The 114,823-nt window shown below is 61.2% G+C and carries 103 protein-coding genes and 2 tRNA genes (1 of these 105 cut by a window edge); 65 read left to right on the forward strand and 40 right to left on the reverse strand.

The window, feature by feature from the left end; genetic code table 11:
* Nucleotides 1-62 precede the first annotated feature (62 nt).
* Genes ACKFRT_RS00005 through modA form a run of 4 tightly spaced genes read right to left on the reverse strand, consistent with a single transcriptional unit; the run spans nt 63 to nt 3,249 of the window.
* Nucleotides 63-578 (reverse strand): MogA/MoaB family molybdenum cofactor biosynthesis protein, encoded by a 516-nt coding sequence (locus ACKFRT_RS00005; protein ID WP_005293785.1) that lies wholly within the window; start codon nt 576-578, stop codon nt 63-65.
* Between the two features lie 43 nt (nt 579-621).
* Entirely contained in the window at nt 622-1,695 is a 1,074-nt protein-coding gene (locus tag ACKFRT_RS00010) for a sulfate/molybdate ABC transporter ATP-binding protein (RefSeq protein WP_011273989.1), read from the reverse strand.
* Nucleotides 1,692-2,519 carry an ABC transporter permease gene (locus ACKFRT_RS00015; RefSeq protein ID WP_049780517.1) on the reverse strand — a complete coding sequence of 276 codons (828 nt, stop codon included), beginning with the start codon at nt 2,517-2,519 and terminating at the stop codon, nt 1,692-1,694. Before ACKFRT_RS00015 ends, ACKFRT_RS00010 begins: the two co-directional genes overlap by 4 nt.
* Nucleotides 2,488-3,249 (reverse strand): molybdate ABC transporter substrate-binding protein, encoded by a 762-nt coding sequence (gene modA / locus ACKFRT_RS00020; RefSeq protein WP_034986063.1) that lies wholly within the window; start codon nt 3,247-3,249, stop codon nt 2,488-2,490. The genes ACKFRT_RS00015 and modA overlap by 32 nt, the downstream gene beginning before the upstream one ends.
* A gap of 369 nt (nt 3,250-3,618) precedes the next feature.
* On the opposite strand from modA, the gene ACKFRT_RS00025 reads away from it, so the two are divergent.
* From ACKFRT_RS00025 to ACKFRT_RS00040, 4 genes are all read left to right on the forward strand, one after another.
* Entirely contained in the window at nt 3,619-3,909 is a 291-nt protein-coding gene (locus tag ACKFRT_RS00025; protein ID WP_272944883.1) for a BCCT family transporter, read from the forward strand.
* Nucleotides 3,910-4,299: 390 nt separating this feature from the next.
* The gene (locus ACKFRT_RS00030) at nt 4,300-4,503 is read left to right on the forward strand and encodes a hypothetical protein (RefSeq protein ID WP_408925297.1); all 204 of its coding nucleotides are present in this window, start codon (nt 4,300-4,302) and stop codon (nt 4,501-4,503) included.
* Nucleotides 4,504-4,943: 440 nt separating this feature from the next.
* Entirely contained in the window at nt 4,944-5,633 is a 690-nt protein-coding gene (locus tag ACKFRT_RS00035; RefSeq protein WP_011273981.1) for a pyridoxamine 5'-phosphate oxidase family protein, read from the forward strand.
* An 863-nt stretch (nt 5,634-6,496) separates the two neighbouring features.
* Nucleotides 6,497-7,453 (forward strand): DUF1963 domain-containing protein, encoded by a 957-nt coding sequence (locus tag ACKFRT_RS00040; RefSeq protein ID WP_231913385.1) that lies wholly within the window; start codon nt 6,497-6,499, stop codon nt 7,451-7,453.
* 47 nt (nt 7,454-7,500) lie between these two features.
* Here ACKFRT_RS00040 and ACKFRT_RS00045 read toward each other — a convergent pair whose 3' ends face one another.
* The 3 genes from ACKFRT_RS00045 to ACKFRT_RS00055 form a co-directional block, all read right to left on the reverse strand.
* Complete coding sequence (locus ACKFRT_RS00045; RefSeq protein WP_408925298.1) at nt 7,501-7,944, reverse strand: DUF1990 family protein; 444 nt, start codon at nt 7,942-7,944, stop codon at nt 7,501-7,503.
* Nucleotides 7,945-7,957: 13 nt separating this feature from the next.
* Nucleotides 7,958-9,079: a M48 family metalloprotease gene (locus ACKFRT_RS00050; RefSeq protein ID WP_408925299.1), complete on the reverse strand. Its 1,122-nt coding sequence runs from the start codon at nt 9,077-9,079 to the stop codon at nt 7,958-7,960.
* A 108-nt stretch (nt 9,080-9,187) separates the two neighbouring features.
* Nucleotides 9,188-9,748, reverse strand: coding sequence for a LemA family protein (locus tag ACKFRT_RS00055; RefSeq protein WP_408925300.1), 561 nt, complete (start codon nt 9,746-9,748; stop codon nt 9,188-9,190).
* Nucleotides 9,749-9,945: 197 nt separating this feature from the next.
* Between ACKFRT_RS00055 and ACKFRT_RS00060 the strand changes: the two genes are divergently transcribed.
* The 3 genes from ACKFRT_RS00060 (at nt 9,946) to ACKFRT_RS00070 (ending at nt 13,186) form a co-directional block, all read left to right on the forward strand.
* On the forward strand, nt 9,946-10,701 hold the full coding sequence (locus ACKFRT_RS00060; protein WP_408925301.1) for an NADPH-dependent oxidoreductase: 756 nt from the start codon (nt 9,946-9,948) through the stop codon (nt 10,699-10,701).
* A gap of 193 nt (nt 10,702-10,894) precedes the next feature.
* Nucleotides 10,895-12,154, forward strand: a complete 1,260-nt coding sequence (locus tag ACKFRT_RS00065) for an acid phosphatase (protein ID WP_408925302.1) — start codon at nt 10,895-10,897, stop codon at nt 12,152-12,154.
* A gap of 159 nt (nt 12,155-12,313) precedes the next feature.
* Nucleotides 12,314-13,186, forward strand: coding sequence for a S1 family peptidase (locus ACKFRT_RS00070; protein WP_408925303.1), 873 nt, complete (start codon nt 12,314-12,316; stop codon nt 13,184-13,186).
* Nucleotides 13,187-13,192: 6 nt separating this feature from the next.
* On the opposite strand, the gene ACKFRT_RS00075 is transcribed toward ACKFRT_RS00070, so the two are convergent.
* Nucleotides 13,193-13,540: a chorismate mutase gene (locus tag ACKFRT_RS00075; RefSeq protein WP_296214241.1), complete on the reverse strand. Its 348-nt coding sequence runs from the start codon at nt 13,538-13,540 to the stop codon at nt 13,193-13,195.
* Nucleotides 13,541-13,623: 83 nt separating this feature from the next.
* On the opposite strand from ACKFRT_RS00075, the gene ACKFRT_RS00080 reads away from it, so the two are divergent.
* On the forward strand, nt 13,624-16,335 hold the full coding sequence (locus ACKFRT_RS00080; RefSeq protein ID WP_408925304.1) for an ATP-dependent helicase: 2,712 nt from the start codon (nt 13,624-13,626) through the stop codon (nt 16,333-16,335).
* Nucleotides 16,336-16,407: 72 nt separating this feature from the next.
* Here the strand turns inward: ACKFRT_RS00080 and ACKFRT_RS00085 are convergent, their stop codons facing one another.
* Nucleotides 16,408-17,172, reverse strand: coding sequence for a M23 family metallopeptidase (locus ACKFRT_RS00085; protein WP_408925305.1), 765 nt, complete (start codon nt 17,170-17,172; stop codon nt 16,408-16,410).
* 446 nt (nt 17,173-17,618) lie between these two features.
* On the opposite strand from ACKFRT_RS00085, the gene ACKFRT_RS00090 reads away from it, so the two are divergent.
* The 17 genes from ACKFRT_RS00090 (at nt 17,619) to ACKFRT_RS00170 (ending at nt 36,354) form a co-directional block, all read left to right on the forward strand.
* Nucleotides 17,619-19,364: a DUF6350 family protein gene (locus ACKFRT_RS00090; protein WP_408925306.1), complete on the forward strand. Its 1,746-nt coding sequence runs from the start codon at nt 17,619-17,621 to the stop codon at nt 19,362-19,364.
* Entirely contained in the window at nt 19,309-19,875 is a 567-nt protein-coding gene (purN, locus tag ACKFRT_RS00095; RefSeq protein ID WP_408925307.1) for a phosphoribosylglycinamide formyltransferase, read from the forward strand. The genes ACKFRT_RS00090 and purN overlap by 56 nt, the downstream gene beginning before the upstream one ends.
* A 25-nt stretch (nt 19,876-19,900) precedes the next feature.
* Nucleotides 19,901-21,553 (forward strand): bifunctional phosphoribosylaminoimidazolecarboxamide formyltransferase/IMP cyclohydrolase, encoded by a 1,653-nt coding sequence (purH, locus tag ACKFRT_RS00100; RefSeq protein WP_408925308.1) that lies wholly within the window; start codon nt 19,901-19,903, stop codon nt 21,551-21,553.
* Nucleotides 21,554-21,668: 115 nt separating this feature from the next.
* Nucleotides 21,669-22,550 carry a hypothetical protein gene (locus tag ACKFRT_RS00105; protein WP_408925309.1) on the forward strand — a complete coding sequence of 294 codons (882 nt, stop codon included), beginning with the start codon at nt 21,669-21,671 and terminating at the stop codon, nt 22,548-22,550.
* Nucleotides 22,528-23,433, forward strand: coding sequence for a hypothetical protein (locus ACKFRT_RS00110; RefSeq protein WP_408925310.1), 906 nt, complete (start codon nt 22,528-22,530; stop codon nt 23,431-23,433). The genes ACKFRT_RS00105 and ACKFRT_RS00110 overlap by 23 nt, the downstream gene beginning before the upstream one ends.
* Nucleotides 23,434-23,491: 58 nt before the next feature.
* Entirely contained in the window at nt 23,492-24,106 is a 615-nt protein-coding gene (locus ACKFRT_RS00115; RefSeq protein WP_408925311.1) for a TetR/AcrR family transcriptional regulator, read from the forward strand.
* Between the two features lie 218 nt (nt 24,107-24,324).
* Nucleotides 24,325-25,896: a carboxyl transferase domain-containing protein gene (locus ACKFRT_RS00120; RefSeq protein ID WP_408926107.1), complete on the forward strand. Its 1,572-nt coding sequence runs from the start codon at nt 24,325-24,327 to the stop codon at nt 25,894-25,896.
* 48 nt (nt 25,897-25,944) lie between these two features.
* A complete protein-coding gene (locus ACKFRT_RS00125) occupies nt 25,945-28,044 on the forward strand; it encodes an acetyl-CoA carboxylase biotin carboxylase subunit (protein WP_408925312.1) in 2,100 nt (699 codons plus the stop codon).
* A 101-nt stretch (nt 28,045-28,145) separates the two neighbouring features.
* Nucleotides 28,146-29,315 (forward strand): acyl-CoA dehydrogenase family protein, encoded by a 1,170-nt coding sequence (locus ACKFRT_RS00130; protein WP_408925313.1) that lies wholly within the window; start codon nt 28,146-28,148, stop codon nt 29,313-29,315.
* 83 nt (nt 29,316-29,398) lie between these two features.
* Complete coding sequence (locus tag ACKFRT_RS00135) at nt 29,399-29,899, forward strand: MaoC family dehydratase (protein ID WP_296214261.1); 501 nt, start codon at nt 29,399-29,401, stop codon at nt 29,897-29,899.
* Nucleotides 29,892-30,773, forward strand: a complete 882-nt coding sequence (locus ACKFRT_RS00140) for a CoA ester lyase (RefSeq protein ID WP_296214263.1) — start codon at nt 29,892-29,894, stop codon at nt 30,771-30,773. The genes ACKFRT_RS00135 and ACKFRT_RS00140 overlap by 8 nt, the downstream gene beginning before the upstream one ends.
* Nucleotides 30,774-30,873: 100 nt before the next feature.
* Nucleotides 30,874-32,568 carry an AMP-binding protein gene (locus tag ACKFRT_RS00145; RefSeq protein WP_408925314.1) on the forward strand — a complete coding sequence of 565 codons (1,695 nt, stop codon included), beginning with the start codon at nt 30,874-30,876 and terminating at the stop codon, nt 32,566-32,568.
* Nucleotides 32,569-32,597: 29 nt separating this feature from the next.
* Nucleotides 32,598-33,374, forward strand: coding sequence for a CoA transferase subunit A (locus ACKFRT_RS00150; protein WP_408925315.1), 777 nt, complete (start codon nt 32,598-32,600; stop codon nt 33,372-33,374).
* Nucleotides 33,371-34,012, forward strand: a complete 642-nt coding sequence (locus tag ACKFRT_RS00155) for a CoA transferase subunit B (protein WP_408925316.1) — start codon at nt 33,371-33,373, stop codon at nt 34,010-34,012. Before ACKFRT_RS00150 ends, ACKFRT_RS00155 begins: the two co-directional genes overlap by 4 nt.
* 106 nt (nt 34,013-34,118) lie before the next feature.
* A complete protein-coding gene (locus ACKFRT_RS00160) occupies nt 34,119-35,312 on the forward strand; it encodes an acetyl-CoA C-acetyltransferase (protein WP_408925317.1) in 1,194 nt (397 codons plus the stop codon).
* A complete protein-coding gene (locus tag ACKFRT_RS00165; RefSeq protein ID WP_296214273.1) occupies nt 35,303-35,761 on the forward strand; it encodes a DUF2752 domain-containing protein in 459 nt (152 codons plus the stop codon). Before ACKFRT_RS00160 ends, ACKFRT_RS00165 begins: the two co-directional genes overlap by 10 nt.
* Before the next feature lie 107 nt (nt 35,762-35,868).
* A complete protein-coding gene (locus ACKFRT_RS00170; RefSeq protein WP_408925318.1) occupies nt 35,869-36,354 on the forward strand; it encodes a CD225/dispanin family protein in 486 nt (161 codons plus the stop codon).
* Here the strand turns inward: ACKFRT_RS00170 and ACKFRT_RS00175 are convergent.
* From ACKFRT_RS00175 to rpmB, 6 genes are all read right to left on the reverse strand, one after another.
* Nucleotides 36,343-37,287, reverse strand: coding sequence for an AEC family transporter (locus ACKFRT_RS00175; RefSeq protein ID WP_408925319.1), 945 nt, complete (start codon nt 37,285-37,287; stop codon nt 36,343-36,345). The genes ACKFRT_RS00170 and ACKFRT_RS00175 overlap by 12 nt on opposite strands.
* A gap of 45 nt (nt 37,288-37,332) precedes the next feature.
* Nucleotides 37,333-38,130: an RDD family protein gene (locus ACKFRT_RS00180; protein ID WP_408925320.1), complete on the reverse strand. Its 798-nt coding sequence runs from the start codon at nt 38,128-38,130 to the stop codon at nt 37,333-37,335.
* Between the two features lie 275 nt (nt 38,131-38,405).
* Nucleotides 38,406-38,654 carry a 30S ribosomal protein S18 gene (rpsR, locus tag ACKFRT_RS00185; protein WP_005293672.1) on the reverse strand — a complete coding sequence of 83 codons (249 nt, stop codon included), beginning with the start codon at nt 38,652-38,654 and terminating at the stop codon, nt 38,406-38,408.
* 15 nt (nt 38,655-38,669) lie between these two features.
* Nucleotides 38,670-38,975, reverse strand: a complete 306-nt coding sequence (gene rpsN / locus ACKFRT_RS00190) for a 30S ribosomal protein S14 (RefSeq protein ID WP_005293669.1) — start codon at nt 38,973-38,975, stop codon at nt 38,670-38,672.
* A 3-nt stretch (nt 38,976-38,978) separates the two neighbouring features.
* A complete protein-coding gene (rpmG, locus tag ACKFRT_RS00195; RefSeq protein ID WP_005279910.1) occupies nt 38,979-39,143 on the reverse strand; it encodes a 50S ribosomal protein L33 in 165 nt (54 codons plus the stop codon).
* Nucleotides 39,144-39,145: 2 nt separating this feature from the next.
* Complete coding sequence (rpmB, locus tag ACKFRT_RS00200; protein ID WP_005293665.1) at nt 39,146-39,382, reverse strand: 50S ribosomal protein L28; 237 nt, start codon at nt 39,380-39,382, stop codon at nt 39,146-39,148.
* 463 nt (nt 39,383-39,845) lie between these two features.
* Here rpmB and ACKFRT_RS00205 point away from each other — a divergent pair, with 463 nt between their 5' ends.
* The 7 genes from ACKFRT_RS00205 (at nt 39,846) to ACKFRT_RS00235 (ending at nt 45,570) form a co-directional block, all read left to right on the forward strand.
* On the forward strand, nt 39,846-40,109 hold the full coding sequence (locus ACKFRT_RS00205) for a type B 50S ribosomal protein L31 (RefSeq protein ID WP_005293662.1): 264 nt from the start codon (nt 39,846-39,848) through the stop codon (nt 40,107-40,109).
* Between the two features lie 66 nt (nt 40,110-40,175).
* Nucleotides 40,176-40,343 (forward strand): 50S ribosomal protein L32, encoded by a 168-nt coding sequence (rpmF, locus tag ACKFRT_RS00210; protein WP_011273951.1) that lies wholly within the window; start codon nt 40,176-40,178, stop codon nt 40,341-40,343.
* 204 nt (nt 40,344-40,547) lie between these two features.
* On the forward strand, nt 40,548-41,243 hold the full coding sequence (locus ACKFRT_RS00215; RefSeq protein WP_296214281.1) for a response regulator transcription factor: 696 nt from the start codon (nt 40,548-40,550) through the stop codon (nt 41,241-41,243).
* Between the two features lie 125 nt (nt 41,244-41,368).
* Nucleotides 41,369-42,787 (forward strand): sensor histidine kinase, encoded by a 1,419-nt coding sequence (locus tag ACKFRT_RS00220; RefSeq protein WP_408925321.1) that lies wholly within the window; start codon nt 41,369-41,371, stop codon nt 42,785-42,787.
* A gap of 166 nt (nt 42,788-42,953) precedes the next feature.
* Nucleotides 42,954-44,612: a trypsin-like peptidase domain-containing protein gene (locus ACKFRT_RS00225; RefSeq protein ID WP_408925322.1), complete on the forward strand. Its 1,659-nt coding sequence runs from the start codon at nt 42,954-42,956 to the stop codon at nt 44,610-44,612.
* A gap of 159 nt (nt 44,613-44,771) precedes the next feature.
* Complete coding sequence (locus tag ACKFRT_RS00230) at nt 44,772-45,359, forward strand: molybdenum cofactor biosynthesis protein B (protein ID WP_296214430.1); 588 nt, start codon at nt 44,772-44,774, stop codon at nt 45,357-45,359.
* Between the two features lies 1 nt (nt 45,360).
* Nucleotides 45,361-45,570 carry a hypothetical protein gene (locus tag ACKFRT_RS00235; protein ID WP_408925323.1) on the forward strand — a complete coding sequence of 70 codons (210 nt, stop codon included), beginning with the start codon at nt 45,361-45,363 and terminating at the stop codon, nt 45,568-45,570.
* A gap of 19 nt (nt 45,571-45,589) precedes the next feature.
* Here the strand turns inward: ACKFRT_RS00235 and mscL are convergent, their stop codons facing one another.
* Nucleotides 45,590-46,021, reverse strand: a complete 432-nt coding sequence (gene mscL / locus ACKFRT_RS00240) for a large conductance mechanosensitive channel protein MscL (protein ID WP_408925324.1) — start codon at nt 46,019-46,021, stop codon at nt 45,590-45,592.
* 52 nt (nt 46,022-46,073) lie between these two features.
* The gene (locus ACKFRT_RS00245; RefSeq protein ID WP_408925325.1) at nt 46,074-46,670 is read right to left on the reverse strand and encodes a 5-formyltetrahydrofolate cyclo-ligase; all 597 of its coding nucleotides are present in this window, start codon (nt 46,668-46,670) and stop codon (nt 46,074-46,076) included.
* 135 nt (nt 46,671-46,805) lie between these two features.
* Here ACKFRT_RS00245 and ACKFRT_RS00250 point away from each other — a divergent pair, with 135 nt between their 5' ends.
* The 6 genes from ACKFRT_RS00250 to ACKFRT_RS00275 all read left to right on the forward strand — a co-directional run bounded on the left by ACKFRT_RS00250 (nt 46,806) and on the right by ACKFRT_RS00275 (nt 52,552).
* Nucleotides 46,806-47,723 carry a UTP--glucose-1-phosphate uridylyltransferase gene (locus ACKFRT_RS00250; protein ID WP_296214291.1) on the forward strand — a complete coding sequence of 306 codons (918 nt, stop codon included), beginning with the start codon at nt 46,806-46,808 and terminating at the stop codon, nt 47,721-47,723.
* 30 nt (nt 47,724-47,753) lie between these two features.
* Nucleotides 47,754-49,049 carry a gephyrin-like molybdotransferase Glp gene (gene glp, locus ACKFRT_RS00255; RefSeq protein ID WP_296214293.1) on the forward strand — a complete coding sequence of 432 codons (1,296 nt, stop codon included), beginning with the start codon at nt 47,754-47,756 and terminating at the stop codon, nt 49,047-49,049.
* Between the two features lie 7 nt (nt 49,050-49,056).
* Nucleotides 49,057-49,767 carry a GNAT family N-acetyltransferase gene (locus ACKFRT_RS00260; protein WP_408925326.1) on the forward strand — a complete coding sequence of 237 codons (711 nt, stop codon included), beginning with the start codon at nt 49,057-49,059 and terminating at the stop codon, nt 49,765-49,767.
* 99 nt (nt 49,768-49,866) lie between these two features.
* Nucleotides 49,867-51,297 carry a gephyrin-like molybdotransferase receptor GlpR gene (gene glpR / locus ACKFRT_RS00265; protein ID WP_408925327.1) on the forward strand — a complete coding sequence of 477 codons (1,431 nt, stop codon included), beginning with the start codon at nt 49,867-49,869 and terminating at the stop codon, nt 51,295-51,297.
* A gap of 15 nt (nt 51,298-51,312) precedes the next feature.
* Nucleotides 51,313-51,735 (forward strand): DoxX family protein, encoded by a 423-nt coding sequence (locus ACKFRT_RS00270; protein WP_296214298.1) that lies wholly within the window; start codon nt 51,313-51,315, stop codon nt 51,733-51,735.
* A gap of 34 nt (nt 51,736-51,769) precedes the next feature.
* Nucleotides 51,770-52,552: a zf-HC2 domain-containing protein gene (locus ACKFRT_RS00275; RefSeq protein WP_408925328.1), complete on the forward strand. Its 783-nt coding sequence runs from the start codon at nt 51,770-51,772 to the stop codon at nt 52,550-52,552.
* A gap of 35 nt (nt 52,553-52,587) precedes the next feature.
* Here the strand turns inward: ACKFRT_RS00275 and ACKFRT_RS00280 are convergent, their stop codons facing one another.
* Entirely contained in the window at nt 52,588-54,276 is a 1,689-nt protein-coding gene (locus ACKFRT_RS00280) for a dolichyl-phosphate-mannose--protein mannosyltransferase (protein WP_408925329.1), read from the reverse strand.
* 10 nt (nt 54,277-54,286) lie between these two features.
* On the opposite strand from ACKFRT_RS00280, the gene rsmI reads away from it, so the two are divergent.
* Entirely contained in the window at nt 54,287-55,198 is a 912-nt protein-coding gene (rsmI, locus tag ACKFRT_RS00285; RefSeq protein ID WP_408925330.1) for a 16S rRNA (cytidine(1402)-2'-O)-methyltransferase, read from the forward strand.
* 198 nt (nt 55,199-55,396) lie between these two features.
* Nucleotides 55,397-57,082: a BCCT family transporter gene (locus tag ACKFRT_RS00290; protein WP_408925331.1), complete on the forward strand. Its 1,686-nt coding sequence runs from the start codon at nt 55,397-55,399 to the stop codon at nt 57,080-57,082.
* Between the two features lie 58 nt (nt 57,083-57,140).
* Here ACKFRT_RS00290 and ACKFRT_RS00295 read toward each other — a convergent pair whose 3' ends face one another.
* Nucleotides 57,141-57,605 carry an RrF2 family transcriptional regulator gene (locus ACKFRT_RS00295; RefSeq protein WP_408925332.1) on the reverse strand — a complete coding sequence of 155 codons (465 nt, stop codon included), beginning with the start codon at nt 57,603-57,605 and terminating at the stop codon, nt 57,141-57,143.
* Between the two features lie 191 nt (nt 57,606-57,796).
* Here ACKFRT_RS00295 and metG point away from each other — a divergent pair, with 191 nt between their 5' ends.
* Complete coding sequence (gene metG, locus ACKFRT_RS00300; protein WP_408925333.1) at nt 57,797-59,635, forward strand: methionine--tRNA ligase; 1,839 nt, start codon at nt 57,797-57,799, stop codon at nt 59,633-59,635.
* A gap of 12 nt (nt 59,636-59,647) precedes the next feature.
* Here metG and ACKFRT_RS00305 read toward each other — a convergent pair whose 3' ends face one another.
* Entirely contained in the window at nt 59,648-60,328 is a 681-nt protein-coding gene (locus ACKFRT_RS00305) for an HAD family hydrolase (protein ID WP_296214312.1), read from the reverse strand.
* Between the two features lie 141 nt (nt 60,329-60,469).
* On the opposite strand from ACKFRT_RS00305, the gene ACKFRT_RS00310 reads away from it, so the two are divergent.
* The 9 genes from ACKFRT_RS00310 to ACKFRT_RS00350 all read left to right on the forward strand — a co-directional run bounded on the left by ACKFRT_RS00310 (nt 60,470) and on the right by ACKFRT_RS00350 (nt 71,879).
* Nucleotides 60,470-61,744 carry a CynX/NimT family MFS transporter gene (locus ACKFRT_RS00310; RefSeq protein ID WP_408925334.1) on the forward strand — a complete coding sequence of 425 codons (1,275 nt, stop codon included), beginning with the start codon at nt 60,470-60,472 and terminating at the stop codon, nt 61,742-61,744.
* 39 nt (nt 61,745-61,783) lie between these two features.
* Nucleotides 61,784-62,707 (forward strand): TatD family hydrolase, encoded by a 924-nt coding sequence (locus ACKFRT_RS00315; RefSeq protein WP_408925335.1) that lies wholly within the window; start codon nt 61,784-61,786, stop codon nt 62,705-62,707.
* Between the two features lie 298 nt (nt 62,708-63,005).
* Nucleotides 63,006-64,193, forward strand: a complete 1,188-nt coding sequence (locus ACKFRT_RS00320) for a transglycosylase family protein (protein WP_408925336.1) — start codon at nt 63,006-63,008, stop codon at nt 64,191-64,193.
* A 72-nt stretch (nt 64,194-64,265) separates the two neighbouring features.
* Nucleotides 64,266-65,228 (forward strand): 16S rRNA (adenine(1518)-N(6)/adenine(1519)-N(6))-dimethyltransferase RsmA, encoded by a 963-nt coding sequence (rsmA, locus tag ACKFRT_RS00325; protein WP_408925337.1) that lies wholly within the window; start codon nt 64,266-64,268, stop codon nt 65,226-65,228.
* Nucleotides 65,225-66,244 (forward strand): 4-(cytidine 5'-diphospho)-2-C-methyl-D-erythritol kinase, encoded by a 1,020-nt coding sequence (locus ACKFRT_RS00330; RefSeq protein ID WP_296214321.1) that lies wholly within the window; start codon nt 65,225-65,227, stop codon nt 66,242-66,244. The genes rsmA and ACKFRT_RS00330 overlap by 4 nt, the downstream gene beginning before the upstream one ends.
* Nucleotides 66,237-68,069 (forward strand): ABC-F family ATP-binding cassette domain-containing protein, encoded by a 1,833-nt coding sequence (locus ACKFRT_RS00335; protein ID WP_408925338.1) that lies wholly within the window; start codon nt 66,237-66,239, stop codon nt 68,067-68,069. Before ACKFRT_RS00330 ends, ACKFRT_RS00335 begins: the two co-directional genes overlap by 8 nt.
* Nucleotides 68,056-69,921, forward strand: coding sequence for an alpha/beta hydrolase (locus ACKFRT_RS00340; RefSeq protein WP_408925339.1), 1,866 nt, complete (start codon nt 68,056-68,058; stop codon nt 69,919-69,921). Before ACKFRT_RS00335 ends, ACKFRT_RS00340 begins: the two co-directional genes overlap by 14 nt.
* Nucleotides 69,922-70,030: 109 nt before the next feature.
* Nucleotides 70,031-70,360 (forward strand): putative quinol monooxygenase, encoded by a 330-nt coding sequence (locus ACKFRT_RS00345; protein WP_296214328.1) that lies wholly within the window; start codon nt 70,031-70,033, stop codon nt 70,358-70,360.
* 13 nt (nt 70,361-70,373) lie between these two features.
* A complete protein-coding gene (locus tag ACKFRT_RS00350; protein WP_408925340.1) occupies nt 70,374-71,879 on the forward strand; it encodes an L-serine ammonia-lyase in 1,506 nt (501 codons plus the stop codon).
* A 29-nt stretch (nt 71,880-71,908) separates the two neighbouring features.
* On the opposite strand, the gene ACKFRT_RS00355 is transcribed toward ACKFRT_RS00350, so the two are convergent.
* Entirely contained in the window at nt 71,909-73,216 is a 1,308-nt protein-coding gene (locus ACKFRT_RS00355; protein ID WP_408925341.1) for a glycosyltransferase 87 family protein, read from the reverse strand.
* Between the two features lie 109 nt (nt 73,217-73,325).
* Between ACKFRT_RS00355 and ppk2 the strand changes: the two genes are divergently transcribed.
* Both ppk2 and ACKFRT_RS00365 read left to right on the forward strand, forming a co-directional pair.
* A complete protein-coding gene (gene ppk2, locus ACKFRT_RS00360; RefSeq protein ID WP_408925342.1) occupies nt 73,326-74,270 on the forward strand; it encodes a polyphosphate kinase 2 in 945 nt (314 codons plus the stop codon).
* A gap of 95 nt (nt 74,271-74,365) precedes the next feature.
* On the forward strand, nt 74,366-75,448 hold the full coding sequence (locus tag ACKFRT_RS00365) for a 3-hydroxyisobutyryl-CoA hydrolase (RefSeq protein WP_408925343.1): 1,083 nt from the start codon (nt 74,366-74,368) through the stop codon (nt 75,446-75,448).
* Nucleotides 75,449-75,456: 8 nt separating this feature from the next.
* On the opposite strand, the gene ACKFRT_RS00370 is transcribed toward ACKFRT_RS00365, so the two are convergent.
* From ACKFRT_RS00370 to ACKFRT_RS00430, 13 genes are all read right to left on the reverse strand, one after another.
* Nucleotides 75,457-76,197 (reverse strand): nicotinamide riboside transporter PnuC, encoded by a 741-nt coding sequence (locus ACKFRT_RS00370; protein ID WP_408926108.1) that lies wholly within the window; start codon nt 76,195-76,197, stop codon nt 75,457-75,459.
* Between the two features lie 55 nt (nt 76,198-76,252).
* Nucleotides 76,253-76,954: a TetR/AcrR family transcriptional regulator gene (locus ACKFRT_RS00375; protein WP_408925344.1), complete on the reverse strand. Its 702-nt coding sequence runs from the start codon at nt 76,952-76,954 to the stop codon at nt 76,253-76,255.
* Nucleotides 76,955-77,337: 383 nt separating this feature from the next.
* Nucleotides 77,338-77,787: a TetR/AcrR family transcriptional regulator gene (locus ACKFRT_RS00380; RefSeq protein ID WP_408925345.1), complete on the reverse strand. Its 450-nt coding sequence runs from the start codon at nt 77,785-77,787 to the stop codon at nt 77,338-77,340.
* A gap of 9 nt (nt 77,788-77,796) precedes the next feature.
* On the reverse strand, nt 77,797-80,214 hold the full coding sequence (locus ACKFRT_RS00385) for an MMPL family transporter (protein ID WP_296214341.1): 2,418 nt from the start codon (nt 80,212-80,214) through the stop codon (nt 77,797-77,799).
* 100 nt (nt 80,215-80,314) lie between these two features.
* Entirely contained in the window at nt 80,315-81,961 is a 1,647-nt protein-coding gene (locus tag ACKFRT_RS00390) for a peptide chain release factor 3 (RefSeq protein ID WP_296214343.1), read from the reverse strand.
* A 27-nt stretch (nt 81,962-81,988) separates the two neighbouring features.
* Nucleotides 81,989-84,916 carry an acyltransferase family protein gene (locus ACKFRT_RS00395; protein WP_408925346.1) on the reverse strand — a complete coding sequence of 976 codons (2,928 nt, stop codon included), beginning with the start codon at nt 84,914-84,916 and terminating at the stop codon, nt 81,989-81,991.
* A gap of 114 nt (nt 84,917-85,030) precedes the next feature.
* Nucleotides 85,031-85,783 carry an aminoacyl-tRNA hydrolase gene (gene pth / locus ACKFRT_RS00400; RefSeq protein WP_408925347.1) on the reverse strand — a complete coding sequence of 251 codons (753 nt, stop codon included), beginning with the start codon at nt 85,781-85,783 and terminating at the stop codon, nt 85,031-85,033.
* Nucleotides 85,783-86,364 (reverse strand): aminoacyl-tRNA hydrolase, encoded by a 582-nt coding sequence (pth, locus tag ACKFRT_RS00405; RefSeq protein WP_408925348.1) that lies wholly within the window; start codon nt 86,362-86,364, stop codon nt 85,783-85,785. Before pth (ACKFRT_RS00405) ends, pth (ACKFRT_RS00400) begins: the two co-directional genes overlap by 1 nt.
* Nucleotides 86,365-86,535: 171 nt before the next feature.
* A complete protein-coding gene (locus ACKFRT_RS00410) occupies nt 86,536-87,189 on the reverse strand; it encodes a 50S ribosomal protein L25/general stress protein Ctc (RefSeq protein WP_408925349.1) in 654 nt (217 codons plus the stop codon).
* Nucleotides 87,190-87,486: 297 nt separating this feature from the next.
* Nucleotides 87,487-88,458, reverse strand: a complete 972-nt coding sequence (locus ACKFRT_RS00415) for a ribose-phosphate diphosphokinase (protein WP_408925350.1) — start codon at nt 88,456-88,458, stop codon at nt 87,487-87,489.
* A 112-nt stretch (nt 88,459-88,570) separates the two neighbouring features.
* Nucleotides 88,571-90,088, reverse strand: coding sequence for a bifunctional UDP-N-acetylglucosamine diphosphorylase/glucosamine-1-phosphate N-acetyltransferase GlmU (glmU, locus tag ACKFRT_RS00420; protein ID WP_408925351.1), 1,518 nt, complete (start codon nt 90,086-90,088; stop codon nt 88,571-88,573).
* A 90-nt stretch (nt 90,089-90,178) separates the two neighbouring features.
* On the reverse strand, nt 90,179-91,561 hold the full coding sequence (locus ACKFRT_RS00425) for an MFS transporter (protein WP_408925352.1): 1,383 nt from the start codon (nt 91,559-91,561) through the stop codon (nt 90,179-90,181).
* A 29-nt stretch (nt 91,562-91,590) separates the two neighbouring features.
* Nucleotides 91,591-91,662 (reverse strand) — tRNA-Gln (locus ACKFRT_RS00430).
* A 90-nt stretch (nt 91,663-91,752) separates the two neighbouring features.
* On the opposite strand from ACKFRT_RS00430, the gene mfd reads away from it, so the two are divergent.
* Nucleotides 91,753-95,466, forward strand: coding sequence for a transcription-repair coupling factor (mfd, locus tag ACKFRT_RS00435; protein ID WP_408925353.1), 3,714 nt, complete (start codon nt 91,753-91,755; stop codon nt 95,464-95,466).
* Between the two features lie 55 nt (nt 95,467-95,521).
* On the forward strand, nt 95,522-96,865 hold the full coding sequence (locus ACKFRT_RS00440) for a MazG nucleotide pyrophosphohydrolase domain-containing protein (RefSeq protein ID WP_408925354.1): 1,344 nt from the start codon (nt 95,522-95,524) through the stop codon (nt 96,863-96,865).
* Here the strand turns inward: ACKFRT_RS00440 and ACKFRT_RS00445 are convergent.
* Genes ACKFRT_RS00445 through ACKFRT_RS00455 form a run of 3 tightly spaced genes read right to left on the reverse strand, consistent with a single transcriptional unit; the run spans nt 96,862 to nt 99,443 of the window.
* A complete protein-coding gene (locus ACKFRT_RS00445; protein ID WP_408925355.1) occupies nt 96,862-97,719 on the reverse strand; it encodes a metal ABC transporter permease in 858 nt (285 codons plus the stop codon). The genes ACKFRT_RS00440 and ACKFRT_RS00445 overlap by 4 nt on opposite strands.
* Nucleotides 97,719-98,528, reverse strand: a complete 810-nt coding sequence (locus tag ACKFRT_RS00450) for a metal ABC transporter ATP-binding protein (protein ID WP_408925356.1) — start codon at nt 98,526-98,528, stop codon at nt 97,719-97,721. Before ACKFRT_RS00450 ends, ACKFRT_RS00445 begins: the two co-directional genes overlap by 1 nt.
* Nucleotides 98,529-98,531: 3 nt before the next feature.
* A complete protein-coding gene (locus ACKFRT_RS00455) occupies nt 98,532-99,443 on the reverse strand; it encodes a metal ABC transporter solute-binding protein, Zn/Mn family (RefSeq protein WP_408925357.1) in 912 nt (303 codons plus the stop codon).
* 123 nt (nt 99,444-99,566) lie between these two features.
* Here ACKFRT_RS00455 and ACKFRT_RS00460 point away from each other — a divergent pair, with 123 nt between their 5' ends.
* The 8 genes from ACKFRT_RS00460 to ACKFRT_RS00495 all read left to right on the forward strand — a co-directional run bounded on the left by ACKFRT_RS00460 (nt 99,567) and on the right by ACKFRT_RS00495 (nt 106,637).
* On the forward strand, nt 99,567-100,289 hold the full coding sequence (locus ACKFRT_RS00460; protein ID WP_408925358.1) for a metal-dependent transcriptional regulator: 723 nt from the start codon (nt 99,567-99,569) through the stop codon (nt 100,287-100,289).
* Nucleotides 100,290-100,388: 99 nt separating this feature from the next.
* Nucleotides 100,389-101,261: a lytic transglycosylase domain-containing protein gene (locus ACKFRT_RS00465; RefSeq protein ID WP_408925359.1), complete on the forward strand. Its 873-nt coding sequence runs from the start codon at nt 100,389-100,391 to the stop codon at nt 101,259-101,261.
* 213 nt (nt 101,262-101,474) lie between these two features.
* Nucleotides 101,475-102,752: a phosphopyruvate hydratase gene (eno, locus tag ACKFRT_RS00470; RefSeq protein WP_296214368.1), complete on the forward strand. Its 1,278-nt coding sequence runs from the start codon at nt 101,475-101,477 to the stop codon at nt 102,750-102,752.
* Nucleotides 102,753-102,857: 105 nt separating this feature from the next.
* Nucleotides 102,858-103,595, forward strand: coding sequence for an FtsB family cell division protein (locus tag ACKFRT_RS00475; protein ID WP_408925360.1), 738 nt, complete (start codon nt 102,858-102,860; stop codon nt 103,593-103,595).
* A gap of 67 nt (nt 103,596-103,662) precedes the next feature.
* On the forward strand, nt 103,663-104,229 hold the full coding sequence (locus ACKFRT_RS00480; RefSeq protein ID WP_296214372.1) for a DUF501 domain-containing protein: 567 nt from the start codon (nt 103,663-103,665) through the stop codon (nt 104,227-104,229).
* 31 nt (nt 104,230-104,260) lie between these two features.
* A complete protein-coding gene (locus tag ACKFRT_RS00485; RefSeq protein ID WP_296214374.1) occupies nt 104,261-105,268 on the forward strand; it encodes a Ppx/GppA phosphatase family protein in 1,008 nt (335 codons plus the stop codon).
* Nucleotides 105,259-105,332: transfer RNA gene (locus ACKFRT_RS00490), tRNA-Leu, on the forward strand. The genes ACKFRT_RS00485 and ACKFRT_RS00490 overlap by 10 nt, the downstream gene beginning before the upstream one ends.
* 141 nt (nt 105,333-105,473) lie before the next feature.
* On the forward strand, nt 105,474-106,637 hold the full coding sequence (locus ACKFRT_RS00495) for an acyl-CoA dehydrogenase family protein (RefSeq protein WP_408925361.1): 1,164 nt from the start codon (nt 105,474-105,476) through the stop codon (nt 106,635-106,637).
* Nucleotides 106,638-106,653: 16 nt separating this feature from the next.
* Here ACKFRT_RS00495 and ACKFRT_RS00500 read toward each other — a convergent pair whose 3' ends face one another.
* Entirely contained in the window at nt 106,654-107,829 is a 1,176-nt protein-coding gene (locus ACKFRT_RS00500) for a hypothetical protein (protein WP_408925362.1), read from the reverse strand.
* Between the two features lie 139 nt (nt 107,830-107,968).
* The gene (locus ACKFRT_RS00505; protein WP_408925363.1) at nt 107,969-110,080 is read right to left on the reverse strand and encodes an acyltransferase family protein; all 2,112 of its coding nucleotides are present in this window, start codon (nt 110,078-110,080) and stop codon (nt 107,969-107,971) included.
* Between the two features lie 200 nt (nt 110,081-110,280).
* Here ACKFRT_RS00505 and ACKFRT_RS00510 point away from each other — a divergent pair, with 200 nt between their 5' ends.
* The 3 genes from ACKFRT_RS00510 (at nt 110,281) to ACKFRT_RS00520 (ending at nt 113,748) form a co-directional block, all read left to right on the forward strand.
* On the forward strand, nt 110,281-111,939 hold the full coding sequence (locus tag ACKFRT_RS00510) for a bifunctional ADP-dependent NAD(P)H-hydrate dehydratase/NAD(P)H-hydrate epimerase (RefSeq protein ID WP_408925364.1): 1,659 nt from the start codon (nt 110,281-110,283) through the stop codon (nt 111,937-111,939).
* Nucleotides 111,940-112,002: 63 nt separating this feature from the next.
* On the forward strand, nt 112,003-112,701 hold the full coding sequence (locus ACKFRT_RS00515) for an SDR family oxidoreductase (RefSeq protein ID WP_408925365.1): 699 nt from the start codon (nt 112,003-112,005) through the stop codon (nt 112,699-112,701).
* Nucleotides 112,702-112,707: 6 nt separating this feature from the next.
* Nucleotides 112,708-113,748: an NAD(P)-binding domain-containing protein gene (locus ACKFRT_RS00520; RefSeq protein WP_408925366.1), complete on the forward strand. Its 1,041-nt coding sequence runs from the start codon at nt 112,708-112,710 to the stop codon at nt 113,746-113,748.
* A gap of 140 nt (nt 113,749-113,888) precedes the next feature.
* Here ACKFRT_RS00520 and ACKFRT_RS00525 read toward each other — a convergent pair whose 3' ends face one another.
* Nucleotides 113,889-114,823: the 3' portion of a succinic semialdehyde dehydrogenase gene (locus ACKFRT_RS00525; RefSeq protein ID WP_408925367.1), read on the reverse strand. Its footprint extends 667 nt past the window's final position; 935 of the gene's 1,602 nt are visible here — the last part of the coding sequence; its start codon lies beyond the right edge, outside the window; it ends in the stop codon at nt 113,889-113,891.

Here is a 114,823-nt window from a genome sequence, read left to right on the forward strand (position 1 = left end):
GAAGATGAAGTCATTTGGATGGACTCCACAAATACGAGACGATTCATTATGCTCGTATTCCCCTAGTGCTTGCCCCCGGCAAGCTGGCTAAAGATATGGCCGCAAAGTGGTGTTATGACGTCGAGTGTGTCAGTAACGCCACCAGTAGAGCCTGGAGCATTAATGATGAGTGCTGCTTTACTGCTGCGGTCGCTGAGCCCTATGACGGGTCGGGACAACCCAGCTGTGGGGGTGGAAGACAGACCGTGGTGAAGAATCTGGTTCTCGATGCCAGGGATGCGAGTTGCAATAACGGTGGCAGTAGCTTCGGGGGTTAAATCCCGAGGTCCGATGCCAGTGCCGCCGGTTGTCACAATCAACCTGTAGCCGTCTGCAATAGCTTGCTTTAGTGCATCTCGTACTGATTCTATGCCGTCCGGTATGACACGCACCTGTGGTCGAGTGAATCCCGCCTTGATCAGTGTTTCGACGGCTCTAGGCCCAGACTTGTCCTCTTGACGGCCTGCGAATGAGCGGTCGGAGACAGTGATGATAATTGCCGAGATGTCTGCCAGCGGGTAGTCGGGGTTGTGTGCCATGGCAACGACATTAGTACAGCGATTATCCTGTAGCGTCTTTCCCCTAATGTGCTGGGTAAAGTTCTATCTCTTGTGCTTTGACTGCGACGATGATGGCATTGCCAGTAACGAGTGAAAGTTGCGCTGCGGATGCAGGACTTATTTCTGCCCGGATGGAATCTCCCTTCACATCGCAGATGACGGTGATTGTTCCAGCTCCCTGTTCGAGCCCTTTTATTGTTGCTGGCCATTGATTTCTCATGTTTTCATCCGTGTGGTCCGTGAGGATACTCACTGCGGTAGGGCGGAAGCTAGCGATTGCTCGTTGTCCAGCGGGAATTTTGTGGCCAGGCTTTCCTGTGACGAGTATTTCCCCGGATCCACTGCGAAGTGTTTCGTTTCCGATGCTTCGTCCTTTGATGATGTTGGTACCAGAGAATCGAGCTGTGAATTTGTCGAGGGGTTTCTCAATGACGTCGTCGGTAGTTCCAAGTCGCACGAGGCGTCCGTGTTCAATGACTGCTACATCATCTGCGAGGTACATGATATCGAGGACATCATGGGTAATCAGGAGAACTGTCATTTTGTGCAACAGCGGGTAGAGAAGGGCACGCATATCTGCAGCGACGGTGATATCTAATGCGCGGAAGGGCTCGTCTAGGCACAGTATGTCCGGCGAGCCGGCGAAAGCTCGACCGAGGGCGACTCGCTGTGCCTGACCGCCGGAAAGTTCGTGTGGTTTGCGGTGGGATAGGGGCTCGAGTTCGAGTTTTCTCAGCCAATGCTCGGCGACTTTTTGAGCGTCCGGGCTCCCTTGGCTTTTAGGGGCGAAAGTCAGGTTGTCTATGACTGATAGGTGCGGGAACAGCAGTGGGTCCTGTGCTAGTAGTCCGACTTTTCTTTGGTGTATTGGAACGTATGTTCCGGTGGCGGTATCGGTCAAGACTCTATCTCGGACACTGATGCGACCGCTGGTCGGGACGACAGTGCCTGCTAGTGCTCCAGCTATGGTGGACTTGCCAGCTCCATTGGGGCCGATGATTCCAAGTACTCGCCCCATTGGAAGCTCAAAGGCGATGTCGAACTTTCTTGAGGGGATCGATACATCGAACTCTAACAACTCTGTTGCCTCTGTCATTTGCGCACCCTCCCGTATACCGCTCCGACGATGACAATGGAAGATATGATAAGCAGCAGGGATAGAGCAATTGCCGAGTCGGGATCAATTTCTCGTTGAAGGTAGATCTCAACGGGTAAGGTTCGGGTTACACCTTGGCGGGAACCTGCAAAGATGCTGGTTGCGCCAAATTCTCCCAAGCTTCGGGCGAATGCAAGTATGCCTCCCGACATAATTGCAGGAGTCATCATCGGCACGCTCACGCGCCATAAGGTTCGGGTTGGGGAAGCACCGAGGCTCATTGCCACGGTTTGGTAGCTTCTCCCTGCTGTATTTAGTGCCCCTTCGAGTGTCACCACCATGAATGGGAGCGAAATAAAAACCTGGGATATGACCACCGCAACTGTAGTAAAAGCGATTTCTATTCCAAAGGCTTCAAATTGGGAGCCAATGAGGCCACGCCGTCCAAAAGCCTGAAGGAGTGCAATACCGCTCACTACTGGTGGCAGCACAAGAGGTAAGAGCAGGAGCGCGCGTAGGAGCTTCTTGCCCGGGAAATCGGTCCAAGCCAGAATCATGCTCAGTGGAATGCCGATGGCAACAACAATTGCGGTGGCGGTTGCAGAGGTGCGGATTGATAACCGGAGAGCATCGATAGCAGTGTCGGCGAAGATCAGGGCTGGAAAATTACTCCAAGAGATTTGGGATATCAGTCCGATAATGGGGAGGAGTAAAAAGATTATTCCTAACCCCGCTGGTACGAATAGCCAGCGGGGGACAATTCGTGGTGTTCTAGGGGACACTGTGATGGCCCTATGATTTTTCCGCCGGTTGGAAGCCTGCATCCGAGAGAATTTCCTGTGCATCCGCGGTGGACATGAATTCGATGAACCGCTTGGCATCCCGAGATCTCGGGGTGCCAGTGACGGTATTGATGAAGTAGCTATTGACTGCTCGGTTTGCTTCTGGGAAATCTACTGCCTCCACCGCGCCATTCGCGGTGGCAATATCTGTGCGGTACACTAGGCCAGCGTCCGCTTGTCCTGAGGAAACCTTTCCAAGTACGTCAGTAACCTTCTGTTCCTCAGAGACTGGTCTCAGAATCACTCCGGCGGCTTCTGTAGCTGTTTCGGTAGCGTTACCGCACGGCACTCCCTTGGCGCAGACAACGACTGCGACGTCGGGATTTGTTAAAGATACGAGCTCCGAGATATCAAGTGGGTTACCTGGCTCGACCGCGATAGTCAGTATGTTTTCAGCGAAAGGGATTGGTCTGCCGCTCACAACACCACCATCCACAGCGCGATCCATGGTAATGGCATCTGCAGTTGCTAATAAATCAGCATCCGCACCGTTTACTAACTGCTCCACTAGGGTTTGTGATCCAGCAAACTCAAATTGGAGGTCAACTCCTGGGTTAGCAGCCTCGAATTCCTTTCCTATTGCTCCGTAGACCTCAGCCAGGGATGCTGCGGCGAAGACCGTCAGTGTAGTTGTCTGAGCCTTATCAAAGCTCGAGGTACATCCTGAAAGTAGAAGCGTTCCGACACTCAGAATCGCGGAAGCTGACCTCATTACCTTCCTTCGAACCATGCACGTAGTATATCTAATCAATGCTTCCTTATATCTCTGGCGCTGTGACTTCTGAAGGTAAGAAGCTGGGGTAGCAGCTTCGACGAGTCTGCCACGGGGCACAGGCGTTTGACCTTTAGCGTGATGCCTCATTTGAAGTTTGTGATTCGTAGGCACAAACTTTAGGGTGGTGATGTTCTCACCAGTTTCTACCTGCCTAGGGGCTCGACGTTGCCGCAGTTGCCCTAAATCGTCGACACGGCTGGTATGAGCATGGATACGCTGACGAGGATTATGTTCTGCACCGACGGCTACGATGTCAGTCCGAATTGGGAAGGGGGCTGCGTGTACGGTGCTCTACTAGGGTGAACCATTTGCTGGTCGCCGTTCGCGGGCATGTTTGTGGTGCCCATTTCTCGCGTTCGGAAAGTCCACGAATTCATCGGAGGCGTCATCGCCTTACCGAGAATTGTGCCGATTATCTGGTTCTCTGTTATGGATTGTGCGGGCTTCGAGTTCGAGGCCTCGCAGCCGGGCTTCTTGACCGGAGCCGTCGTGGAGAGCGCCAATCCCTCATCCGCGCTGTTCGTCTCGCTGGAGCAGTTCCTGGTGGTCGTTGCAAAGAGCGTATTTGCGCTATGTCACTCCGGTACTCTTAGTTAACTCCATTGAATCGGCAATGATGAAATTGTCAGTATCGCGATTGTTGAGGAAAGCCAGGGTGATGACGTCCTATCGTGTCCTGGGGAGGGAAGAAAGATAGGTGCCATCGGGACAGCTGTCTTGCTGATTGTCGGTGAGGGGCGCTGGGGGCGTTGCGGCTCTACATGTGGATTATCGGCACCGTTTTCTTCATTCATTTTGTGGTGATGTATTTACTGTTTAAGGGCATGAGCGTAGTTTGTGTAGCTGCGCGCAACCCGGTGACCCGACAGTGAAGTTTTACGGATACGTCGGACAAACTGAAGGTCCACGAGGCCACGCTCACGCGGGGAATGCGAGGCTGAGAGCAAAAGTTTGCTCGCCAGATACTAGCAGTACAACGAGGGGGTGGTGATTAAGCCCGACGGTGATATGGGCGAAGCAGATGAGTCGGATCTTGATGAGGAATATAGCAAAACGGGGGGGGGGCTGGGGATGGCGAAGGCGCGAGTCGAACCACGTACTATGAAATTATTGATTTTTGCCTTTGGTACTCTCGCGCTAGCTGAGATATTGGCACACGGTCCCTTTGAAAAGAGACAACCAACAATCTAACGCCGCATTCAACGTGCGGCCATTTGCCTCGCTTTGAAGCGATTCCGCTAGGTATCGATACAATCGACTATTTCCGCGTGCGGTGTTCGACCGCCACTGCGAAAAAGCCAACACAATCTCAAGGAATTCATCTACCCCGCTTCGCTACTTGTCTTCCAACATATCCGTCGAAGTCCGTCAGTCGAGAACTCCTTGTGCTCAGACGGTGCAGTAATGCATGCAACCGGAGTTAGTGTGGGCGACAATCCTCAAGCTCCGCTTGGTCTACTCGACAGTTGGCCACCATGAGTAACCTTCAAGCTCCTTGCCCTCCTCGGCTAAGGGGCACGCCTAGGCGGCGAGATTAGGGCAAAAGTTTTACGATAGTTTCCTATCCTTCCCTGGATGCGAACGGGACCAAACTCAGTACGCTTCACCCGTTACCCGCTAGTATGAAAGACATGGATGCTAAGGAAGCGGAATCTAACGAAGGGGCTACGCATGAGGGGGCAGACGCAGTCACTTATGAACAACTCGCCTACGATTCGTTTGTTCGCCGACGTCAAGGCTCCGTAGGAACAACACTTCCGGAGCGAGTAGGGAGATTTGAGTTTGAACCCGCAGACCGGAAGTTGATACAGCAGGCTGACTCTTTCTTCCTGTCTACGGTAACTGGTGCAGGTTGGCCTTATGTCCAGCATAGAGGTGGTCCAAAGGGCTTTGTGCACGTTCTGGATGACAGGACTATAGGGTGGTTAGAGTTTATGGGGAACAACCAGTATGTGAGTACAGGCAACATCGACCGAGATGGGCGAGTAGCATTATTCTTCATTAACTACCCACTTCGAACACGATTAAAGGTGTTCGGATATGCGCGGGTAATTGAGCTTTGTGATGACCCAAAAATTGCTAAACAATTACGTAATCTAGGCGATAAAGAAATCCGGTCTAAGTCTGAGAGGGCAATGATAGTTGATATTGTAGCTTCGGATAAAAACTGTACTAAACATATTAAGCCCCGATGGGACAAGGAGCAGGTCGACGAGAGGATTGCCTTGTATCGGGCCGACATAGACGAGTTGCGTAACGAAATTTCTGAGCTAAAAGAGAGGAATAATTTATTAAATGAGAAACTAGATTCTTTGGGCTAATGCCAGTTTTTTCTTACAATATTCTGCCGTGGTAGGTTTTCATTTTGTCGAACCTGCGCTAGGCTTTACAAGAAAAATTATCGAGTTTGTGGCATGGTGGCCCGGTCGATAAAGTAGTGTTGATAGGTTTAAATCGCTACTCGGCGAGCGTGTGATGGGGAGGCCGGTTAGTGACGCTCCTTAGTTTTGAATATGACTTAGGTGACGTCGTACCGGCACTTTGTTAGGTGCATGATGGTCGTATTGTGACGATTGTCTTTTGCTTGTTAACCTTTGTAGTAGCTTCGGGATTTCTTGTGGCTGATGGTCGATGTAAAACGATTAGTGGAAAAGGGGATTTATCAGTCGCTTGCTTCCCTCCCTGGGGAGAAAAGAAGCGGTTTGCTTGGCCTATTAGGGATAGGTGCGCTCAAGCGACTGCCTGCAGTTGTCGAGTCTTCGTTCAAGGGTTGCTCCACCTGAAATGAGATTGCGGTGAAACGCTTTTCGGACGCCTTGGGGAGATATTGTGAACCATCGCCGATGTAGCGAATTGGAGATCTGTCACGAATTACGGTACTTAATTGGATTGAAACGTACTTGCGATCGTGATGATTTCTAAAATGGGTTGGTGGCCGGTATATACCTTTATATTGGGTTAATTGTTTCTGGAGGGGGTGGGTACTTCACTCAGGGGTCTGCTGCAGTGGCGAACTGTATTGTTGCCAGAGATAGTTTCAAGTAGTGCGCACTTAATACAGAGAACCCAGAGGTCGTAGGTTCGAATCCTGCCCCCGCTACAAATTGATCCCCTCGCTGGTTTAGATACCGGCGAGATGATTTTGCGCATGTGGGATTGTGGCCGGACGCCTAAGGTTGTTGACATGTTTGAATCGACCAGTCTGGATGATCTGAAATACTCTTTCGACAGCATTCCCACCCGTCCTGCTCTTGCGCTTAAGGAGAGCACGCGGCCTGATTCACCGACCACTTCGAAGGTATGTGGCACTCCCTACCTGCCGGAACACGCGCCCTACCCGTATTACGATGGTCGGCCCATGTTCTTCATTGCCCAGTTTAATTTCTCCGAGCTAGAGCCCCTTCCAGGGTTCCCGACGACTGGGCTACTTCAGCTTTTCGTACCTGACATAGAATTCTGGGGCGATCCCTGGATAGCGACGGACAAGCCGGATCAATGCGCAGGACCCATTCCGTTCGCCCGATACTTCGAGGATTTCTCAGCGCCGCATGTCGGCGAGATGCCCGAGGAAGAGATCATGGATTCCGGTGAGCACCCTGCATCTGAGCCATTCGATCCCGTCACTATCGACGGAGTTCGATTCGATCAAGAAGTGAATTACAGCACCCACGAGTACGGTCGTTTCATTTTTGATCTGAAGGGTCCCCGCGCCTTTTTAAGGAGGGGGCGGGATTTCGTAGATATTCACACTTATCGAGGAAACTTAGTTTCACGCTGGGTAATTGATGGGCAAACGACATTTGAGCAGCCCCACCTTGACTTCGGGAAAACGACAAAGGATGCGTTTGATGCGGCCGTCGCCCGTGCAGAAAAAGAGGGCTTCACCGTTTACCCTCACGCCGATGAATTTTTGGAGCCAATTGGCTATCCACAAGCAAACGGATCCTCGCTCGGTGGCTACACAGTTCTTGTGAACGAAGGCCGGTTTTCGCCGTCTGACCCTCGGATCGTGCTGGCGACGATTGATCAAGATGGCCCATGTGAGTGGGGCGATAGTGGAGTCGGAAATTTCTTCATCCACCCCGACGACCTGGCAGCATGCAACTTTGATCGGGTCATCTTCGGCTGGGATTGCTTATAGAGTTGCGCGCGGTCTGTGGCCGCCGCTATCTGCCGTTAGTCTTCTGCTCAATCGTCCAAAGCGCGCAGGTAGAAGCGACGAATAAGGGCACGCCTCGGCAGGTCGATGACTGGGCGCAGCGCGGGGAAACGGGCGGGTTGGGACTTGGCGTCAACAAGAAAAAGAACCCTACCGTCCTGCAACCGCTCGAGGGTGAAGGTCTCCTCGCCCCGCTCGGCGTGGCCGGGGAGAGTGCCATAAGTAAAGCCGCAGCGGCCGGGCGTGGAGAAAGTATCGACAACCCGGCAGTGGAACGTCCACGGCCCGAGGCTGAGAGCGACCTCGGCGCCAATCTCCACAACCTCGTGGGTGGGGCGCACGCGGAAGAGGCCACTGCGCTGCACACCCCAGCGGAAAAGCCTGGCCGCGGCGGTCTCGAAGTCCGCACTGATGACCCGCGACATGTGCAGTTCCGGGAAGCCGTCAGTCGAGGTATAGGAGAGGGGAGTCATAGAAAGTCCCAGGCTACTTGATGTGTCCGGCAATCTGCGCGTGCTCCGGCACATACGGGACGAAACCCTGCACATAGGCGCCCATGGCGATCAGTGCGTTGACTCTTTCCCAGATCGGCGGGTGGGTAGCGGAAAAGTTTCGCTTCTTCGTCATGGCGCGCTTGAAGACGGACCCCTTCTTGCCTGCGTCGGAATTGTGGAAGCCCTGGATGATGTCCTGCTCCGGTGCGTACAAAGCCAGGGAGCCGGGCGTGCCGTACATGGAGTTCTGCACGGTTGAAGGGTTCGCCTGGTGGAACGCGCGGATAGTAATCAGGGCTTGCGCCAGTGCGGTGGGGTTACGACACAGGGAGACCCCGTGGCTATCGGCCTGTTGCTCGCGGTGGCGAGACATGTAGGCCCTGGCGATATTGGCCAGCGCTGGGGCGGCGAGGATAACGCAGAAGGAGATCAGCAAGATCACGATGGCAGCTACGGCATTGCCGCCGCCGTTCGAGTTGGAGCTAGAGCGGCCTCGGTTGTTGTTGCTGAAGCTGCCGTAGATAAACACCGACTGCAGGATGGAAATGACGGACGCGATGGCCACCAGCTGCGTCATCACGCGATTATCGTCGGCGGTCAGGTGGCTCATCTCGTGGGCGATGACCGCCTGCATCTGCTCGCGGTTCAGCAGGTACCCAAGCTCTTCGGTGACGACGATGGTGCCGGTATGGGGCTTGTTGCGCTTGCCGCCCAGAGCGTAGGCATTGGGCACTCCGGTGCCGATGAGCACATAGACCTTTGGCGGGGAGGGCATGCCGGCGGCGATCGACATCTCTTCCACAATGTTGTAGACCATGCCTTTTTCCACCTTGCGTTTTTCGCCACCGATGGCGGAAATCACGGTCTTGGTGGAAAAGAAATACGAGTACAGCAGGATCAGTGCGGCAACCGGGATGGCGACCCCGGCGGAGATCAGAATGACCTTGCCCAGAGTGTTGTAGTCAATGTCGCTTCCCTGGATGCCCACGTAGGCCGCGCAGGCACACGCAACGATGGAAAGCTGCAGAACAAACACGTTCGCGATCCACGCGACAGCGATGCCTTTGCGTAGCTGCGAAAGCGATTCGTCGAAGGTTCTTGGCTGGTTGGCCATTGTCCGTTATCCGTCCTTTCAGCACTTTCAGTACTCACGAGTCTTGCCCGCTAGATGTGATGCTTAAGAAGCGGAAGTGGCCTTTAGGGGGCGGGCAGGACAAGAAGGCTAGAAAGAAACGTCCGGAGCCTGGCGCTTGGACTCTTCCACCTGGAAGAACGCGAAAGGCTGGAAGCCGTGCACAGAAGCGACGATGTTGGTCGGCACGGACTGGATGGCGGTGTTGTAGGTGTTCGTGGAGGCGTTGTAGTACTGGCGGGCGAAGCCCACCTTGTTCTCGGTGGAGGCGAGCTCTTCCTGCAGCTGCTGGAAGTTGCGGGAGGCCTGCAGCTCCGGGTACGCCTCGGCAGTTGCGCGCAGAGTTGCCATAGTGCGACCGAACGCTGCGTCTGCCTGGGAGGCATCCTGCACGTCGCCGGTGGCGCGGGCTCGGTCGGTGGCGCTGCGCAGCTCGGCGATGTCGTGGAATACCTTGGCTTCGTGGTTGGCGTACCCCTTGACAGTGGCTACCAGGTTCGGGATGAGGTCGCCGCGGCGCTGTAGCTGGGTATCGATCTGCGCGTAGGCTTCGTTGACCGTGTTGCGTTTCTTGACGAGCCCGTTGTACATGGCAAACCAGATGATGGCGAGGACTACGAGGACGGCGATGATAATGGCGGCAATGATCATGTCAGCAGTACCTTCCTAGGGAACACTTGGATGAGGTTTTACGGGAAAGCGATGGCTAGAAGAGGTCTGAGAGGCAACCTCGCACAGGCCAACATTGCTGAAATGCATTATCGCTAATATTTGTTCCCGGCGCAGGCGAGAATTGTAAAAATTATTGCGCACATCCTGCTCGCACGCCTGCTAGTAGCCTGGATCGTATGGCGAAAATTTCGAATCCCATGGTTGATCGCCAGCTTTCCCACCGCACAATTAGGGAGTTTACCGACCAACCGGTGAGTGATCAGACCCTGGAAACGATCTATGACGTGGCCATGCGCACCGCCTCTTCTCGTGGGATGCAGCAGGCCAGCATCGTGCGCGTCACGGATGCACACCTGCGGGAGCGCCTCGCGGAGATCGGTAACCAGGAGTACGTTCGCCGCGCGCCCGTGTACCTGCTGTTTTTGGCAGATACGGCACGGAATGCGCAGATTCTGCAGGAAAACGGTGGAGACCTGCGGGCGGCGGGCCGCACGGAGGCTTTCGTGGAGGCCTTCACCGATGCTTGCCTGATGGCGCAGAACGTGGTGAACGCCGCGGAGTCCTTCGGCCTGGGCGCCAACTTCCTGGGCAATATTCACAATGACACAGCCGGGGTGATCGACCTGCTGGGGCTGCCGCGCTTCACCTTCCCCGTCGTTGGCCTCACCCTTGGCTGGCCGAACCAGGATCCGCAGCTAAAGCCCCGCATGCCACGTGAGTTTCGCGTGATGGAGAATGGCTACCAGACCAGGGAGAGCCTGACCGCCGACCTAGCGGATTACGACGCAGAGATGCGAACTTACTACGATCTGCGCAACGCTAATCAGCGCGTGGATAGCTTCACCAACCAGGTGCTAAAGAACTTCCCCTTCACCCGGGACAGCAACGATGATTCGCTGCAAGCTGCGCGCTGGCAAGGCTTTATTATTTAGCGTTATTATTTAGCGTTTTTCTTTGTGACGCCCTCACGCGTCATCTGTATCTAACCTCAAATTAACCTGCAGTTCAGATCCTTGGGATAGTCTGCCGAGCAGTTTATAAAACTATGTCAATTGGCGCCGGGCGGGCTTCGGAGGCTTGGCGTCATAAAAATTCGCAGGACGAGACCTCAAGGATGAGAGAAAAGTGACGAACAAGAAGGGCCTAAAGATTACGGCGGCAGCCATGATGGCTACGACCATGTCGCTTTCCGCAGTAAATGTGGCACCGGCAGAAGCGGCACTGAGCATGCCGGCGATCGCTGGTTCCCAGGGGCTGCCGAGCTACCCGCACCCGGTACAGCACAAGGGTGCCCCGAACCCGCAGCCGTTCGGCCCGGAGTACCTGGCTGGCTACATCTCTGATGTCAGCTCCTACAGCTGGGGCGTGTATCTGGATGTTGTCGACGGCTTTAACGACGTGCGTGCCAACCACCCGGCAGTGATGAAGCAGAACCTGGATAAGGTTGTGCGGATCAACAACGGTGTGGCCAAGGACAAGGCTGCCATCAAGCGTGCCCAGGACGATGCACGTGCGGACCAGGATGGCGTGCTCATGGCGTTCTCTGACTCTCTGGGTGCAGAGCTGGGTGGCCACTTCCGCGACGCACTGCGCGAGAACCGCCTGCCGAAGACCCAGTTCCTGCTGGGTGGCGGCTACCTGGCGCGCGCGGGCGGACTGGCATCCTCCACTTTCGTGGAGAAGATGGTTTACGGCTACGACCGCCCGTTCGTAGTCGCCCCGGATCGCATCAACAAGTACCAAGAGGGTCCGCGTAACTTCTACGGCACGTCGAAGTCCTACCCGTCCGGCCACACCAACCAGGCCGTGTGGTCCACCACCCTGCTGGCGCTGGCACTGCCGGAGTTGGCTCCGCAGATCCTGACCCGTGGTTCTGAGGCCGGCTACAACCGCGTGGTGATGGGCGTGCACTACCCGCTTGACGTCATCGGTGGCCGCATGTCCGGTACTGCTGCTGCGGCGGACCGCTGGAACGACCCGAAGATGCGCGACGCGCTGCAGCAGGCTGGCAAGGAGCTGCGTGCAGAGCTGGAGTGGCGCGCTGGGCGCCCGATCGCCGAGGTAGTGAAGGGTGACAAGGCCTACCGCAGCACTGACCAGGCTGTGCGTGAGTACACCGATCGCATGACCTACGGCTTCCCGAAAATCTACCGCAAGGATGCGCCGATGATCGTGCCGCAGGCCGCCCCGGATCTGCTGCTGACGAAGTACCCGAAGCTGAGCTACAGCCAGCGCGCCTCCATCCTGCGTCAGACCGCCATCCCGGCAGGCTCTCCGCTGGATGACCAGAGCCGACGGGGTTCCTGGCAGCGCCTGAACATGGCAGCTGCTTTCGCTGCAAAGGTGAAGGTCAACAGCAACGGAACTGTTACCGTTCTGCGCTAGGTGTTGCAGCCCCGGGAGCAGGGGTAACCTTTTCCAAAATGTTACCTCTGTGACTCATGTGAATCCGATTTTCTGCGCTAGGGTTAGTTCCATCGCCCAACAGAAATGAAGGAAAGAATGCGCTCCCGGTTCCTGTCAGCTTCACCTGTTCCTACTCGCATGGCGTCTCGCCAGGCTGTTCCCTCTCCCTCGCACGAGGGCGCGCCGGCCGGGCGAGTACTGCGTAGCTCCGCCCGCCGCCGGCTCGGCGCGCTGATGGCGGGAGTGGCGCTTGCCGCCTCCGCCGCATTCGGATCGGCCGTCACCGCACCGGAAGCCACCGCCGCTCCGGCAGGCTCCGCCGACGCATTCTTGAACGCCACTGGCCAGCCGGGACCCCACCGCGTTCCGGGCCACTACTTCACCTCTCCGGGTATCCCACAGGCTCAGCGGGCCGCTGCGCCGAATGTGCTGGCTGGCCCCTCCATGCCGATTTACGTCGGCAACAACATCTGCACCCTGGGTGTGGTTGGCTACGACAAGGCAGGTAACAAGGTGGGCATCACCGCCGGGCACTGTGGCGGCCCCGGCGCCCCGGTCATCTCCATGGACAGCGAGCGCGCTGGCCAGATCGGCACCGTTGTGCGCAACGGCTACCCGGACTATGCAGTGATCAAGTTCAACAACAAGGTGCGCCTGACCCGCGGCTACAACAACGTGCACCTTGGCGCCCTCGGCGGCTCCACCCCAGCCAGCCTGCAGCAGATGTGCAAGACCGGTGTGGCAACAGGGGTATCCTGCGGCCCCATGCTGGCGATCTCCGGCCCCTTCCTGGTTTCGCATCTATGCGGTTCCGAGGGTGACTCGGGCGCCCCGATCTACGTCGGCAACCGTCTGGTGGGCATCGTCAATGGCGGCGCAGGCAACCTGCCGTCGTGCACCACTCCGCTGCAGGGGCCGTTCCACGCGCCGACTGCCGGTGCGGCGTGGAACGTGATCGCCGCGGATCTGAATGCCGCCGGCGGGGTTGGTGCAGGATTCCGGCTGGCCTAGTTTTACTTAGCCCAAGCGCCCTCTGCCTAGCTGCAGCAGGGCCTTCGCTATATCTACTCCCTCCGCGCCGAACTCCGCGCGGAACTGATTGATGATCGCGACTTCGCGGGTATAGACCAACTTCGTGCCACCCGAGCCCAGGCGGGTTTTGCCAATGGCCTTAGAGACTTCGCTGCGGCGGTGAATCGCGTCGATGATGGCGCGGTCGAGGCGATTGATCTCCTCGCGGTAGGATTGAATTTCTGAATCCGACAAGGGATCGTCCGTGCCCGAGGGCATGCGGACGGTGAACTCATTGGACTTCGAGAGGCTGTTCGAAGAATCCGAGGATGCCGCAGAATCGTAGTCGTTCATGCGCTGTATTCTACCGCTAGTCAGCCTGCCGAGTTTTAAGAAGAGTTCCGGTAAGAAGTTTTTGAGGGAGCACAGAGGGAAACATGAACAACCAGCACGATCCGTTCGCCGACCTGCCGCTGCCCGAAGAGCCGACACTTTTCGATGACGAAGTTCCGCCGCCGGAGGAAGACCTGCCACCGGAGGGCTACGAAAGTGTTCTGCAGCACCTTCGCGCCAGCGCGCCGGAACCCACACCCGCCCCTGCCCAAAGCCCTGCCGTCGCAGCGGCACAGAGGGTGCAGCCCGCACAGAATCAACGCGGGGCTGAAACGGGCGCGGGGGAGAATGGGCGTTACAAAGAAAAGCTCCTCGAAGGCCTCAACCCGCAGCAGCGGCAGGCAGTAGAGCACATGGGCAGCCCGTTGTTGATCGTGGCGGGCGCAGGCTCCGGCAAGACGAGTGTGCTGACGCGCCGCATTGCATACTTGCTGGCCGGGGGAGTGGCGCCGTGGCAGATCCTGGCGATCACCTTCACCAACAAGGCCGCGGCGGAGATGCGCGAACGCGTGATGGATATGGTGGGTCCGCAGGCCGAGCGAATGTGGGTGTCTACATTCCACTCCTTCTGTGTGCGCGTACTGCGTGCCAATGCACACCTCGCGCCAGGGCTGAACACGAACTTCAGCATTTACGACTCGGACGATTCGAAGCGACTGATGACGATGATCATCAAGGATGCTTCGTTGGATCTGAAGGAGTTCTCGCCGCGCGGAGTGCTGAACGTGATCTCTAATTGGAAGAACGAGCTGGTCGGCCCTATCGGCGCGTTGGACGAGGCGCAGCGAGATTCCAACCCGCACACCGCCCAGATCGCCGCACTGTATAAGACGTATCAGAACCGCCTGCGGGCAGCGAACGCGGTGGATTTCGACGACCTGATTGGTGAGGTCGTGGCGATCCTGAACAACAATCCGGACGTCCGCGACCACTACCGGCGCCGCTTCCGCCACATCATGGTAGACGAGTACCAGGATACGAACCATGCCCAATACGAACTGGTTGCGGCGCTTGCGGGCAAGGGTAAGGCCGAGTCCGAGTTGTGTGTGGTGGGCGATGCCGACCAGTCGATTTATGCTTTCCGCGGCGCGACGATCCGCAACATCGAGGAATTCGAGCGCGACTACCCGGATGCCCACACGATCCTGCTGGAGCAGAACTACCGCTCCACCCAGAAGATCCTGTCCGCAGCCAACGCGGTGATCGACCGGAACCAGGGGCGCCGCCCGAAGAAGCTGTGGACGGATCTGGGTGATGGTGAGCTGATCGGCGGCTACGTTGCGGACAACGAGCACGACGAGGCGAACTTCATCGTCGAGCAGATCGACGACATGGTGGACAACGAGGGCTACTCCTACGGCGACATTTCGATCATGTACCGCACCAACAACGCCTCCCGCGCGATTGAGGACGTGCTGGTGCGCTCCGGTATGCCGTACAAGGTCGTCGGCGGTACGCGCTTCTACGAGCGCCGCGAGATCCGCGACATTGTGGCTTATCTCAAGGTGTTGGACAACGCGGACGACACGGTGGCGCTGCGGCGCATCATCAACACCCCGCGCCGCGGTATCGGGGATAAGGCCATTGCGCAGGTCACTGTTTACGCGGAAGGCCAGGGGATTGGTTTTTCGGCTGCTCTTGGTGACGCCGCCGCGGGGAAGGTCGCCGGCCTTTCCGCACGCGGCCGCAATTCCATTGGCAAGTTCCTGGAAATGATGGACGCGCTGCGGGCGGAGACAGAGTCGATGGAGATGACGGCCTCGGATGGGTCCGGCCTGGGACTGCCCGACCTGGGCCGGGTGATCTCTGCGGTGCTGGACATGACCGGCTACAAGGAGCTGCTGGAGAAGTCCAACGACCCACAGGATGGGGCGCGCCTGGACAACCTGAACGAGCTGGTGAGCGTGGGGCATGAGTTCTCGCAGGAGTCGGCGAATTTGAAGGCTTATGAGGAGATGCCTGGTGGTAGTGCGGAAAGCGCTGGTGCAGACAGTGCTGACGCGGATGAGGCTGCTGAGGCGATGCTGGCTGAGGGAGAAGCGCCACTGGGTAGCCTGCAGGCTTTTCTAGAGCGCGTGAGCCTGGTAGCGGACGCAGACCAGATTCCGGCAGATGAGCAGGACATGGTGACGCTTATGACGTTGCACACCGCGAAGGGCTTGGAGTTCCCCGTGGTGTTCTTGACCGGCTGGGAAGATGGCCAGTTTCCGCACATGCGCGCACTGGGCGACCCGACGGAGCTGGCCGAGGAGCGCCGCCTGGCCTACGTGGGTATCACCCGTGCGAAGCAGCGGTTGTTCCTTACCCGCGCGATTACTCGCAGTGGTTGGGGAGCGCCAGTGAACAACCCGCCGTCACGCTTCCTGTCGGAGGTGCCGGAGGATCTGATGGAATGGATCCGCGAAGAGCCCGCCCGTTTCGGAAGTGGCGTGGATTCTGCCTGGGGTGGCGGTGGCTACGCCGACGGCACGAGCTTCGGCGGCTCGGGTGGATGGAGCTCTGGCTCGGGAAGCTGGAGTAGCCAGTCTTACCGAAAGCCCGCGAAGAAGACGAAGCCCGCCTTTGGAGCCGGCGCAAAGAAGAACCAAGATTTGGACTTGGCCGTGGGGGATAAGGTGAACCACGACAAGTACGGCTTGGGCACGGTGAAGAGCGTCGACGGCAGCGGATCGCACACCACCTGCATGATCGATTTCGGCAGCCAGGGCACGGTGCGCCTGATGCTGTTTGGCGGCGTGCCGATGGAAAAGCTCTAAAAACGTTATCCCCGAGCGCTACGCTCGGGGATAACGTTTCTTCTTGGTGTGGCTACTGGTGGAGCCAGAGGCTTAGAGCTGAATACCGCGCTCAGCCAGCCATGGCTTCGGGTCAACGGCATCGCCACCGTTTGGATGAACCTCGAAGTGCAGGTGGGAGCCAGTGGAGAAGCCCAGGGAACCCATGCCAGCAATCTTCTGACCGCTGGTTACACGGTCGCCAACCTTGACGTCCAAAGTGGCCATGTGACCGTAAACGGTAATGGTGCCGTCGTCGTGCTTGATGCGGATCCAGTTGCCGAAGCCGGAGGCCGGGCCGGAGTCGATGACGGTGCCGTCGTGGACAGCGCGGATGGCGGTGCCGACGGAGTTCGCGATGTCGATGCCCTTGTGGAAGGTGCCCCAACGCGGGCCGAAGCCGGAGGTGAAAGCGCCCTCGGCGGGCTTAACGAAGTCGGGCATGCGGGCAGCGAGGTCAGCCTCGGTGCGCTCCTTGGCGAAACGCAGGGCAGAATCGAGCTGCTGGGACAGATCGGAAACTGGCTTGGCCTGCGGAACCTCCAGGATCTGCGGAGCCTCAGCGGCGGTAGACTCTGCATCCGCCGGAGCTACAGAACCCTGGGCGCCCGCACCCTCGCCCTGGGCGAGGATCGTGGTGTTCTCGGAGGCCAGTGCGATGTCGTCCTCAGAGTTCTGGGACGCACCAGCGGTAGCGCCAGCAGCACCGGCGGTAGTCACGGCCGTCGTGGCAACTGCCACGAGTGCGAAGCGACGCTTCGCGCTGTGATCCTGCTTGCGGTGGATGGCGGTACGGCTCGCCTTGGTAGTGTTTCGCACTGTCCTTGTAACCCTTTTACCTAATCGATGCTTTTTAACAACTGTCACGCGTGGTTCCTTAAAAGCTGCTTCCGGCAGATCTTCAAGAGCTCCTTCGAGCTTCTCTGTGGGCTCTCGAGTCCGTTGCGCAAGCAATTTGTAACCACTTTGTTATCAACGAAACGTAACACTATCGGTTTGGCCACGTTGCAGCAACTAAATTAGTGGAAAATAACGCTTCGATTACGTTGCGGGGGGTAGCGGGGTAGAGCTGATTGTTGACGGCCGATTCATTTGCCCAGTTCTAGGCATTTTTCTTCGCGTTTTCTTAGCGAGAATTCGTGGTAGTGATCTTTATTACGCTACCTCCAAACCTTCAAGTAGAACATTAGGCGTGTCTGCTTATGGCGGTAAAGAAGGTGGGTCAGTCCGCCAGGTGACGGTGACTCTTAGGCACAATAGGACGGGTGAGTAAAGATTCTGCATCCCAACGACCCGGATCCCGACGATCTGCGTCTTCCCGACGCCCCGGCTCCAGCCGCACCAGGCGGACGTCGGCCGGCGGCGACGCAAGCAGGATCAAGAGCACGGCTGGCGGCAAGGGGAGTGGGCACGAGCGCTTCGTAGCGGCCGACACGGCCAAGAGTGCCACGGGCTCCACGGGCACCACGTCGGCCTCCGGCTCCGCTAGTACCAAGGCTGCTACCAAGGGCACGCCACAGTCCACTGCTAGGGCGGGCGCTGAAGACACTCCCGGTGGCGTAAAGGCCACAGTGGGCAGCTGGTGGTCGAAGTGGAAACCCCACGTCAAGCGTTTCGGACCCCAGCTGATGATTAATCACGCGGTGACCGTGGGCGTGATTGCCATCATCGCCGTACTCATCGGTATCGGCGCTGGCTTTAACAAGATGCCTGCAGCTATCGCCTCGATGTGGATGGTGTTTAACCTTGCGCCGGTAGAGATGGCGGGGGCCACGCTGGGTTTTGTGCCACTGTTGCCGGCGCTGCTGCTGGTGTGGGGGCACGCGAAGCGGGCGACGACGGTGTTGGGCAATTCGATTAGCGTGCGCGGGCTGCGGGTGTTTACTACCTTGAGCCTGCTTATCCCCATGGTGCTGACGGGTATTGCGTGGTTGATGCTGTGGGACGCCTCGCGCGTGTACGACATCACCCCGCCGAACTTGCTGGTGGCGCTGATCGCCACGGCGCTGGTCAATGGTGCGGCGATCGTGATCGGCATGCGAGCCCGCGTGTGGCGCGCACTGTTGCTGCGCCGCGGATGGTCCACCTGGCCGGTAGAGTCCATGCTGCTGGCCGGTCGCTTCCTCAAATGGATGAGCGCGGCCGGAGCCTTGGCAGCCCTCGTGTACCTGCTAACGAACCTGGAGGCGTTCGGCAAGGCCTACGACATCACCTCATCCACAATGGGGGCGGTCGGGCTGACATTCGTGGCGCTGCTGTACGTGCCGAATGTGGTGGTTGGCGCGATCTCCGTGCTGCTGGGTGGGGAGTTCCACGTCGGCAACGGAGCCGTGAGCCTGTTTACCGCGAACAATGTGAACCTGCCGCCGCTGCCGATTTTGGCGGCCATTCCGAACAATCAGATCCCGTTCGGTCCCCTGTTGTTGGCTGTTCCTGCCTGCGTGGCGGTGGGATGTGTGTACACGTTCCTGCGTGGCCGATCCTATGTAGAGGCGCCGCTGCTGCAGGGGGTGGGTGCGGGTGCCTGTGCCGGGTTAATCGGTTTCTGCGCTGCATGGCTGGCTGGTGGTGAGCTAGGCGTATACGGCCATGCAGGAGCCGTTGAGTGGCTCTTCGCGGTGGAGTTTGCCGCCTGGCTACTGTTGCCCGCGGTGGTGATCATGTTCTTCACTGCTCGCCGTGGTGAAGCTGTGGTCGAGGATATTCCGGAGGCTGAGGTAGTAGAGCCCGCTCCCGCTAAGCGGACCACTGATGCCGCGGACAGCGAGGAAACTTACTCTTCTGGGGATGACGCCCCTACGGAGGTGCCGAAAGAAGGGGATGATGGGGGCGTCGATAAGAAGGGGCAAGAAGATACAGAAGACCCAGAGGGCCCAGAAGCCCCAGAGAGCCCAGAAGATCCAGAAGACCCAGAAGGGCCAGCAAGCACAGAAGTCACAGAGGAGAGCACAGACGATGAAGATAGTAATTCTGGCGAGCGGGACGGGGACTCTGCTCCAGAGCGTGATTGATAACGTCGATCGTTCACGGGTGGAGATCCTTGCCGTGGGCAGTGACCGGCAGTGCGAGGCCCTGGATCGCGCCGAGCGTGCGGGGATAGAAAACTTCTTGGTCGAGTACGTACCGAAGCAGACCGACCGGGATCGATGGAACGAGGAGCTGGCAAACAAGCTGGCTAGCTACAAGCCGGATCTGGTGGTCAGTGCGGGTTTTATGCGCATCATCGGACCGCGCGTGGTGGAGCGCTTCGAGGGGAAGATCATCAATACCCACCCGGCGCTACTGCCTGCATTCCCCGGCGCGCACGCCGTCGAAGACGCACTAAATTACGGTGTTCGCGTAACCGGGTCTACAGTTCATGTTGTAGATAGTGGCGTGGACACGGGGCCGATCATCGCCCAAAAGGCAGTAGAGGTCGCGGGTGACGACACGGTCGACAGCTTGCATGAAAGAATCAAAAAGGTTGAGCGCGCCCTCTTGGTAGAGGTGCTGCACGATTTTTCAGACCAGCGAACCTTCTAGGAACGAAAGGCCAGGATCCACAACAATGAGTGATGGCACCACAGCAACCAACGGCGCAAATAAGAACGGCGCAGAAAACAATGGCGCAGAGAAGAAGGAGATCCGTCGCGCGCTGATTAGCGTGTACGACAAGACCGGCCTGGAGGAGCTGGCCAAGGGTCTGCACTCCGCAGGGGTCGACATCGTCTCTACCGGCTCGACCGCCAAGAAGATCGCAGAAGCCGGCGTGCCGGTGACCGAGGTAGAAGCGCTGACCGGCTTCCCGGAGGTGTTGGAGGGGCGGGTGAAGACCCTGCACCCGCGCGTGCACGCTGGCATCCTGGCCGATACCCGCAAGGAAGATCACCTGAAGCAGCTGGAAGATCTGGACATCGAGGCTTTCCAGCTGGTGGTTGTGAACCTGTATCCGTTTACTCAGACCGTAGCTTCCGGTGCGGACTTTGATGCGTGCGTGGAGCAGATCGACATCGGCGGCCCGTCCATGGTGCGCGCTGCGGCGAAGAACCACCCGTCCGTGGCTGTGGTAGTGGATCCCAACCGCTATGAGGACGTCGTGGCCGCAGCCAACGCCGGGGGCTTCACCCGTGCACAGCGCACCGACCTGGCCGTAGACGCCTTCCGCCACACCGCCGCCTACGACGTAGCCGTGGCCACCTGGATGGGGGAGCAGACTGCGGCTCAGGGCGCTGAGGGTAAAGCGGAAGAAGAGACCGTGCAGTTCCCCGAGTGGATCGGTGCATCCTACGAGCGCGCCAACGTGCTGCGCTACGGCGAGAACCCGCATCAGGCCGCTGCGTTGTACTCCGATGGCACCGGCCTGGCTGGCGCCAAGCAGTTCCACGGCAAGGAGATGAGTTACAACAACTACACAGACGCAGATGCCGCCTGGCGTGCTGCGTGGGATCACAAGCGCCCGACCGTGGCCATTATCAAGCACGCCAACCCGTGTGGCATTGCCGTTTCCGACGAGTCCATTGCCGATGCACACAAGAAGGCTCACGCTTGCGACCCGATGTCTGCCTTCGGCGGGGTGATTGCCGTAAACCGCGAGGTCAGTGTTGAGATGGCTAACCAGGTGGCTGAGGTGTTCACCGAGGTCATCATCGCGCCGGGCTACGCAGATGGTGCCGTAGAGATTTTGTCCCAGAAGAAGAACATTCGAATCCTGCAGGCAGAGGCGCCGAGCGAAGAGGCCGAGCTGCAGGGCCGCGAGATTTCCGGTGGCCTGCTGGTACAGCAGGTTGATGCCATCGACGCGAAGGGCGACGCTCCGGCCAACTGGACCTTGGCCGCGGGGGAAGCCGCCGACGAAGCCACCCTGCGCGAGCTGGAGTTTGCTTGGCGCACCGTGCGGGCGGTGAAGTCGAACGCAATCTTGCTGGCTAAGGACGATGCCACCGTGGGCGTGGGCATGGGTCAGGTTAACCGCGTGGACGCTGCCAAGCTGGCTGTGGAGCGTGCAAACTCCCTGGCTGGCGATGAGAAGCGTGCTGAGGGCGCCGTCGCTGCATCGGACGCTTTCTTCCCCTTCGCCGACGGCTTCGAGGTGCTGGCTGAGGCCGGCGTGCGAGCAGTCGTTCAGCCGGGTGGCTCGGTCCGCGACGCGGAGGTCATCGAGGCGGCGGAGAAGGCGGGCGTCACCATGTATCTCACCGGTGAGCGCCACTTCGCGCACTAGAGTGCGTATTCGCGGGGCGGGCTTCGCAGTTTGCTACCCGCGAGCCTGGGGGAGCGCCTAAAGTTGTATTAGTTTTACTACTGACAATACGTTTTAACGCAGGAGTTCCCCGGTTATGTCCGACGAGCAACCCACCGATCCCGGCCTCGGGAAGAACAACCGAGATCAGCCGGAGCCACCCCAGTACCGCCACCACGAGCAGGCTGCGGGGAAGAATGAGTGGCAAGTGCCGGCGCAACAGAGCGGCGCCCCGGGGGCACAGGGGGATCAGAGCCAGCAGCGCTGGCAGCAGTGGGAGGCTTCGCAGTCGCCCCAGAATCCGCAGCAGAACTGGCAGGGGCAGCAGTATCAGCAGCCCCCGCAACCCCAATACCAGCCCGACCAGCAAGCCCAGCAGTACGCATACGCACAGGAGTCGGAGAAGGAAAGCAAGTTCCTGCCCATCTTGGGCATCATTCTGGCAGCGCTTCTAGCTATTGCCCTGGTCGCGGGGGCGGCATATTACATGGGCTGGATTGGGGACAAGAACGGAACAGACGGCACAGGCGGCGCAGATGGCAAGGCTGCGAGCAGCTCCTCCCAATCGGAGGGTGCAGAAGGCGAGAGCGCCGACGACGAGGACGCCACCGCGGAAGGCGAAGATGCCGCATCTGAAGAGGAAGAAGCCACGGACGAGGCCAATGAGGATGAGGAAAGCTCCCGCCCGGCCAATCCGAAGCTGCCCTCCGGTGCCGTGCCGGCCAACAGCGCAGCCGAGGAAAGCAAGCCCGCAGGTGACTTCAACAACGTTTACACCGGCAGCGACCTTACTTCTAAGCCTTTCGCAGTGGCCGTACGCGATGCATTCGTGACCCACTACCTGGATACCGATAACACGAGCGGCACGGTGTCTGCGTATTCGTCTGTCACTGGACAGAGTTACTCCATGAAGTGCAGGGATAACGGTAAGTACGTGACCTGCACGGGAGGAAACAATGCCATCGTCTACATCTCGTAGGCTCGGCACGGTTCGACGCGGCCTGGTCGCCGCCGTGCTCTGCGCTGCGAGCGTTGCCGTTGCGGGTTGCACGATTGGGGATGTGGAAAGGGATGACGCCACCGTCTCCGACCAGTCAAACCAGTCCCGCCCAGCCCAACAGGACGGGAAGCCTCAGTCCCGTGGTCCGCAGCCGACCACTGGGGCGTCCACACCAGAAAAACCGCAGGAAGAGCAGCGCGGGGAGCTCGGCTACGACGGTGCCGCGACCATCGCAGTGGCCGGGATGGGTGGCGCGGGGGATACGTCCGTGGCTCCGTGGTCGACCGCGAAGGTGCCAATCGCGATTGCTGCGCTGCGGAATGATCCGAGCCTGCAGGGGGCGATGACGCAGGCGATCCAGAACTCCGACAATGCAGCTGCGGAAACTCTATGGGGATCGCTGGGCACCCCGGAACAAGCGGCAGAGGCAACCGGTGCGGTAATTGCCGAGGGCGGCAGTACAGCACGCGTGGAATCCCAGGTGGTGCGGCCGGGGTTTAGCTCCTTCGGGCAGAGCGATTGGTCGCTAAGTGAGCAAGCGAATTTCGCTTCTCACCTGCGGTGTATCCAGGGTGCGGAGCCAGTGGTTGCGGCGATGGGGAACATCAGCAATGGCGGTGGCTATGGCCTGGGTACGATTCCGGGGGCGATCTTCAAGGGCGGCTGGGGGCCGGGCCCAACGGGTGCTTACGGGCTGCGTCAGTTCGGCTTGATTCCGAAGTCGGACGGTGCCAGCTACGTGGCAGTGGCTATAGCGGTGGAAAGCCCGGACGGGAGCTACGAGTCCGGGCAAGGCGAGCTGACAGCGGCGGCAGAGTTTCTGCATTCAAAGGTGGATAGTCTGCCGGCAGCGGCATGCTAGGCGGCATATAAAAACCAATTCTTTCGGTTAATGTTTCTTAATCGGTAAGGTCGGGGTTATGAGCTCTCATTATCTTGCCGAACCTAACACCGAAGGCCTATCTGCACGCGCAGCGGCGAAGGAACATCGCCGAGTGGAGCTTCTGCGTGCTGCTGCGAGGATCATGGCAAACAAGGGCTTTCATGGCACGAGTTTGGAAGAGGTGGGGGAAGCGGCCGGGATCTCCGGGCCGGCTGTATACCGGCATTTTCCGGGTAAAGAGGAGATCCTTACCGAGCTAATGACAGGCATCTCGGAACACATGCTCTCGGAGGCGCAGAAAATTGTTGATGGCTTGACCGATCCGCGGGAGCGCTTGGCGGTGCTAATCGACTTCCAGGTGGACTTCGCGCTGTCGCAACCAGAGCTAATTCGCTTGCATAACCGCGAACTTTTCCGCATGGGGGAAGCGGGTCGAGGGTGTGTGCGCTCAGTCCAGGGGAGCTATCTCAAGCTCTTTGCTGAGGCCTTAGCGAAAATGGATTCGCATTATCAGGGAGAGGCGGGGCGCATCACTGCGCAGTTGGTGGTGGGCATGATTAATTCTTCTGAGGTTATTCGCGGATGGGCGTCTACCGCGCTGGCGCGGAGGCAGATGCTAGCTGCGGCTCGCGCGGCAGTGGGGTTGGAGTAGGTCCCACCATACGGGGGTAGTTCACTAGGGGAAACTTTTTAGATTTCCTAGCCAAAGTGTTTTAGCTCACATAGAGTGGCGTCAACAAGTTAGTTAATTGCTTGTAACTGAATGTGGGGAGTGTGGGTAATCGCTCCCATCACAATCCCGCCACCTTTCAAGGAGCTGCACACGTGGAAACCACTACTGCCAACTCAACCGCCCCGGCAGCCGCAGATCTGACCGAGCCGCGCGGAATCCCGAGTCACCGCGAACTTGTCAACGAACTGCGTGAGCGCCTCGCCCGCGCTCAAGCCGGAGGAGGGGAGAGGGCTCGCAAGCGCCACACCGACCGCGGCAAACTACTGCCACGCGAGCGCATCCGTCTGTTGCTAGACCCCGGCAGCCCGTTCTTGGAAATCGCGCCGCTAGCCGCCGAGGAGATGTACGACGGTAAGGCGCCGGCGGCGGGCATCGTCGCCGGAGTCGGGCTTGTGCACGGTCGCCTCTGCTTGATCGCAGCTAATGACGCCACCGTCTCCGGCGGAACCTACTATCCGATGACTGTGAAGAAGCACCTCCGTGCCCAGGAGATCGCCGAGCAGAACCACCTGCCGTGCATCTACCTGGTGGATTCCGGCGGCGCGATGCTGCTGCAGCAGGACGACGTATTCCCAGACCGCAACCACTTCGGCCGCATCTTCTTCAACCAAGCCAACCTGTCGGCCAAGGGGATCCCGCAGCTGTCCGCAGTCATGGGTTCCTGCACCGCAGGTGGTGCTTACGTTCCGGCCATGAGCGACGAGACCATCATCGTTGAAAACCAGGGCACTATCTTCCTGGCCGGCCCACCGCTCGTGAAGGCTGCTACCGGTGAAGACGTCACCCCCGAAGAACTCGGCGGCGGTGCGATGCACTCCCGCATCTCCGGCGTGACGGATCACCTGGCAGCCGACGACGAAGACGCGCTGCGGATCATGCGCAACATCGTCGAGACCCTTCCGGAATCCAAGCCGACTCCCTGGAAGCGCAGCACTCCCGTGCCGGCCCCGCGCCCGCAGGAGGATCTTTACGACATCGTGCCCACAGACCCGAAGATTCCCTACGACGCGCACGAGGTTATTGAGACGCTCTGCGACGAGGGCAGTCTGTCGGAGTTCAAGAGCGAATACGGCAATAGCATCATCACTACCTTTGCCCGGTTGGAAGGCCACCAGGTTGGAGTGATTGCGAACAACGGCATTATCTTTGCTGAAGCCGCGATGAAGGGCGCACACTTCATTGAGCTCTGCGAGCAGCGGAACATTCCCATCATCTTCCTGCAGAACACCACCGGATTCATGGTGGGGCGTCAATACGAAGAGGGCGGCATTGCGAAGCACGGGGCGAAGATGGTGAACGCAGTGGCCACTGCATCAGTGCCCAAACTCACCGTCGTCACCGGCGCTGCCTTCGGCGCGGGCAACTACTCGATGTGCGGGCGGGCTTACTCGCCACGCTTCCTATGGATGTGGCCGAACGCACGCATCGCCGTAATGGGTGGCCCCCAGGCGGCCATGACCCTCTCCACCGTCCGCCGCGCGCAGATCGAGCGCCGGGGCGAGGAGTGGTCGGCCGAGGAGCAAGAAGCTTTCGAGGCACCCATCCGGGAGATGTTCGACGAAAAGTCCACCTGCTGGTACTCCACGGCTCGCCTCTGGGACGACGGGGTGATTGACCCCGCGGACACCCGCCGCACCCTCGCCATGGCCCTCGACATCTGCGCTCAGGCTCCGCGCGAGGAAACCGGTTTCGGCGTATTCCGCATGTAACTCCTGTTCAAGCTACCTACGTACCCACCACAAGAAAGAGAAACAGACGTGAGTGACACACATGCTCTCACCGGCCCGTTCGATACAGTGCTGGTCGCCAACCGCGGCGAGATCGCTCTGCGCGTGATCCGCACCGTGCACCGCATGGGGCTGAAGGCCGTAGCCGTTTACTCCGAGGCAGATTTCGCCGCCCCGCACGTGCACGCTGCCGACAAGGCTGTGTGTTTGGGCCCTGCCGCCGCCGCGGAGTCCTATCTAAACATCGACAAAGTTATTGACGCCGCAAAGGCGACCGGCGCCGGCGCTATCCACCCGGGCTACGGATTCCTCTCGGAGAACGCGGCCTTTGCTAAGCGGTGCGAAGACGAGGGAATCATCTTCATCGGCCCGCCGGCCGGAGCCATCGACAAGATGGGCGACAAGATCACCGCCCGCGCAACCGTGGAATCCCGCGACGTGCCGACCGTGCCCGGAATTTCCCGGCCGAACCTAACGGATCAGGAGATCATCGACGCCGCCGATTCGGTGGGCTTCCCGGTACTGATCAAGCCTTCCGCTGGCGGTGGCGGCAAGGGAATGCACCTGGTGGAGGAGCCGGAGAAGCTGGCCAGTGCGCTGGTTTCCGCCCGGCGCGAGGCCGCTAGTTCTTTCGGTGACGACACGCTGTTCCTGGAGCATTTCGTGGACACGCCCCGGCACATCGAGGTGCAGATCGTCGCCGACTCCCACGGCAACGTCATCCACCTGGGAGAGCGTGAATGTTCGTTGCAGCGCCGCCACCAGAAGGTCATTGAGGAGGCGCCGTCGGCCCTGCTGGACGAAAAGACCAGGCAGGAGATCGGCGAGGCTGCCTGCGACGCAGCTAGGGCCTGCGGCTACTGCGGCGCGGGCACCGTGGAGTTCATCGTCTCCGCTAAGCAGCCCGACCGCTTCTTCTTCATGGAAATGAACACCCGCCTGCAGGTCGAGCACCCAGTCACCGAAATGGTCACCGGTCGCGACCTGGTGGAGTGGCAGATCCGCGTGGCCCGTGGCGAGGCCTTGCCCATCACTCAGGATGACGTGCAGCTCAACGGACACTCGGTGGAAGCCCGCGTCTACGCCGAGGACGCCGCCGCAGGATTCCTGCCCACCGGCGGGTTGATCACGGGTCTTTCCTGGCCGCGCGGGGAAGGGGTTCGTGTGGACGCCGGCGTGGTGGAAGGCCAAGAGGTCAGCTCCGATTACGACCCGATGCTGGCGAAGATTATCACCCACGCCGACACGCGTGAAGCAGCCCTAGAGCGCCTGGACCAGGCGCTTTCCCACACCCGCATCGAGGGGCTCACCACCAACATCGACTTCAACCGCTTCCTGGTCACCCGTCCGGAAGTCGTGGCGGGGGATCTGCACACCGGTCTTCTCGACTCCATCGTCGAAGAGTTCCAGCCCCGGGAGGTTCCCACAGATACTTTCGCCGTCGCACTGCTGCACCTAGCTGGGGCGCTGGCTGGCGGGGCCGAAGGGGCGTCCGAAGCAAAGACTTCCGCATCCCCGCTGGGCAGTGTATGGACCGCGCGCGACGGTTGGCGCGGTGCTGGGCATCGCGCCCCGCTGCGGCTGGTGCTGGCGGACCCCAGTGGCGTCACGGCACCGGTGGAAGCCCGCGCGGAGTACAGCGACGGCATCTGGGAGGTCCAGCTCACACCACTGACCAGCGGTGAGGACGAGGATGCACGGGTACAGGCCGAGACCAGGCGCATCCGGGCAGTAGCCAACCCGCAGGGCAACGCCACCGAATGGAGACTCTCACTCGACGGTAGTCCAGCCGAAAAGTGGAGCGCCACTGCTAATGGCAGCATCACCGGCCCGCACGGCACGCATGTGGTGGAGGTGTTCTCCGGCACTGCGAACGACGCGGAGGCCAGCTCGGAAGAGTCGCCGGACATTTTGAGCCCCATGCCCGGCACGGTCATCGCCGTGGAGGCTGCCGACGGCGACGAGGTCACCGAGGGGCAGCCTGTGATCGTCATCGAGGCCATGAAGATGGAGCACACCCTCGAGGCCACCCGCGACGGGCAAGTCAAGGTCCACGCCACCGTCGGGCAGAAGGTCGGTACCGGAGAAGTCCTGGCGGAGGTCATTGTCGCCGATGGTGGCGACAGCTAAGAACCTCAATTCACACGCATCCTCCTCACCCAGCAACCCAACCCAGAAACCCAACCCAGAAACCCAACCCCGCAACCCAACCCAGAAAGAGGACCCAAACCATGAGCCAGAGCACCAAGAACCGCAACCCCTACCTCTCCGACGAGCTGCACGAGCTGCGCGACGCAGTTGAAGACTTCGCTAACCGTGTGGTCGACCCCGTCGCCGCACAGCACGACCGGGACCACACCTTCCCCTACGATGTCGTCCGCCAAATGGGAGAAATGGGGCTTTTCGGTCTGCCGATCTCCGAGGAATACGGCGGCATGGGCGGCGACTACATGGCCCTCGGTGTGGCCCTGGAGGAGCTCGCCCGCGTAGACCAATCCGTCGCCATCACCCTCGAGGCCGGAGTTTCCCTGGGCATCATGCCTATTTACCGCTTCGGCAGCGACGAGCAGAAGCAGACTTACCTACCAAACCTGGTGGCAGGTAAGAACCTGGCGGGCTTCGGCCTGACCGAGCCCGAGGCCGGTTCGGACGCAGGCGGGACCAAGACCACCGCCAAGCTCAACGGCGGCGAGTGGGTCATCAACGGCTCCAAGCAGTTCATCACCAACTCCGGCACGGATATCACCTCCCTGGTCACTGTCACTGCCGTCACCGGTCAGCGGGAGAACGGGAAGAAGGAAATCTCCGCCATTATCGTGCCTAGCGGAACTCCTGGTTTTACTGCTGAGCCCTCCTACAACAAGGTCGGCTGGAACGCCTCCGACACCCACCCGCTGACCTTCGACAACGTTCGTGTGCCGGAGAAGAACCTCGTCGGCGAGCGCGGTCGCGGCTTCGCCTACTTCCTGTCCATCCTCGAGGAAGGTCGCATCGCCATCGCTGCGCTGGCCACGGGTGCTGCCCAGGGCTGCGTGGATGAGTGTGTGCGTTACGCCAAGGAACGCACAAGCTTCGGCAAGCCGATCTCCGAGTACCAAGCCATCAGCTTCAAGGTTGCCCGCATGGAGGCCCGCGCATGGACCGCTCGCCAGGCCTGGTACGCCGCTGCGGCGAAGATGGCCGCGGGGGAGAACTTCAGCAAGGAGGCTTCCATCGCCAAGATGGTCGCCTCCGAAGCGGCGATGGATAACGCCCGCGATGCCACACAGATCCACGGTGGCTACGGATTCATGAACGAATACCGCGTTGCCCGCCACTACCGCGACTCCAAGATTCTCGAGATCGGTGAGGGCACCACCGAGGTGCAGCAAATGCTCATCGCCCGAGCTCTGGGCGTGTAGGACACACGTCGATGGGCGCGGGGACGACAAGGCGTCAATAAAAGCACCAGTAAGCAAGCGGAGAATAAAGGAGACCAGCGACAATGAGCGCAGAAAAGGAAGTTGTGCAGCGCGGCCTGTGGTTCGAGGAGTTCACCGAGGGGGTGGTCTACCGGCACCAACCCGGGCGCACCGTCACCGAGGCGGATAACACCCTGTTCACCACCATGACCATGAACACCCAGCCGCTGCACATCGACGCGGCATGGGCTGCCACGCAGGATGGCTTCCGTGGCGAGCGGCTGGTGAACTCCATGTTCACCCTGTCCACGGTGGTGGGCCTGTCCGTCAGCCAGCTTTCCCTGGGCACCATCGTGGCCAACCTTGGGTTCAGCGAGATTTCTTTCCCCGCGCCCATGTTCCACGGCGATACCCTGTACGCCGAAACGCGCTGCGTGGGTAAGCGACTGTCGAAGTCGCGCCCCGGGCAGGGCATCGTGGAGCTGGAGCACATCGGGCGCAACCAGGACGGCACCATCGTGTGCAAGGCCACCCGCAAGACCCTGATGCAGTGCGCGCCGGAAGGTTCGGGTGACGATGTCTAACACCGCATGGCTACCACAAGGCCCCGCGCTACTGTTCGCCCCGGCTGACCGCCCCGAGCGCTTCGCCAAGGCCGCCGACCGTTCCGACATGGTCATCCTCGACCTCGAGGACGGCTGCCGCGCCGAGAACCGCGCCGAGGCCAGGCAGAACGTAATCCACGCGGACCTGGATCCGGAGTGCACCATCGTGCGCATTAACCCCATCGATTCGCCCGATTTCGCCGACGACCTCGCCGCCGTCACGGACTCGCCGTTTAGGACCGTGATGGTGCCGAAGGTGGAAAGCGCTCTTGTTCTTGGTGACGCCGATTCCAACCGACGTGCGCTTCCCAAAGACTTTCGCGCAATCGCCCTGATCGAAACCCCCAGGGGCGTGGTGAACCTCACGGAGATCGCCGCAGACCCGCAGGTGGTGGCCCTGTTCTGGGGTGCCGAGGACCTCACTGCGGCACTGGGCGGGACGAGCTCCCGTTACGGTGCTGACGAGGATCCCACCCCCGGCGGCGGGCCGTCCGGCCACCCGGGAGGCTACCGCGAGGTCCCGCGCCTGACCCGTGCAATGGTGCTGCTGCACGCGGCCGCGGCGGGCATCGTGGCGCTGGATTCCATCCACGCCGATACGAAGGATACGGAAGGTGCTAGCGCCGAGGCCATCGACGCAGCCGCCAGTGGTTTCGTTGCCACCGTTTCGATCCACCCCGGCCTGGTGCCCGTCATCCGCGAGGCCTACGCGCCCACCGAGGAGCAAGCCACTTGGGCGCGCCGGGTCATCGAAGGGGCGGCCGAGAACTCCGGGGCGTTTGCGCTGGATGGCCAGATGATCGATGCGCCCCTGCTGCGCCAGGCCGAGGTGATTGCTGCCAGGATTCGCTAGTCCCCCCTTGCTGACCCCGCTTATTCACCCCGCCCATTCCGCCCGCCCACCCGACTTTGCTTCAACGCAAGATTCCTTTCCCACGAAAAGGTTGATAACCATGACTACCCCGACTCGCAACGACCGCCCGATTGTTATTTCCGACCCGGCGGATCTGGATCCCACCCTGTCGCACCAGGTTGGACGTACCGACGTAGACCTGCTGGACGAGACCATCGGCCAGTGCCTCGCCCGCATCGTGTCCGAGTATCCGGACCACGACGCGATCATCGACTTCTACGGTGATGTGCACCTTACGTACACGGAGTTCTACCGCAAGGTGCAGCGCTTGGCTTCCGGCCTGCACGCCGCCGGATACCGCAAGGGCGACCGCATCGGCATCTGGGCCCCCAACCGCTGGGAGTGGACTCTGGTGCAGTTCGCCACTGCCGAGATTGGCGCGATCCTGGTCTGCATCAACCCGTCCTACCGCCACAAGGAGCTGGTTTACGCCATGGGGCAGTCCGGCGTGAAGGGCTTGTTCTCCGCGGGCCGCTTCAAGGACTCGAACTACCGCGCGATGATCGACGCTGCGGAAAGCCAGTTCAGCCGCCACAACTACAAGGAGACGATCTTCTTCGGCTCCGAGCGCTGGGACGAGCTGGCCAACCACGCGATCCTGGACCTGAACCCGGTGCGCGAGCAGCTGCACCCGGACGATCCCATCAACATCCAGTACACCTCCGGCACCACTGGCATGGCCAAGGGCGCCACCCTGACCCACCGCAACATCCTGAACAACGGTTACCTGGTGGGGGAGACCCTGCAGTACACCGACCAGGATAAGGTCGTCATCCCCGTTCCCTTCTTCCACTGCTTCGGCATGGTGATGGGCAACCTGGGTGCTATCACCCACGGTGCAACGACGATCATCGCCGGCCCGGTCTTCAACCCGCAGTCAGTGCTGGAGGCCGTCGAGCACGGCAAGGCCACCAGCCTGTACGGCGTGCCGACGATGTTCATGGCGGAGCTCGACGAGATTGAGCACGCCAAGGCCCAGGGCAAGACCTATGACCTTTCCAGCCTGCGCACCGGCATCATGTCCGGCACCGCCTGCCCCACCCGCACGATGCGGCAGGTGATGGACATCATGAACATCAACGAAATCACCATTGCTTACGGCATGACGGAAACCTCGCCGGTGAGCCATCAGACGCTGGTGGACGATCCGATCGAGAAGCGCGTGGGCACAGTCGGCCGCCCCAACCCGCACATCGAAGTGAAGATTGTGGACCCCGAGACCGGAGAGACCGTGAAGCGTGGCGAGCAGGGCGAAATCCTGATCCGTGGCTTCCTGGTGATGCAGGGCTACTGGGACATGCCTGGTAAGACGGCGGACGCCATCGACGAGGACGGCTGGATGCACTCCGGCGACCTGGGAACGATGGACGAGGAAGGCTACGCGCGCATCACCGGACGCGCGAAGGACATGGTAATCCGCGGCGGCGAAAACCTTTACCCGCGGGAAATCGAAGAGTTCCTTATGGCGCACCCGGACATCTCCGACGTGCAGGTCGTCGGTGTACCGGACGAGAAGTACGGCGAGGAGCTGATGGCCTTCATCATCATGCGCGAGGACGCCGAGCCGTTGGATCAGGCAGCAGTTCGTGAGTTCTGTGCTGGCGACCTGACTCGCCACAAGATCCCGAAGTACGTCGAGTGCGTGGACTCCTTCCCGATGACGCTTTCGGGCAAGGTCCGCAAGGTCGAGCTGCGCGAGCACGCGGTGGAGCTGCTCGGGATCTATCAGAAGTAGGCAACAGCCCAAACAGAAAGGAAGCAACCGTGAGCACAACAGCGCCACATCATTCAAAACTGCGCACTGCCGCGGAGGCAATCGCTGACATTCAAGACGGCGCCACCCTGGCCGTCGGTGGATTCGGGGTGTGCGGCATCCCACAGGTCTTGCTTGAAGAGATAAGCCGCACGCAGGTCAAAGACCTGGAAGCGGTTAGCAACAACGCCGGCCTGGATGGCCGTGGCCTGGGGCTGCTGCTGGCGAACCACCAGCTGCGCCGCATCGTGGCCAGCTACGTCGGCGAGAACAAGGAGTTCGCCCGCCAATACCTAGACGGCGAGCTTGAGGTAGAGCTCACCCCGCAGGGCACCCTGGCGGAGCGGCTGCGTGCCGGCGGTTCCGGCATAGGCGCCTTCTTCACCCGCACCGGCGTGGGCACGCTCGTCGCCGAGGGCGGTATGCCATGGAAATACGACCAGGCAGACAAAACCCAGGTAGAAGTGTCCTCTCCAGCGAAAGAAACTCGCACCATCGACGGCGAGGACTATGTGCTGGAAACCGCTATCCGCGCTGACTTTGGGCTCATCCGCGCCGCCGTAGCCGACAAGGACGGCAACCTGCGCTTCGCCAAGACCGCCCGCAATTTCAACCCCCTGGCTGCCATGAGCGGAAAGATTTGCATCGTGGAGGCCGAAAAGGTCGTGGAGGTTGGCGAGCTCGACCCAGACGACATTCACCTGCCCGGCGTGTTCGTCCACCGAATCGTGGAACTTACCCCGGAACAGGCAGCCGACAAGATGATTGAAAAGGAGACCGTGCGATGACCGGCTGGACCAGGCAAGAAATGGCCGCCCGTGCTGCCCAGGAACTCGAAGACGGCCAGTACGTAAACCTCGGCATCGGCATGCCCACCCTGGTGCCTAACTATGTGCCGGAGGGCGTGACCGTTTCCCTGCAATCGGAAAACGGCATGCTGGGCATCGGCCCCTACCCGGAGGCCGGTCACGCAGATCCGGACCTCATCAACGCGGGCAAGGAGACAGTCACAGCATTGCCCGGCACCAGCTACTTCGATTCTGCCTTAAGCTTCGGTATGATCCGCGCTGGCAAGATAGACGTCGCCATCCTCGGCGCCATGGAGGTCAACACCCGCGGAGACATCGCCAACTGGATGGTGCCCGGCAAGATGGTTAAGGGCATGGGGGGCGCCATGGATCTGGTTGTCGGCGCGCGCCGCGTGATCGTCCTCATGGATCACACCACCAAGACCGGGGAGCCGAAGCTCATCGAGGAGCTCACGCTACCGACTACGGGCCTCGGCGTGGTCGATCGGATCATCACTGACCTTGCGGTTTTCGACCGCGACGAAGGTGGGCTGACCTTGGTGGAGCTGGCACCTGGCGTCACCAAAGAAGAGATAGAAGAAAAGACCCCAGTGCCGTTTAGGACGGCGCTGGGGTAGACCCCCAATCGGCTTCGCTGGGCCATCGTTCGTGCCATACTTGAGGGCACGACGCAGGCTTTCTTAAGCGATGACGCCACTAGTATCGAAAGTTAGGATTTATCAGATGACCTTGCAGGAAGACCCGAAGGACATTGTCGTTGTAGGCGCAGCACGCACCCCGCAGGGGCGCATGCTCGGCGCGCTGGCTAAGAAGAGCGCGGTCGATCTGGGCGCAGAGACCATCAAGGCCGTGCTGGAGCGCTCCGGTGTGTCGGCGGACGCCGTGGATTACGTGCTGATGGGCCAGGTCGTGCAGGCAGGCTCCGGCCAGAACCCGGCGAAGCAGTCCGCGGTGGCCGCAGGTATCCCGATGAACGTCCCCGCAATGACCGTGAACAAGGTGTGCCTGTCCGGCCTGGATGCCGTGATCAACGCCTCCCGCCTGATCCGCCTGGGCGATGCCAGCATTGTCGTCGCCGGTGGCCAGGAGTCCATGACGAACGCCCCGCACATCGCCGCGGGCGTGCGCGCGGGCAAGGGCTACGGCTCCCTGGCGCTGCAGGATTCCCTGGAGCGCGACGGCCTGTCCGACCCGAACGAGGGCACCGCTATGGGGCTGGAGACCGACGAGGGGAACGCCGAGCGCGGCATCACCCGCGAGGAGCAGGACGAGATCGCCGCTCGCTCCCACCAACTGGCGGAAGCAGCCACCAACGACGGCACTTTCAACGACGAGATCGTCTCCATCGAGGTCAAAGGCCGTAAGGAGACCGTGACCGTCTCCGCCGACGAGGGCATCCGCCCCGGCACCACCGCTGAGGGACTGGCCAAGCTGCGCCCGGCTTTCGTGAAGGACGGCACCATCACCGCCGCTTCTGCCTCCCAGATCTCCGACGGTGCGGCAGCCGTGGTGCTGACCACCCGCGAGAATGCCGAGGCCAAGGGACTGGAGATCCTCGCCACCCTGGGCGAGTACGGCCAGACCGCCGGCCCGGATACCAAGCTGCACTCCCAGCCGTCGCAGGCCACCGCCGCGGCGCTGAAGAAGGCAGGCTGGGAGGCCAGCGACCTGGACTTCCTGGAGATTAACGAGGCATTCGCCTCCGTGGTTGCACAGTCCATCAAGGACCTCGACTACCCGCTGGACAAGACCAACATCCACGGCGGTGGCATCTCCCTGGGCCACCCGATCGGCGCTTCCGGCGCCCGCCTGGTGGTTCACGCTGCACACGAGCTGAAGCGCCGCGGCTCCGGCAAGGCCGCCGTTTCCCTGTGTGGCGGTGGCGGTCAAGGCGACGCCCTGCTGCTGTGGCGCTAAGCCTCCGTTCGGGCAGCGGCAGCCGTACTGGCATCGGCGCCGGTACCGGGGTTTTTGCAAAGCTGCTGCCCCTAGCAGCTGGTGCGGCAGCCGTGTGCGCGTGCTGCGCCATCGCTGCCGCCGACCCGCAGACCCCCGGCGGAGCAATCCCGGAGTGCCCCACGAAGGCGTTGTTTGGTTTCAACTGCCCGGGCTGCGGCTCCATGCGCATGATCCAGGCGCTGGTGCAGGGCGATGTCGGGGAGGCTCTGCATTACAACGCGGTTGGAATCCTCGCTGTGATTTTGTTGATCTGGAGTTGGGTAGTCTGGGTCGCACGATCGTGGGGCAAACGCATTCCCAACTGGGAGCATTTCCGGCACGCTCCGCTGGCGGTGGGAGTAGTGATCGGCCTCTGGTTTATCGCTCGTATCTTGCCATTTTCGCCGTTCCTTGAACTGCGAGTGTAGATTTTCGATCCCGGGAACATTCTGGGCTGTTTTGGTATCTTAACCAAGTAATCCCCACACAGGAACCCACCATCACGAGATAAACAACGTGAAAGCTGAGGAAGCAAATGACCAATCCTTATGAGCAGAACCCTTCCAACGATGATCCTTTCGGCAAGCAGGAGAATCAGAGCGGCTATCCCTACAACAGTGGGTACGACCAGTCTCCCAACCAGGGTCAGTCCCAGGGATATGGCGGCTATCAGAGCTACTCAAACAACGCCTACCCAAACCAGTCCGCAGGTTACGGCGCGCAGCTGGGGCAGAGCTACCAGCCGGGCGTGGGCAACACCCCACCGGACAACTGGATGTGGGCCACGATTCTGACAACCCTCTTGTGCTGCCTGCCTTTGGGAGCTGTGGGTATTTACTACTCCTCCCAGGTGGAAAGTCGTTGGTACCGAGGCGACTACCAGGGCTCACAAGATGCTTCTAACAAGGCAAAGAACCTGGCCCTGGCTTCTGTAATAACCAGTGTGGTTCTCGTTGTGCTTTACTTTGTCTTCTTCGTTGGAATCTTGGGCATGAGCTTAAACGAACTATCAGACTCGTAGCAGCACCATAATTAGCGCCATGACCGGTAGCGCGAGACCCGTGGAAACCACTGCGGTGTCTCGCGCTAAAACTTTGTTCACACCGAACCGCTGAGCGTAGGTGAATACGTTCTGCCCGGTCGGGAGGGCGGCCAGAAGAACCATGGCTAGAAGCAATTGAGACGAGGCGTCACAAAGAAAAACACCATAGAACGCGGCGATGGCGGGGTGCACGACAGTTTTGACCAGCGACGCCGCCCACACAGAACGACGGGGCGATAGACCAGGCTGGAGTACGCGAACCTCCGCCATCGACATGCCAAAGGCAATGAGGGCACAGCCGACGGTGGCATCGGCGATGATTCCCAGTGGGTCGGCGATAATGCCGGGCAGAATGAAGCCCGTGTTGTGCTGCAGCAGCGAGATGACGATTCCGATTATGGCGCCGATGATGAGCGGGTTCTTCAGGATCGTCAGCACAGTAGAACGGACGAAGCTGGTGGTCTGCTTGCCGGTGCGCATGTCCAGCGCAAGCACGCTCAGCGGGCCGTAGAATCCGACCTGGAAGAGGATGACGGGGAGGGTAAGGGTGGGATCATCCATCAAGTGTGCGGCCAGCGGGATGCCGAGGTTTGAGCCGTTGCAGTAGGTGCAGGCGAGCATCGCGATGATGGAATCCTCGGTGGACCGGCGAGTAATCCAGCGATAGCTAAGGAAAGCTAGGAAGCCCGTGGTGAGGGTGGACAGTGCCACGACCAGAAGATTCGACCCGAAAAGCTGGGCGATGTCCGTCTTGGACATGAAGGTGATCAGCGTGCAGGGCAGCGCGATCCAGAACACGAACATGTTCAGGGTGTAGACCGCGTTGGGGCCCAAAAGACGAAGACGCCCTACTCCGAAGCCGATCGCGATGACAAAGATGACGACGGCGAAGCCGGAGAGGACGTTCAACATGAGGCTATGTTAAGTGTTTGCGCCTTAAGCGCAGTAATCGCGACCTTAGTTAACCCCGTAGTACGCGGACTTGTCCACCACGTAGGCGTTGGCGAACTTATCGGTGAAGGACTGCTTTTCGGGGCTTTGGCCGATGGTCACGCCCACTGCGATGTACAGCGCGAGCTGTACAAAGCCACCTACGTTTGGAATGAGTCCGAGTACGGCGCCGAGGATGTACCAGCTGTTGCGCTTCAGCGAGTCGACGGCGGACAGGTTCTGTCCATTTATGGAAATAACGCGAGCGCCGATGGCCATCTTGCCGATAGTGGCGCCCTTCTTGGCCTCCATGAGGACGCGGTAGGCCAGCCACACGATCAGCATGATCAGGCTAGAGATCGCAACCTTGCCGGTGGGGTAGGGGACGTCTACCGCATCGGGCGACTCTGCGTTCATGGTTGCCTGGAACCAATCCATCAGTTCCGCGCCGCAAATGGCGTACATCACGATGCCGCCCAAGACAACCTGCACCAACAGGCTATCGATGATCAGGGCCAGCAGGCGCTTCCAAGCACCCGGGCGGTTGCTGCCGAACATGGCACCGTTGTTGGCCGCAGCATTCGGGAATGCGGGCGCGCCATAAGCATTGGGATCGCCGGCGCCGTAGCCACCCTGCTCGGCGCCGTAACCGGCCTGCTCGGCGCCGTAGCCACCCTGTTCAGCGCCGTAGCTGTTCTGTTCCGCGTCGTAACCGGTCTGCTCGTAGGGGTTGGAGTCGCCGGAGTTTCCGCCGGTGTAGCTGTTGTAATCCGGCAGATCATTGGAACCAAAGTCGCCGTTGGGATAGTTGTTGTTATTGCTCAACTGCAGGCTTCCTAACTGTTGTTCGGCTTGCGCCCGATGTGGGGGCAGCGCCCCTTCTCAACCCGGCGGGCAAGGGGGCGCGTAAGAGTTTTACTGTGCCAGCTTAGCGAAAGTGCCACGGGTGTACGAACATCGACCGTGAACGTCGGCGCATAGATACGAAAAAGACCCACCGCCTGTCTCGCGCTTGCGCGCGGGGCGTGGGTCTTGATCGTGTCTGTTAAACGTCTTCGGGCTGGCAACCTTAGGTCGCAAGCCCCACAGGGCACAGAGGCTTAGCGGCTGTGGAAGGGCAGGAGTGCCATCTCGCGCGCGTTCTTCACGGCGGTGGCAACCTGACGCTGCTGCTGCGGGGTCAGGCCCGTCACGCGGCGAGAGCGAATCTTGCCACGCTCGGAGATGAACTTACGCAGCAGGTCGTAGTTCTTGTAGTCAACCGTCTCAATGCCCTCGGCCTTGAGCGGGTTCTTCTTCGGGCGGCGGGACTGTTCCATCCGCGCCTTCTTCATGTTGGTGCGCTTCATTGTAAAAGCTCCCCCTTACCAGCTGGACTTGCGTACGCCCGGCAGCTCACCGCGGTGAGCCATGTTGCGAACGCGTACACGGGACAGGCCGAACTTACGCAGGTAACCGCGTGGGCGACCATCGGCTGCGTCGCGGTTACGGACGCGAACCGGGGAAGCGTCGCGGGGCTGACGGTTCAGCTCCCACTGTGCATCCAGGCGCTCCTCGTCGGTGCTGTTCGGGTTCTTGATGATCTTCTTGAGCTCAGCGCGACGCTCCGCGTAGCGGGCGACGATTTCCTTGCGCTGCTCGTTCTTCGCGATCATGGACTTCTTAGCCATAAATTATCGCTCCTCGCGGAATTCGACGTGCTTGCGGGCAATCGGATCGAACTTCTTCAAAGTGATGCGATCCGGGTTGTTGCGCTTGTTCTTACGGGTGACGTAGGTGTAACCGGTGCCAGCCGTAGACTTCAGCTTGATGATTGGGCGGATATCGTTACGTGCCATAGTTAGATCTTCTCCCCACGGGCTCGGATCTTGGCAACGACAGACTCGATGCCGTCACGGTCAATGGTCTTCAGACCCTTGGTGGACACGTTCAGCGTGATGGAACGGCCCTCAGAGGGCAAGTAGAACGTACGGCGCTGGATGTTCGGGTTCCAGCGACGGTTCGTGCGGCGGTGCGAGTGGGACACAGACTTGCCGAAGCTCGGCTTGCGTCCCGTGACCTGGCAATATGCCGACATGGGTTTTCTCCTTCCGCCGGAGATCAAAGGTGCCAGCGCCGCGCACATCTAAAACCCATGGTTAGACGGGCCTTGAGTTTTACGTGGTGGGGCGCTGCATCTAGCGTATCTAGCCTAAAATCTGTCCGGCGATGACGTTTACATAGACAACAGCGGGAGCTAACGTTACCGCACTGTCGCGCCATAACCTAATCGCTGTTTCTGACGCCCCTAGGCCCCGGTTGCTTCCATTCCAGCTCGGGAAACGCGATTTTCTTTACGGCCTTATCTTTCGCTATGATAATTCCTCGTTGTGCGACCGACTTTGTTGCGCCCAGAATCCACTCGCTTAGCGGGCTGGCCTCAGGGGGCGTCCGTAAAAAAGAAGGCGCGCCGCTTTTTATGACCCGACTCAGGCACGACCCGCGCAAGTAACGCACGGGACCGACCTGTTGTACACATACCTAGGGAATAGAAGGAAACTATGAAAAAGGATATCCACCCCGACTACCACCCCGTAGTCTTCAAGGATGCGAGCACCGGACACCAGTTCATCACTCGCTCCACCGCTACCTCCGACCGCACCGTTGAATGGGAAGACGGCAATGAGTACCCGCTCATCGTCGTTGACGTGACCAGCGAGTCCCACCCCTTCTGGACCGGCGCTCAGCGCGTCATGGATACCGCCGGCCGCGTGGAGAAGTTCCAGCGTCGCTACGGCAACATGACCCGCCGCAAGAAGAAGTAAGACCTCTTCGCACCACGAAGATCACAAGAAACCTATTTCGCACCTTTAATAAGGAGGTAGAAGACAATGGCAGTACCGAAGCGCCGTATGTCCCGCGCAAACACGCACTCCCGCCGTTCCCAGTGGAAGGCCGACAACGTTGCTCTGCAGCACGTTAAGGTTCAGGGCCAGGATGTGCAGATCCCTCGCCGTCTGGTGAAGGCTGCCCAGCTGGGTCTGATCGATTTGGACTAGTCTCCGTCTAGTTCCATGCGGGCTAAGCAAAGAGCCCAGCAGCGCCAAAGCAGCGCCACCCCGTCGCACGCAGTGTGTGGCGGGGTTTTTGCGTACCCAGCGGTGCCTGACGTGGGCGGCGTTTAATCGATAACTTCCTGTGCTTTCCTTAAAAATGTCGTTGCGCGCGGGCACTGTAGCGGATTCGTAGGCACAATGGAGAACATGAAGATTCTTGTTGTAGATGATGATCAGGCAGTGCGCGAATCCCTGCGCCGATCTCTGATCTTTAACGGCTACACTGTCGTTCTGGCAACGGATGGCGAGGAAGCTCTTAAATTCATCGCCGACGAACGACCGGATCTGGCAATCCTCGATGTGATGATGCCGAAGAAGGACGGCTTGGATGTGTGCCGCGAATTGCGTAGCCACGGCGACGACCTGCCGATCCTGCTGCTGACCGCCCGCGATTCCGTGGAAGAGCGCGTAGCTGGCCTGGATGCTGGCGCCGACGACTACCTGCCGAAGCCTTTTGCGCTGGAGGAGCTCCTGGCTCGCACCCGCTCGCTGTTCCGCCGTGCGGCCCGCCCGGCGATCCAGGAAGGGGAAACCCGCGAGCCGCTGCGCTTCGAGGACCTGACCCTAAACCCGGAGACCCGCGACGTGTTTCGCGGTGACCGCCAGATCAGCCTGACCCGCACGGAGTTCGCCCTACTGGAGTTGTTGATGAACAACCCGCGCAAGGTGCTTTCCCGCACCACCATCCTGGAGGAGGTTTGGGGCTACGACTTCCCGACCTCTGGCAACGCACTCGAGGTCTACATCGGCTACCTTCGCCGCAAGACCGAGGCGAACGGTGAGACGCGACTGATCCACACGGTTCGAGGGGTGGGTTACGCGCTGCGTGAGACCGCACCGTGATCCTGCGTAGGCTCCCAGAGGATCTCCTCTCGGTAGAGTCCGACCTTACTTCCTCCGACCGGGAGGAAGCGGATGTTCGAAGCGATAGCCGGAGGGGGCGGTTAGTTCAATCCCTCCGCTTTTCTGTGCGTGGACTGTCCCTGCGCGTACGCTTGGCTGCACTGACCGCCATTGTGGTGATGCTGTGTATCGCGATTATCACCTTCTCTTCCTACGCCACCGTAAAACAGGTGCTGTCGCAGGAGATGGACAAGACGCTGCAGACTCAGGCGCAGTCCTACATCGACTCGGGATTCGAGTTCCCTGTTACCGAAACCGGGGAAGGCGAAGATTATCGCCCCCGCTTTTTCGATTCCGATAACAACATGAGCGTGCTCGTCGTCCCCGCCGAACAAGCTGGGCGGCGGGCGCCGGTGCATAAGTTCGAGGGCATTCTCAGCCCCAACGAAATCTCTGTACTTGTGGGGGACGACCCGTACACCTTCGAATCTGAAGGTGACAAGCGTAGCTTCGCCATCGCCGCCCTAGACGGTCGCGTGATTGTGCTGCGCCTTGATATCGCCTTTACCAACCAAACACTGGAATCGTTGTGGCTGGTGCTGATCCTTATTGCGGTGACTGGCTTTATCGCCTCCATCATCGCGGGTATTGCGGTGGCGAACTCGGGAATTCAGCCGATCACGCGCCTGCGCCGAGCGGCCGATGAGGTCTCCCGCACTGGTGAGCTGCGCCAAATCCCCGTGTACTCGCACGACGAGCTGGGCGCACTGACGGACTCTTTCAACAACATGATGAACGCGTTGCAAGAGGCGCAGACGAAGCAGAAAAACCTCGTTGCAGATGCTTCGCACGAGCTTAAGACCCCTCTGACGTCACTGCGCACCAACGTGGAGCTGCTGATGTTGGCGTCGCAACGAAAGGACGGCCCCGGCATCAGCGACCAGGATCGCAAGGACCTAGAGCGCGACGTGATCGCGCAGATCGACGAGATGAGCGGGCTTATTGGCGACCTCGTAGACCTTGCGCGCGAGGATTCAAACCCGGAGGTCTTAAGTACGGTTGAGATTTCTGAATTGATCACCCAAGGCATCGAGCGTGTGCAGCGCCGTCGACCCGACGTGACTTTCGATACGCACCTGATCGATTGGCACCTGCAGGGTGATTCCTTCGCACTGTCGCGCGCACTGCTGAACTTGCTGGATAACGCCGCGAAGTGGTCGCCCGAGGGCGGTGTCGTGCGCGTCTGGATGCAGCCAATTGGTAGTGAGGGTAGCGAGGCCACAGGCTCCGACGCCGACGTGCCAGCACAGCAGGAAGTGGAGATCCGCGTGGCGGATTCGGGGCCTGGTATCCCACAGCAGGATCGAGAAAAGGTGTTCGACCGCTTCTATCGTTCGATCAAGGCACGCTCGATGCCTGGCTCCGGCCTGGGGCTGGCGATCGTGAAGCAGGTCATCGAGAGGCATCACGGAGTGATCGTCGCCGACGAGTCCGATGACGGCGGTGCCCTGATGCGTGCCGTACTACCGGGGCATCCGGACTAGACGGGCAAATCAGTTAAATGCTCGCAAGAAAGGTTTGGGAACTTTTCTATACGTTTTTTCCTTAAACTGACAGAAAACCTACAGTGCGTGTAGCGCTGAACTACATACATAACAGACATACTGCATTACGGACATACCGGTCGCCATGAACGAAAGGGAAGACAATATGGGTGAGAACACGTCGGGGGCGGGGAAGCGGATGCCCGGGGAGCCGGACTTTTCTGGCGCAGGCCAGAAGGCGAACCAGAAGGCAGATCCGGTGGCAGAGTCTGGAGCAGGTGCGAGCGGCCGCGCGGACGGTCCGGCTAAAAGTCGCCCGATTAGTGGTGCAGCGAACCGTGGCCAAATTCATTGGAATGGGCAGCAGGGGCAGCCGCAGCATCCGGGGACTTATGCGGGGCCCGCTGATCCGGCTGCCGATCCGGCCGCAAGGCCAGGCGCCGTGCCGGGTGCTGGGCCAGACGCTGGTCCGAGCGGGGCGCCCACGGGACAGATGGAATCTGTCGCTCCCTACGACCCGGCCTTGGTGCCGAGTTCTTCCCCGAGTTCTTCCCCGAGCGTGGTTCCGAACTCATCCCAGAACCCGGCACTGGCTCAGAACGCGGGGGTCGCCCAGAGTGGGGGGCTAGCCCCGGAGCCAGGTGTGGATCCGGCATTGGCCCAGAACCAGGATCCACATAACGACCCCTTCATGCCGCAGCTTAATGCCCAGCCGCGAGAAAAGAAGCGCTGGTCCACTCCCGCAGTTGCAGCACTGCTGCTGGCCGGTGCGGTGCTCGCCTCCGCTGTGACTTACGTGGGTATGGACCAGCTGAATGACAATAACTCAAGCAACAATGCCACTTCGTCGTTCGACAACTCGAATAGCTCGAATAGGTCTGCGCAGGAGAAAAAGGCCTCTAACCCCGTTGAGCCGGGCAGTACTACCGACGTGGCCAACAAGGTTCTTCCCTCTGTGGTCTCCATTCAGGTCATGACGTCTCGCGGTGGCGACGAGGGGTCCGGCTCAATCATCTCCTCCGATGGCATGATCTTGACGAACAATCACGTCGTCGCCGACGCTGAGGGCGGGCGCGCGAAGATGGAGGTCGTCCTCAACGATGGCCGCGTGCTGGAGGCTGAGGTTGTCGCGACTGACCCGCAGACCGATATCGCGGTGATCAAGGCGAAGAACGTCACGGACCTCACCCCTATCGAGTTCGGCGATTCGGATGCGGTGAACGTGGGCGAGGACGTTATGGCTATCGGCTCGCCCCTGGGGCTATCCGCTACCGTCACCACCGGCATCGTATCGGCAAAGAACCGTCCCGTGCAGGCCTCCGGCGAGGACGGGGGCGAGGCCTCCCTTATCGACGCTATCCAGACCGATGCCTCCATCAACCCCGGTAACTCCGGTGGCGCCCTGGTGGATATGGAAGGCAAGCTCATCGGCATCCCATCTGTCATCGCTTCCACGGGCGGTGGCGAGGTCGCTGGTTCCATCGGTCTGGGCTTTGCCATCCCAATTAACCAGGCCGAGCGGATCTCCAAGCAGCTGATTGATAACGGCAAGGCCGAGCACCCGATCATCGGCGCGAAGGTCAACACCCGTTCTGAGGAAATGGGCGCCGTCATCGCTGACGTGAACAAAGACAGCCCCGCCGACAAGGCTGGACTGAAAAAGGGCGACCTGGTTACTCACGTCGACGAGCGCCGCGTGGATTCAGGCGTGGGTCTTATCGCCGCTATCCGCTCTCACGCCGTGGGCGACAAGGTAAAACTCAAGGTTCGGGGTCGCGATGGTGAGGAGCGAGAGGTGGAGCTGACGCTCACCACGGCCGAATAACTGCTGCCCAATCGCTGGAAATATCGCTATCCCTTTCGTCTGTACAGAAGAGGGCGAACGGGATACCTTATTAGTTACGTTCGTTTTTATTTCAGGAGGATCGCAGTGGCCGCTCGTAGGGCTAAAGGAAAGTCTGCGGACATCAATGAGGTCGCGGCTATGAAGTCCGTGGACCACGCGCAGGTGGATCGGCTGGCAGAGGAAATCCCAGAGCCGGATGACGAACTGTTCCACTCCCTGGATGCCGAGGAGCGCACTCGCGAGGAACTGAGCGACGAGCCTCCGGTGCACGCGATGGTCGTGCTGGTCACGGACTTCCCAGAGGAAAAAGCCAAGAACGGCGAGTTGGTTGCTGAATTGCTGGCAGAAGAAGGTTTCTTCGTCGACGCGGTCTTGAGCGTTGAGTCCCGGAAGTCGGCAATCCGCAAGGCCATCCAGACGGCCGTCGTCGGAGGCGCGGACCTCGTTGTCACCATTGGCGGTACGGGCACCGGTCCGCGTGACAAAACGCCAGAAGCCACCCGCGCCGAGCTGGATCGCAAGATCCCGGGCGTGGCAGAAGCCCTGCGTGCCTCCGGCCTTGCGGCGAATTCGCTGGACGCGGGGCTGTCCCGTGGAGTTGCTGGCATCTCTGGTTCCACTGTGGTCGTCAACATCGCCGGTTCCCGTGGCGCGATCCGCGATGGCATGGCTACCCTCGGCCCGCTGGTTCGCCACGTTGTGGGCGACATGAACAGCCGGGCCTAGCATGGGCACCAGCCGTGGTCGCAGGTTCTTCGGCAAGGTAGGCAAGGCCGGGCAAGGCGGCGGTTCGGGTGCTGCTTTTTTGGACGCCATGGCCTCCGGAACGACAAAACCCCACCCAAACCCTTCCCGGGATGAGTGGGGTGACGATCGCCCCGATGCGGAACAGGATCGCCACTACTTAGAACAACAGCGCCCGCCGCATTGGGGTTAGAGAGCTCGACTAACCGGACTTAGTGAGCGTGCTTGCCGGTCGGCTCGGCCTCACCGCCGCGCTGCTCGATGAGCAGGTCGCGGATTTCTGCCAACAGCTCGGTCTCGGTGGCTGCAGCCTCCTCGGGCTCGATGCCCTTGCGGCGGGCGTTCATCTCCGCCAGCTTGTTCATCGGCATGATCATCAGGAAGTAAATCACACCGGCGATGATCAGGAAGTTCACGGCAGCGGTCAGTACGGCGCCGATGTTTACGAAGGTGGAGGGGTTACCCTCGCGCAGGTGGAAGCCCAAGCCGAACTCGGGGGAACCACCGATGGCAGCCAGTAGAGGCTCGATGATGCCGCTGGTGAAAGCGGTAACGATGGCGGTGAAGGCACCGCCGATGATGACGGCGACGGCAAGTTCCATGACATTGCCGCGCATGATGAACTTCTTAAAACCTTCAAGCATGATGCTGAAAAGACCTTTCCTGTCCGCGGTCTAGCGCAGACCATTCAAGCGACTAAATGATGGGGAAGAAACCGAGGTCGTTGAGCACAGCGTCTACGACCAGATCGTGATCTTGGCTGGGTACGTCGCGCGTGAACTCTTCGTGGTCTATCAGGGCCCACACCTTCACATGCGCCGGGCGGTTGGCCAGAGCGCGGTCATAAAAACCGCCACCCTGCCCGAGCCGTTTCCCATGGTAATCAATCGACAGTCCAGGCGTAATAATTACATCCGCACAGGCAGGAAAACTGTGAACTGCATTACCTATGGGTTCGAGGATGCCCCAGGTGCCCGGGGCGAGATTGGGGCTATCCGGCTGAAATTCGACCCACTCGAGGCGGGGGGTGTCTCCGCGAGAAACCCGGGGCAGAAGCACGCGGGCGCCGGTGGTAGCGAGGGTGGTGTGCAGGTCGCCGCCACCAGGTTCGTCCGCGAGGGGTACGAATGCGGCGATGGTGAGGTCGGACGTGTCTTCCGGAAGGTCAGCAAGCGCGGCCAGGAGGTTTGCTTGGATGCGCTGATCGCGCTCTGGGCGCAGTGGGACGCGGCGGGTGCGGGCCGCGCGGATGTCGGAGCGGGCGCGCTTCTTGCGGGCGGAGAGATCGTTCATCGCTCTTGAGCCTAATGCCTTTCGGGCCTCCTGCGTGGTGGCTGCGGCGAGGGAAATGCTTGATCCGCAAAATAAAACACAGCGTGGGCGGTGTGTAGAGCACAAACTCTTGCCCATAAGCGCTACTATTCCGGCATGACTTCTAGCCCTACGATCTCCACGTCCGAGCGAGCCGACCTGCGTACCGTTGTGGTCCCGGCTGCCGGGCTTGGAACCCGCTTCCTGCCCGCCACCAAGACCGTTCCCAAGGAGCTGCTCCCCGTCGTAGACACTCCAGGGATCGAACTTATCGCGAAGGAGGCCGCCGATGCCGGCGCGGATCGCTTGGCCATCGTCACGGCGCCGAAGAAGGGCGGAGTGCTAGGGCACTTTGATACCGACGCAGAGCTGGAAAGCACTCTGGAGCAGCGCAACAAAACCGACCAGCTAAACAAGGTGCGCGCCACCGACGGGCTGATCGACGTGGTGGCGGTGGAACAGGAAAAGCCGCTGGGGCTGGGCCACGCTATCGGGCTGGCCGAGGAGGTGCTAGATGACGACGAGGATTGCTTCGCCGTTATGCTGCCGGACGACCTGGTGCTGCCGATGGGCGTGATGGAGAAGATGCTGGCTGTGCGCCAGCAGTACGGTGGCTCTGTGCTGTGCGCCTTCGAGGTGCCCCGCGAGGAGACCAGCAACTACGGAGTCTTCGAGATCGACGAGGCAGACCACGCCGACGTGAAAATCGTTAAGGGCATGGTGGAAAAGCCCGCGGTGGAGGACGCTCCGTCCAACTTCGTGGCAACGGGACGATACCTGCTGGACCGCCAGGTGTTCGATGCGCTACGCCGCACCAAGCCAGGCAAGGGCGGAGAAATCCAGATCACCGACGCCATTGAGTTGATGATCACCGAGGGGCACCCCGTGCACATCATCGTCCACCACGGCCTGCGCCACGACTTGGGCAATCCGGGTGGGTACATTCGGGCGTGCGTCGATTTTGCGTTGCAGAATGAGACGTATGGCCCCAGCCTGAAGAACTGGCTGCGCGAGCGTCTGGATCAGGAAAACTAGAAAGCTTCCTCAAGCTGAAGGGAACCCCTCATGCGATCGGTCGAAGAACAACTGGCAATCATCACCTCTGCGGCGGTGACTCCCGAGCCAGTGCGCATCGCGATCACCGAGACCCTGGGGTTGCGCTGCGCCGAAAGGGTAGAGGGTACCGAACCGTTGCCTGGTTTCGACCAGGCAGCCATTGACGGTTACGCCGTGCGCAGCGTAGACATTCGACAGGCGCTTTCGGTGGCCCGCGGAGGCGAGCCCGAGCACACAGCAGAGGGCGCCGCGGAGAACACCAGCGGGGTGAAGGAAACCCTGCCCATCGTCGGCGATGTCACGGCGGGCTCCCTGCGCCCGATTCGTCTGCAGCCGCGCCAGGCGGTGCGCGTGGAGATGGGGGCACCGCTACCGACCTTGGCGGATTCCGTCCTGCCGCTGGATTGGGTGGAAAAAGAAGGCCGTAAGATTCGCCCGCTGGAGGCCATCGCTTCCGGCGAGTTCGTGCATCGCAAGGGTTCTGATGTGCAGCCCGGCGACGTGGTCGTAGAGGAAGGCGCCGTTATCGGCGCAGCTCAAGTGGGCCTGCTGGCCGCCGTAGGCCGCTCCAAGGTGTTGGTCTACCCGCGCCCGCGACTGTCGGTGCTCTCCTTCGGTCGAGAACTGCTGGACATTGACCGCGACCCGGCAGTGGGGCAGGTCTACGACGTGAACTCCTATGCCTTGTCAGCTGCGGCTCGCGAGGCCGGCGCGGACGTTCACCGCGTGGGAATTTTGGGTGGCGAGCCGCGCAAGATGCGCGAGGTTATTGAAAGCCAGTTGCTGCGCTCTGAGGTTGTCGTGATCTCCGGCGCGGTCGGCGGTGCCGCCAGCGACGAGCTGCGGGAGATTCTCTCCGAGATGGGGGAGATGGATATCCAGCGCATCGCCATGCACCCCGGCTCCGTCATGGGCTTCGGCACGCTGGGGCAGGACAAGGTGCCGACCTTCCTGCTGCCTGCCAACCCGTCCGCCGCGCTTGTAGCCTTCGAGGTGATGGTGCGTCCGCTAGTGCAGCTGATCCGTGGGCGCCGCCAAGCCACCCGTCGCGTGGTCCCAGCTCGCACGATCGCCGGCATTGCCTCTGCCCCCGGCCGCCGTGGTTTTATCCGCGGCCAGTTGATGCGCGACCGCGAGACCCGCGAGTTTCTGGTGGATCCCCTTGGTGCAGCTAACGGCGGCGAGCCGACTCATCTGCTGGGCAGTCACGGGCAGGCGAACTGCCTGATCGTGGTGCCCTCGGACGTGACGGATGTCGCGCCGGGCCAAGTTGTGGATGTGCTGTTCCTCAGCAATAAGGAATAGCCTTCCCGTGCTCCACCGATTGCGCGCCGCACTGACCCCTGCGGTGCCCGACAAACGCACACGCACCGTCCTCAGCCGCGGTCATCTGTATGGGAATGTTGACCACGCCCCCTCGGCCGCTCTTCCCGTCGCCCTCCGTCCCGTCCTAGCCACCGATGGAAAACACTGGAGCGCAGCGCGGCTCGAAGACCAGCAACTCCTACAGCCCTTTGAACCGACCGTATCCGGGGACTGGGCTGCTGCGCACAGCCCGCAAGCATGGCGGAAAACCTTCCACAACCTGCAGCTCCTGTCTGCAGATCGGTTGCTACTGCCCATGGTCATCGACATCGACGGGGTATTCGCCGGCCAGCTGACGATCGGCAATATTCAATACGGAACTGTTTCCAATGCTTGGATCGGCTACTGGGTACACTCGCGGTTTCAGGGCCATGGCGTGGCCACCGCTGCGGTGGCTTTGGGGGTGGACTTGGGGATGCAGCAGTTGGGACTGCACAGGATAGAGGCGACGGTCATGCCGGAGAACGTGGCGTCTAGAAAGGTCCTAGAAAAAACCGGCTTCCGTACCGAGGGGCACCTACGCCGAAACCTGCACATCAACGGCGAATGGCGAGACCATCTTTTAGTGGCACAAACACAGGAGGATTCGCAGCCCGAGGGTCTTGTGCGCAGGCTGGTGAATCGCGGAATCTTGGGGCTAGCTGTGAACCGAAAGTAGCCTCGGCGTGGCACCGCATATATGGGTACTGCACGGGTAGCGTGGCAAGCACTTGATCACTCACGCTGCCCGCATTAAACCCGAGGAGAACTGATACTCGTGTCCGGCTCCCTTCTGCTCATCGCCGCCGTCTGGCTGGTGCTGCTAGCGCCGCTTCTGCTGCGCAACCAAAAACCCGTGCGACGGACTGCCCAGGCACTGAGCGAGACCCGAGTGCTGCACCGTGGAGGAAGCAAGCTCAACGCAAAGCGCAAGCTCAAGCCGGCCGAGGGGCTGTACATGGCTTCCGACGACGAGGAGTTGGAGCTGGTCGATGCAGAGCCGGAGTACGTGCTGCTGGAGGACGAAGACTCCACCGCTGGTGCGACATCGAGCAAGCCGCGAGGGCTGCGGGCGTTCATGGCCTCGAAGGGCAGCGAGGACAGTAAGGGGCGCGAGAACAGCGCGGCTGACGCTGAGACGGAGGTTGTCGACGGCGAGGTAGTAGATGGCGAAGTCGTTGATGATGAGGTTGATGAGCAGACCGAAAGCAAGGGCTCGGAGAACGACGAGGGTGCTGTGGCGGATGCGGAGAAGGTCGTTGCAGCTTCCGCGGTCGGCAGCGCGGTGCGTTACACGGCTCAGGACGATGTGGATACTGGCGAGTTCTCCCCGGTGAAGAAGGCTGCGATGAGTACTGCTGACTCTGAAGCCGCAGCTGACGTACCTGCGGCAACCGACGGAGCAGCAGAAGTCCCAGACACAGAAGCTCCAGACGCTGAAGTTTTAGACACTGAGGAGACTGACGCTGAGGAGACAGACGCTGAGGAGGCCGAGGCAGCTGAAGAGGCCACCGCCCGCCAGGCTGCTTACGCTGCAGTTCCGGCAGAGTACGTGCGCGGTGGAGACGTGAAGGCTTCGCCCACCCTGGTTGATGAAGTCGATGCAGCACCGGCAGGAAAGAGCCTGGACATCCTGGAGGAGTCCGACGAACTCAGTGAAGCTGACCTGAAGTACCTGGCCGCCCGCCGTGGCCGGGGTGTGTACGACCCGGTGGCTTCCGCACAGCTGGCTCGCGAGCGCCAGAACCGCCGCAAGAAGGTGCTGCTGGTGCTGCTGGCACTGTGCGCGCTGACCTTCGGTACCAGCCTGGCCTTGGGCGACGGCGTGTGGCTGACCTTCGTGGCCATGGTGGCCTTCACCGCGTTCTACCTGGTGATGCTGCGCCGCCAGGCCATCGAGGAGCGCGAGCTGCGCCACCGCCGCCTGGTGCGCATGCGCCGCGCCCGCCTGGGTGTGCGCAACACTGAGGACGACGAACTGGGTGTGCCGGATCGTTTGATCCGCCCAGGCGCCGTGATTCTGGAGACCGACGAGGACGATCCGGCATTCAGTAACCTGGATTACGCTGACGGCAGCGACTTCTTCCCCGCTCCGGGTGCAGGCTCCGACGTGGCCACTGGTTACGGCGCAGGTACGGAGGGTCGGGCACCCGTCGCAGACGCTGACGAGGAGTACCTCGACTCCCGCTCCGGCATCCGCGCTGTCTAGGAGTAGACCTCCCGCATGCTAAACCACCCCGCCACACGCGACGCGACCCTGCTGCTGGTACGCCTCGTCACCGGCGTGATCTTTATCGCCCACGGTTGGCAGAAAGTCTTTATCAACGGCATGGACGGGGTCACCGGTACCGTCGCCACCTTCGATCGCTTACACATTCCGCAGCCAAAGGTCAGTGCCTGGGCCGCCGCCATCTTCGAGATGGTGGGCGGCGCGATGCTCATCGCGGGGCTGCTGACCACCGCCGTCGCTGGGCTATTTGTGATCTACAGCGCGTTGGTGCTCTACTTTGTGCACTGGTCCAACGGCTTCTTCGTGTCCGATGGGGGCATGGAGTTTGTCTTGCTCTTAGTCGTCTCGCTTATGATGATTGTTGTTTTCGGCGCGGGGCGCGCCAGCCTGGACAAGGCACTATCGCGCTTCGGCTGAGGGTTGCACGCATACTGGAGGCGGGATTAATCGCATGGACTGTTCGCAGGTCAGGACCTCAATGTCTGCCCGGCTGGACGGTGAAACTGCGGAGCTGGCCGACGACCTCGTAGATGCGCACCTAGCCGCCTGTGAGGACTGCCAGCGCTGGTACGCCACCGTTACTGCGCTGGGGCGCCGGATGAACCTGGCGGCCGCACCAGCGGAAATTACGCCAGCGCCGGGGGAGCAGGACGATCGCAAGGCCGCCCTCCTCGAACAGGTACTTGCACAGGCCGATAGCGACCCGCAGGTTAGCGTGGGGCTACGTCGCCGTCAGCTGCCTCTTGTCTTCGGCCGCTTCTTCCTCGTTGCCGTCGCTGTGGTTTACGTGTTGTGGGGCATGTCGCTGTTGTTTGGTTCGCCCATTGGAGAAGACGCCGACTCGTCCCGGCTACACCTAATCTCCGACGCGGCGACGATGCGTTTTGCTCTGGCTGGCGGCCTTGTATGGGCCGCCTGGCGGCCGAAGGTAGCCTCTGCGGTGCTGCCAATCTACCTTGCGATGTGGGCATTTGGCCTGGGGTTTGCGACCCGCGAGATTGTTCTGGGCATGATCGGCGAGCGGGGCGACCTGGATACCCTATGGCTCTTGCTGGTGCACCTTGCCGCGGTGGTGGCATTGGTGGTCGTGTGGGCTGGGCGCCAGAATGTGTTTATGCCTCTTCAGCAGTCGTTGCGAGCGCTGATGGCACAGCCGGTAAACTTTAGCCCCAGCGATGCTCGCCGTCACTCTACCTACGAGCCGGGCGAGGCTCGGCCGCGCGACTGGGAATAGCGCTACGCGGTGCGGCGCCGGTTCTTGCGTCGGTTTTAGAGCCAGGAACGGAGCCAGATCCGCATGTTAAAGGCGGAGTCTGATAGCGGTGTGGCGGTGTAGATCGGCAGGAAGTACAGGAAGTTCCACACAACCAGCATCAGGTAGATCACAACCACCAGTTGGCCCGGGCGGGCGCGCAGATAGGCTCGCGGAGAGGAATACGGCTGGGCCACGCCCGGGCGCTCCCAGCGTAGGAGCTGCCCCATAGCCATTGCCAGGGCGATCGCTAGGAAGGGCACCAGGTTGGCCGCGTAAAATAGGTACATCTGACGGTCCAGGTTGAACAGCCAGGGCAAAAAGCCGGCGGCGAAGCCCAGGACGGGAACCACCCAGCGCCGGTCCTTGTGCGTGATCAGGCACCACAGACCCCACAGCATGGCAGGCACGCAGAACCACCAGATAGCGGGTGTGCCGACTAGCAGAATCACCTTGTGGATGCCCTCGTCGCTGGAGGGGTTGTAGTACATCAACGAACGGCTGGAGACCAACCACGACCACGGCTTGGATTCCCAGTTATGGTGGTGGCCATTGGAGTTTGTCAGCTCTGTGTGGAAGCGCATCACCGTCACGTGGTAGTAGATGAAGTTCTGCACCGTGTCGGGCAGGAAGGACCAGAACCAGTCGCCAGTGGTGTCGGTGTACTGCTTCGATTCCACCGCGTGGCGGAACACACCCGTCTCAGAGGCGAACCACGCCCGCCAGCTGATGAGGTACACAATCGCGGGGACGATCACGATGGAGAAGAAGGAGGGAACCGCATCGAATACTGCGGTTCCTGCAAGGGGACGGCGAACGCCGAAACGGCGGCGTCGAAAATAATCAACCGCAACGATCGTCACCCCGAAGAAGGCCATGTAGTACAGGCCATTCCACTTCACCGATAGCGACAGACCCAGGGCGATTCCCGCGGCGAAGCGCCACCAGCGGTAGCCCATGCGGGGGCCGAACGCAGAATCGTGGATGCGGTTGGTGGCCCAGACGCGCTGGAAGCGGGCCTCCATCTGCTCGGCATCACGCACGATGAAATAGGTGGCCAGGCAGATGAGGAACACCTGGAAATGGTCGAGCATGGCCGAGCGGCCGGTGACGAAGAGGATGCCGTCGCACAGTGCGATGATGCCGGCGAACAAGCCGACCAGATCCGACTTGGATATGCGGCGCGCGATCGCGGCAATCAGCAGGATGGCAACCACCGCCAGAAGGGCGGACATGATGCGCCAGCCCCACGGGGTATAGCCGAATACCGCCATGCCGAGTGCCTCGAGCCGCTTGCCTAGGGGCGGGTGGACGACCAACCCGTACCCCGGGTTGTCCTCGATACCGCCGATCAGCGGGTTGGACCAGCTCTGCAGCATCTGCCAGGCCTGTGGTACGTAGTGCTTTTCATCGAACACTGGGGTGCCCGCATCGGTGGGGCGCTGCAGCATCAGCAATCGGCTGAGCGCACCCAACACACCGAGAGAAATGAGGATGCCCGTCCAGCGGGTCAGCGCGAGCCGGTGTTGGCCGGATTGCGTGATGCGGGTGGCACGGCCGGCGCGGGCGGTGCGAGCGCTGTCGTCGGAGTGGGGGCTTCCGGCGGCAGGCTCCGGGTGAGCATTCGGTAGCGCGGTAGTCGGTGTGGTTGGCACAAAAAATAACTGTAGTAGAAGCTCCGGACAAGCGGGTGCGGTGGCGGGCATACTGGCGGGTATGAGTGATTCTGTAGATCCCGATGCTCTGGATGCCAACGCGCTTGTCGCCCGCGCTGCCGAGAACCGCCCTCTGCCGCAGGGCGGGATCATCTTGGCCGCCACACCTTTGGGTAATCCGCTGGATGCATCAATCCGTTTGATCGATGCCCTGGCCAGTGCAGACATTGTTGCCGCGGAAGATACCCGCCGTACTCGTGCCTTGGCGGACACTTTGGGGGTAGAGATTGCGGGCCGGATCTACTCCAACTTTGACCACAACGAAACGGAGCGGGCGGAGTTTTTCGTGGAGCAGGCCGAGCAGGGTCGCCGCGTGTTGGTGGTGACGGATGCGGGAATGCCGTCCGTTTCTGATCCCGGTTTCCCTCTGGTCGTGGCCGCCCGCCGCGCCGGGGTTCCGGTGACGTGCCTGCCGGGGCCTTCCGCCGTGCCGACTGCCCTGGCGTTGTCCGGCCTGGGCGTGGGGCACTTTGCTTTTCTGGGGTTCGCGCCGCGCAAGGACGGTGCCCGCAGGGCGTTTTTTGGTTCCTTTAGTGCCGCCCCCTACGCCGTCTGCTTCTTCGAATCCCCGCATAGGCTGGCCAGGACTCTGCAGGTGGCAGCGGAAGAGTTGGGGGAACATCGGCAGGCTGCGGTGTGCCGCGAGCTGACAAAGACCTTTGAAGAGGTAAAGGTTGGCGGGCTGCGGGAACTGGCCGAGTGGGCAGCCGAGGGTGTGAAAGGCGAGATCTGTGTGGTGGTGGATGCCGCGGAGGAACAGGGGGAGCCGGATGTGGAATCGCTAGTCGAGTTGGTGGAGCAGAAGGTGGCAGAGGGGGAGCGTCTGAAGGCAGCCGCGAGTGAGGTAGCCAAGGCCAGGGGTGTGAGCAAGCGCGAGCTGTACGAGGCTGTGCTGCGGTTGCGCGAAAGATAAATATATTAAATTGTTATAGAAAGTTTCTCTTTTTGTGATGCGCAAAGGAATAAAGGAGACGTGAGCTGGTGCTTAGCGGAAAAACGGTGGTAAAAGGTCTATAGAGAGGGGTAAATGAAGGGTGAAAAGTGGCTTGTGACCGCCGGTGGGACGGCGCTGGGTTTGAAAAGCCTCTGCAACACCCCCAAGATATGAGGAATGACTGTATCGAGGGAAGAAGTGACGTCGAAAGAGACCGAAGGGGTGACCACTGATCAGCCTGTAGACCAGGCCGATCAGGATCAGTCCATTGACTGGGTGGTGACGGGCTGTGCGGCGGCCCTCATCTTGGCTGTCGTGTTGTGGGGAGTATTCGGGGGCGAGAGCTTCGCTGCCTTCGCTTCGACCGCACTGAGCTACGTGGTGAGCGACTGGGGTTGGCTGTACGTACTGGCCGGCACTGTGTTCGTCGCGTTCATTCTGTTCATTGCGTTTAGCAAGTTTGGGCACATTCGCCTGGGCCGGGACAACGAATCTCCAGAGTTCAACAGTGTGTCCTGGGTGGCGATGATGTTCGCCGCGGGCATGGGTATCGGCCTGATGTTCTACGGTGTGACCGAGCCGCTCACGTACTACCGAAATGGTGTTCCGGGAGCCGAGGATCACGACGTGGCCAGCTCGTTTGCCTCCACGCTGTTCCACTGGGGCCTGCACCCGTGGTCGCTGTACGCCATCGTGGCTCTGGCTATCGCCTACAGCACCTTCCGTCTGGGGCGCAAGCAGCTGCTGTCCGCGACATTCATCCCCCTGATCGGTGAGAAACGAGCAGAGGGAGCGCTGGGCAAGATCATCGACATCGCCGCGATTTTCGCGACCGTGTTCGGTACCGCCGCCTCCCTGGGCTTAGGCGCTGTACAGATTAAGTCCGGCATGGAGGCCACGGGGCTGGTTTCTAACCCGGGCACTTCCGTGATCGTCGGCACTATCGTGATTCTGGGTCTGTGCTTTTTGGTTTCCGCTGCCAGTGGCGTGGGCAAGGGTATTCAGTACTTGTCCAACACCAATATGGTTCTGGCCGGTCTCCTCGCCCTCTTCGTCCTGATTGTCGGCCCGACCGTCGTGATCCTGAACCTGATCCCGACCTCGCTGGGCAACTACCTCTCCCAGTTCTTCGACATGGCCGCACGTACCGCTAACTCCGGCGACGGCGCGGAAGAATGGCTGGGCTCCTGGACCATCTTCTACTGGGCATGGTGGGTTTCCTGGTCCCCGTTTGTTGGCATGTTCGTCGCCCGTATTTCCCGTGGCCGCACGATCCGCGAGTTCGTGTGTGTGGTGCTGATGGTTCCGACCGTTGTGACCATCGTGTGGTTCTCCATCTTCGGTGGCTCTGCGATCCACGCCGAGGACACGGGTAACTCCATTTGGGGTGACGGCGAGGCCACCAGCCAGCTGTTCAATCTGCTACAGACGATGCCGATGGGCAAGGTTGCAAGCATCATTGCGATGATCCTGCTGGCCACCTTCTTTATTACCTCGGCGGACTCTGCCTCTACCGTGATGGGGTCGATGTCCCAGCGCGGCAAACTGGTAGCTAACCGCGGTGTCACGGTCCTGTGGGGCGCACTGACTGCCATCATTGCCCTGATGCTGCTGCTGACAGGTGGCGATGAGGCGCTGACCAACCTGCAAAACGTGACGATTATTGCTGCCAGCCCCTTCGTGCTGGTGATCATCGCCCTGATGTTTTCTATCTACAAGGCGCTGTCCAACGACCAGCTTTACCTGGATGAAAAGGCACAGCGGGAGTACGCGCTACGTATGGCGCGCGAGCGCCGCATGAACCAGCAGCGCGAAGCGGAAGGCAGCGGTAGAATCCGTCGAGTTCGTGGCCCGCGGGTATAAAACCCAGGAGTCGGGGAGCGCTAGTGGTCTTGGGGGGATCACCCGGGAGCTATCGGGGTTATACCTCGGGTAAAATATCCCTGATGGTCTGCGAATTAAGGCTGTCGAAGAAAGCATTCTGGGCAGCCGTGAGCGAAGCCGCCAGCTGGAAGGTCGCTGTGTGGTCGCTCGGGCAGTGGGTATTAAAGTTATCCGGTATCGATTCACTGCCCTCGAGCTCGCGAACCAATTGACCCAGCGGGTAATCGAGTGCAGAAGCAGTGATGTAGATGCCGCCAGTTCGGCCACGGGTGGAGCGTAGGATTCCGATATCGGCAAGTTTGGCGACTACCTTGGCGACGTGAGTTTGCGAAGCGCCGAGTGCACTAGCTACCGCGGCGGTTGTGGTGCGTGGGGGAGTCGCTGCCGATGGGGTGTCAGCCGCCGCGGTCATGGCAGCGAGCTGAACCACGATCCTCAGACCGAGATCTGTAAAGCGTGTCAGTTGCATGGAGTGTCCTGTTTTAGCGCGCTTCTTACTCAAAAGGTGAAATCCTTTCGGGGTGAAAAATCGCAGCTAGTTTGTGGGAGCTACGTCACCTGAAGCCTCTTCTAATTTAGGCTAGCACAGGGGAATTTTGATATGTTTCACAGTTTATTCAATAACGCACGAGGCCAGACCGATAATCCGGCCTGCTTTCGCATCGATTTGGCGGATCACCTAGTCTAAAGATTATGTCGAAACGAGTTCTTACCTCAGTTGCATGGCCCTACGCCAATGGCCCCCGCCACATCGGCCACGTCGCCGGATTCGGCGTACCATCGGATGTTTTCGCACGTTATCAGCGAATGGCTGGCAACGAGGTACTCATGGTGTCGGGTACCGACGAGCACGGCACCCCGCTGCTGGTGCAGGCGGAGAAGGAAGGTACGACTGTTCAGGAATTGGCGGATCGTTACAACCGCATCATTGTCGAAGATCTCGCGGGGCTCGGTCTTTCTTATGACCTTTTCACCCGCACCACCACGCGCAACCACTACGCGGTAGTCCAGGAGCTCTTCACTGGCCTATATAACAACGGCTACATGGTCACCCAGACCACCCGTGGCGCCATTAGTCCGTCGACGGGCCGCACCCTTCCTGACCGCTATATCGAGGGCACGTGCCCGATCTGTGGAGCGAACGACGCGCGAGGCGACCAGTGCGATACCTGCGGCAACCAGTTGGACCCCGAGGATCTGATTGATCCGCGCTCTAAGATCAATGGCGAAACCCCGGAGTTCGTCGATACCGAGCACTTCATGCTCGACCTTCCCGCCTTGGCAGAGGCTCTGACGACGTGGCTGAACGGACGCACCGACTGGCGCCCGAACGTGCTGAAGTTCTCCCTCAACCTGTTGGAGAACATCCGTCCGCGCGCCATGTCCCGCGACATTGATTGGGGCGTGCCGATCCCTGTGGAGGGATGGCAGGACAACAATGCGAAGAAGCTCTATGTATGGTTTGACGCCGTCGTGGGATACCTCTCCGCATCGATCGAATGGGCCTGGCGTAGTGGCGACCCGGAGGCTTGGAGGAAGTGGTGGAACGACCCGGAGGCCCTGTCTTACTACTTCATGGGCAAGGACAACATCACGTTCCACTCCCAGATTTGGCCGGCTGAGCTGCTAGGCTACAGTGGCCAGGGTGCCAAGGGGGGCGAAGCGGGCGAGCTTGCTGCGCCGGCCCTGAACCTGCCGACTGAAGTTGTGTCCTCCGAGTTCCTGACCATGTCCGGGTCTAAGTTTTCGTCTTCCAAGGGAGTTGTGATCTACGTCCGCGACTTCCTGAAGGAGTTCGGTCCGGATGCACTGCGTTACTTCATCGCTACCGCTGGTCCGGAGACCACGGATACCGACTTCACCTGGGACGAATTCGTACGCCGCATCAACTCCGAGCTCGCCAACGAGTGGGGCAACCTGGTGAACCGCACCGTGTCTATGGCCTACAAGAACTTCGGTGAGGTGCCGACCCCTGGCACGCTAACCGAGCAGGATCAGGCGCTGCTGGCAGAATCCTCCAAGGCTTTCGACATCGTCGGCGATAACCTCAACCGCTCCCGCTTCAAGGCCGGTATCACTGAGGCCATGCGCATCGCAGGCCGCGCCAACCAGTACATTGCTGCCATGGAGCCGTGGAAGCTGGCGAAAAACGAAGATCAGCGCGAGCGTCTGGCCACCGTTTTGTACACCGCACTGCAGGTCGTCTCCGACGTGAACACCCTGCTGACCCCCTACTTGCCGTTCTCCGCACAGAAGATCTTCGAAACCCTCGGCGGCGAGGGTGTTTGGGCGGCCCAGCCAGAGGTCGTCGAGGTAACGGACGAGTCTCCGCGGCAGCCGGTGGGCGTCGGGCTCCCGGAGCAGGGGCGCACCTACCCCGTCATCATGGGCGACTACGCCACCCAAAAGGCCACGTGGGCGCGCCAAGAGATGCAGCCCGGCACGGAGCTGCACAAGCCCAAGCCACTGTTCCCGAAGCTGGATCCAGAGCTGGCGGAAACCGGCCCCGAGTGGGCGCCGGTGCAGAAGTAGCGCTGCCGTGCGCTAGTCGGCGCGGCGCAGGCCGGTGATCGGCGAGAGCACCTCGTGGACGGACTGCACTCCGCGCCACGGGAACACGTCCCAACCACGGTGCTTGGCAGCATCCAGGTTGGCCTGACGATCGTCGAAGTAAATCAGGGAAGCGTACTCATGGCCTGCGGCGGCCGCAGCCTGCTCGAAGCGACGGAACGCGCCCTGGTGGGGCTTGGTGAAACGCAGATCGGGGGAGAAACAGGTGACGGCGGCGCCGTCCGCCCAATCCTGGCTCATCACAGCCTCCATCACCGGGCGGGGCGCGTTACTGAAGATGCCCCACGGCTGGTCGATGGCGTTTAAGTGGTTCAGCAGGTTCAATACGGAAGCATTCACGGTCGAGCACAGGCGCGTATCCGTCTCCTTGAGCTCCGCGATCAGCTCCTCGGTCGGCTGCACGCCAGCCGCGCGGCACAGGGTGGTGAAGTAATCGTTCGGTCCCATCGACAGGCTGTAGCTCTCGCGGTAGCGGCCGTAGGCGCTCTCGAAGCTGAACGGGTCGGTGATAATGGTCGGAACGCTGGTCTGATTGCCGGTGGTGGAGTGGGACTGGATGTTCGCGTGGCGAATCATCACTGTGGTGAGTTCGCGTAGGGTGTGACGGCGCTGTACCAATACGCCGCCCAGGTCGAAGACGATCAGATGTTCCATAGTGTTGGTGTTTGCCTTTGCGGTTGAGGTGTTGTGAGAAGTTGCTGGCAGGGACTAGTAGGGTTTGTAGCAAGTGTGCCCCGTCTGCATGACCAGAAAGTGGCGCCAACGCGAAGCGAAAACGAACCGGGGGTGAACATAATGCCGAGTGCCCAAGCCGTGACTCGTCGTGTCCCTTCCGTCGTCGCGCTCATTGCCGCACTTGCGGTGCTGCTGACTAGCTCTAACCTGCGCAGTCCCGTCAGTGCTTTTCCACCAATCGCCGACCAAGTGGCCGGCAGTCTGGGTGCCTCGGGGCTGTTCATCGGCCTGGTCGGCATGGCGCCCACCGCGATGTTCGCCGTCGCCGCAATCCTCTCTGGCCCCATGGCCAAGGCGCTGTCCTTCCGCGCCGTCATTAGCACCGCCATGGTGCTGGCCACCGCCGGGTTCGGCTTGCGCACGGTGGCTTCCAACGGGTTGCTCTTCCTCGCCGGAACCATGATCGGGCTGGTTGGGGTGGGCATTACCAACACCCTGTTGCCGGCCGTGATTAAGGATTACTTCCCGTTCAAGCTCACGGTGATGTCTATCGCCTACATGGCAGTCGGGCAGGTCAGCATGGCTACCGCGTCCGTGGTTTCGGTGCCGTTGGCGGAGCTCGGCGGCTGGCGCGTGGCTATCGGAGTATGGGCCATTCCGCCCCTGCTGGCCTTGCTGTGCTGGGGCATCCTCGTATTTTCTGTGACCCCGGGAACGGCCGCCCAGCGCGGTGGCGAGATGCTACGACGCGCGCACCCGCGGAAGCTCATGGGCGTGATCAACAACAAAAGCACCGACTCTCGCGGTGCGTACCGGCACATGTGGCGTAACCCTGTGAGCTGGGGGATTGTGGTGATGTTCGCCATGACGTCTTCCATCTCCTACTGCTTTATCACCTGGGCGCCGAAAATCATTGTGGAATCCGGCGGTTCGGCGCAGCTGGGTGGCATTATCGGTGGCGTGTTCGCGCTCGTCGGCACCGCGTCGTCGTTCTTCGTACCGTGGATGACGTCGAGCTTCGAGCGCGGCGCGGCGTGGGTGACGATCCTGTCGTGTAGCTGCATGTTCGTGGCCTTGCTTATGGTGATTACTGGCCCGATGCGGCTGCCTGTGGTGTGGATCTCGCTAGTGTCGCTGGGGTGTTCGACCTTTCCGCTGGGTCTAATGTTGATCGCCACCCGCACGCGCGAGCCGAAGGCCGCGGCCGTACTTTCTTCGGGTGCGCAGGGCATCGGGTACACGGTCGCTTGTATCGGGCCGTTTGGTTTTGGTGCTTTGTATGACGCCACTTCGTCCTGGACGACCGGGCTAACTGTTCTTGTGGGGTTCAACTTCGTTTTGCTGGCGGCGGGCTTGGTGGCTAGCCGGAAGGTATTCGTAGACGATCACGAGTGATCGCCGTCGCGCCTGGGTGAGGGCGCTAGGGTGGTGGGCATGGCTAAAAAGAAGCGACCAACCCCCGTTCCGCCCAAGCCGATCGTCCCGCTGTTCGACTCGCACACGCACCTGTGGTCCACGGTGCTGAAGAACCAGCACCGTCAGGATGTGGTGGGAGCGGACGCAGAGGGTAAACCGTTCGGGGAAGACGATCACCGTCGCCTAGTGGGGGAGTTCATGGACCGTGCCAATGCCGTTGGCGTGCGTGGTGTGTGCACGGTCGGAGATGGCATAGAGGAGACCGAGAAGGCATTGCAGGCTGCGGAGTTCCACGACCGCGTGTGGGCTGCCTGCGCGGTGCACCCGACTAAGGCGCAGACGGTGACGGGTGAGGTGCGCGAGCGCTTGCGGGAGATGGCCTTCCACCCGCGCTGCGTGGCGATTGGCGAGACCGGGCTGGATGCCTACTGGGTCGGCAAGGTTACGGGCGCTGATGATGGGGAGGAGACTCCCAGCATCGAGGTGCAAGAAGAGGCGCTGCGTTTCCATATTGACCTGGCCTGCGAGTCCGGCAAGGCCTTGATGATCCACAACCGCGAGGCTGATGCCGACTTGCTGCGGGTACTGGCGGATGCGCCGCAGCCGGAGAGCGTAATCCTGCACTGCTTTTCCTCCCCGCTGGATGTGGCTAAGGAATCGCTGGATCGCGGGTACGTGCTCTCCTTTGCCGGCAACGTGACTTTTAAGCGCAACGAGGAGCTGCGCGAGGCGGCGCGGATTGCCCCGCCGGAGCAGATTCTGGTGGAGACGGATGCGCCGTACATGACTCCGGAGCCTTTCCGAGGCGCGCGCAACGAGCCTGCCTTCGTGGGCTACACGGCGGCCTGCGTAGCGGAGCAGCGGGGGATAGCTCCAGAGGTGCTGGGGGAGCTGGTCACGGGAAACGCTGCACGGATCTACGGGATCGACCTCGGCATGTAGCGGTTTCGCGTGGAACCCCACCCCGCTAGTGAGGTCACTGTTTCTGATGTGGCGCCAGCAAACGAAAATGTATAAAAATTAACGCAAGTTAGGGGGTGTGGCTGCTGTTGTTGCAGCTGCACCCCCATATTTGTGATTTGTGGAACATTTTGCGCCGGAGCTTTGTTTAACAAGGATTGTTATCGTACTGTGACAAAAGTTGAGAAAATCGGCGTTCGGGCGCCCCGGTCGTTTCGCGTACAGCGCGTGGCTTAGTGGAGACCGAGAGGGCGTCAGCAACAAGAGAGGCAACGATCTAGTGTCACCGAAAAAGAAGTCCCACCTGCACCGCATTAACAACACCAGCTCCACCCCGCTACGCATCGCCACGGGTGGCATGTTGGCCACCCTGGTTGTTGGTGGCGGCGTTGCGGTTGCAGGCCAAAAATCGGTCACGCTCGACGTAAATGGCGACATTATCCAGGCCAGCACCATGTCCGGCGATGTCGAGGGCGCGCTGAAGTCCGCAGGCGTGGAGATCGACAACCGCGCCATGGTTACCCCGGCACTGGACGAGTCCATCGGCGACAACTCCAAGATCACCGTTCGCAGTGCTCGCACCGTGGCCGTTACCATCGACGGCAAGCAGGAAAAGATCGATACCACCGCGCTGACCGTCGGCTCCCTGCTGGACCAGATCGGCCGCGGCGATGCTGTGAACCAGCTGTCCCAGACTCGTAACCAGGAGATCCCGCTGGACGGCATGGAGCTGGAGATCGTTACCCCGAAGAAGTTCACCCTGAACGACGGTGGTGAAGACGGCCGCATGAGCCTGCCTGCCCGTACCGTGGGCGAGATCTTCGAGATGCGCGGCACCCCGCTGGGCAAGGAAGACAAGGTCACCCCGGCTGCTGATACTCCGCTCAAGGACGGCATGCACGTAGACGTCACGCGCATCGCCAACCACGATGAGACCAAGGTGGAGGAAGTTCCGGCTCCGGAGCGCGTGAAGGAAGACCCGAACTTGCCCGAGGGTGAGGAGAAGGTCGTAAAGAAGGGCGCGCCGGGCAAGGCTCGCGTTGTTGCGACCGTCCGCACCGTCAACGGCGAAGAGGTCAGCCGCAAGGAGAAGTCCAGCAAGGAGATCACCGCACCGAAGGAGCGCGTGATCATCCGTGGCACCAAGAAGGTGGACAAGGACGACAAGGACGGCGAATCTAAGGGTTCCAACACCGGCGCCGCTGCACCGGCCGTCGCTAACGGTTCCGTCTGGGACCAGCTGGCACAGTGCGAGGCCGGTGGTAATTGGTCCATCAACACCGGCAACGGCTTCTCCGGTGGCCTGCAGTTCACACCGTCCACCTGGGCCGGCTTCGGTGGCACCGAGTATGCTCCGGCTGCCCACATGGCCACCCGCGAGCAGCAGATCGCCGTCGCCGAGCGTGTACGCGCCGGACAGGGCTGGGGCGCATGGCCAGCCTGCACCGCCAAGATGGGTCTGCGCTAAACCGCACCCTCCGCACGGCCCCGCCCTTTCCATCGGTTTTTATAGAGCACCAGCTCGACTATCCTGTGAAAGGTGAATGAACGGAAGATTCGGCTGCTGGGGCCCAACGAGATCCGGCAGCTAGCCGAGGAACTGGACTTAAACCCCACCAAAAAGCTGGGGCAGAACTTCGTCCACGATCCCAACACGGTCCGCAAAATCGTGAAGGCTGCCGACGTGACTGCCGCGGATACCGTGGTGGAGATTGGCCCGGGTCTGGGCTCTTTGACCCTCGCGCTGTTGGAAACCGGAGCCAGCGTGACCGCGGTGGAGATCGATCCGCGCCTGGCCGAGAAACTCCCCGCGACACTGGATCAGCAGGGAGCCGGTCAGGCCGATGCGGCGGTGATCCTGAAAGACGCACTGGCCGTCACGGCGCAGGACTTTGCCGATGCCAAACGCCCACTGCCCACCGCGCTGGTGGCGAACCTCCCCTATAACGTTTCCGTGCCGGTGCTTTTGCACATGCTGGAGGAGTTCCCCAGTATCGACCGAGTTCTCGTCATGGTGCAGCTGGAGGTCGCCGACCGCCTGGCCGCCGCGCCAGGCACCAAGATCTACGGCGTGCCCAGCGTGAAGGCCGGGTTCCACGGTTCCGTCACCCGCGCGGCAACCATTGGCAAGAACGTATTTTGGCCCGCGCCGAAGATCGACTCTGGCCTGGTGCGAATCGACCGCTACGCCGACGGCGAGCAGCCGTGGGCCAACGTTGTCCAAGACTGCAATGAGGGCATCGGCAATGAGGGCATCGATTCGGAACAGCTGCGCCGCGAGGTATTCGCCCTGGCGGATGCAGCCTTCCTACAGCGCCGCAAGACCCTGCGCGCGGCCTTGTCCGGGTACTTTGGCAGCGGCCAGGCGGCCGAGGAGGCACTGCGGGGTGCGGGAATCGAGCCGACCCTGCGTGGAGAAAAGCTCTCCACGGAACAGTTTGTGCAGCTTGCCGTGGCCTCTTTGCACGGACCCCACCGCGACGAACAGCGAGGTATCCGATGAGTGTGTCTCACATCTTCGGCTCCACCGAGCCCAGGTACCGTTCCGTCACGGCCAGTGCGCACGGGAAAGTTAACCTCCACCTTGGTGTGGGACCGGCCCGCGAAGACGGCTACCACGAGCTAGACACAATCTTTCAGGCCGTCTCGCTGAAGGAGGAGGTCACGGTCGCGCTGAAAGAAGGCGCACCGGAGCTGTGCACCTGGACCGTCAGCGGTTTCGACTCGCACCTGGTGCCGCAGGATTTCAGCAACCTGGCCTGGAAGGCCGTAGCGGAGATCCAGAAGCTGGCACGACACGCGCACGTGCCATGGGCAGAGGTCCCCGTACATATCCACATTGACAAGGGAATCCCCGTCGCTGGCGGCATGGCCGGTGGTTCGGCCGATGCCGCTGCCGCCCTCATCGCGGCGACAGAACTTTATTTCCCGGATCCGCGCTCCCCACGCCGGCCGGATAGCGCGCGACTGTCCGAGATTGCAGCCGACCTGGGCGCCGACGTGCCCTTCTGCCTACTGGGTGGCACGGCCAGGGGTACGGGTAAAGGGGAAAACCTCATGCCCGTCATCGCCACGGGCACCTATCACTGGGCCATTGCCACCGATAAGCGCGGTCTGTCCACTCCGGAAGTGTTCAAGCAGCTGGACCAACAACGCACAACTGCCTCTACAGACAGCCCACGGGCAGCGCGGGCAGGCAGCCCTGATGCGCTGATCGCAGCTCTGCGGACCGGAGACCCGGCCGAGGTTGGCAAATTTCTCGTCAACGACCTACAAGCCCCAGCCATCAGCCTGCTGCCCAGCCTGCGGGAAACGCTCACGGCCGCCGACGAAGCTGGCGCCATTGCCGCGATTGTGTCTGGCTCCGGTCCCACCGTGGCCATGCTGTGTGCGTCCGCTGACGATGCGGTGGATGTAGCGACGGCCGTGAGCGTGGCCGGGAAAGCTAGCTCCACGATGACGACAAGTTCCCCGGCTGCGGCTGCGGGCGTCATAAAAAGGGAAGAAATACGTGAGTAACCTCATCAACCTAGAAAAAGTCTCGAAGAGCTACGGGCTAAAGCCCCTGCTCGACGACGTGAGCCTCGGCGTGGCCAGCAACGATCGCATCGGTGTGGTCGGACTCAACGGCGGTGGTAAGTCCACGCTGCTGAACATACTGAGCCAGAAGGACGCGCCGGATTCTGGGCGCGTGAGCCACAACAATGACCTCCGCATGGCCATGGTCACCCAGGATGTACTGCGTGACGCGCCAGAAGGCATGACTGTTGCCGAGGCAGTGCTGGAACCGCTGGGGCTGCAGGAATACGAGTGGGCGGGTAACCCTAAGGTGCGCAGTGTGCTCAATGGGCTGGATATCGCCCGCCTGGGGCTGGATGCGAAGGTACAGGCGCTATCCGGTGGCGAACGGCGCCGAACCGGCCTGGCCGCTGCACTGGTGCAGGATCTGGACCTGCTGATTCTCGACGAGCCGACCAACCATCTGGACGTTGAGGGCGTGCAGTGGTTGGCGGAGCACCTGCTGGGTCGCAACACCGCATTGGTGGTCGTGACTCACGATCGTTGGTTCTTGGATACCGTCGCCAACCACACCTGGGAGGTCCACGACGGGGCGGTGGACGTCTACGAGGGCGGCTACAACGACTGGACCTTCGCCCGCGCCGAGCGTGCCCGTCAGGCAGACGCGGCCGAGCAGCGCCGCCAGAACCTTGCGCGCAAGGAGCTGGCGTGGCTACGCCGCGGGGCGCCGGCGCGTACCTCGAAGCCGCGCTACCGCATCGAGGCCGCGGAGTCCCTGATCGCGGACGTGCCGCCAGTGCGTAACAAGGTGGAGCTCATGAGTTTCTCCGCCCGCCGCCAGGGCAAAAAGGTCATCGAGCTGGAAGATGCACGCATCGCCACCCCCGACGGCCGCACACTGGTAGACGATCTGACCTGGCGTTTGGGTCCCGGCGAGCGCATCGGTCTGGTGGGTGTGAACGGCTCCGGTAAGACCACTCTGCTGCGCACTCTGGCGGGCGAAGCACCCCTGGAACAGGGCCGCCGCGTCGAGGGCAAGACCGTTCGTCTGGGCTGGTTGCGCCAGGAGCTGGACGATCTAGACCCCACGAAGCGCCTGATTGAGGCGGTGCAGGACGTTGCTAGCTACGTGACTTTCGGCGACAAGGAGATCAGCGCCTCGCAGCTGGCCGAACGGCTGGGGTTTAGCGCGAAGCGCCAGCGCACGCCCATCGGGGACCTCTCGGGTGGCGAGAAACGCCGCCTGCAGCTGACCCGCGTGCTGATGGCTGAACCGAACGTGCTGCTGCTGGACGAGCCGACCAATGACCTGGACATCGACACCCTGCAGGAACTGGAAAGCCTGCTGGACGAATGGCCTGGCACGCTCGTGGTGATTTCCCACGACCGCTACCTGATTGAACGCATCTGCGATTCCACCTGGGCACTGTTCGGCGATGGACAGTTGACCAACCTGCCCGGTGGCATCGAGCAATATCTGGAGCGCCGCAAGCGGGAGGCCAGCGACGAAGGGCGCAAGAATACGCTGTCCTTCGACGATGCTGGTTCTGGTGCTGTTTCTTCTGGACGCCCCAGTCTCGGCGCCAAGGAAGTTCACGCGCTCACTAAAGAAATGAGTGCTCTGGAGAGGAAGATGGCCAAGGTCGAGGCGAAGATCAACTCCATCCACGAGAAAATGAACGACGTCGCGGAAAAAGCGGCCACCGGCGAGCCGGTGACGGACGAGTTGGCGGCGCTGGATAAGGACCTCAAGGCCAACCAGGATAAGCACGATGAGCTGGAGATGAAGTGGCTGGAAATAGGGGAGAAGCTTGAAGATAACTGAGGTCGCCTCCTCTGCCGAGGGGGAGATCACAGACAGACTCAGCGCTGCCAAAGATCAGTGGGAGGCCCACGTTGATCCCGGCGGCGTGCTTGTTGGTGCGCTGCTGTTCGCGGCTTCGCTGACACCTTCTCTGCTGCCGCGCGACTGGATGTTTCAGGGCGTGGTCGCAGGAATTTCTGGCGGCACCGGCTACATCTTGGGCGTGTTCTTGCACTGGCTGTGGGAAGCATTCCTGCAAAAGTATGTCGGGGAGCCTGTGTGGAAGGCGCGCAGAAAGGCCCGAGGGATGCTGGAGGTCCTGCAGCACAGAGCTGGGATTAGCGACAGCGGTATGCGCACGCTGCGCAATGGGCTGGAGGTCGGCTTTGTAGTCTTGGTGATTCTGGCTCTGCTGGTGTGGGTTTCCTTCGCCGTACGTTGGCAGCAGGAGTTGGCGCATCTGATGGGGGCGGAGGCCTATACCGCGGGGGAGTTCCTGCTGGTGCTACCTATCGGCATTGGGCTCTGGGCACTGATCGTTCTGGTCGGCAAAGGGCTGATCTGGTTAGTAGAGGCCCTGGAGGACGGGCCGGTGGGGCGCCGTTTGGGCGGAGTTACTCGTCCGCTGTTCGCCTGGCTGGCCGTTGGCATGGCGCTGCTATTCGTCGTGGATACAGTCGTGCCCGGCACCGTCGTCCGCGCCACGGAACGGGTGTTTTCGGTCCGCGATCAGGAAATCCGTCCGGATCTCAAACAACCTCATGTGCCGGAGCGCTCCGGCAGTCCGGAATCGCCTAACAAGTGGGAGGACTTGGGGGCCTTCGGTACCCGATTCGTCGGCTTGGGACTGTACAAGGAGGAGCTGGAAGCCTTGACAGGGCGCCCCAGCAAGGAGCCGATCCGCGTCTACGCCGGCCTGAAGAACGGCAATGCCAGCGCAGATGTCGACCCAGATACGGCTCGCGCGCGAAGCGTGGTGGACGAGTTGAAGAGGACGGGGGCTAAGGATCGTAAGGCGCTGCTGGTGGTACCTGCGACCGGCACCGGGTGGGTCAATCCAACGGCCGCGCAGGCCTTCGAGCTGATGTTTGACGGAGATTCTGCGATCGCCTCAAACCAGTACTCCTATCTTCCCAGCGGTGTGCAGTTCATCGCTGATCAGCAGCGCGTGGAAGATGCGGGCGAGGCTCTGGTCTCTGCCGTAGTGGACTGGTGGCATACCCTGCCGGAGGAGCACCGGCCGAAGCTCTACGTCTACGGTGAATCTCTGGGTACCAATGCGGGCAGTGGCGCGTTTTCTGGCGTACGCGACATCGCTGCCAGCGTGGATGGTTTGCTGTGGGTGGGGCCACCGAACTCCAACAAGCTCTGGCATGGGCTGGTGGATCGGCGAGACCCCGGGTCCCCGCAGGTTTCCGCGGAGTATGCAGGCGGGCTGAATGTGCGCTTCGCGGAGAACACCGAGGAGATCTGGAGGTGGCGCGACGAGCAGGATTTGATTTCCCCCGGAGGCTGGCACAGTCCGCGCATCCTTTTCCTGCAGCATCCCTCGGATCCGGTGGTGTGGTGGTCGCCGTCGTTGATCGCTAAGGAACCCGACTGGCTGAAGGAACCGGCGGGCTTCGACCGTTCGCCGTCGATGTCTTGGATTCCATTTGTAACCTTCTGGCAGGTCACGATGGATCTTCCAGTCGCAGCTAACGTTCCGAATGGCCACGGCCATAATTACGGCAACGGTGTGTTGGACGCGATGCTGGCGATGGTTGGTGGGGAGGACTTCAACCCGGACCGTGCCGCAACGCTTCGCGCGCAGCTGGACAAGGCGATGTCCACGCAGGGGCCGGAAAAAGAAGTCGGCGTGGATAACGGCTAGGTTGCCAACGTCAAGGTTGCCAACGGCTAGGGTTCGCGCAGGAATCATAGGCTAGGGGTGCGCACCGGTGCCTGCCAGCACACCGGTGGGAAGCGTAGGGTGGGGAACCATGATCCTTATCAACGTTAAGTACAAGGTTCGCCCCGAGTTTGCCGACACCTTCCTGCAGGAGGTCTCCTGGTTCACAGAGTCCACCCGCGCCGAAGAGGGCAACATCTTCTTCGACTGGTTCCGTAACCCGGAAAACCCGAACGAATACCTGTTGATCGAGGCCTTCCAGGACGGTACCGACGTCGCCCACGTGGAGTCCGAGCACTTCCAGCGCGCCTGCGACGAGATGCCGAAGTACCTGCTGGAGACCCCGGAGATCATCAACACGAAGATCCCTGGCAAGGCCGAGTGGGATCGCATGGCGGAGTTCCGCGTCGAGGACAACTAGCCCGTTACCTAGCATGACTGTCAGCGTCTTTGACCTCTTCCAGATCGGCGTGGGTCCGTCCTCTTCGCACACCGTAGGGCCGATGCGGGCGGGTCTGTCCTTCGCGCAGCGGGTCAAGGCTCTCGTAGGAGAGGGCGCCACGTCTGCCCACTCCACCGCCGCAGCCGATGAGGAAGGACTGCACCCATTGGGTTCGGACAAGTTGGCGAGCGTCGTGAGCCTGCCCGACGAGGGGGAGTTGGGGCCAAGCATCAGCATTATCTTGTACGGCTCGCTGGCCGCGACGGGGGCAGGGCACGGTACGCTGGGAGCCTGCCTGTTGGGTCTGGATGGCGCCGATCCGGCGCAGGTGGATCCGGACTATATGCAATCCCGACTAGAGGAGATCCGCGCTACGCGCACGATTTACCTGGCGGGAGATAAGAACCTGCCGATAACCTGCGGTTTCGAGGACATTGTTTTGCGCCCTACCGTGCGGCGCTCGGTGCACACCAACGCGATGACGTTCGTGATCAACGGTCTGACCCAGACCGCGGCGCATCCGCAATCCGAACCACTGAAGCAGACGTATTACTCCATCGGTGGTGGCTTTATCCGCACGGAAGAGGAAGTCCCCGCACTGGACGAGCTCAGTGGACCGTGGTTGTTTGAGTCCGGCGACAAGCTCATTTCCCTGGCTGAGCACGAGGGATTGTCGCTGGGGGAGGTGCAGCGGCGCTGTGAGCAGTCGTTGCGTACGGACGAACAGATCAACGCGAACCTGGATGCTATAGCTCAAGCCATGCAGGATTGCGCCAAGCGTGGCGTGACCTTCGCCGGCGTACTGCCGGGGTCCCTGCGGGTTCGTCGTCGCGCTAAGCGGTGGTACGACCAGTTGATGGAGGAGGACCCGCACCGCACCGCGGAATTTTCCGAGGACTGGGTGAACCTGGTCGCCTTGGCGGTGAACGAGGAGAATGCGGCCGGCGGGCGCGTGGTGACTGCACCGACGAATGGCGCGGCAGGCATCATCCCAGCGGTTCTGTTTTATGCTCGCGAGTTCACACCTGCTGGCAGGGAGGACCCATTCCGGGTAAATCGCCGCTTCCTGCTGGCTGCGGGCGCAGTCGGCTCCCTGTACAAAGAGCGCGCCAGCATCTCTGGAGCAGAGGTTGGTTGTCAGGGCGAGGTCGGCTCGGCAGCTTCCATGGCTGCCGCCGGGCTGGCGGAGGTGCTGGGTGGCTCGCCACGCCAGGTTGCCAATGCCGCTGAGATCGCGATGGAGCACTCGTTGGGGCTCACCTGCGACCCCATCGGCGGGCTGGTGCAGATTCCCTACATCGAAAGAAACGCCATCAGCGCGGGCAAGGCTATCAACGCGGCGAAGATGGCGATGCGTGGCGACGGGGATCACCACGTCACTCTCGACGAGGTGATCGAGACTATGCGCCAGACGGGCAAGGACATGTCTGAGAAGTACAAGGAAACGGCCGGTGGCGGGCTGGCAACCAACGTCTCCGTCAACGTGCCGGAGTGCTGAACGAGCTCCTTAGTGCTTCCAAGTTCTCGTTAGGCTTCTGAGGCTTCTTTGTTGACCTCGGCAGAGGCCGCGTTGCGGCGGCCACGGTTCGTGCTGCTGTTACCACGGTACGGTGCGAGGCGAATCACCATCACCACCAGCGCGAGTATGGTCCACCACAGGTAAGCGTTGCCCAGGAGTGCCTGCCAGGCGTTCCACTCCAACTCGCGCTGTTCCTGGAAGGGAACGAACGTCGTGGGTTCGAAGGCGAAAGCCGCGAAGCCCAAGACCACCAGGGTGATCCATAGCCAGCGGGGCGTGGACAGCGGGGAAGCGGGGTGGGCGAATGCGTAGCTGGCCAGCGCCACCAGCAGCACTGGCGCCCACGACCAGTGGTGATTCCAGGAAATCGGGCTGGCTAGAAGCGCGAACAGCGAATTCACACACAGCGCGACGATAGGCGCCTGGATCTGAAGCAGCTTGAACATAACGAAGGCAATGACCGCCAGCGACACGCACACCAGCAGCACCCACAGCAGGCTGGAGGAGTCCGCCGTTCGCAGTCCGAAGCGGTAGAGCAGGCCGTTGAGGCTCTGGTTCAGGGCGTACTCGTGGTTGCCGATACGGCTGGAATCGCGCAGCGTGTGGGTCCAGTACTCCAGAGAATCTCGCGGCAGGATCAGCCACGCCAGAGCTGTTGTGCCTAGCGTGCCCGCGCCCATGCGCAGGATGGAACCCCAATCCTTGCGCAGTAAGAACCAGAGGCCGAACACTGCGGGCGTCAATTTGATGGCAACCGCAGCGCCCGTCAGCAGGCCACGAAAACGGCGAGGAACCACTAGCGCATCGGCAAAAACCATGCCCATCAGCAGCACGTTGATCTGCCCGTAAGCCAGGCTAGTGTGGATCGGGCTCAGGTGAATCAGCACGGTGGTGAGCGTCACGGCGATCCATCCGGCGGACGCACGATCCAGGCGCGCCGACACGTGCACAGTATGGGCGAAAACCCACCAAGTAATCGCTACTGTGGCGACGATCAGCAGGATCGCCGACAGGTCGTAGGGCAGCACTGCCAGGGGGGTGAACAGTAGCGCCGAGATTGGGGGATAGGTGAAGGGCAGGTACGTATCGCCGATGATGTGGAAGTGGCCGCTGTAGAGCTCCTGGCCGTCCAGTACGCGCTGGGCGCCTACGCGGTAGACATCCAGGTCTAGGTGGTAGTGGAAGCCACGGGTGTTGATGATCTTGGGCACAACGGACAGCACCATGACTACGCTGAGTGCGATCTTTACCGGAAGGCTGATTGTGAGGTGTCTGAAGCGTTCCGTCCGCGGAGAAGCGGCTTCCATTGTCTGCATAACGGCTAATTATTGCACCATTTGCGGCACGGTTCGTGCCGCGGCTCGCCGACGCTGAAAGGCGGCAGCACATTAGGCGTTTAGCCTGCAAAGAACTAGACTTAGAACAATGAATAATGCGCTACCCAAGCTAGACAAAAAGGCCTACGAAAAAGAGCTCAAAAGGCTCCAGGCGGAACTCGTCGAACTGCAGCAGTGGGTGGTGGAAACCGGCGCGCGAATCGTCATCGTGATGGAGGGGCGCGATGCTGCGGGCAAGGGCTCGGCGATCAAGCGCATCACGCAGTATCTTAGCCCCCGCGTTTGTCGCATTGAGGCCTTGCCGGCGCCGAACTCTCGCGAACAGGGCCAGTGGTACTTCCAGAGGTACATCGAGAAGCTGCCGACGGCCGGCGAGATCGTCATCTTCGATCGCTCCTGGTACAACCGCGCGGGCGTGGAGCGCGTGATGGGCTTCTGCACCACACAGGAGTACCGTCGCTTCCTGCACCAGGCCCCGATTTTCGAGCGCCTGCTGGTGGAGGACGGCATCATCCTGCGCAAGTACTGGTTCTCTGTCTCCGATGAAGAGCAGATCCGGCGCTTCCAGTCCCGTCAGTCCGATCCGCTGCGCCAGTGGAAGCTTTCCCCCATGGATCTGCAGTCCATCACGCGGTGGGAGGATTACTCGCGTGCGAAGGACGAAATGTTCGTACACACCGATATTCCGTCTGCCCCGTGGTACACGGTGGAGTCTGAGGATAAGAAGCGTTCCCGTATCAACGTGATTAACCACCTGCTGAACACGATTCCGTGGGAGTACGTGGAAAAGAGCGTGCCGAAGATCCCGGAGCGTCCGGATTCCGATTCGACCTACGAACGCCCGCCGCGCACTCAGTTCCGTTACGTGCCTGACATGGCGAAAATGCTGGAGAAGGACGCGGTGAAGAAGTCCCAGGAGGACGCCGCTGCGGCGTCCAAAAAGAAAAAGAGCGACAAAAGCGACAAGAGCGACAACAAAAAGGCCGACAAAAAGAAGGCCAAAAAGTCCAAAAAACGCTCTAAAAAGTCCTAGTAGACCTTAGATTCCGCCGAGTACTTCGCCACGATCGGTAGGGGAAATGCTTAGCTTGGGCTGCGATTTTTCTAGGACCCTGGAATTATGGTGGCATGGTTGATAGGAGAAGGAAACATCCGACGTACGACCCCGACGCGGAAGTAACCACCGTCGTCGCAGGTCACATCGGGGTGATCGAGCTCAATCGCCCGAAGGCTCTGAACTCCTTGAACGTGGAGATGATCCGCCTGATCCGCGAGGCGATCGACAAGTGGGCCGATGATGACTGGATTCAGTTCATCGTGATCAAGTCCTCCTCCGAACGGGCTTTCTGCGCGGGCGGCGACGTCCGCTATGTGCGTATGCGCGACATGAAGCGGATGCATCGCTTCGGCGACACGTTCTTCGAGGAGGAGTATGCCCTCAATGAGCGCCTGTCGCAGGTAAACAAACCCGTCATCGCGCTGCTGGAAGGCATCGTCATGGGTGGGGGTATGGGCATATCGATGCACGGCTCGCACCGTGTGGTGACCCCTCGCACCCTCGGCGCAATGCCGGAGGCCGCTATCGGATTCGTCCCCGATGTGGGCATGTCTTACCGGCTTACGCATTTGGATGTGTCGCCCGCCGTGGGCCTGTTTATCGCCACGACGGGGTGGCGCCTTGGCCCTGCGGACATGCTGTACACAGGCCTGGGCACGAACCTGGTGGCAGATGTGCATGACTTCGAATCCGACCTGCATTCGGGCAACCTGCCAGAGGCGCTGAGTGCGAATGCGCTGGATCCGCGGGAGTTAGACGAACCCGCTTCCGCGTTGCAGCGCCACGCGGAGTGGATCGAGCAGACCTTCGCCGATGGTTCCTGGCCCGACATTGAAGCCCGGATCGTTCGGGATGCGGGTTCTTCTTTGGACGCCGAACTGGAGCAGTTTATTGCCAAGGTGACCAAGTCCCTGCAGGAGGCTAACCCGGAGAGCCTGGTGGCCACGGTGGAGCTTTTCCGCCGGGCAGAGCATGCAACGCTGCGCGAGGCGCTGGATATGGAGTACAAGGTCGGGACGGAGCTGCGTCAAGGGCCTAACTTTATCGAGGGCGTGCGGGCAGTGCTGGAGCACAAGGACCACAACGCGCAGTTCGACCCCGCATCCACCGAAGACGTAGACGTAAAGAAGTGGCGTAAGCTGTTGGGGGATTAGTTAGCTGGCTAGTTGGTTTGGGGGAGGGCTGCGTTATCCGTGCGCTGGATCCGTAGCCAGACGAAGAAGCCCCACAGTACAAACGCCGCATAGACCAGGTATAGCGCGGCTGAGGGGTAGTAGCCTGCGGCTAGCAACAAGGGTACGCCGACGATATCTACTCCGATCCAGATCAGCCAGAATTCCGTCCAGCCCCGGGCCATGCCGAAGGTGGCCAGAATGGAGCCGGTGAAGATCCAGGCGTCTGCCCACGGTCCCCAGGAGCCTAGAGCGTTGAAGATCAGGGCGAAGACGACGGTGCCGATGACGGCGAATGTGAGCATCCCCATGCGCTCCTTGGCACTGGCCCACTTCGGCTGCACCGCAGCACTATCCGCGGCGGGTTCGCTGACGATGGAGCGGGAGGGGTCGGTGTTGTCCGGCTCGCGCATGCCTGCCGTACGGGCACGGTTCCATTGGTACCAGCCGTACAAAGAGACGATGAGGAACATTATCTGGCGCCCGGCCTGACCGTAGAGGTCAAGGTCTTGCGGAGTATGGAAAAGGCCGCCCAGAAACACGGTAAATAGCAGTACATTGCCGACGATGCCCACGGGCCACGCCCACACCACGCGCTTCATTCCCCCGACGGCAGAGGCTAGGCCGAACAGATTGCCGACGATCTCTCGCCAAAGGATTGAGTAGCCGCCAATGACGAGCGTTGCATTGAGAAGCGTTGAAAAGATTCCCTCGGTTTCCACAGTGACTATCTTCCCCCATGCGGTTCCGGCGTAGGAAACCGGGCTCGTTGTCTAGCTACTGTGTTTAGCTTTCGCCCTTGGGGTGTTCCACGCGGGCTAGCATGTCGAAAGCCCGGTTGTATAGCTCTTGTGGGCTCCGGCCACCCGCCAGCTTTTCGTCAACGGAAGCCTCCATGGCGCGCATGGCGATGCTGAAGGAAACATCTAGCAGCAGATACGCCTCGAATGGCGTGAGGACGGGGTCTACGTCGCACAGTGCCTTGGTTGCCGGGGCGGCGAGGGTGGGTAGATCCACCTCCATGCGGCTGCTGCTTCCCCTATCCTGTGGGTTTTCCAGCATAGTGAGTAGCGGCTTGAACTTGCGGATATCCGGGGTCGTGGGATCCGGCTGGGCAAGTGTCTCCGGGGCAGCGGAAGCGTTCGAGGCATTGTAGGGCGGGAAACAGTAGATCCACATGCCATCGCGCAGAATGTCGACGATGCTGCCGGTGGGGTGGTTTGCTGCGATCTCGCGGATCCGGTCTGCGAAGTGCGCGAAAACCTCGTGCAGGTAGTAGGCGAAGACATCGTCGCGACGCTCAAAGTAGTTGTGGAAGGTGCGGGTGGACACGCCGGCGCGTTTGGTGATGGCTTGTACCGTAGCGGCCTCCGGGCCGTAGCCCATAAACAGCTCAATGGCTGCGTCGATGAGGTTCTGCTTGGTTTCGGCCTTCTTCTGCTCGCGCCGGGTGGCGGAGGGTTCGGGGATGGTCGCGCCTATCGACATGTGAGTGGTGAAGCCTTTCATTCTGCCCAGTGAGTTAAATGTGTGAAGTGAAGCTGAATGAAGATTAGCGTAGCAGTTCTGATATTCGCAAAACCTGTATTCAAAAATTAATGCCTGAGAGTCTCGTTAAAATTTTTATTGTGCATAACGAATTTTATTTCGTATCGGACGCTAACCGAGTTGTGAAAGGCCTCCTGCCAATAAGCGAAAAGCATTTCGAAAATCTTTTTCGGTGGCGGTATTTCCGGCCTTAGAGAGCTCCGTGAATGTGCCGGGGACGAACATCACTGTATTGATGAGGAGTAGCGCGTTGGCTGTGGAGAGGCTGCCGCCCTCGCGCTCGCTGTATTGCTGAAATGCCTGGATAAGTGGGGAAAAGAATTCTATGCCGGTGCTGAAGTGACGCTCGCTCCGGGGAAGAGCTCCTCCTTGTGCTGTGCCGAGATACCGCGGAGGTAATCGGCGAGGCGGGAGAGAGTGTCGAAACTATTCGGGTTTTCGGCTGGGCGATTATAGAAATGCACCGCGATATTCTCGGCGACAGAAATCAAAGGTTGCCCAGGCTCTGCATCCTTTACCATACTAACTATTTCATCAATGAATTGATTTAGTATGAATAACAAAGCTGCTTCCCGATGGGGGAAGTAGTTGTGAAATGTGCGCGCAGAAACATTCGCTTTTTCCGCGATTCGGGCAATTGTTGCATTCTCTGTACCCTCGTTGACTAATACGTCCACAGTGGCATGGGCAATGCGCTTCCGCGTTTCGACCTTCTTGCGATCACGCAGGCCAAGAACCTTTTCCTCCGACTGCTCGCCGTTCTGGTAGCTCATCACGGGCGCCTACTTTTCACCCTCCGGGGATCCCATAGGGCGAGCCAGGCTCTCATCTTCAGTGGTGCGGCTTCCGTCGGCATTGAGGCCGACCAGGCTCTCGCCCTCAACATCGACAGCCGGAATGATCTTCCCCAGCCACGTGGGGAATTTCCACGCGTGTTCGTCGAGAAGGAACATCGTGGCTGGAATGAAGGTCATGCGGACAATGAAGGCGTCAAAAAATACGGCGGTAGCCAGGGCAAAGCCCATCACCTTGATAAACGGTTCGTCGGCCATGATGAACGCCGCGAAGACAGAGATCATGATCAAAGCGGCGGCCGTGACGACGCGCGCGCCGTGTTTGAAGCCGTTGGCGGTGGCGTTGCCAGCAGTTTTGCCGTGCGCCCAGCCCTCGCGCATGCGCGTGACCAGGAAAACCTGGTAGTCCATAGCCAGGCCGAACACGATGCCGATCAACATGATGGGCAGGAACGAGATGATGGGCTGCGGGTCGTCGATGATGCCACCGAAACCTTCCTGCCACAGGGCGACGGTGACGCCGAACGTGGCGGCCACCGAAAGTCCGAAGCCAAGGGCCGCGATGAGCGGCACCCAGATAGAGCGGAAGACAATCATCAGCAGGATAAACGCCAGCACCAGGACGATGGCGATGTAGGGGATGAGGGCATCGGACAGGCGCTGGGAAATATCCTCGTACATTGGGGTCACGCCGGTGATGGCGTAGGTAGCGCCGGTCTTGTCGGTGTAGCCGGCCTCCTTGGCACGCATCTGTTCCAGTACGTCTGCTGCGCGGGCGTCTGTAGCGCCATAGGACGGCGTGATCATCACTTGGGCGGCGGTGCCCACGTCGGCGGGGTTCTGGGAATCGCCGTTGGTTTGCACCAGCTGGGCGTTGTCTACACCGTCGGTTCCTTGGATAGTGGCGACGGCTTGCTGAGCTGCCGCGGCCTTTTCCTTGTCTCCCAAATCTGGGTACTCTACGAGGGCAATCATGGGGGCGTTGCGGCCCGCACCGAAGCCTTCCTCCGTCATTTCGTACGCCATACGGTTAGGCGTGCCTTTGGCCATAGACCCATCGGAGGGCATGGCCAGCCGCAGGTTCATCGCCGGGATGGCCAGCAGTACAAGCAGCACGGCAGCGCCCACCAGCCACAGGGCGGGCTTTTTGCGGATGATGCGCACCCATTTCAGTCCCATGGTCGGCTTGTCGTTTTCCGGGTCCGGAGCCTTGACGATCGGTGCGCGGCCTGCGAACACCTTCGTGCCGATCAGACCCATGATGGCGGGAAGCAGGGTGATTGCAACGATGACTGCGATGGCCACGGTGCCGGCGGCGGCCAAGGCCATGGCGGTGAGGAATGGGATGTTGATGATAGACAGTGCGGCCAAAGCAATCAGCACCGTCAGGCCTGCGAATACGACGGCGGAACCGGCCTTACCGACCGCCAGGCCTGCCAGGTGTGCGCGTTCCTTGGCGGGGATTGTCTTGAATTCTTGCTGGAGTTCCTTCGGCTCCAGGTCCTGCCCATTTACATGCGCGATGAGCTCGCTGCGGTAGCGGGAGAGGATAAATAGTGCGTAGTCGATGCCCACGGCCAGGCCGATCATGGAAGCCAGGGTGGGGGTCATGGAGTTAATGCTGTCCGTGACGGACGTGGCTGCCATAACGATGCCGATGCCGGTGCCCACGCCGATCACCGCGGAAAGCAGAGGCAGGCCAGCAGCGACCAGGCTGCCGAAGGTGATGATCAGCACGATGGCGGCGACGGCCAGGCCGATGATCTCGGAGGTCATGTTCATCTCCGGCTGCTGGAACGCGTTGCCGTTCCAGCCGACCTTGAGGTTGCCCTCATTATCCGTGACCGCATCTTCGAACTTCTGAATGTCTTCCGCCGGAACGTCGGCGGCGGTCTCCGCGTCGAAGGCAACCTCAATGATGCCGGTGCGCTGGTCGGGGCTTAGCGGGCTCAGCGCGGCAATATCGGAAGCGATCTGTTCCTTCGGCATGCCCTGCTGCTGCTTCATTGGCGCCATCTGCTGGTGCATGTTTTCGCTTGCCAGGACGGGGGAAACGAGCTTTTCCTTGTCTTTGAGGAAGTCGAGTTCTTGCAGTGCCTGCAGGATGTCTTCCGTCGACTGGGCGGCCTCGCCCTCGGCGAGGGTCTGGCCTTCGGGGGCCTGGATGACCAGTTTGCCCTTGGCGGCCTCTAACTGATCGGTGTTTTCACTGTTGGGGAAGTCCTCCTTGATCTTTTCCTGGGTCTCGATGGATTCCAGACCCGGGATGGTGAAGGACTGCGAGGTTGGTTTGGTGAGGAGGGCGGAGGCAGTGCCCACGCCGACCAGCACGATGAGCCAGACGGCCAGGAAGCGCCACTTGTGGAAATAGGCGGAGCGGCCTACGTGGTAGAGGAATTTAGCCATGTAGAAAATATTGCACAGGTTCTGAATCCTTGCAAAGCCTGTGCAATATTTTTCTGCGACCGGTATCAGCGGCGGTACTTTAAAGGGGGGCTAGGCCAGACTAGTCGGCGACCAAGGTCTCCATCGTCAGTTCCGGGTGCTCCTTCTCTACGAAGGCCAGCTTCCACTTGTCACCGAAGAGGGCGATCAATTCCCCATCCGTACGGGTGAAGATTTCCACACCTCTTTGCTTGGCCAGCACCGGCGCGGATTCGGCGTCGGTACGACGGGCGACAGAGTAAGGAACGGGGTCGGCCACGGTCTCCACGTTGTACTCAACGTCCATCCGGGCTTGCATAACCTCGAACTGCATCGGGCCGACGGCGGCCATGACCGGGTTTGCATCACCGCGCGCATCGTTGCGCAGGATCTGCACAACGCCTTCGGAATCCAACTGCTCCAAAGCCTTGCGGAACTGCTTGTACTTGCCCAGGGACTTAGCACGCAAGGTGCGGAAGTGCTCCGGGGCGAATTGCGGCATGGGCGGGAACTGCACCTTCTTGCCGCTGTAGATGGTATCGCCTGGGGCCAGGGAACCCGCGTTGACCAGGCCCACAATGTCGCCAGGGTAGGCGGCCTCCACGGTCTCGCGAGTACGGCCAAAGACGGTCAGGGCGTACTTCGTGGAGAACGAACGGCCAGATTGTGCATGGGTGACCTGCATGCCCCGCTCGAACACACCGGAGACCACGCGCATGAAAGCCAGGGAGTCGCGGTGGTTACGGTCCATTCCCGCCTGCACCTTGAACACCACGCCGGAAAAGTCATCGGTGGGGTCGCGATGCTCATCCACTGCCACGGAGTTTCCACCCGCAGCGGCTTCGACAACCCGTGGGTCGGAATCACGTCCAGCCGGCGCCGGAGCCAGGGCACACAGCGTATCCAGAATCTGGTGCACGCCGAAGTTCAGCATCGCGGAGGCGAAAATTAGCGGGGAGGTGGTGCACTCCAGGAACAGCTCTTGGTCGTGCAGCGCGCCGTCGGCGGCTAGCAGTTCGACCTCTTCGGCGGCGGTATCCCAGATGTCTTCCTCCCGTTCGGCGGCCTGCTCTGGGGTGTAGTGCTCCTCTGGGGCGATGGTCGAACCACCGGCGGTGCGCAGGAAGTGGATGTATTCCTCGGCCTCGCCGTCGTCGTTAATACGTGCCAGGCCGCGGAAGTCGCCGGCCTCGCCGACTGGCCAGAACAGGGGAGTGGGTTGTAGCTGGATTTCGTTGACGATCTCGTCCACCAGCTCCAGCGGACTGCGGCCCGGACGGTCCCACTTGTTCACGACAGTCACGATGGGCAGGCCGCGGGCCTTGCACACGCGGAACAGCTTCAGCGTCTGCGGCTCCAGACCCTTCGCGCCATCAATGAGCATCACTGCGGCGTCCACGGCAGAAAGAACACGGTAGGTATCCTCCGAAAAGTCCGCGTGGCCCGGGGTATCGACCAGGTTGATCATGAAGGGGGAGCCTTCGTGGCCTTCCGGGGCGTACTCGAATTGCAGTGCGGAGGAGGCGATGGAGATGCCGCGGTCTTTCTCCATATCCATCCAGTCGGAGACGGTGGACTTGCGGCCGGCCTTGCCGTGGACGGCACCGGCCTCCTTGATCATGTGGGCGTGCAGCGCGAGCGCCTCGGTGAGGGTAGATTTACCGGCATCCGGGTGGGCGATGACGGCGAATGTGCGACGGCGCGAGGCTTCGGATGCGGTTGTACTCATAATGCCCACAAGTCTAGCGGGTGGGCACTAGATGCAAGCAGACGTGGTCTTCTTCTCGTTGTTCGCGGCCTGAGTCAGCGCCTCATCGAAGGATTTCACGTATTCCTGCGCGCCCTCGGGCATCGGGTGAATACCATCCTCGAACAGTAGTTCCTGGTGGGACTGCGCGTGGCCGCACCAGTCGGCAATGTAGACGTTGTCGTGAGTTTTGGCAGCGTCCAGCACTTCTTGTTGGGACTGCGCCATCCACTCACGATCGCCGTAGGGCATGGCCATGAAGATCTGACGGTCGGGGCCGATGAGGTTAATCATCTCTTCCAGCTGGCCCGGGAAGGCTGGGCCGTTGGTGCCGAAGCCGAGGAACACGTTCTTGCGCAGCTGGCCGGAATCGTTCAGCTGTTGCAGCACCTCCATGCCGGCGGTGTAGTGGCGGGAAACGTCTGCATCGATGTAGATGCCTGGGTAGTTGGTGTTCAACGCTTCGCTGGCTGCAAGCATCACGGAGTCACCCACGGCGGTGATGTCCTTGCCTTGCACGGCCGGAGCCTTCTTGGCCTCTGGCGGCGGTGGAGTAGCTGGGGCGGGAGCATTGCCCTTGTTGGCCTCTTGATTCATGCGCTGCAACTGGTCCAGCTCCTGTTCCAGTGCGGTCTTGTCGTTGGAGTTCACCACTCCGTAGACCACACCGCCGACGCAAGCCACGACGAGCAGTGGCACGACAGGCCATGCGACCTTCTTAAAGCCCTCGTTGATCTCGTGGAAGCTGGGGCGAGAAGCCCAGTAGTCCTTCCACGTCTGCTTGTAGCCGCGGCGGCGGAAGGGGTTTTCCACGTGCTGGTAGGAAATCTCGGAGATCAGCAGAGCGATCGGCACCGCTACCAGTCCGAGAATCCACTTGTGGTCCATGTGACCGTCGGCGTCAAAAAGAGCGCGCAGAATCATGATGACCGGCCAGTGCCACAGGTACAACGAGAACGAGCGTTGGCCGAGCCAGCGCATGACATTGGTGCGGAAGATCCACGTCAGCGGACCGGTCTCGCGGATCACGCCCCAGATCATCAGCACGCCCAGCACGCTGGTTAGCAGCAGGCCGCCCTGGTAGGTCACCGCCAGGTCGTCGCCCATAAACAGCAGTTGGAAGACGTAGCCGACAAGCGCCAGGGCACCAATCGCGCCCGCAAGCCGCGCCTCGAACTTGCCTGCCGACGGCCAGGAATCCACTCGCGGATCGTTGCGTGTGGAGGTGAGAGCCAGCGAAAGGAAAGCGCCGATGAGCAGGCCGAAAGCGTGCGTATCCGTGCCGTAGTAGACGCGCGTCGGATCCTCGCCGGGGGTGAACAGCAGCGCCATGGCCGCAGCGGAAAGCACGGCCAACAGCGCCGTCACCAGCATCGGGACGCGGCGCGGACTGCGACGGAGCCGGCGCTGGGTGAACACGAAGATTCCGAGTGTCACCAGCGGCCAGATGATGTAGAACTGCTCTTCGACAGCCAGCGACCAGTAGTGGGCGAAAACCTGGACCTCGTTTTCCGCGAAGTACGACTGAGAGGTGGCGATCTGCGTCCAGTTGTTGACGAAGAACAGCGTGCCCAGGAATTGCTCGCGGATCCCCACGGCGATGTCTCCACCTATGGCGGTGACGATTGCGGTGACGATAAACAGCGTGACCAGTGCGGCGGGGAGGATACGGCGGAAGCGCCTGATCCAGAAGTCCTTCAGGCTGATTGTGTTGTTTACCCGATATTCGCGCACCAGTAGCGAGGTGATCAGAAAACCCGACAGGACGAAGAACAGATCCACGCCCAGGTAGCCGCCGGGCAGAATATCGCCGAAGAAGTGGTAGATCACCACGGCGAGTACAGCGAGGCCACGCAGGCCATCGAGGCCCTTCACCTGGCGCAGGCGCGCACGACGATCCTTTTTGACCGTCTTATTCTCCGGCGGGATCGCCAGCGCTTCCGGTACGTTGTTCTGCTGTGGCGCAGGTTGTGCCGTCGCCACCTGTTTCGGTTCGGGCTGTTTCTTTGGTTGTGACGCCGACTTCTCCGCCGCTGGCGGCACCGCCTTCGGCTCCGCCTTCGCGGCTGGCTTGGGAGCTTGCTTCGCAGCGGGCGCCTGTGTGGGCTCCGGTTTGGGTACAGGCTGTGCGGCTTGCTTTGGTGCCTGCTTGGCAGCTGGCTTCGCGGTCTCCTTAGGCGCAGGCTGCGCAGCGGGCGCCTGTGTGGGCTCCAGTTTGGGTACAGGCTGTGCGGGTTGCTTTGGTGCCTGCTTTGCAGCTGGCGCGGGCACAGACTTGCGCTCCGCCTTCGGCTTCGCAACGGGCGACTTCGCTGCTTGCTTGGGTTCCCGTTTGGGAGCAGGCTTCGCAGAGGCCGCCTCCTTGGGAGCTGGGGTCTTTCGCGTCGCGGCGACAGGGGCAGCCCCCGGGGCAGGCGGCGCGCCTACGCTAGCGAGTTTGATGGCCGGAGCAGCCGCAGCTGGCCGGGCAGTAGCAGCCTGCTTGGGGCTAGTGCTTGTCTGCTTCTTGTTCTTGTCTGCTTTAGAGGCCTTCGTAGCCGTAGTGGACTTCTTGGGATCCTGCGAGGCTGTGGTTGCCTTTGGCGGCTCCTGCTTCTGGGATGCAGGAGCCTTTGGTGACTTCGGAGCGGAGGGGGCCTTGGGGGCGCCGACTGCGGAGAGCTTGATCGGCGGCTGCGTAGTCGCCTTGGGAGTTGCCTTTTTTGACTCCTGCTTCACCGGTTCCTGCTTCGGAGGGACAGGCTTTTTCTCTGCGGAGGTCTTCTCCTCGGAAGACTTGGAAGCCGCAGACGGTTCGGAATTCGCAGACGGTTTAGAAGACACAGAAGCCCTGGAAGACGCACCAGATTCTGGTTGTTTCTGCTGGTCGGGGGACGACTTCGCCGAACCTGTTCGAGCGTTACGAACAGCGCGCAGTAGTCCAAATATCTGCTTCACTTTGCATCTCCCAAAGGCAAGATCGAGCGCATTGATTCATCAATACTAACGCCAGGTAGCTCGAAAACCCGCGAGTATTCTCCTTATTGCGCGCTACCTGCACCGCAGCATTTATTAGTGCTTGCGTGTGTGGATATCGTTTCGCGCAATGTCTGTGCCATTGTTCACGATGAGCGTCACTGAGTCCACCGAATCTCGAAGCGTGTTCTCCATCCATCCGCTCTCCGGGTCGATGTCTGCCTCCTCGAACGGGCTCAAAACGAAATCAATCACAGGCGTGCCCTTAGGTGGGCGGCCGATGCCCATGCGGACGCGCACGTAGCGCTGGGTGCCCAGCTCGGCGGTCATAGAACGCAGACCGTTGTGGCCGCCCTCGCCACCTTTATCCTTGATACGCACCTGGCCGGTGGCGATGTCTAGCTCATCGTGGCAAACGATCACCCTGTTCGCCGGAAGATCCAGCGCGGAGGCCAGCGGCCCGACCGCCTCACCGGAGTTGTTCATGTACGTCGTGGAGCGGAGCAGCAGCACGGGAGTTTCCTCCACCGTGATCAACGCCGCATGAGCCTTCTGTCCCTCCACCGGCAGCCACTGCGCCTCATACCGCTCAACCAGGCGATCAATCGGCCAATAGCCGATGTTGTGCCGGGTTTCCGCGTACTTGGCGCCGGGATTACCCAGGCCGATCACAATCCATTCGGGGGCGAACTCTTGCAGCTGCTCGACGGTGAGCTTCGCACGCTTCGCAGGCTTAGCTGGCTTCGCAGGCTTAGCTGGCCTAGCACCAGCACTGTTAGCTGCAGGCCCCTGCGATGCGGAGTTCTTGCGGAAAACGGAAAATAGAGATTGGAAGAAAGACACAGCCACTAGTTTCCCACACCGAGGGTGCGCTCAACCTCGTCGGCTGCGTCGGCGCACATGATCGCCACATCGGCCGCCTCGGCTTTGGGGAAGGGCTTCAACACATAGGCCGCTGGATCCATCCGTCCCGGAGGTCGACCGATGCCGCACGACAGGCGCCAGTAGTCCTTGGTGCCCAGAGATTTAGTGATCGACTTCAACCCGTTGTGCCCCTTGTCACCCCCGGACTGGCGCAATTTCACCGTCCACGGGTCGCCTTCGAGGTCGTCGTAGGCCACGATGATGTTTTCCGCCGGGATCTTGAAAAACGCCGCCAGCTGCTGCACCGGCCCGCCCGACACATTCATGTAGGTCCGCGGCTGCGCCAGCACCACCTTGCGCCCCGCGATAGTCACTTCGGCGATGTCCGTGTTCGTCTTCTTGTGGGTATTCAGGCTGGCCGCCGGTACTTGCCGATCCAGCAGTTCGCCGATCACCATTCGCCCAACGTTATGCCTGGTGTTGGCGTATTTATCGCCGGGGTTGCCTAGGCCGACGATCAGCCATGTGTCGCTGTTGGTGTGTTGTTTCTTGTTTGGTGACGCCACCGTCTCCCAGCCCTCTCTCTAGCTCACTGACGGTCATTGTACTGTCCACCCCGGACAGCCTCTGGCTCCGTAGGGTGGCGTCGATAAGAAAGTGAACAACAAAAAGGGCCACATCACGTACGTTCCCGCACGTAATGTGACCCAATTTCGGTAAGGGGGAGGGGGAGTGGATTACTCCTCGGACTCGCCCTCTGCGGACTCCTCTGCAGCCGCGTCGCCTTCTGCAGCTTCGCCCTCGGCAGCCTCTTCGCCCTCGGCGTCCGGCTCCGGCAGCTCTTCTTCCTCCGGCTCGACGATGTTGATGATCAAGGTTTCCTCGTCGGAAATCAGGGTTGCGTTGCCCGGCATCTGCAGATCGCCAGCGGTGACCTGGTAGCCGATCTCCTTGCCCTCAACGTCAACGGTGATCTCTTCCGGAATGTTCAGAACGTCAGCCAGGATGGTGATGACGTCCGCGTCCTGAGTAACCAGGGCGCCCGGAGCAGCCTCGCCGGTGAAGACGACAGGTACGTCGACCTCAACCTTCTCGCCGCGCTTAACGTTCAGCAGGTCTGCGTGGTCAACGTCCAGGGTCAGAACGTTCTGGTCCACAGCCTTGATCATGACCAGGTGATCCTGGCCCTCGATTTCCAGCTCCAGAACGGCGTTTACGCCCTCGTTACGTAGGATGGCCTGGAACTCCAGGATGTCGACGTGAACGTGCATCGGATCCAGCTCGTTGCCGTAGACAACGGCCGGAACGCGGAAGTCGCGACGCAGACGGCGTGCAGCGCCCTTGCCAAACTCGGTACGCAGCTCGCCCTTCAGGCGGGTGATGTCAGCCATGATGTTCTCCTTCTAGTTTTGCTTCTCAGATGTGTTCTGATTGCTCAATGCGTATCAATCGCGGACACAAAAAATGCCGCGATATCTCGCGGCGTGTATGCATCCCACAGCTAACTTGGTCCGCGCACCCACTCGCGAGGGGGGGCTCGCTGTGCAGAGGTAACGCCAAACAAAAGAAGGGGAGTGTGCTTTCGCGCCGATAACGGCCAAACCTTCAAAGGCTGACTACAACCTTCGAAAATTCAGCCCTCGCCGAGATTCGGAAAAATTTTAGCACACCCCAACCGGGGATGAAAACTACTCGAACAGGGTGGTCACGGAACCATTCTCGAAGATCTCGTGAATGGTCTTGGCCACCAGCGGGGCGATCGGCAGCACCGTCAGGTTGTCCCAGCCCTCGGTGGACTGCGGCAAAGTGTCGGTGGTGATGATCTCGCGGGCGCCGCAGCTGCTCAGGCGCTCGCGGGCCGGACCGCTGAACACGCCGTGGGTGGTGGCGATGATCACGTCGCCCGCGCCAGCCTCGCGCAGCACGCCGACAGCGCCGGCGATGGTTCCGCCGGTATCGATCATGTCGTCCAGCAGCACACAGGTGCGGCCCTTTACGTCGCCGACCACGCGGTTGGCCGTGACCTTGTTGGCCACGTCCACGTCACGGGTCTTGTGGATGAAGGCCAGCGGGGCGTCGCCCAGCACGTTAGCCCACTTCTCAGCCACCTTCACGCGGCCGGCGTCGGGGGAGACCACGCAGATGTTGTCCAGGTTGTAGTTAGCCTTCACGTGGTCGGTCAGGATCGGCATGGCGTGCATGTGGTCCACCGGGCCGTCGAAGAAGCCCTGGATCTGGTCGGTGTGCAAGTCGACGGAGACGATGCGGTCTGCACCTGCGGTCTTCAACAGGTCAGCGATCAGGCGGGCAGAGATCGGCTCGCGGCCGCGGTGCTTCTTATCCTGGCGGGCGTAGGGGTAGAACGGCAAGATCGCGGTGATGCGCTTGGCGGAGCCGCGCTTCAGGGCGTCGATCATGATTAGCTGTTCCATCAGCCAGTTGTTCAGCGGCTGCGGGTGGGACTGCAGCACGAAGGCATCGGAACCGCGAACGGACTCTTCGAAGCGGACGAAGATCTCGCCATTGGCGAAGTCGCGGGCGGTGGTCGGAGTGACCTCGATGCCCAGTTCGCGGGCAACAGCCTCCCCCAATTCCGGATGAGCCCTGCCGCTAAACAGCATCAGGTTCTTTTGATTGTCGATCCAGTGGGTGGTGGACACTTGTGCTTTAACCTTCCGGTCGAAGAGCTGGACTATTCACTTTTTAATAGGGCATTCCCCATTTTAGGGTGCGCCCAGATATATCAACAAAAACCAGCGTAGCTGCTGGGAGCTACTTCTGGTCGGCCTGCGGTGTGGACGTTGGGGAACCGCCTTCCGCCACGCGCTTGGCTGCGGCCTCGCCGGCCTTCGCCGCCGGGGTGCCGGGGCGCTTCTGAGCTACCCAACCCTCGACGTTGCGCTGCTTGCCGCCGGAGACCACCAGTGCCCCCGGCGGGACATCTTCCTTGATGACGGTTCCGGCGCCCGAATACGCGCCGTCGCCCACGACAACCGGGGCGATGAACATGGAGTCCGAGCCAGTGCGTACGTGCGAGCCCACGGTGGTGTGGTGCTTGTTCACACCGTCGTAGTTCACGAACACGCTGGAAGCACCGATGTTGGAGTACTCGCCGATCGTCGCGTCGCCAACGTAGGTTAGGTGCGGCACCTTCGAGCCGCGCCCGATGTTTGCCTTCTTCGCCTCGACGAAGCCACCGAGCTTGCCCTCTTCGCCTAGCACCGTGCCGGGGCGGATGTAGGTGAAGGGGCCTACCTCGGCGCGTGGGCCGATGGTGGAATCAAAACCGTGGGTGCGGACTACCTGCGCGCCTTCGCCGACCGTGACGTTCTTCAGAGTGGTATCTGGCCCGATCTGCGCGTTATCGCCGATGTTTGTGGTGCCCAGCAGCTGGGTACCCGGAAGGATGGTGACGTCCTGGCCTACCTGGACATCCACGTCGATCCAGGTAGTCGCCGGATCCACCACCGTTGCTCCTCCGCGCATGGCGGCGGCCACTGTACGGCGGTTGAGCTCGGCACCGGCGGCGGCCAGCTGTACTCGGTCGTTGACGCCCGCAAGTTCCGCCGCGTCGGCGGCGATGTGGGCGCGCACCGGGTGACCCGCCCGGCGGGCGATACTCAGCACGTCCGTCAGGTACAGTTCGCCCTGCGCGTTGTCGGTATTCAGCTGTGCCAGACCGTCGCGCAGGATAGCAGCGTCGAAGGCGAATACGCCGGAGTTGACCTCGGTGATGGCCTTCTGCTTCTCCGTCGCGTCTTTCTCCTCGACAATGGCGGTAACCATGCCATCGTTGGTGCGCAGGATGCGCCCGTAGCCGGTGGGGTTGTCCTGGTTGACGGAGAGCACGGTCACGCTCGCACCGTCGTGGGTGGCAGTAAGTTCCTGCAGGGTCTCCGGGGACAGCAGCGGTACGTCCGCGTTGGTGACCACTACGGTGCCCTCGAAACCTTCCAGCTCTTCCATTGCACACTGCACGGCGTGGCCGGTGCCGTTTTGTTCTTCCTGAACCGCCGTATCAATCTCGCGTCCCAGCTGCTCGGATACGTCGGCGACGGCCGGGCCGACCTGCTCGCGCCCGTGGCCGATAACCGCCACAATGCGGGCGGGGTCGATGCCAGCGGCAGCGTGCAGGCTGTGGGAAAGCAGGGTGCGCCCGCCGATGGAGTGCAGGGTCTTTTGGGTCGCGGACTTCATCCGCGTACCCGCGCCGGCGGCCAGTACGATCACTGCTACGGGCTGGTCTGGAGCTTTCGGTTGAGCTTCGGGGGTCTGTGCAGAATCAGTCACGTTGTTGGCATTCCTTACTTTCCGATTTAAAGCGATATCCAGCATAGCGCCGCGCACCGGCTGCGTCGGTCAAGGTCGCCTTGGGGCGGGTCAAGAAACCTTCTTCTTGCCCACCGAGACCTCCGGCAGGGTCTTTGACAGCACCGCGCCCAGCAGGCCGAAGAGCGCCAGCGCAGCCAGGGCGACTTCCGGGGAGGCCATTGCCAGCACACTGGTCAGCGCACCGACCAGCAGCAGCAACACTCCCATTAGCGTGTTCGCCACCGATACGTAGCGGGTGCGTTGGGTGCCCTCGGCCATGTCCACGATGTAGGTCGAACGGGCGACTCTAATCGCGGCGTGGGCAAGCGAAATGATGAAAAACGCGAGCGGGAGCCACCACACTAGGACGGTGGTCCACGCATGGGCGTCACTAAGCGAAGAAGCGTAACCCAGCACCACAGTGACGATCAGCACAACCGTCGCCAGAAGCGCGGCACCGGATAGGGTGTTGCGGGAGCTGACATCCGACAGCCAGCCCGAGACCTTGCCAGCCAACAGCGAGGCCACGCCGGCGGCGATAACGAACGTGCCCAGGCCGGTAAAGATGGCGCTCGCCAGCGAAGATTCCTCTGCCACGCTTTGCTGGTTCGCCATTGTCACCAGGAACGTTGGCGACAATGCAGAAGCAAGCAGCAGCGAACGAACCAGCACGAAGCGCCTAAAGTCGCCGTCAGAACGCACGAGGTCCACGATGTCGTCGAACACATCCCGTAGGTAGTTCGTGCCCTGCGGTAGCCCTTTTTGTTCTTGTTTAGTGACGCCCTCACGTATCCCCTTAAACAGCCATGCGCTGGCCAGCCAGGCTGCGGTCGCGATGGCGAAGAGCACTGCGAAGAGGGTAGGGGTGAGCTCGCCCCGGGCGGCCTGAATGCCCAAACCCACCAGGATCGCCACCGCGCCGGACAAGGTGGTGGCAAAGCCAGTCAGCCGCCCGCGGAAGCCCTTGGGAACCGTGCGTCCGGCGATGTCCTTGCTGGTCAGCGAAACCAAAGAGCGGCAAGTGGACAGCAGGGCGAGGGCGAACAGGATAATCAGTCCGGCCAGCAGTCCGTCGGTCAGAAGCGCGGCGGCGACCATGATCGCGCACGCCAGTGCCTGGCCAAGCGTGCCGATCAGCATGAAACCCAGCCGCGAGGTCTTCGTCTGGAGCCACGGGCGGAACAGAGCCTGCGGCAGCATAGAGCCGGACTCGCGGATGGGCACCAGGAGCGGGATGATCCAGGCCGGGGCGGCGACGATGGACAGGAACCACGGCAGCACCGTCTTGGCGGAAACGATCTGATCGCCGATGTTCTGAGTACCGAAGCCGAGGGAATAGCGACCCGCATTTTCCTCGACGTGCTTCAGGTCGCTCTCGGGTGGCGTGCCGATGAATTTCGTGGTGAATGTGTGCCAGAACATGCTGGAATCTGTGCTGGACTTGCCGGACATGTAGCGCCCCACCCTTCCAAATAAAAAAGCTCTCCCACCAGGACTCGAACCTAGAATGACGGTACCAAAAACCGTAGTGTTGCCAATTACACCATGGGAGAAGCGCACATACGAATGTGCAGCGAACACTTTACAGCACGTCCAACCGGGCGCATAAACCGCCGGGTGGTGCGGAGGATAAACTGTTGGCCATGAGTGAGACAGCCACGTCCAAAGTCAGCCCCAACACTTCGCCGATCCCGGCGCCCAGTCTGGCAGGGCTGCTGAAAGCCGCTGCGCAGGACGGGAAACTGCGCGGGATGATGGCGCACCTTGGGGAGGGCTCGCTGCACATGCAGGCTCCTGAGGGGGCGTGGCCTTTCGTCGTCGGCACCCTGGCGCAACGTTCTCCGCTGCTGGTGGTGACGGCAACCGGCCGACAGGCTCAGGATCTTACGACCGTGCTGCGCTACATGTTGGGTGATCGAGTGGAGCTCTTCCCGTCGTGGGAGACACTGCCGCACGAAAAGCTTTCACCGGCCGTGGAGACGGTTGGCACCCGCATGCGTGTGCTGCGTCGGCTGCAGCAGGAAGACGCGAACCTGCAGGTAGTGGTCGCACCAACCCGCGCGGCGGTGCAGCCCGTGCAGTCCAACCTGGGCGATGTCACCCCGGTGCAGCTGAAGGTGGGCGCGGAGATCGACTTCGACTCCTTGACCCACCGTTTGCAGGAGCTCGGCTACACCCATGTGGACGTGGTGGGTAAGCGTGGCCACTTCGCCATTCGCGGCGGCATTGTGGACATCTTCCCGGCGACAGAGGAGATGCCCGTCCGCGTGGACTTCTGGGGCGACGAGATCACGGAGGTTCGCGCCTTTAGCGTCGGCGATCAGCGAACCATCCCCGGGGTGGAGCCCGAAGAGGTGATGGTCTACGCGTGTCGGGAACTGATCGTGACGGACGAGGTGGCGTCCAAAGCAAAGAACCTGGCCCAAGAGCACGCCGGCAACGCGGAACTGGCCGAGATCCTCGACAAGATCAGCCAGAAAATCCAGGTGCAGGGGATGGAGTCGCTGATTCCGGCGCTGCACACGGCCGAGCTGGTGGCATTGCCGGAGCTGATGCCGGAGGGGGCACACACGCTGGTGTTGGCGCCCGCGGCGGTTGAGCGCCGCGCCCACGACCTGCGCGAAACCGGACAGCAGTTCCTCGAAGCAGGATGGGACGTTGCGGCGATGGGTGGCTCGGCACCGATGGAGGGTGTGGCTTATCTATCCATCGACGCGGTGCAGAAGGTGCAGCAGAAGCTGGGGCGGCCGTGGTGGACGCTATCTACACTGGGGATGGCGGATTTCGACGCCGACACTTCCGATGTCCTTGAACTCAACTACGATTCTGCGCCCCGACCGCACGGCGAGATGGAGGCCATCGGCGCGCTGATGAGTGACATCCGCAAGCGCGTGGAATCCGGCGGGCGGGTGGCCTTCGCTGCTCCGACCCCGGCCGTCGCTGCTCGCATGTTGCGGCGCTTCCAGGAGGCCGGCATTGCGGCCGAGGCGATTGGCGTGGATCTGAGCGGTAGCAGGGGCTTGGGGCGCATCAAGAAGTCGAAGCACACCACCGCCGAGGAGCCGGCACCGCACCAGGTGAGCATTTATCACGCTGTGGCCTACGAGGGCCTGGTGTTCCCCTTCGCCGGGGACAATAAGCGTTCCAGCCTGCTGTTCTTCACCGAAACGGATCTGACGGGCAACCGTGTGGATGCGAAGGCTACCGGCAAGCGCAAGCCCGCGAAGAAGCGCAACCGCGTAGATCCGCTGGCGCTGGAGCCGGGCGATCTGGTGGTGCACGATTCCCACGGCATCGGCAAGTTCGTAAAGATGACGGAGCGTACGGTGGGCAAGGGGTCGGACGCGTCCCGCCGCGAGTACCTGGTGCTGGAATACGCCCCCAGCAAGCGCGGTGGCCCGGGGGACCAGCTGTATGTGCCGATGGATCAGCTGGATATGCTGTCCCGCTACGTTGGCGGGGAAAAGCCCTCGCTATCGAAAATGGGCGGGGCGGATTGGAAAAACACTAAACGCAAGGCTCGTGGCGCGGTGCGCGAGATCGCGGGCGAATTGGTGCAGTTGTACGCCAGCCGTCAGGCCGCGCCGGGCTACGCCTTTGCGGCGGATACGCCCTGGCAGCGGGAGATGGAAGATGCCTTCCCGTTCACCGAGACCGAGGATCAGTACAACGCCATCGAGGCCGTGAAGGCCGACATGGAAAAGCCGGTGCCGATGGATCGCGTGATCGTCGGCGACGTGGGCTACGGCAAGACGGAGGTGGCGGTGCGCGCGGCCTTTAAGGCCGTGCAGTCCGGCAAGCAGGTGGCCGTGCTGGTGCCGACGACCCTGCTGGCGCAGCAGCACTTCAATACATTCAGCGAGCGAATGCAGGACTTTCCCACCACCATCAAGGAACTGTCTCGCTTTACCACCCCGGCGGAATCTAAGAAGGTTATCGCGGGCATGGCCGACGGCACGGTGGATATCGTGATCGGTACCCACCGACTGCTGCAGACGGGCGTGCACTGGAAGAACCTCGGACTGATTATCGTGGACGAGGAGCAGCGCTTCGGTGTGGAACACAAGGAGCACATCAAGTCGCTGCGCACTCACGTGGACGTGCTGACCATGTCCGCGACCCCGATTCCCCGCACTCTGGAAATGTCGATGGCGGGTATCCGCGAGATGTCGACGATCCTTACCCCGCCGGAGGACCGTCACCCTGTGCTGACGTACGTGGGCGCGCAGGAGGATAAGCATGTGGCTGCCGCCATTCGCCGCGAGCTGCTGCGCGACGGCCAGGTGTTCTACGTGCACAACAAGGTGCGCAGCATCGAGCAGACAGCTGCTGACATTCGTCGGCTAGTGCCGGAGGCCCGCGTGGTGGTCGCGCACGGCCAGATGAGCGAAGAGCAGCTGGAGACCACGGTAAAGGGCTTCTGGGACCGCGAGTTCGACGTGCTAGTGTGCACTACCATCGTGGAGACCGGCCTGGATATCGCCAACGCCAACACCCTGATTGTGGAAAATGCTCATCACATGGGTCTATCCCAGCTGCACCAGCTGCGTGGCCGCGTGGGGCGCTCCCGCGAGCGTGGCTATGCGTACTTCTTGTACCCGCGCGGCGAGGTACTGACCGAGACGTCGTACGACCGTCTGACCACCATCGCGCAGAACAATGACTTGGGTGCGGGCATGGCCGTGGCCATGAAGGATCTGGAGATGCGCGGTGCCGGTAACGTGCTGGGCGCGGAGCAGTCCGGCCACATCGCGGGCGTGGGCTTCGACCTCTACGTCCGTCTGGTTGGCGAGGCCGTGGAGGCCTTCCGTGCGATGGCCGACGGCAAGCCCGTCGATGGCCGGGAGGAGGAAAAGAAGGAGATTCGCATCGACCTGCCGATCGACGCGCACATCCCGGCCGAGTACGTTGCCTCCGAGCGTCTGCGCCTAGAGGCCTACCGTAAGTTCGCGGAGGTCCAGGACGAAGAGCAGATCGAGAAGGTGCTCGAGGAGCTACGCGACCGCTACGGCGAGCCGCCGGAGCAGATCCAGATGCTCGCTGTGCTGTCCCGCCTGCGCCTGCTGTGCCGCGATCTGCAGGTCACGGAGGTGGTGGCCACGGGGTCTAAGATCAGCTTCAGTCCCATCGAGCTGCAGGATTCCACCCAGGTGCGCCTGAAGCGTTTGTTCCCGGCGGCAAACTACCGGGCAACCACCAAGATCGTGCTGATCCCGGCCCCCAAGCGTGGCCAGGGAATGCGCGCGGTTCCGCTGCGCGATACGGAGCTGGTGCAGTGGTGTGCCGATGCGTTGACGCAGCTGGCGGGCATCCCAATACGCAACATGGCGGGCGGGCCAGGCGAGAGTGCAGACTAGAGCATAGGCAAGGATAAAGGCACGTCCTCAACCCCGACGCGCTAGAATAACCGCCATGTCAGTCGTATTGCTCGATCCCCGTTTCCCCGCGATGATTCCCGTGGATGCCGTCGATCTGCTCCGCGAGGATGTCTGTTACACGGAGGAGGTGCCGATCCGCGTCCGTTGGGTCATCGCGGATCTGGGCGGCCACACGGTCGACGAGTCGAGCATCATCGTCACGACGGATCTGGAAAACGAGTCTGTCATTGAGCGGATTCAGGCCGGCGAGGAGGTCATCACCGCACCGAGCCTTAAAGTACACATGGAGCCCGCACGCGAGCTCGAGGCCGGTGGTTCTTCTTCTCTGGTTGATGACGCCCCCACCGGGGAGGACGACCGCGAGATAACCCACTCGGGCGATGGCGTGGTGGATGGCGAGATCGTTGGAACCGATGAGCACACCGCCGCCGTGGCAGGTTTGCGCCGCACGACGCGCACCGAGGTTCCGGCCTCTGTGATGGACGAGATTGAGGACGCGGTCGCGCTCATGGCGCGTGCTCTGCGCCAGGGGGAGTGGGAGCAAGCCATGACCCACACCAGCCTGGTGAAGTTCCTCCGGGAGGAAACCGAGGAGCTGGCCCGCACCATCGACCTGATGGAGAGCTGGGAGCCTGCGGCTGAAGACGGTGCGGCAGCCGGTGCAGAAGATGCCGCCGAGGATACGGTCGGGGAGGGTGCCGCAGCGCCTGCGCGCCCGGAGTGGATTGAGCAGGATCTGTGCTCTGAGCTATCAGACGTGCTGCTACAGGTGCTGTTCCACGCGGAGATCGCGAACCGCCGCGGCGCCTTCGACATCGGGCACGTGGCCGGGGCGTTTTCGGCGAAGCTGCGGTCGCGTGCTCCGTACTTGTTCGAAGAAGTAGAGCGCCAGGTTCCGCGCCAGGAGCAAGATCGCCTGTGGGAAGCGGGCAAGAAGCAGGAAGAGGCCCAGCGGGTCAGGACTTTCGGCGATGACTACCTGCGCTACCTCGATGCCAAGAAACAGGCCGACAAGCAGTCTGAACCGCAGGCACAGAAGCAAGCAGCAGCCCACGAGTCGGCAGCACAAGCACCTGCCAGCCCGCGCCAGGAGCCGCACGCTCAGCAGTTCCCGGCTGTTCACGCTCCGGGTGAGGCTAGTGCTGCAAGCACCACCAGTGCTTCCCAGACCGTCGCCGGCGGCGCGACCAGCGCACTGTCGGCCGCGGAGGCCGTTATCTCCGAGGCTCGTGCACAGGGGATTCCCGATACGGAGATCCCAACCGACATTCGTTACCCCATGGTCGGCCTAGAGCTCGACAGCCCGGGCGAGGCGGAGCGCCGACTGCACGACGCGGTGGCAGCGTTTCGTGAGAAGCTGCGTGCCCAGAACAACTAGCGCCGAGTTAGCAAAGCGTGTACTAGGCCTTCACGCGGGGCGAAGAGGTACGTTAGCCCGAAAATGGCCGACTGCACTAGCACGATCGTGCCGCCAGTGGATACGTCTACGTTGAAGCTCAGCAGGATGCCCGCGATGCAGCTGACCCACGCCACCAACGGGGCAATCAGCAGCATACGGCGGAAGCGGCGCGTCCACAGGTATGCAGTCGCGCCGGGGGTAATCAGCATCGCGACCACCAGGATCACACCCACGGCTTGTGCGCTGGCAACCACCACGCACGCCAGGCACGCCAACAGCGCCCACCGTATGGCCTTGGTGTTAAAGCCCATGGTTCGGGTGTGTTCGGCGTCGAAAGCCCACAGGGTGAACGTGCGCGCATTGGCGAGCAAAACCACGAAGGCAAGGCCGCCGATGGCCAGAATCTGCCACAGGGCGGATTGCGTTATGCCCAGCAGGTTACCGAATAGGATCTCCTGCAAGTGCGTGCCACTAGGCGTGACAGAAAGCAGCACTAGTCCGAGGGCGAAGAAGGCGGTGAAGATGATGCCGATGGAGGTGTCCTCCCGCAGGGTGGTTCTTTCCTTCACCGAGCCGACCAGGCCGACGGCGATGAGTGCGGCCAGCATCGCACCGACGGCGAAGGGGGCTCCGGTGATGTAGGCCAGCACCACACCGGGCAGTACGGCGTGGGAGACCGCATCGCCGAGCAGCGACCAGCCCACCAAGATCAACCAGCAGCTCAGCAGTCCCGCGACGATGGCCATCACGCTGGCCGCGAGTACCGCGCGGTGGACGAAGCTGTAGCTTAAGGGCACCAGGATCGGGTCGAAAAGAGTCGAAAGTGTGCTCATCAGTGCGTCTCCTCGCTAGCGAGCGGCCGTGCGTCCGTCACGTCGGCGCTGCTGAAGGTGCGGGCGAGGTTCTCTGCTGTCATAACCTCTTCTAGCGCCCCTTCGGCCACAATCCGCCGGTTGAGCATCGCCACGTTGTCGCACAGCTCCGGCAGCCGGTCCAGATCGTGCGTGGAGATCAGTAGTGCTGTCCCGGCCTCGGCGAGCTCGTGTAGCAGTGCGGTGATCTGCGATTGGGACTGCGTATCCACCCCTGCGAAGGGCTCGTCCAGCAGCATGATTTTCGCCTCCTGTGCGATACCGCGTGCTACGAACACGCGCTTGCGCTGGCCGCCTGATAGTGCGCCGACGGGGCGGTTTTGCAGGTCGGTCAGTCCGGTCTGCCGCAATGCTGCGTCGATGATGCGGTTGTCTTTTCTTTTCTCTTGACGCCAACTCTTCAGCCCCCATAGCGCCGAACCCTGCGGCAGCAGGCCTGCCTTGGAGCGTGCGCGGCGCCGTCCGCTGGCAACAATGTCGCGCACGCTGATGGGGAAGTTCCAGTCCACGTGGTCGTGTTGAGGGACGTAGGCCACCGTGCCGCGTGAGCCGGTGGCGTTGACCGTTATGCTCCCGGAGGTGGGGCGCACCAGCCCCATGATGGCTTTGAACAGGGTGGACTTGCCCGCGCCGTTCATGCCGATCAAGGCGGTGATCTGGCCGAAGCCGAGCTGCAGGTTTACGCCGGTGAGAGCATCGACGTGGCCGTAACTCACGTGCACATTGTCGACGACCAGCGCGGGGGAGGGGGAAGAGTGTGGCGAGTTCATTAGTTACTTCGCATCCTTGTCGGTCAGTCCCTTGACGATGGTGTGGGCGTCATAAGAAAGAAGGTCGAGGTAGGTCGGTACAGGACCGTCGGCTGGGGAGAGCGAGTCGACGTACAGTGTACCGCCGTCGCGGGCGCCGGTATCTCGCATGAGCTGTTCCTTCGGCCCGGGCTCCACCGTGGATTCGCAGAAAACAGCGGGGACGTCATTGTCCTTGACGAAATCGGCTGCCTGGGTGATTTGCTGGGGAGTGATCTCGCCCTCGGTGTTGACGGGCCAGATGTAGCCCTCCTTCATGCCGGCATCGTGGGTGAGGTAGCTGAAGGCACCCTCACAGCTCATCAGTGCCCGCTGGTGGCGGGGCAGGGATTTCAGGCCGTCCTGGAGCTCGGTCTGCACGTCGTCGAGCTTGTCTTTGTACTTCTTGCCGTTGTCCTCGTAGGTCTTTGCGTTTTCCGGACGCAGGTCGCTCAAGGCCTGGACGATGTTGTCCACATAGGTTTTGGCGAGGGTGGGGCTCATCCAGGCGTGTGGGTTGGGCTGATCGGTGCCCTTGATGTTGATGGGCTTCACGCCGTCGCTGGCAGTGGTGCGCTGGGCGGAGCTGTCTGCGGTCAGCTTGTCCAGCCAGTGTTCCAGTCCCAGTCCGTTGTTGATGATGAGCTCCGCGTCGGACGCGGCGGCGATGTCGCTGGGGGTGGGGTCGTAGCCGTGAACCTCCGCGCCGGGCTGGGTTAGTGAGCGCACGGTGAGGGTATCGCCGGCGATGTTGGAGGTGATGTCTTCCAAGATGGTGAAAGTCGTTAGAACCTCGGCTTTTTCATCGGGTGTGTTCTCGCTATTGCAGGCGGTGGTGCCTGCAACTGCGAGGATTGTGCTGCACAGAGTTGCCGCTAGCTTCTTACTGGGCTTCATTTTCAAGGTAATAAACTTTCCGATAGTGAGGGGCGTAATGTTCAATGGGTTGAACAATATAGTGCAGCTTAGTCCACACCCTTGAGTTCTTAAAACCCCGATTACCCCCGTACACTGGTCGACATGCATGTCACAGACCTTCCCGAGAGGTCCCAGGATTACCTGAAGAAGATCTTCGATCTGCAGGAGTGGTCCGGAGGTGGGGTTTCCCTTTCCGTCTTGGCCAGCCACATGGACCAGCGACCTTCTACTGCCTCGGAGGCGATCAAGCGCCTCGCCGCCCAGGGGCTCGTCGATCACGCCCCTTATGGGGACATCGAGCTCAGTGAAGCGGGTCGCAGAATCGCCCTTACCATGGTTCGCCGCCACCGCCTGATCGAGACTTTTCTGTGCAACCACTTGGGCTACGGCCTGGATGAGGTGCACGACGAGGCCGAGGTTTTAGAGCATGCGGTTTCCGAAACCTTCGTCGATCGCATCGCCAGCCTGCTGAACAACCCCACACGAGACCCGCACGGTGACCCTATTCCCGACGAGGGCGGCCACATTCCTGCAAGCTCGGCTTTTCTTCTTTCGGACGCCCACAAGGGCCAGCGCCTAGTGGTGGATCGCATCAGTGACAGGGATGCGGCTCTGGTGCGTTACCTCACCCAGCACGGAGTACTCCCTGGAGTGCACATCGCCGTCGGCGAGCGGGTGTTTGCGGATATGGCGGAGTTGCAAATAGTCGAGTCGGAAACGCGGGTTCAACTTCCAGCTAGTAGCCTAAACGCAGTGTTAGTTAGTGCCGTCCCCGCGGCAGAGAGCAAAGCCAAGAGCAAGTCGTCGAGGAACGCTCAGGAGTAATAGCGCAGAATCATCAGCGCGAAATTATCAACACCAGAAGTGCCAACGCGCGCGGGGTGCGAATACTAACGCGAGTACTAGGGAGTAGGAAGGACATTCATGGCGCCACACCGCTATCGCCGCCCGCAGAGGATCGAACCGACCGATCCGACGTGGGACGACGACGCAGCCGCAGGGGGCCGTCCGAACCGGGGTCTGTTGGGTGGTTGCGGATTCTTCGTCGTAGTGCTCGCGCTGCTGGCAATCATCGGCCTGGTTGGCTATCTGGTTGCCGGATTCGTAACGGGTAACCACGACGCGGAATCTGACCGCCTGCCGGTGCCCACCGATATTCCACCGAAGGCCGCGAGTCCGGCGCCGGACTTCGACCCGCAAGACAGCGACCGCGCATACCAGCAGGCTTTGGACTGGGCTAAGCCGAAGTCCGAGGAGCTAAACATCCCTCTGCCGGCCCTCATGGCCTACGGAAAGGCCGAAGACTTCGCTCGGCAGGAGACCCCCGACTGCCACCTGTCCTGGAATACTCTGGCCGGGCTCGGTTACGTAGAGACCCGCCACGGGACTTATGACGGCCAGCGCTTCGGGGCGTCCAAACTCAACGACGACGGCATCGCCGAGCCCGACATCATCGGCCCGCAGCTCAACGGCCGCGAGTTCGCCAAGGTGGAGGATACCGACGACGGGCGGCTTGACGGAGATCGCAAATACGACCGTGCCCTGGGGCCGATGCAGTTCATCCCTGAATCCTGGAAGATCTACGGGGTGGATGCCGATGGTGACGGCGAGAAGAACCCGCAGAGCGTTTACGATGCCTCTGCCACTGCGGCGAAGCTGCTGTGCAATGAGGGGCGCGACCTCAGTACTGAAAGTGGCTGGAGGAGCGCGATCAAGGGGTATAACCTCTCCGACGAGTACGTCCTCCAGGTACGCGACGCAGCGGCGAACTACGCCCTGGGGCAGTCTCCGCTGTAGGTCGTTCCCCCATTCGGGAGGGGTAGTTTCGGCCATGTTTCGCCACGGCGACGGCGAAAAATTTCTGGCGGTGCCACAATGGAGGCAGACCGCTGTGCTCGGCGCCGATTGAAGGTTGTCCGGGTGCGCGGTGGAGACCTTTGTTAGCTGTTAACCCAAGAACAGATAATCAACAGTTTGGCACCCGATGCCACATGCCAAGGAGGCAGACACATGGCCCTGATCCTCAACATTGATGCCCGTGAAATCATCGATTCCCGCGGAAACCCGACCGTCGAGGTAGACGTAGTCCTGGACGACGGCTCTTTCGGCCGCGCCGCGGTTCCGTCCGGCGCCTCCACCGGTGTGCACGAGGCACACGAGCTGCGTGACGGTGGCGACCGTTACCAGGGCAAGGGTGTTCTGCAGGCCGTCAAGAACGTCATCGAGGAGATCGACGAAGAGCTGATGGGCGTAGAGGCCGACGACCAGCGTCTGATCGACCAGTTGATGCGCGACCTAGACGGCACCGAGAACAAGTCCAAGCTGGGCGCAAATGCCATCTTGGGCGTCTCCATGGCCGTGGCACACGCCGCCGCAAAGGCCGCAGAGCTGCCGCTGTTCCGCTACGTCGGCGGCCCGAACGCCCACGTCCTGCCGGTACCGATGATGAACATCCTCAACGGTGGTGCACACGCAGACTCTGGCGTTGACGTCCAGGAGTTCATGATCGCTCCGATCGGCGCAGAGAGCTTCTCCGAGGCCCTGCGCGTCGGTGCCGAGGTGTACCACACCCTGAAGAAGGTCATTAAGGACAAGGGGCTGTCCACCGGCCTGGGCGACGAGGGCGGCTTCGCTCCGTCTGTAGACTCCACCAAGGCTGCCTTGGACCTCATCGTCGAAGCTATCGAGAAGGCCGGCTTCAAGGTTGGCGAGGACGTTGCACTGGCTCTGGACGTTGCTTCCTCCGAGTTCTTCAAGGACGGCAAGTACCACTTCGAGGGTGGCGAACACACTGCTGAGGAGATGGCTAAGGTTTACGAGGAGCTGATCGAGGCTTACCCGATCGTCTCTATCGAGGACCCGCTGCAGGAGGACGACTGGGAGGGCTACACCGCCCTGACCGCCAAGATTGGCGACAAGGTTCAGCTGGTTGGCGACGACTTCTTCGTCACCAACCCGCAGCGTTTGGCCAAGGGTATCGAGGAGAAGGCTGCCAACGCCCTGCTGGTGAAGGTAAACCAGATTGGTACCCTGACCGAGACCTTCGACGCCGTGGAGCTGGCACACCGCAACGGTTACCGCACCATGATGTCCCACCGCTCCGGTGAGACCGAGGACACCACCATTGCCGACCTGGCCGTTGCCCTGAACTGCGGCCAGATCAAGACCGGTGCCCCGGCCCGCTCCGAGCGCGTTGCCAAGTACAACCAGCTGCTGCGCATCGAGGAGATCCTGGGAGACGCTGCCGTTTACGCCGGCCGCTCTGCATTCCCGCGCTTCAAGAAGTAGTTACGCGGGCACGCTAGCGCACACTAGGTAAGTAGCCCACGGCCACCCAACCGGTGGCCGTGGGCTACTCGCATTTCAGCCTCGCTTCGCTAGACTCTGTAGACCATGAGTAAATCGACCAAGGGCGAACCGGACAGGGAGCCGGAGGATCAGCTGCGGGGAGACGTGGCGTCCGAAAAAGAGGGGCAAGGTAACGACCGCCCCGCGTCCGCCCGGTTGCCCAGAGCACGGTCGATCGAGAGGCGCGAGAAGCGTCGTGAGCGCGCGCAGTCCGCGCCGAAGCGCATGGCGCGATCGTTTGTAGAAGTGCCCAAGAACATGAGCCCAACAACGTGGCTCGTGGCTCTGTTAATGGTGATCTTCCTGGCGATCTCCATCACGAACCCGCTGCGCAATTACTTTGAGCAGCGCGCCGAGCTGGCCCGGCTGAATGCGCAGATCGAGAGCCAGGAAAAGACGAAGGCGGAACTGACAAACGAGCTCAACCGCTACCGCGATGAGGACTTCATCAAGGAACAGGCGCGAACGCGACTGGGGCTGATCGAGCCGGGCGAGTCCGCATATCGCATCATTTCCCCGAAGATTAACGCCGAGGAGCTGGGGACCGAGGCGGAAGAAGAATCCACCGGCGAAGGCGACGGCAACCGCGATTGGTATGCGCAACTGTGGGATTCGATTGCCACCCCGGAAGAGCTGGTGGAGGAAAAAGACCCGGAGAACGAGGATCACAAGTTGCCGACCGTGCCAGAGGAGAAGCCGGAACAGCAGAATCCGGAAGCCCCCGCGCCTGAGCAAGAGCCTGCTCCCGCAGCACCAGAGCAGGCACCCGCACCAGCAAACTAGAACCCGCGCTAACCCCCAGGGATAGACCAAGAGTAAGCCCCAAAGTAGAACCCAGAAAGCCCAGGATATGACTAATCAGCGCCAACCCGGACCACCGACCGACGACGACCTCGAAGTGATGCGCCAGCAGCTCGGCCGACCACTACGCGGCGTGGTGGAGGTTAGCTACTACACGCCCGATGGCGTTCCGGCCGTGGTAAAAACTCTACCGAAGCTGCCCGACGGAACCCCGTTTCCCACGCTGTACTACCTGACGGACCCACGACTTACCGCTGAGGCTTCCCGCCTAGAGGTAGCTGGTGTGATGAAGACGATGCAGGCCCGCTTAGCTGAAGACGAAGAGCTGGCAGCTGATTATCAGGCTGCACACGAACACTACCTGGCCGAACGCAACAAGATGGAGGATCTGGGCACGGACTTTTCCGGCGGCGGCATGCCCGACCGTGTGAAGTGCCTGCACGTGTTGATCGCCTACGCATTGGCAGAAGGGCCGCAGCGGGTGCGCCTGGGCACCGAAGCTGTGGCACTGGCCATTGAGAACAACCCGAAGCTAGAAGGCACGGCCCTGCCTGCCGATTGGCCGACCTCGGCCGCGCTTGGCACTTCTATGGAGGCCGCGAGCGTAACAGAGTAGCAGCCGTGCCACTGCGGTAGCCTGGAGAACTATGAGCGCTGCCCAGAACGATACCTCTCACGAGCTGCCCCACGATCCCCAGAACTCCCGTTTCGCCGCGATCGACTGTGGTACAAACTCCATCCGCCTGCTGATTAGCGAACGTACCGCCGACGGTCGGATTAACGAGCTGAACAGGGATAACATCATTGTGCGCCTGGGCCAGGGCGTGGATGCCACGGGTCGCTTCGCCGACGAGGCCCTGCAGCGCGTGGACAAGGCTCTGCAGATCTACGCCGACCGCATGGCGGAGTACGGTGTGATCGACGTGATGATGGGCGCAACTTCTGCTACCCGCGATGCGGCGAACCGCGAGGAGTTCTTCGACATCACCCGTCGCCACTTGGGCCGGGTGCGCGAGGGGGCGGTGGCGCAGGTGATCTCCGGCGAGCAGGAGGCGGAGCTGAGCTTCCGCGGCGCCGTCACGGATCTGCCGGGCGCGCAGGATCGCACGGTCTGCGTCATCGACTTGGGCGGCGGTTCCACGGAGTTCGTGGTTCACGGGCCGGGGCGCCAGCCACAGGCTTTCTCTGCCAACATGGGCTGTGTGCGCCTGACGGAGCGCTTTCTGCACAATCAGCCGCCCACAGAGCAGCAGGTCGCCGCTGCGCGTGAGTTCGTTGAGGAGCTGATGGAGCAGGTGCGCTCTCACGTGGATCTGCGCGGCGTGGATCAGGTCGTGGGTGTGGCGGGTACGATGACCACCCTTACAGCCCTGACCCTTGGCCTGTCCGAGTACGACCCCGAGCGCATTCACATGGCCGCCCTGCCGCTGGAGGAATTCCGCGCCACGGCGCGTAATCTTGTGGGATTGACGCCACCCCAGCGCTGCGAGTACGGGCCTATGCACCCGGGCCGCGCGGATGTGATCGGTGGCGGCTCAATCGTGGTGGATGCTTTCGCATCCCAGTTCCTGGATTGGGGGCTCAGTGAAATCACGATTAGCGAAAAGGATATATTGGACGGGATGCTGGCCGAGGTCATGGCACGCCCCCTATAGCCCAATTGGCAGAGGCAGCGGACTTAAAATCCGTTCAGTGTCGGTTCGAGTCCGACTGGGGGGACTTTTTTGTTTTTCTTTTAGAACTTCTTCTCGAAAGTGATCCAGCTCACGATCGTGCTGTTGTAGCGTTGTTCCCGAGAAAGTATTTTGCTGGCAAAATCACATGCCGGCGTTTCGATTCACTTTTGAGGGAGCCATCGACATGATTCTGGATAACTACCGCGCCACCTGGGAAACCGAGGAAACTGACGCCCTACGCCTGCACGCCCGCGAGTTCATCGCCAGGGAGGTGACTCCCAACGAGCTGAAGTGGGAAGAAAACCACCAGGTCGAGCGCGAGTTCTGGAACAAGGCTGGCGACGCTGGCCTGCTGTGCGCCTCCATCCCCGAGGAGTACGGCGGGGGTGGCGGCACCTTTGCCCACGAGGCCGTGATCCAGCAGGAGCTCGCCCTGGCTGGCGACTCCGCCTGGCACAACGGTGTGCACTCCGTGATCGTCGCCCATTACATCTACCAACTCGGCACGGAGGAGCAGCGCCGCCGCTGGCTGCCGGGCATGGCTAGCGGCGAACTCGTCGGCGCTATCGCCATGACCGAACCCGGAACCGGTTCCGACTTGCAGGCCATCAAGACCCACGCGGAGCTGGATGGCGACGAATGGGTAATCAACGGCTCGAAGACCTTCATCACTAACGGCACGCACTGCGACGTTGTGGTGATTGTCGCCCGAACCAACGACCAGCCGGGCGGCAGGGGACTGTCCCTGATCGTCGCCGAAACCAAGGATCTCGAGGGCTTTGAGCGTGGCCGCGTGCTGGACAAGATCGGCCAGCGTGGTCAGGATACCCGCGAGCTGTTCTTCACCGACATGCGCGTGCCCGCCGATAACCTGCTGGGAGGCAAGGAGGGTATGGGCTTCCTGCAGCTGATGCAGCAGTTGCCGCAGGAGCGCCTGATCCTGGCTATCGCTGGTGCATCCGCTTGCGAGGGTGCCGTGCGCGAAACCATCCGCTACGTCAACGAGCGTGAGGCTTTCGGCCGTCCGATCTTGGGATTCCAGAACTCCCAGTTCGTTCTAGCCGAGTGCGCGAGTGAGACGTTGGCGGCGAAGACGCTGACCGACCACTGCACGGCGCTACACATTGAGGGCAAGCTGACGCCCGCACAGGCCTCGGCAGCGAAGTACCTGGCCTCCGACCTGCAGAGCTCCGTGGCGGATCGCTGCCTGCAGCTGTTCGGCGGCTACGGCTTCATGCGCGAGTACCCGATCTCCCGCATGTACACGGATGCTCGCGTGCAGCGCATTTACGGCGGCACGAACGAGATTATGAAGCTGCTGATCGCCCGCGAGTTTAAGCAGGACTAGCGAGTGGGCTAGGGGGCTAGAGGAAGGTCGGCGGCTCGGCCAGTTCAAAGTCCGTGCCGCCGTTCCAGGTCAGGTAGACCTGCGTGCGCTGGGAGGGGGAGGACATCGGGTCTGAATCGCCGTATCCGAGGTAGTCGAAGAACAGCTTTCCATCCTCGACCTTCATCTCGTCAACCGTCTGGCCTCGTCGCCCCATAGTCGGCAGCTCTTCGTCGAGGTCATCCACCTGGGTGTATCCCATCGGGGTGAGGTTCTTGTCGTACACCACGAAGTGGTTAACGTAGCTGTTTCCTCCCCGGTTACTGTACATTTGCACAACGATCTCGTCCTCCCCGTCACCGTTAAGGTCGCCTTGTGCGTAGATCGGGGAGATTTTGTCACGATCCCCGCTTGGATCGTTGCTGCCGAGTCCGATGCTGAAGCCATAGCCGGGTTCGCCGTATATGCCATCGTTCAAAGTGACTGCCGGAAAATTCGTTTCATCGGAGCGTTCGGCATCTTCCAGCACGCTGAAGTCGGGCACCGTCATGGAGGCCATCCGTGGGATCAGGTCGGCGGCGTCGAACTGCTCCCCGGACTCGTCAGACCCACCGGACTCGGTTCCGTCGTCGGAGTCATCCGCGGCTGGCTCTGCATCAGATCCTGCACCGGACTCTGTGTCAGGCGCCGCTCCTGAGGCTGCGAAAGGCTTGCCGGGGGCAGCCTCGCTACCGGAGGGCTCGGTGAGCTTCTTGTACCCGAACAGACCACCTGCCAGCAGCAGGACGCAGACGATGAAGGTGACGATTGCCGGAAGAAGTGCCGAACTCTTCTTAGGAGGCTGAACCCGCGCCATGGCCTGAGCCGCCGCAGGTGGGGGAGCCATGCCCGGGCCGAATACGGGCGCGGGGCCGGAGCTGGGGCCGGCACCTGGGGCTGAAATGGGATTGAAAGCTGGCTGCTGGGGTGGCGATACCAGCTCGAAAGGCTCCGTGGAGGGGTGCGTGCTGGAGTTAGTCTCCGCATCGGCTTCCGCAGCCGGAGCTTCGTCCGAGCGCACCACGTTCTTCCACTCGTTCCGCGAACTCCACTCATTCTGTGAGTCGCGCGAGCTGCGAGTGTCATTCGGTGCCCCTGAGCTCTGCGAGTTCCACTGGTTCCGCTGGGTTCGCTGGTCTCGCTGGTTCCGGCTGCCGTTTTCCGGTGATTCCACGCCTGGGCTCCTACACGTTGAACCGCCTATGAGCGCTAATCTCACTCGCGCTGCATAAGCCTTGTATTAAAGAAGAACGTACAGAAGCTTAATGTGTTTCCGCACGTTCTTGGGATTTTACGTTCTTGGGAGTTTGGCTCTACAGCCCGGAGTTCACCACCAACTCGTCGGAGGGCTGGCCGCCCTTCGACTTCGGGTAGGCCTTGGCAAGGGCAGCGGGGAAGCGCTCGGCGCGCTGGCTGTTGCCCTCCGGACCGTAGTGGGCGAAATCGCCTTCGGCAAACCACTCGGGCTTTGCCTCGGCGGCCCAGTCGTAGATTCGCAGGTTCGGGTAATCTTTCTGCGCGTCACGCAGAGCCTGGTTGAACTCCTCCATGTTGGAGTTCGCGTAGTAGCCCTCGTTGGTGTTGGTGGTGACCGTCGGCCACATGACCTTTTGGTCGCCCAGAATGTCCATCATGATCTTGATGCGCTCTGGGGCAGCCAGGTTTGCACCCGCCGCGTAGTTCGCCGCATCGTTCACACCGGTAGCAATAACCCAGCAGGTATCCGGGCCAGCGGCGGTGGGCAGCAGCTCCTTTACGGAGTCGATGGCCGGCGGGTAGCTCTGCGAGCCGTCCTCGGACTGCCAGCCCTCGGTGGTGTTGCGCGCGCCGAAGACACTGTCAATGACTTCCTCGGCGCCGTACTTCAGATACGTCTCGAAGGCAGTGTTCTTGGGATCGTTCACCATGTCGTTGGCGAACATGCCGATGGACGTAGAATCGCCGACGTGCACCACGCGCTTGCAGCTCATCAGCTTGGAATCCGGTTCCTGGTCGACGTCAGCGGCAGACCCCTCAGCAGCGGGATCTTGCGTCCCCTCAGCAGCGGGATCTTGCGACCCCGCAGCCTTCCCAGCGCCACCCGGACGCTGTGAAGGATCCAGCTCCATCGCAGGCTCGCCGCCGCCCTTGCCCGCGCCAGCTTCCTGTTGGGATGCCGTGGGGTTGATGCTAATGGGCGTCGCACCAATAGCGACCACCGCGGCCAGCACCACAGCGGCACCGGAAGTGAAGTAGGTGGGGAAGCGTTGGCGGAAGATGCCGGCAGCAGCCCCCGAGTTGTCGCGGCTGTCGCCGACCTCGCGGTCTGCCTTGCGACTACGCAGCCATGCCTTGATCGGCGGGATCACGCCATGCTTGCGGATCGGATCCTCGATAAGCGTCCAGCTGATAGCGGCCAGGGTAACGCTCACGCCGATGGCGATAACGCTGGCCAGGAGCTTATTATTCTCCAGCCATGACTGTGGCATGAAGGCAATCGCCGGCATGTGCCACAGGTAAATGCCATAGGAACGCTCGCCGAGCCAGCGGATGGGGCCAAAGCCCAACACCCGGCTCCACAGACTATCCGGGTGCAGGACGGAGAAGATCGCCAGCACGGAAGCGACGGAAAGCAGGATCAGCCCGCCGTGGTACAGGAACATCGACTCCTGCTCCACCAGCACGACGAGCGCCACGATGCCCGCCAAGCCGATAAAGCCGAACAGGTTCGCGGTAATTTTCGCAGGTTCGACGGACTTACCCGCTTGGCGACGGGAGGAAAGCCAAATCGCCAGGCACGCACCCAACAACAGGGCGCCGGCGCGGGTATCGGTGCCTTCGTATGCGCGTGTGTTGTCCATCCCTGAGGCGGCCAGCATCCACATCCAGGCAAAAGAAACTCCCGTCAGCAGCAAGGTCCCAATCAGCGCACCAATCCGCGAGCGGGTTACAACCAACAGCACAAGCAATACCAGGGGCCAGAGCAGGTAGAACTGTTCTTCGACGGACAGCGACCACATGTGGCTCAGCGGGCTCGGTCCGCCGAAGTTATCCCAGTAGGACTTCTCTTGGAAGATGGTGTGCCAGTTGTTCACGTAGAACAGGGCGGACAGCGCCTCCCAAAAGCGCTCGGTGAGCTTGTCGCGGGTGAGTGCTGCCGCCAAGATCAAGGTGGCGATTAGCGTGACTATCACCGCCGGCATGAGGCGCCGGAATCTGCGCAACCAGAAGGCGCGGAGCGTCAGGTTGCCCTTCTTGTCCCACGAACGCATGAGGTTGGCGGTGATGAGGTAACCCGATAGCGTGAAGAATACGCCCACGCCCATGAGGCCCCCGACGAAGCCGGGAACGTGCAGGTGGTACAGCACAACGACAGCAACTGCGATCGTTCGCAGGCCATCTAGTCCGGATACATACCGCTGATTCTTGTTTATTGGGCGAGGCATGGGAGCGAGTGAACCTTTTTTCAAGTGCGAGGTGCTTATGAGGTTTTATGCGCGCCGCCGGCGCGTCAGTTCAGACTATGCAGTCTAGCCCTTTGGGGAACCTTTGGGAAACGATTTTTTAAGGACGCCACCACGGGGGCAGGGGGTGGAGGTCTGGTTCGAGCGCAGGGGAGGTGCGCTGCACACCTATCATGGGAGTCATGCGCACTCTCTACACAGTCGAGGCCATCCGTGCCGCCGAATCTGCCCTGTTGGCCCGCCAGCAGCGCGAGGATGAATTGATGCAGTCCGCCGCGCATGCAGTGGCAACGGTGGCGGAGAAGCTTCTGGGGGAACTGGGAGACCCCGTAATCTTGCTGGTTGGCCCGGGTGGCAATGGAGGCGACGCGCTCTACGCCGGTGCTGTTTTGGGGATGCAAGGGATCAGTGTGGTCGCCTTCGCACTCGAAGGAGTCGATAATGTACACCAGCGCGCCGCCCGGGCGTTTACTTCCGCGGGCGGGCGTTTCGTTGATCTCCCCTCCAAATTCCATGCAGCCGCCACAGAGCGCTACGGCGTGATCATTGACGGGATGTACGGCATCGGCGGGCGCGGGGAGATTCCTGCGGACGTTGACGATTTCCTCCGCTCCGCGCGGCATAGCACGGCCGAACACGGTTCTGGAGCGCGCGTGCTAGCCATCGATATCCCCAGCGGCGTGGTTGCGGATACGGGCAAGGTACCTGGGCGCCACGTTCACGCGGACGTGACCATCACCTTCGGTGGGCTGCGCCGTGCCCACGGCCTGAACGCAGCATGCGGAGCCGTGATCTGCGAGGACATTGGGCTGGACGATGGTTCGCTGCTGTCCACTGAACTCGCAACTGGGGAAGGCGTCCGTCCCGATCCTTCCGCGCGCCTCTGGCACACTCCGGTGGAGCTCCTTGATTCGGCGCGGTTCGCGCTTCCCCTCGCCTCCCCGGAGCCGCTGCCGGGCACATTGCCGGGGGAGCCAGGCGCGACCGACGACAAGTACTCCGGTGGAGTCGTGGGTATCTGCGCGGGTAGCAAGGACTATCTGGGAGCGGGCGTGCTCGCCACGCTCGCGGCGGTCAAAACCACCAGCTCGATGGTGCGCTACATCGGCGAACACCCTGAATACGTTTTGGCTACCACCCCGGAGGTCGTCGTGCACCCCGCCGTCCGCGGGGCGGGTCAGGTGCAGGCGCGCATGGTCGGCTCCGGCCGCGGTACGGATCGGGACGCTCGCGAAGAGCTGCTCGCTGTTTTAGACATGGTGCAGCCTTTGGTTCTGGACGCCGACGCGATCACCGTCCTAGCGAAGAACCCAGACGTTCTGGAGATCCTGCGTAGGCGCAACGCTCCCACGCTGCTCACCCCGCACAATGGGGAATTCGACCGACTGGCGAGGGCAGCCGGGTTGCCAGCCGACTCGCCGGATCGTATCACCTCCGCGGAGCGCTTGGCTCGTGAGCTGAACTGCACCGTATTACTGAAGGGGCGCTTCACGATCATCGCCAACCCACAGCGCACCGTGGTTGTCGATACCGCATCATCGTGGGCCGCCACTCCCGGATCCGGCGACGTACTCGCGGGCATTCTGGGTGCGCTGGTAGCACGCGATGCCGGCAAGCGGGCTCGGGACACCGGTTACACAGAAGCCGGGCAGTACGAGTTGGAGGCGCACGAGGCAGACTACGTGGTCGATTCGGCTGCGATCGGTGTGGCGATGCACGCTGCGGCGTCATATATAGCCTCCCTTACCCCGTACGGCCCGGCGCCGACCTCGGCGCTGAAGATCGCGCAGCATATCCCGCATGCAACGGCGTGGCTGGGCACTGTGGCGCCCGACCATTAATAGAGCGAGAACGCGCAAGGGTACAGAGCAAGAGAACAAGAGAGCAGAGGAAGGAAAGCAACAATGGATCGAAAGGTCGCACTGATCACCGGCGGCACGCGAGGCATCGGCCTGGCGATTGCCCGCGAACTGCAGGACGACTACCACCTGATCATCGGTGGCAGCTCGGAGAAGGCCCACGACGTTGCCGCGCAATTCCCAAGTGCGCAGGGCTTTGTAGCGGATCTTGCTGATACGGAAGGCATCGGTGCGGCCGTGGCAGAGCTGGGGCTGGAACGTCTCGACGTGCTGGTGCACTCGGCGGGCGTGGTGGCGCACGACCCGGTCACCGAAACCACTCCTGAACAGTGGAAACATGCCTTCGACATTAATCTGTTTGCCGTTGCGGAACTCACCCGGCACCTGCTCGGCGCGCTGCAGGCGGCGCACGGAACCGTGGTGACGATCAACTCCGGCGCGGGCTATAGGTCCAGCGTGGGCTTTGGGCCGTACGCCACCACGAAGTTCGCCCTGCGTGCTTACACCGATGCGCTGCGCGAGGAGCAGCGTGGCAAGATTCGCGTGAGCTCTATCCACCCAGGCAAGGTCGATTCCGACATGCAGCGGCAGATCCAGACTCATCGTGGCGTGGCTGAGGCCGACTACGACGAAACGCAGTTCCTGCGTCCCGAGTCCGTAGCGAAGGCTGTGCGCCTGGCCATCGACGCGACTGATGATGCGATGGTTGAGAGCCTGACGATCCGCCCATCCAACGGGCGGTAGGTAATCATGTCAGATTCTGTATTGGACTGCGCCATCGTCGGCGGAGGCCAGTCCGCCCTGGCCACGGCCTTCTACCTGCGCCGCGAGGGGCGCCGGGGGAATCGGGCGATAAATTTTGCGGTGTTCGACGATCAGCCCCAGCCCGGTGGCGCGTGGCAACACATGTGGCCGTCGATGACGTTATTCTCCTCTACCACTTTCTCTAATCTCCCGGGAATGCCTATGCCGGGCTATCAGGGGGACGGTTACCCGCCGCCCAGCCACGTGGTCGATTACTTACGTGAATACGAAAATCGCTACGACCTGCCCGTCGTTCGTCCTGCACACATTGATCGTGTGGAATACGAACGCACCGCCGGCCTTTACCACCTGCACGGGAACCTGAAAGGGGAAGCGGAGACCTGGCGCGCCCGCACGGTCGTCGCCGCCACGGGGACATGGTCGGCCCCGTTTGTGCCTTACTACCCGGGGACGTTTTCCGGCACGCAGTGGCACACTGCCACTTATCCGGGTCGGGAGCCGTTTGCCGGTTCCACCGTCGCCGTCGTCGGCGCGGCGAACTCGGGCGCGCAGATCGCCGCCGATCTTTCCGAGGTGGCAGACGTCACCTGGTACGTTCGCCACTCGCCCCGCTGGATGCCCGATGACATCGACGGGGCCGAGCTTTTCCGCCGCAACCGCGAGCGCTACCACGCCATTTCGGCAGGCCAGGACGATCCCGGCGCCGATTCCAACCTTGGCGACATCGTGATGCTCCCCGCCGTCCGGCACGCCCGCGATACCGGCCGCCTGCGCCCCACACCCATGTTCGCCACCCTTGACGATATCTCCGCCGACCACCTGGTCTGGTGCACCGGTTTCCGCCCTGCCCTCGGCCCTTTTCGCGGGTTGCTGTCTTTTACTGGGGACGCCCCCTCGCCCCAACACCCCGGCCTATTCCTCGTGGGCTATGGCGATTGGGTGGGTCCCGGCTCCGCCACCATCACTGGGGTGGGAGTGCATGCAAAACGGGTGGCCGCCGAGGTAGTGGCGGCCACCCGAGGGTGACGGTCGCGCGGAGCGGCGCGCGGCCGAAGTTGCTGCAAGGCTTTTTGCGCAATTACGGCGCAGTTTCACTGCAGCTAGTGCACTGCTGAGATGCAACTACGGCAACGTTGAGACGCAGCTACTGCACTGCTGAGATGCAACTAAGGCAGCAGGCGGAGGGTCTTGCCCACCTTCAGCAGCGTGAGCATCATCTTCGAGAAGTTCTTCCGGCTGACAGACTCCGGCCCGCGGAAGTACATGAAGCGCTGCGAGGTGACGTTCTGCGTTGCCGTGTACTTGTGCAGCCCCTCCGCGCCGTGGCGATGGGACACACCAGATTCCTTCATGCCACCCATCGGATTGTCAATGGCCGCCCAGCTCGAGGTGTAGCCATCGTTTAGGGAGACGGAGCCGGATTCGATCTTCGGGCCGACCTGCCATGCAGTATCGTCAGCGGCGAACACGGAGGCGTTCAGGCCGTAGTCCGTGTCGTTGGCCAGCTCGATCGCGTCGTACAGATCCTCCACCGGCTCGATGTATACCACCGGGCCAAAGACCTCTTCGGTGCGCAGTAGCGCATCCTCCGGGACATCCGTCAGAACTGTCGGCTCGTAAAAGTACGGTCCCAAGTCCGGGCGTTTCCGCCCGCCGCAGACGATGTTCGCACCCTTTGCCCGGGCATCCTCGACGTATTTTTCCACCGTCTCCAGCTGATCCGCCGAGGCCAGCGAACCCATCTGCGTTTCCCACTCGAAGCCGGTGCCGATGCTCATGGCCTGCACACGGGAGGTGAAAGTACCGACGAAGTCCTCGTAGGACGCACGCTCGACATAGATGCGCTCGATGGAAACACACAGCTGACCGGAGTTAGAAAAACAGGCATCCACCGCACCGCGAGCTGCGTAGTCGATGTCCGCATCGTTGGCAATGATGAGCGGATTCTTACCGCCCAACTCGGCGGAATAGCCCACCAGACGACGGCCGACCTGCTCGCCCAAAATCTTGCCCGTCGCGGTCGAGCCGGTGAACATCAAGAAGTCGCACTGATCCGCAATCGCACTGCCAACCACGCGGCCTGAACCAGTGACTAGCTGCA

It is taken from the genome of Corynebacterium jamesii, assembly GCF_046097395.1.
Classification (GTDB): Bacteria; Actinomycetota; Actinomycetes; order Mycobacteriales; family Mycobacteriaceae; genus Corynebacterium.

Bases quoted from the DNA above. Each gene is read 5' to 3' on its own strand.
- ACKFRT_RS00520 (WP_408925366.1), top strand. From the start codon at position 112,708: ATGTCAGATTCTGTATTGGACTGCGCCATCGTCGGCGGAGGCCAGTCC.
- ACKFRT_RS00005 (WP_005293785.1), bottom strand. From the start codon at position 578: ATGGCACACAACCCCGACTACCCGCTGGCAGACATCTCGGCAATTATC.
- ACKFRT_RS00375 (WP_408925344.1), bottom strand. From the start codon at position 76,954: ATGTCGATAGGCGCGACCATCCCCGAACCCTCCGCCACCCGGCGCGAG.
- ACKFRT_RS00105 (WP_408925309.1), top strand. From the start codon at position 21,669: ATGTCCGACGAGCAACCCACCGATCCCGGCCTCGGGAAGAACAACCGA.
- ACKFRT_RS00145 (WP_408925314.1), top strand. From the start codon at position 30,874: ATGACTACCCCGACTCGCAACGACCGCCCGATTGTTATTTCCGACCCG.
- ACKFRT_RS00385 (WP_296214341.1), bottom strand. From the start codon at position 80,214: ATGGCTAAATTCCTCTACCACGTAGGCCGCTCCGCCTATTTCCACAAG.
- ACKFRT_RS00050 (WP_408925299.1), bottom strand. From the start codon at position 9,079: ATGGCCAACCAGCCAAGAACCTTCGACGAATCGCTTTCGCAGCTACGC.
- ACKFRT_RS00455 (WP_408925357.1), bottom strand. From the start codon at position 99,443: ATGAAGCCCAGTAAGAAGCTAGCGGCAACTCTGTGCAGCACAATCCTC.
- ppk2 (WP_408925342.1), top strand. From the start codon at position 73,326: ATGAATAATGCGCTACCCAAGCTAGACAAAAAGGCCTACGAAAAAGAG.
- ACKFRT_RS00355 (WP_408925341.1), bottom strand. From the start codon at position 73,216: ATGCAGACAATGGAAGCCGCTTCTCCGCGGACGGAACGCTTCAGACAC.
- ACKFRT_RS00130 (WP_408925313.1), top strand. From the start codon at position 28,146: ATGAGCCAGAGCACCAAGAACCGCAACCCCTACCTCTCCGACGAGCTG.
- rpsR (WP_005293672.1), bottom strand. From the start codon at position 38,654: ATGAAGCGCACCAACATGAAGAAGGCGCGGATGGAACAGTCCCGCCGC.
- ACKFRT_RS00440 (WP_408925354.1), top strand. From the start codon at position 95,522: ATGTCAGTCGTATTGCTCGATCCCCGTTTCCCCGCGATGATTCCCGTG.
- ACKFRT_RS00275 (WP_408925328.1), top strand. From the start codon at position 51,770: ATGGACTGTTCGCAGGTCAGGACCTCAATGTCTGCCCGGCTGGACGGT.
- ACKFRT_RS00075 (WP_296214241.1), bottom strand. From the start codon at position 13,540: ATGAACGACTACGATTCTGCGGCATCCTCGGATTCTTCGAACAGCCTC.
- ACKFRT_RS00510 (WP_408925364.1), top strand. From the start codon at position 110,281: ATGCGCACTCTCTACACAGTCGAGGCCATCCGTGCCGCCGAATCTGCC.
- rsmI (WP_408925330.1), top strand. From the start codon at position 54,287: ATGAGTGATTCTGTAGATCCCGATGCTCTGGATGCCAACGCGCTTGTC.
- ACKFRT_RS00380 (WP_408925345.1), bottom strand. From the start codon at position 77,787: ATGAGCTACCAGAACGGCGAGCAGTCGGAGGAAAAGGTTCTTGGCCTG.
- ACKFRT_RS00465 (WP_408925359.1), top strand. From the start codon at position 100,389: ATGGCGCCACACCGCTATCGCCGCCCGCAGAGGATCGAACCGACCGAT.
- ACKFRT_RS00480 (WP_296214372.1), top strand. From the start codon at position 103,663: ATGACTAATCAGCGCCAACCCGGACCACCGACCGACGACGACCTCGAA.
- ACKFRT_RS00485 (WP_296214374.1), top strand. From the start codon at position 104,261: ATGAGCGCTGCCCAGAACGATACCTCTCACGAGCTGCCCCACGATCCC.
- ACKFRT_RS00045 (WP_408925298.1), bottom strand. From the start codon at position 7,944: ATGACTCCCCTCTCCTATACCTCGACTGACGGCTTCCCGGAACTGCAC.
- ACKFRT_RS00475 (WP_408925360.1), top strand. From the start codon at position 102,858: ATGAGTAAATCGACCAAGGGCGAACCGGACAGGGAGCCGGAGGATCAG.
- metG (WP_408925333.1), top strand. From the start codon at position 57,797: ATGTCGAAACGAGTTCTTACCTCAGTTGCATGGCCCTACGCCAATGGC.
- mfd (WP_408925353.1), top strand. From the start codon at position 91,753: ATGAGTGAGACAGCCACGTCCAAAGTCAGCCCCAACACTTCGCCGATC.
- ACKFRT_RS00110 (WP_408925310.1), top strand. From the start codon at position 22,528: ATGCCATCGTCTACATCTCGTAGGCTCGGCACGGTTCGACGCGGCCTG.
- ACKFRT_RS00330 (WP_296214321.1), top strand. From the start codon at position 65,225: ATGAGTGTGTCTCACATCTTCGGCTCCACCGAGCCCAGGTACCGTTCC.
- ACKFRT_RS00390 (WP_296214343.1), bottom strand. From the start codon at position 81,961: ATGAGTACAACCGCATCCGAAGCCTCGCGCCGTCGCACATTCGCCGTC.
- ACKFRT_RS00175 (WP_408925319.1), bottom strand. From the start codon at position 37,287: ATGTTGAACGTCCTCTCCGGCTTCGCCGTCGTCATCTTTGTCATCGCG.
- ACKFRT_RS00070 (WP_408925303.1), top strand. From the start codon at position 12,314: ATGGCGTCTCGCCAGGCTGTTCCCTCTCCCTCGCACGAGGGCGCGCCG.
- rpmF (WP_011273951.1), top strand. From the start codon at position 40,176: ATGGCAGTACCGAAGCGCCGTATGTCCCGCGCAAACACGCACTCCCGC.
- ACKFRT_RS00035 (WP_011273981.1), top strand. From the start codon at position 4,944: ATGGATGCTAAGGAAGCGGAATCTAACGAAGGGGCTACGCATGAGGGG.
- ACKFRT_RS00350 (WP_408925340.1), top strand. From the start codon at position 70,374: ATGACTGTCAGCGTCTTTGACCTCTTCCAGATCGGCGTGGGTCCGTCC.
- ACKFRT_RS00270 (WP_296214298.1), top strand. From the start codon at position 51,313: ATGCTAAACCACCCCGCCACACGCGACGCGACCCTGCTGCTGGTACGC.
- ACKFRT_RS00410 (WP_408925349.1), bottom strand. From the start codon at position 87,189: ATGGCTGACATCACCCGCCTGAAGGGCGAGCTGCGTACCGAGTTTGGC.
- ACKFRT_RS00170 (WP_408925318.1), top strand. From the start codon at position 35,869: ATGACCAATCCTTATGAGCAGAACCCTTCCAACGATGATCCTTTCGGC.
- ACKFRT_RS00080 (WP_408925304.1), top strand. From the start codon at position 13,624: ATGAACAACCAGCACGATCCGTTCGCCGACCTGCCGCTGCCCGAAGAG.
- ACKFRT_RS00155 (WP_408925316.1), top strand. From the start codon at position 33,371: ATGACCGGCTGGACCAGGCAAGAAATGGCCGCCCGTGCTGCCCAGGAA.
- ACKFRT_RS00250 (WP_296214291.1), top strand. From the start codon at position 46,806: ATGACTTCTAGCCCTACGATCTCCACGTCCGAGCGAGCCGACCTGCGT.
- ACKFRT_RS00425 (WP_408925352.1), bottom strand. From the start codon at position 91,561: ATGTCCGGCAAGTCCAGCACAGATTCCAGCATGTTCTGGCACACATTC.
- ACKFRT_RS00460 (WP_408925358.1), top strand. From the start codon at position 99,567: ATGCATGTCACAGACCTTCCCGAGAGGTCCCAGGATTACCTGAAGAAG.
- ACKFRT_RS00010 (WP_011273989.1), bottom strand. From the start codon at position 1,695: ATGACAGAGGCAACAGAGTTGTTAGAGTTCGATGTATCGATCCCCTCA.
- modA (WP_034986063.1), bottom strand. From the start codon at position 3,249: ATGAGGTCAGCTTCCGCGATTCTGAGTGTCGGAACGCTTCTACTTTCA.
- ACKFRT_RS00225 (WP_408925322.1), top strand. From the start codon at position 42,954: ATGGGTGAGAACACGTCGGGGGCGGGGAAGCGGATGCCCGGGGAGCCG.
- ACKFRT_RS00515 (WP_408925365.1), top strand. From the start codon at position 112,003: ATGGATCGAAAGGTCGCACTGATCACCGGCGGCACGCGAGGCATCGGC.
- ACKFRT_RS00040 (WP_231913385.1), top strand. From the start codon at position 6,497: ATGTTTGAATCGACCAGTCTGGATGATCTGAAATACTCTTTCGACAGC.
- mscL (WP_408925324.1), bottom strand. From the start codon at position 46,021: ATGCTTGAAGGTTTTAAGAAGTTCATCATGCGCGGCAATGTCATGGAA.
- ACKFRT_RS00215 (WP_296214281.1), top strand. From the start codon at position 40,548: ATGAAGATTCTTGTTGTAGATGATGATCAGGCAGTGCGCGAATCCCTG.
- ACKFRT_RS00345 (WP_296214328.1), top strand. From the start codon at position 70,031: ATGATCCTTATCAACGTTAAGTACAAGGTTCGCCCCGAGTTTGCCGAC.
- ACKFRT_RS00055 (WP_408925300.1), bottom strand. From the start codon at position 9,748: ATGATCATTGCCGCCATTATCATCGCCGTCCTCGTAGTCCTCGCCATC.
- ACKFRT_RS00140 (WP_296214263.1), top strand. From the start codon at position 29,892: ATGTCTAACACCGCATGGCTACCACAAGGCCCCGCGCTACTGTTCGCC.
- ACKFRT_RS00305 (WP_296214312.1), bottom strand. From the start codon at position 60,328: ATGGAACATCTGATCGTCTTCGACCTGGGCGGCGTATTGGTACAGCGC.
- ACKFRT_RS00315 (WP_408925335.1), top strand. From the start codon at position 61,784: ATGGCTAAAAAGAAGCGACCAACCCCCGTTCCGCCCAAGCCGATCGTC.
- ACKFRT_RS00495 (WP_408925361.1), top strand. From the start codon at position 105,474: ATGATTCTGGATAACTACCGCGCCACCTGGGAAACCGAGGAAACTGAC.
- ACKFRT_RS00015 (WP_049780517.1), bottom strand. From the start codon at position 2,519: ATGCAGGCTTCCAACCGGCGGAAAAATCATAGGGCCATCACAGTGTCC.
- ACKFRT_RS00235 (WP_408925323.1), top strand. From the start codon at position 45,361: ATGGGCACCAGCCGTGGTCGCAGGTTCTTCGGCAAGGTAGGCAAGGCC.
- eno (WP_296214368.1), top strand. From the start codon at position 101,475: ATGGCCCTGATCCTCAACATTGATGCCCGTGAAATCATCGATTCCCGC.
- ACKFRT_RS00445 (WP_408925355.1), bottom strand. From the start codon at position 97,719: ATGAGCACACTTTCGACTCTTTTCGACCCGATCCTGGTGCCCTTAAGC.
- ACKFRT_RS00230 (WP_296214430.1), top strand. From the start codon at position 44,772: ATGAAGTCCGTGGACCACGCGCAGGTGGATCGGCTGGCAGAGGAAATC.
- ACKFRT_RS00290 (WP_408925331.1), top strand. From the start codon at position 55,397: ATGACTGTATCGAGGGAAGAAGTGACGTCGAAAGAGACCGAAGGGGTG.
- ACKFRT_RS00135 (WP_296214261.1), top strand. From the start codon at position 29,399: ATGAGCGCAGAAAAGGAAGTTGTGCAGCGCGGCCTGTGGTTCGAGGAG.
- ACKFRT_RS00115 (WP_408925311.1), top strand. From the start codon at position 23,492: ATGAGCTCTCATTATCTTGCCGAACCTAACACCGAAGGCCTATCTGCA.
- ACKFRT_RS00450 (WP_408925356.1), bottom strand. From the start codon at position 98,528: ATGAACTCGCCACACTCTTCCCCCTCCCCCGCGCTGGTCGTCGACAAT.
- ACKFRT_RS00245 (WP_408925325.1), bottom strand. From the start codon at position 46,670: ATGAACGATCTCTCCGCCCGCAAGAAGCGCGCCCGCTCCGACATCCGC.
- ACKFRT_RS00205 (WP_005293662.1), top strand. From the start codon at position 39,846: ATGAAAAAGGATATCCACCCCGACTACCACCCCGTAGTCTTCAAGGAT.
- rpsN (WP_005293669.1), bottom strand. From the start codon at position 38,975: ATGGCTAAGAAGTCCATGATCGCGAAGAACGAGCAGCGCAAGGAAATC.
- ACKFRT_RS00060 (WP_408925301.1), top strand. From the start codon at position 9,946: ATGGCGAAAATTTCGAATCCCATGGTTGATCGCCAGCTTTCCCACCGC.
- ACKFRT_RS00365 (WP_408925343.1), top strand. From the start codon at position 74,366: ATGGTTGATAGGAGAAGGAAACATCCGACGTACGACCCCGACGCGGAA.
- rpmB (WP_005293665.1), bottom strand. From the start codon at position 39,382: ATGTCGGCATATTGCCAGGTCACGGGACGCAAGCCGAGCTTCGGCAAG.
- ACKFRT_RS00280 (WP_408925329.1), bottom strand. From the start codon at position 54,276: ATGCCCGCCACCGCACCCGCTTGTCCGGAGCTTCTACTACAGTTATTT.
- purH (WP_408925308.1), top strand. From the start codon at position 19,901: ATGAGTGATGGCACCACAGCAACCAACGGCGCAAATAAGAACGGCGCA.
- ACKFRT_RS00310 (WP_408925334.1), top strand. From the start codon at position 60,470: ATGCCGAGTGCCCAAGCCGTGACTCGTCGTGTCCCTTCCGTCGTCGCG.
- purN (WP_408925307.1), top strand. From the start codon at position 19,309: ATGAAGATAGTAATTCTGGCGAGCGGGACGGGGACTCTGCTCCAGAGC.
- ACKFRT_RS00505 (WP_408925363.1), bottom strand. From the start codon at position 110,080: ATGCCTCGCCCAATAAACAAGAATCAGCGGTATGTATCCGGACTAGAT.
- glp (WP_296214293.1), top strand. From the start codon at position 47,754: ATGCGATCGGTCGAAGAACAACTGGCAATCATCACCTCTGCGGCGGTG.
- rpmG (WP_005279910.1), bottom strand. From the start codon at position 39,143: ATGGCACGTAACGATATCCGCCCAATCATCAAGCTGAAGTCTACGGCT.
- ACKFRT_RS00160 (WP_408925317.1), top strand. From the start codon at position 34,119: ATGACCTTGCAGGAAGACCCGAAGGACATTGTCGTTGTAGGCGCAGCA.